Origin of the sequence: Candidatus Mycoplasma haematominutum 'Birmingham 1' (assembly GCF_000319365.1) — a bacterium.
Taxonomy (GTDB): domain Bacteria; phylum Bacillota_I; class Bacilli_A; order Mycoplasmatales; family Mycoplasmoidaceae; genus Eperythrozoon_A; species Eperythrozoon_A haematominutum.
This window is the reverse complement of the sequence record NC_021007.1, coordinates 1-115,343: the sequence shown is the minus strand read 5'-3', so window position 1 is coordinate 115,343 and position 115,343 is coordinate 1. Positions and strand designations below refer to the sequence as shown.

The following is a 115,343-nucleotide window of genomic DNA, read 5'->3' as shown; positions in this document are numbered from 1 at the left end:
GACGCGGCAGCCTCAAAAGCTACTGATAGTAATATCGTCCCAGTTCGACTCTGGGTAAGAGCACCAATTTAAAAACTTACTCTTCTGCATCTTCCTCTGATTCATAACTCTCATCCTCCAGTGTTTCAACTTTAGCTCCCCTCAGTTGAGCATCCAACTCTTCATCACTTACTTCCTCAACTTCCCTAGTTTGAGCACTTCCCTCTATCTCTAGTTCTCTTAGTGCAACATCCTGAGTACGTTTACCCACCAGACTAAGATACTCATTGTAGTCCATAAATTCTCTAAGTTTTCACTTATCAGTACCTATATACACAAATCTAGGATCAAGCAATAACTCTACATAGAATGAAGCAATTCACTCTTCTAATTGTTCCTTCTTAAAATTCTTAGCTTTAGATCATGTTTTAGATCACAAACTAGAAAAGTTAAAGCTCTGATATGCAAAACTATCTATTGCAACCTCATGAGCGATATCCATTAACTCCCTAATATTTAACTTCATCTCTTTCTAATATTCTACTTTATTTTGATATTCTATTCATTTAGTATACAAGTTTTTAGTTAATAGCACAAACTGAAGTTCACTCTCCCTAGCTGAAGGTAGTAGAAGTGCTAACTCTCTAATCTCCTTAGTATTTCAATCTAGGTAACTTAGTGTAGAGATTCTCTTTTTCTCTCTACCTCCTATTAACGATGAAATAGTTTTGATGCATGCAATCTCCCCTGAAAGCTCAGCAAATTGGGTTTTAAACTCCTGAAAAAGTGTAAAGTTTTCAGCTGAAAGTCTAATCAGAATATGTGCACTCTCCTCAGTATGACCTTTAAATAGTAGCAGCAAAGAATAAAGATTCTCCAATCCTTCAGGAGAATACTTTAATTCTCAGAATAACTCTTCAACTCTGGAAAGTAAACTCCAATCCGTAAGTCTTAAAAAGTCCTCTAGTGCTCATTTTTCAAAGTTTAAGGAAAATAAGGGAGTAAGTAACTTATATATAGCATTCTCCCTAAATCTGGGGGAATTAAAGTGTTTTCTCCACTCCTGGAATACTGCATACAACAGTATCTGATATGAACAGGCAGAAGGATTAGAATAAATCTCCTTTCTCATATACTCTCTAGATAAGAGTAGGGAATATCTCTGATAGTTAGTTTTTTCTAGAAAAATTAATTTCCTTTCTCCCCTATACTCTAAAAGTCTAGTCCACTTAATTATTAGATTAGGATCAATAGAAAGTGTAAAGCTACCACAAAAATATTTATCTCTGAGTAGATAGTCTAGTCTATCTACATCAATATCAGAGGAGATTAATTCTTCTATCCATTTCCTGTTACTCTCTCCTGAAAGAATTTTGGTAACCTCTTCTGGAAAGAACTCAGACTCCCTACCGTAAACTACAGATCTTTCAGCTAAGAGGGAGTAAAGTTTAGCTGATTTATTTAGTATTAATCTCCTAGTCATCTGTTCATGAGAGAAGCCTGGTGCTAACCACTCAAAGAAGTGAGAAAAAGGGCCGTGACCCAAATCATGTAGTAGAGAAGATGCAAGACATAAGTCAATCTCTAACCTATCCCGCTCAATAGTTAAATCTCCTAGGGATAAAAAATGAGAGATAAATTTAGCTGAAAGTGCGTACACCCCGAGAGAGTGAGATAGTCTAGTATGGGTAGCTCCTGGAAAGTTCTCATATAAAAACCCCAATTGGGCTATAGAAGATAATCTCTGAAACTCTGGAGTATTCAGTAGGGAATAAAGTCAGAAAGAATAATCTGAAAATGTAATCTCTCCATGTATAGGATCTTTTATGAAAGGCCATCCTCCTGTGACTGGAAGCTCCAAGTGGAGCTTCGAAAATGAAAGAGACACCTCTAACTGGAGTCTTTAGGAGGAAATAAGTCTAATACCCTCTCTAGTCTACAAGTAGCTCTTTGCAATCCCAATAGGTAAATTACAGAGTGCAACGGAAGTCCCTCTTTTTCTCCAATTAGAGAGAGTCTTAGAGACTGATAAAAGGTTGGAGGAGGAACGGCCAACTTTGAAAGTAATTTCTTAAGTGTTAGTCTAAGTTCAAATTCTTCAAATCTGTTTAAAGCATCTCCCTGAAGCTCTTTAAGTGTTTCTCTAAGTATAGTGGTTATATTACTAAAGGATTTGAGCTCTTTAATTACTTCTGCAGTAAGATACTCTTCTGCATAAAATTGGGTAGCTAAATCATCTAGAAATGAAGCGTATTTCACTCTAGATCTAAAACAGATTGCAAACTCCCTCCTCTTTGAGGGCTTCAGTGTAAATTCCTCGTACTCTCCCCTAAAGAAGGGCAGTGAAAAATTCAGATACTGAAGTAACTCTAATTGATTCAAATAGGACTGACTCATTCACTCTAACTTCCTGTAGTCAAAGCTAGAAGGTGCTCCACTCAACTGAGCTGTAGAAAAACTTTCTATACTCTCTCTAAGTGTGAAAAACTCTCTCTCTCCTTCAGTTCAACCTAATATTAGGAGATAATTAAGTAAGGCTTCAGGATAAAATCCTTTGTCTAAGAAGTAAGTTACAAAGTATTTCTCTGAATCAGCATCTCTCTTTGAAATTTTTTTACCTGACGCTCCTAAGATGACTGAGAGGTGCCCATAATTTGGAATAGATTCTTGCCATCCAAAAGCTTCATAGAGTGCTAGCTGATATGGAGTATTCGAAAGGTGCTCCTCCCCTCTAAAGACATCTGTAATTTTCATCTCATAGTCATCTACTGTAACTGCGAAGTTATATGTAGGTGCGCCGCTACTTCTCATTAGAATGATGTCTCCCATAGAGGAAGCTGGTACTGACATTCGACCCCTTACGTAGTCATTTCACTCATATGTTTTAGAATTATCTACCTCGAGCCTAATGCAGAAGGGTGCTTTTGCAGTTAATTTCTCTTTAACTTCTGCCTCTGATAGCTTTCTACATTTTCCTGAGTAAAGATACTCTTCTCTCTGGGAACTATCACTATCTTTAGGAGAGCAAAAGCACCTGTAAACTTTCTTTTTTTTAAGAAGTTCAACCATCCTCTCCCTGTATCTGTCCATTCTCTGTGACTGTAAATAGGGGCCGTATTCGCCCGGGCAGATAAAAGACTCATCAGGTATTAGGGAAAGTGACTCTAAATCATCTAGTATCTCCTTAATTTGACTATTTTGATTTCTAGCACTATCAGTATCTTCTATCCGAAGTATGAATTCTCCATTATATTGTTTTGCGTACAGATAGTTAATTAGAGCTGTTCGTAAACCCCCAATGTGGAGGGCTCCAGTGGGTGACGGTGCGAACCTAGTTCTAACTTTTCTGGATGGAGTGACTGTATTCTCCACTTAAACTAAATTCCCTCGGGTGAGGGAATTGCTCCCCACTGAAAAACTAGTAATTAGAGAAAGGGAGTGGGAAGGTTACATTCTCTGAAAATATATAAAACATTTCTATCCTCACTATACGAAACTCTTAATAATTAAAGAATTGAGGCTCAAGAGAATACTTGTGAATAATACAGAAAGCTTCTTTCAGTACAAATTAGCACTAGGAGATACTGTCTCTATCTCGGTACTGCCTGAACGCACCGAAATGGAACCTAAAAAACCTAACTATCTAAAAGTGAGTGAACTTGAAAAATTTAAAAGTGCCCAAATATTGTTTGAAAATGGGGAAATAATTATTGTATATAAACTACCAGGTCAGGTAGTGCAACCAGATGGTACAAATTCAGTTATCTCACTAACAGAAATACTCCAACAGTACTCTTGTGGTGCTTCAAACTCTAGTTACAAACCTAAATTTGTACACAGACTAGACAAACCTGTAGCTGGACTCTTAATTGGAGCTAAAAATGCTAGAGCCCACAACCTCCTAAGTGAAGCACTAAAAAATAAGAAATTAACTAAGATTTACCGAGCACTCATAGTGGGAGATTGTAAATTTAATTCGAAAATTTTAACTCACTGAATAGATGATAGGGGAATTAGGGTAAAACTGCAGGAAAAGGCCTCCCTGCACTCTAAATACTCTGAAGCTAAAGTGACTAAATTGAGGGGATTTTACTCCTATTCTCTAGTAGAATTGCAACTGATAACTGGTCGAAAAAATCAGCTAAGGTCTCAACTAGCGTATATAGGTCATCCTGTACTTGGAGATAGAAAATACTACTCTGAGAGTATTAGTAAAACTTTAAAGAATCAAATCTCTAGATTCAACTCTAAGCGAATAGCGCTGGTATCCTATAGCATAGGCTTTCCTCCCTATCTAGTAAAGGAGCTGAAACTTCCTTGAGCTTCCTTCACCTTACCTGAGGAGAAAAATATTATTTCCACTATTCTACAGCAGCGCTAGGGATTAAGTGCATAACTCTCTATTTGATTCATGTAATCTAATAAGGTTTTAGGCTTCTTCTTAAGTGTCATAAACTCAATAGTTTTAGGTTTAAAGCGATGTTTTTTACCTTCCCTTCTTTCCTGTCACTCAAAGTATCTAATAGCTAATTTACCCATCATAGGATGTTTAAAAGCTCACTCTCTAATTTTTTCCTCTTCAGCTTCTATCTGAAGATAAATCAAAATCAGGAAAGATGCGATAGATCCTAGAGCAGGAAAGCAGAGAGGGAGGCAAATATATCTCAGGCGCTGATTCTTTAGATTAGAAGACAAATTAATTGTTGAGAGGGAAAGAGCTAAATTTGCAAATGAAGAGGCAATTAAGCCCATATTAAAGAAGATAAAACATTTCTCTCCTATGTATGTAGCTTTCCGGAGTATATTAAAAAAACCTCCTGTAATTCCAATAACGTAGTGCTTTCAGACTGTTGGGGTTGCAAAAAAGAAGATTTTCGATACTATGTTCTTGTCTTTCATATGTTGACTCATATGAATAGAGGAAAGTCCTAGAATTCAAAAGAATAAACCAGCTATAGAAAAATAGGTAGTTGCTCCAAATAATCAACGCAGGTACACAACATTACTCTTAGGAGTTTCTATTAGCTCTACCAACCCCCCTCCGGGGGCTGGAGAGGCTAAAAAGAAACTATTAAATCAACTCGCGAATGATTTCAAAGTTAGAACTCAATATTTTAGCAGATGAATGTAATTTTTCCATCTCCTTTTGACTTAACTTCAATTCCAGCACCTTCTCAATACCTGTTTTTCCTACAATAGCCGGTGCACCTATCACTACGCCGGAAAGACCATATTCTCCATTCAGTAATACACTAACAGGCAGTACCTCTTGCTTGTCAAATATAATAGCCTTTAATATTTGTGCTAATGCTGCTCCAATTCCATAGTGAGTAGCCCTCTTTCTATTAATAATTTCATATGCCTTATGACTTACTACCTTCTCTAATTTTTCCTCATAATCTGAGCAGCAGAATGTAGAATTTGGGAAATGGTTGTCCTCGCATCTATTAATAGTTAAGCCTGCTACCTTTATATTGGAGAAGGTAACTAGTGAGCTATCCCCATGTTCTCCTATCACAAATGCGCCCTCCAAAGAGGAGGGAGAGACTCCTAACTCTCTAGAGATCTCTACTTTAAGTCTAGAACTATCCAGTACAGTTCCGGAGCCTATTACCCTTCTATGTTTGAAGCCAGAAACCTTTTGGAATACATAAGTCAACACATCTACTGGATTTGAACAAATTACAACTATACCTTGAAAAGCTGAGTCTCTAACATCTTCTGCAATTTTCTTCATTATCTTAGCATTATCCTTGATCATCTCAAGTCGAGTTTCTCCTTCTTTCTGTGGTCTTCCCGCAGTAATAACGATGAAATCATAGTTATCTAATTCCTGATAATGCTTAATGACCTTTAACTTAGGAGAGGCATCGAAATACAGTGCACTATCCTCTAAGTCTAGAGCCTGACCCTTGGCAAATTCTTCATTGTAGTCTATTAATCCATATTCTGCAGCCAAATCTTGGTGGATCGCAGAATACAGGAAAGAAGAACCGACTGCCCCGCAACCGATAACTGCTATCTTCACTGCCATAACCTAGTTGATTTTATTAATTTAAACTCTCCCTCTCTTCTTGAATTGTCTTTAAAACATGTAATTTACTGGAGAGAAGCGGTGCTTCTATATTCTCTAAATGCTCAGAAGACGGCCCTTCATTGGAAATGATAGAATGTGAGTCTCTATCGTCTGTTATCTCTGCTGTATTTCCAATATCAGAATCTAACTGAGGAGCAGCAAATCTAGTCCTCAATCCATCTGCCCTAAGACTTAGGGTTTTCAATTCTGATTCTTTTGCGCACCAGTACTGAATTACCTCCCTAACAGGCTTAATCACCTTTCTCCACTGTTCAGCCATACTAGAAGAGAGTCCATCATGCAATTGACTAGCACTTTCTAGAAATTTATCTATCTCATTAAGTAATTCACTAGATAATCCTTTGAGATTAAGAGGAGCCTTAGGCATTCATATCTTTCAGAGCATATACAAACTTCAGAGAGATTCCAGAGATTTTTTATATGTAAGAATCAAAATCTTTAACTCCCTATCATGAGAGAATTTAGGTGCTTCTAAGTTAAAGTGTCTATAGTCCTCATCTGTTTCGATGAGGAAATATTCTTTTTCCCTAAATTCTTCTTTCCCTATCTCCCTGTTTGTAATGAAAAAAATGAAATCATATTTATCTTCGCTTTTTTTTACATTTTCTATTGCCTTCCGTATCTCCCTATTCATCTGAGGGTGTTTAACCGCTTCTGGCTCTCCCAACATTTCCTCCTTTTTAGTTGCATACTTATGTTCAATGTAGATATTTAGTACTTTTTCAGCACTACAGAAATTAGTGTTATCTCTGAATACTACCCTGAAATCTCCCTTGTTTCCATCTTGATCATTTTGAGGTTGAGCCTCAAAGAGAATATACTTTAGCTCTTCACTGGTAAATAGTGACTTAGCTTCTTCTCCTCACTGTAACTCAAACCCCTTACCAGCTGTAGTTCTATTTTTTTCCCTCTCCTCTTTTCTTCTATAACTCTGAATTAATTCGAAATTAGACTGATAAAACTCTCTATATTCTCGTAATTTAGTTACATCTACCTCTAACCCGCTATTTCTTAGAGCCTCATAGAACTTTCAAGAGTAAACATATTGTGATTTAAGATTCTCTTTTTCCTCTAGTTGCCTGTCCCTTTCATGAGTTAAGCTAGTCAATTGTTGAATCAAATTAAGTTTCTCATTCTGAAGTAATTTAGTGTGTGCTCTTAACTCTTTCAACTCTTCTATTGCTTTATGATAGTTAGTTTTAAGATTTTCCTCCCTTGTAAGCAGTTCAGAACGTTCAATTTCTAACTGTTTTAGCTGTTGAGATTGCAACTTAAAGTCACTACCTAAACTCTCTAATTCCCTATTGGTAGCCTCTCATATAGCTTTCTGCTCACTCAATTGAGTGTCTCGGTGCTGCAGTGTTTGACTCATTGAACTCTCTTTTTTAGACAGTTCTAACTGTGTGCTAAATAATTCCTCTTTTTCTGCTTTTAGGAGTTTTAGCTCTTCAATGCAAGAGAGATAATTCAGCTCTAAAGTGTCTAGTTTTACCTTAAGTGCTGCAATACTCAGCTCTAAAGTCTTATTTTCAGATAATGCATTACCTAATTCTGATCTAGTCTTGGTGACTTCATCCTCTAGTTGAGCATTCCGTTCTTTCATTTTGTCCAACTCAATTTCTTCCTGTCGTCATCCTTCCAGTGAGGGGTCGGAAGTACTATTAGGTCCAATGGATTTACCCCCACCTTTATACTTTTTCCAGTAGTTATATCCTATGAATGCCAGCAAAGTGATAAGTATGAGCGCAAAAGCGCTCCATGATGCAGCTTCATTAAAAAATAACAGAAAAATAACTTAAATTAAAGCATTCCAGAGACCCCTGAGGGGGTCTACAGGGAGCTTCGGGGTTGAGTAGCTGTTTCTTTTCATATCATCACTAGGGGGTGAAATTCTCCTGAATATTTAGATAACTTTTTTGAACTATAGTAGTTTTTAGGTAAGTTTATACCAGTACTGTTTGTATTAACTAGGGATTGTCTGCAGTAATTCTCATTTGTGCATTTAGAAAGTAACTTTCACCAGTGCACTAGCTCTCCAACATTTCCCTCTCGGAAGGCTGAAACAAAACTTTTATTTATTGCGCTATTTGGATTTCCATTTTTAGAATAATCAGTCATTCCTATATGCTTTTGATATCCTTCTCCTCCCTCTCCCTGATAATATCCTGTTGTCCACCAACTTCCTTCTCTATAGGTTACATAATTAGTAAAAAGCATAGGTCCAGAATATACAGAGTCATATGCATATTCAAGCTTTAGTGAATATTCTCTAGAATCTTTTGTCTTAGAGAACACAACACTTAAACCTTGATTATCGGTTTTCTGCTCTACTCTGTATTTCAGTTCTAGTTCCTGTCCTCAATCCCTGAAATAACTTCGAGCTAGGTGAGAGGCGGCATGATATTTTTCCTCACTACTAGTACCTCTGAAAGATACTGAGTAAGTTTTCTTATCCAGAGAATCAAGCTGAGATAGTTCCTGCACTAGAGAGTTGTTCTTTTTTCAACTAGCTTCAATATCGTTAGGCAAATCAGCCTCTACAAGACTCACAAAACTAGCACCGGGCTCCACATACATAGGAGTCTCTAGTGTTTTTATCAAGTCTTCTATTCACTGTTCTCTCACTGAAGAAGGTGCAACCTTTTGTTTTACATTTAAGACATGCGGTGCGGTTGTAGTAGTCCATTCTGACTCCACCTTTTGAATTGAAGATTGAGGTTCAAGAGTGACTGTGTTCTTAACAGTAGGTAAAATTCTAGGCATTTGAATTTCAGCTGACGGAGATAAGACTTCAACCTTCTTCGGAGCTGATTCTGGAGAAGCCTTTTCCTGCGCAACTAGACTTAATTTGTCTAAAGACTTACTTAGATGCATTTGCGGCGCTTTCATTCCCGGGGAGGTACTAAAATAAGCTGTTAATAGAGAAGGACCGGCTGCCGATAAAGTAATCAACCCCTTGCCTAAAAGGGGAGTTATGTTCAGCAAGGATTAGACCATAACTTAAATGCCCCCCCCCCCCAATAGTTAGGCTTCAAGTTAGGAAAAATAACCATAATCCCTAAAAACTAGGAGTTTAAAGAATATTCTTGATTAGAGACTTTATAGAATAACTCAGAAAAAGGATGAATATTTCTGTAATGATCTTCTACTCAAGAAAGTGATCTATCTATTCCGGTATTACGTTGAGACAAGACTATAGATTTTCTAAACAGTTGAGCACATTCTGAAGAACGTAAACACTGAGAGATTACACTAAAAAATTTTCATGTAATCTCAGGTTTGGAGTCTAATTTAGTAAACATTCCTGCAAATTCTTCATCTAATTCTGTTCAGGTTTGTCCCATTTTCTGAGTCATTTCCCTATTACCTCCAATGTGATTTCTCCACTTAGACCAAGACCCATTAGCCTGATAGTAGTCACTCTGCCACCAAGTTTTATCCTTGTAGTTAACTCTTGCTATGCTTAATTGATTTTCTCCTGTATCTCCTGAAAAATATATGTCTAGATAGTAGTGCTTTCCTTCAATTGACTTGGAAAATCTCAAAACATTAGCGCCAGGAGAAGAGTGAAAGCTGAATTCTAGCTTATCCGCGCCGGAAAAAAACTGAGCTGCTATTTCTGAACGCATACTAAGTATTGAGTTAAGCCTTTCTCGAGCTTTCTCTCCTGTTTGTTGTATTTTCAGCAAAGCTTCGGAATTCAAAGATATACTTACTTTTTTTGCATTCACACTATCTGACTGAACCCCAAAATCCCCTGAAGTATAGGAATTAACTTCTTCAGTGCTTACAAACTCTCTATCTTGTACTAAATCGGAGGTGCGAGGTAAAACTGCTTCTATTTTGTAAATTCAAAGATTGTGAAAACTTTTAGTAGCCCATAGTTCACCTTTTAAGAGTTGAAGTATATCTTCCACAAGTTTAGGAGCCTCCCTATCTTTTAGCTTCTCATTCTTTAACTGTTCTGGTAGTCTAACTTCAGTAAACTTAAGAACCTTTGGGGAAACAGCGGATGTACTTTCTAGTGAGCTATGCAATAGATCTTCTTGAGCTGCACTAGTCAACTTTGGGAGTGCTACCGTATTTTGCTGATTTTTAGCAGGGCTTGCAGGGATTTCTACATTATCTTTCTTCCCTTCTATCGTGTGTAACTTATGCCCCCCCCCCCCTCTTGAATTGTTAAATGTAACCACACTTGAATTTGCTGATTTACTTACAGAACCTAGATATATCAATACAGAAAAAGCTGAGGCTCCTAGAGTAGTGAGAGTTTTACCTACTAAAGTATTAAGTATCAGAGACATACTAAGAGTTTTTTAAATAATAAATGATAATCTACTCCCTATAATATTTAACTAATTTCCAGTGAAGTTATTTGACAGTCTCTCTAGACTTCCTAAATTTCTGCCAGATAATAAGTTAATCACTATATACATTTGCGGTCCTACTCTATATGATCAACTACACCTAGGAAATTTAAGACCTATTATTACATTTGACTTTCTGATTAGGTATCTAAAATCTAGGGGAATTTCATATTATTACATCCAAAATCTAACAGATATAGATGAAAAAATACTTAAAAAAGCTTTTAATACTGGAGAAAGTGTAAAAAATTTAACTTCCAGGTACTATAACTCCTTTTTAGATATACTGAAAAATTTAAATGTAGTGCTTCCCTCTAATTTTCCCTCAGTAAGTGAGAATATCGAAGAGATACAACGAGTAACTGAATGTTTAATCTCAACCGGTGCTGCCTACTGAGATAGGAATTCTCAAACGGTTAAGTTTAACCAAGTTGAAAAGGATGATAACCTTAATTACTTTTATTCTTCCGAGGCTACTAGTCTAGAAGAAGCTGATTTTGCACTCTGAAAGGAGAATAAACTCTCTAGCTTCAATTATGACTCTCCCTGATTTAAGGGAATTCCTGGCTGACATATTGAATGTTTTGCAATGATTCAAAGATATTTTGAACTTCCTATAACAATTCACGGGGGAGGAGTAGACCTAAAATTCCCGCACCATGAAAATGAAAATCTACTCTGTCGCTCCCTTTTTAAGAAAGAGCTAGCTGAAACTTGAGTACATGTAGGTCAAGTGCTCAATGAAGAAGGAAAACTCTCTAAATCCTCAAATCTTCAATTTTCAATAGAAGAGTGTGCCGGTGCCTATTCCTGAACTTTTCTGAGATATATCTTCTTGAAGTCTAAGTATCATAAACCCATTACTATTACTAAATCCCTACTAGAAGAGTATTGGGGTGAATGAAAGTCTTTTGTGAGTTCTCTAAACTATGCTGAAGCTTTATTAGTTAATGAAAGAGCCTCGCCCTGATTCAAAAGGGTAGAAATAACCTCTCCTGAGCATGAGTTTCTCAAAAGTATAGAAGATAACCTCAACTTGCCTGAAACTCTCTCCTGACTGGAGGGAGTTAAGAAGAAATTATTGCAGTCCCTAAAGAACAGACAATTGGGTGAAATTGAAGCTTATAGTGCGAGTCTAAGATACCATCTCTCCTGACTGGGTTTTGAACTACCTAGCTTAAAAAGTGAGCAGGTAGAAAAAACTAAGGAGTGACTTAATCTAGTTGAAAAAGAGGAATATGTAAGTGCTGACATATTGAGATCTAAATTACAGGAAGAGGGAATACTCCCTTAATTGAACTGAAAAGACAAATTATTTTTAAATGGTAAAAAGAGTGTCTTAGAAGCTTTGCAGCAGGAGGAATTGCGAAAACTAATTGCGAATGTATTTTTACCTTCTTCTCAACGTGAATTGCTCTCTGAGTGTGAGAGACTAAAAGTACCATACTCCCTTAAAAGTAAGTCCTGACTCTCCACTCTACAGGGAGAAACTAATTCTAAGTACAGGGATGTATTTGCATTCCTAAACTCTAAACCTCAACTTACATTTCAAGAATTACTCTTTGAACTAGCTAAAACTGATTCTCCCCAGTTAATTGTGATGGTGGATAAACTACAGGACTCTTACAATTTTGGTGCTATCCTAAGAACTTGTGTAGCTGCAGGAGTGACCTATATTATCTATTCAACGACTAATAATGTAAGGCTAAATAGTATCATTTTAAAAACTTCTCAGGGATATGCATTACATGCAAATTTAATTCCAGTACCTAATTTAGCTAATGCACTAGAAAAACTTAAAAAGATAGGTTTTTGGAGTTATGCTGCTTCGCTTAGGGAGGATTCTAAGTGTTTTTCTGAAGTAGAATTTGTGCCTAGAAGTGTATTAATACTTGGTAATGAAGGTAAAGGAATCTCCTGTAGAGTAGAGAAGCTAGCTGATTGAAGAGTTACTATTCCACTGAAAAATGGTGTAAGTTCTCTTAATGTATCTGTAGCAGGAGGAATACTCATATATGAATGGGTAAAACAGAACGGTGCTATCCTAAAAGATAAGTCACATACCTTAAACTTCGAGGAACTGCAACTAAAATAGAGTTAAATGGCCTTCTACCTTAAAGGTCTACTCTGGTTGGGAGTACTGGGGGGGGCGTTGACCGGAATAGGTTTGCCTACTAATAATGCCGTCCAGAGTATTTTGAACAGGCAGCAGGTGAGAAAAACAGGTTGACATACTCAGGCTGGTAGGGATTATGAAAGTTACTGGTACGGTGCTGGAGGTTTTGGAGATGCTAGGGATAAGCAAGTCCAAAATAATAGACAATGAGAGACTGAATTTAATAATGTATTAACGGGGATTCGCAGTTCCTGGGGTAAGCAAAATGTTGGAAAGGGATTAGAAAAGGGTTTTCATAACTGATTGAAAAATAAGAAAAAAATTTGTGAAAATGGTAATTCCAGTAATGGTTGTTATGTAGGAAAAATGGAATTCATAGATAATAAGGGAGAAACCTTATATGGTCGAATTCCTGTAAGAGATAGTAAGGGGAAGCACAATTTATATGTAAAGTGACAAAAGTGTAAGGCTGGTGCTAAAGCTTCAGCAATTTGACAGGGTAAGAAGAAATCAGAGAGTAACAACACTGCTTCAGCTAGCGAATCGAGTCAACAAACTAATCAATATAAGTGATGTTTCGAAGAGGCCAAGGTAACTAAATAGCTTCAAACTCCCCCTCCATTGGAGAGGAGTTGTTAAATAGGGTTGTTGATCACTTTGTAGGGTAGGGAAAAAATTTAATGGCTTTTTACTTTAGGGCTTTACTATGACTAGGAGTCCTGGGGGGGGCACTGACTGGAATAGGATTACCTACTAATAATGCTGTCCAGAGTATCTTTAACAAACAACAAGTAAGAAAAACAGGTTGACATACTCAGGCAGGTAGAGATTATGAAAGTTACTGATACGGTGCCGGAGGTTTTGGAGATGAAAGAACCAAAACAATAGCCGCTAATGGTTGGGAAAATGAAATTAAAACCGCTTTGACCGACATTAGAGGTGTGTGAGGTAAACAACAATTAGGGGAAGGGCTAGAGAAAAAGTTTGAGAGTTGACTAAAAACTAAAAGCCTCTGTAACAATGATTCTGGAAGCAACAATGGAGAATGTCAGGTTGGAAATATTGAATTTATAGAAGAGAAAGATAAGTCTCTGTTTGGGAGAATTCCCCTAAAAGATAAAGATGGAAAAAAGGTAAATGTTTATCTCAAGTGAATGAAATGTACTAACAGCTCTAAAAATACTAAAAAGGTAAGTGGTGTTTGATTTGGAGGACATAGAAAAGAGGGAGACCAGAATACTCCAACTACTTCAGGAAAAATACCTAAAAAATACAACTGATGTGTTGAATCAACTAGTTCTAAATAATTTTTAGTTAAAAATTAAAAAAATGTTTGAAAAATGTAGGGGAGTGCAGTATAATCTAGTGTAAAGTGGTTTCTTTTTCTAGAACCAAATTAGGTTGAGGTTGTGCTGCAGGAAGTGCTTGCCTAATTGGTGCACCTACTGCGGTTTATTTAAATAAACAGTCTCTGGTATTGGATTCAACTACTCGGGGGGGGGCACTCACTCAAAGTGAATTAGATAGTACTGTTCAGGTTGGATCGCCTTCGGGCGATCTAACTCTTGAATTACAAAAGGTAAAGGCTCAGGAAGATAAATTGACTCTTTCAGGTGAAAAAGAATCGAAATTTAGTGAACGTTTTGATAATTTTTGGAAAACGCTAGACAGTGGATATAGAAACCAACAAAAAGGTAATGATCAAACCGGTAATACCTTTAACTTCAGGGAGGAATTGGGGTCAATACTTAAAAATGAACGGGATAATGACACCGATTGGGTAATCTCAAAAGCTGAGTATAAGGATTGTTCTCGAATTACAGGGGGTAAGACAGACTACTGTGGATACCTAGAGTGGAATAAAGGTGCTTCTAAATATAGATTGAAGGTAGATCGCTATGGCAATGGTCAGTCAAAGTCTTGAGATGTAACCTTACTTAGACTAAAGTCTCAGAGCCAGAAAACTGAGTGATATTCTAGAAAATCCAAGAAGTGAGATTCTGCCCTAAATAAAGGGTTGGATAGCTTTCAGGGTAATGATAAAATGGCTCAAAATTGATGGGGAAAATTAGACGGAGTGTCAATAGAAATTAATAAGAAATAGATGCAACCTTTTTCCAAATCTAAAGCTGTTTTATCTATCTTTACTGGAGGATGTTGCGTCGCCGGTGCGACTACTGCAGTTTACTTTAATCACGCAGAGAGAACAGCATTACCAGAAGAGATAACTTCTAATTTAAAGAGTGATGGAATAGCTCAAGTGTCAGAGAATATAACTGAAGGGGGAGAAGATGCAAGAGAAGTTCAGTCAGTTAAACCTGCTGTAGCTGCAAATTCTGATAAATCCTCAATTGAGAGTGATAAAGTGGATCATGAGTTCTTTAATAAACTTTGAGAGCATATCTCTAGAGAATATAGAACAAAACAGTCAAATAATGGTAGTGAAGGTAATAGTTTAAGCTGGGGGTCTGAACTTAGAAACATATTGCTAAATGCAGGATCTTCAACTAGTGAATGAGTTATTGATCAAGAGGAATATAAAAACTGCTCAACTGTAACGGGAGGAGTAACTAGTTATTGTGGGTTTCTAAAACTACAGGGGGAAAACTTGGAATATAGATTGAAGTTTGATAGATATGGAAGGGGAGGAGATGGTAAGAAGTGAACTGTAACTGTAGTAAGAAAAAATGGAAGTAATGTTCAATATTATTCAGAAAATAGTAAATCTTGAGTTTCTTCAGCTTTTAATAACATAGATGATTTTCAGGGTGAAACTAGAAGTGCATATAACAGGTGAATTTCATTAAGTGGAAATTCAATCACTAAATATTCATAGTGGAATTATTTAAGCTGATCAGGTAAATTTTATGACAATAACTCCTAAGGTTAGATTAGGTTTAGTGCTCTCAGCTGGAGGAGTTAGTGCTGCAGGTGCGACTACAATGTTTTATGCTAGAGAAAATACTTCATCTGAGCAAAAACCTGAGTTACAACTAACGCCTACTAGCCTAGATAACGAATTAGTAACTGCAGTGACTATGTCAGACGAGATTCTGGAAGGACGACCAACCGCTCAGGAAACGACGCAGCAACTACATAAAGCTTTTGAAACGCTCTGAACTCAGATAGAGAAAGAATATAAGACTGCTCAACAAGATACTGAACGTAAGGAAATAGGCTTAAACTGAAAGAGCGAGCTTAAAAATATCTTGACTGAAAAAACAACAGACTTGTTTACTGACTACAAAATCAATGAAAATAAGTGAAAAAACTGTAGTACTATAGGTGGTCAAGATGCCTACTGTGGATACCTAGATATAGAGGGAGGGTCAACTAAATATCGGTTAAAAATTGATAAATATGGAAAGGGACAACCTCAAGATTGAGATGTAACTGTAATTAGAGCTAATGGAAGCAAAATTGAGTGATATCTAGAAAATGAAAGAGGCTGAAAAAATGCTAGCAAACAAGATTTAGAAATGTACCAGGGAGAACAAAGGGCTCGAGACAATTGATGAAGTACTTTTTCTGGAAAATCCATAACAATTTGAAAGTCACGAAGATAAACTAGGGAAAAATGTCTACTTCCCCTAAAACTAGATTGGCTTTAGCACTATGTACAGGAGGTACTTGTGCAGCTGGAGAGACAACTGCTATTTACCTTGAATCCTCCCCTGGGCTCCCGATGGTGGCGAATGTAGATAGTTCTGTTAAAAGTTCAGTTGAATTAACTCAGCTGTCAAGCGATACTACTGGAGCTGAAGAAATTCCAGCTGTACCAGTATCGGTTCAAACCGCAGACCGTGAAGCTATACAGTCCGAAAGGTTGGACACTCAGGTGAGAGATAAACTTTTTGAGGAAATGTGAAATAAAGTTAGTGAAAAGTACCGATCAAAGCAAACAAAGTATGATGATCAAAACAATCACTCTTCCTGAAAGGCGGAATTAAAGGGGATTCTAGATAAAGAAGTCAGGAACAATCACTCAGCTTGAATAGTTGAAAAGGATGAATATAAAGATTGCACTACAGTTACTGCTGGGAAAATTGACTACTGTGGATATATAAGGTTGACAAAAGATGGAAACGAATATAGGTTAAAAATTGATAGATATGGAGTTGGTGGGGGTGGAAAAAAATGAGATGTAACTATAGTTAGAAAGGTCGGGAGTTCTATTCAGTGATATTCAAAAACTGATAGATCCTGAAAGAACACTACTACTACTAATATAGATAGTTTTCAGGGATGAGATAGAAGTTCTCACAATTGGTGAATAAAGTTAGAGGGGGCTTCGATTAATATAAGCTCATAGCCTTCTGTTTATTTAATGCACTAATATAGCTTTCTACCTTAAAGGTCTGCTTTGACTAGGAGTCTTGGGGGGGGCGCTAACAGGAATAGGTTTACCTACTAATAATGCTGTACGAAGTATATTCAATAAATGGGAGATAAGGAAAAATGGATGAAGCGGCGCTGCTGCTAAGTCTTATGAAGAGTACTGATATGGTGCTAATGGGTTTGGAGATACAAGAAATAAGCAGGTAAGTAATGGTGAATGAAAAACAGAGATAGAAAATGCTTTAAAGGAAGTGAGGTCTGCTTGAGGCAAGGAAAATTTAGGAAAGGGTCTTGAATCAAAATTAGATAGCTTTATAAAACAAAAAAACTTATGTAATGGAAGTTCAGGAAGTGGTAGTGGTACTCAATGTCGTGTAGGGAATATTGAATTTATTGATGATAAAGGGAATGCGCTATATGGTCGAATTCCTATTGAGGATAACAACAATAAAAAAAGTAACCTCTATGTTAAGTGATTGAAGTGCACCAAAAATACTGCTAAAGCTTCTGCTGTATGAGTTGGTAGAGTATTAAAGCAAGAAGAAAGTTCACACAGCACCTCTAGTTCTAGTAATGGCCCTAAGTGAAATTGATGTATAGAAGTAAAAAAGAAATAGTTCCCTAAAATTGCCTTTTACATTAAAGAAAGCAGAAATTACTGTCGTGTTACAATAATTTAAAAATGGCTTTTCTCTGGTCGTTCTTCAAAGTTGTGCTCCTCGGGGGGGGGATAAGCTCTATAGTTTTACCGTCGCTCGTTGCGACGGGATTTAAGGACTATGATGGATATGGTAAATCTAACAATCCCGGTTCATCGACTGGATGAACTGCTGGAAGCCGACCTACTGAGTGGAAAAAATATGATGATCAGGCTAAGCAAGTGGGTGCATCTGCAGGAATTCATGTTGGGAGGATTCCCTGAAAAACCAAGATAGGAGGTAAATTAAAAACCAAATGCTCCAATAGTTACAGTAATATTTCTCTAGGCTCTCAAAGTTGAACCGTAGGGAGAAAAAATTGATACAAAAATAAGAAGCTTTTTGGTGAAATTGAAGTCAAATGTCAGGGTAAGACTCACACTCTCTATCTGAAATGAGAAGATGAAAATACAAGTAAGCGGGGATGATATGGACGTATAAAGTAGTTAAGGTGCGCTGATTTGTTTAGAGGATAAATTAGTTAACTTTTTCTAACCTATGGGTTGATTGTGATTTATGCTTAGATTAGGTCTGCTTGGGGGGGGCACTGCCTCAATAGTTCTGCCGGCCTTAGTAGCTACAGGATTTAAAGATTATGAGGGACATGGCAAAAAAAATAGAGATACATCTTCGGGAGGTACTAGTAGCAATTCTTGAAGTAATACAGGGTCTGCACTAGATAGCTCCAAAACTAAATCAATAGGAGACAATGCTACCCGAATAGGGAAGGGTTACGGAATCTCTGTGGGGAGAATTCCCTGAAAAACCAAGATTACTGGTAAGTTAGACAATAAGTGTAAAAATGGAAGTTCGTCTGCAGGTACTATAACATTGGGTAGTGATAGGTGAAATGTGGGCAGAAAGGATTGAAAAACTAATAAAAATTTATTTGGAGAAGTTCAATTTGAGTGTCAGAATAAAAAAGGAACACTCTTCCTAAAGTGAGAGGGCAATTCTAAGAAGCAAGGTTGGTATGGTAGAGTAGCTTTCAATAAATAGAAATATGGAAAGTAGAAATTAATGGGACTCCTCTGAATGTTTTTAAGACTAGGTCTACTGGGGGGGGGCACTGTATCAATAGTTTTGCCAGCCTTAGTAGCTACAGGATTTAAAGATTATGAAGGTCAGGGAGCTAAAACTAGGCAAGGTAGTGCTTCAAGCAGTGGTTGGGCTAGTGGAGGCAAAAAAATAAAAGATTGAAAAAAAGTGGACCAGAGAGCCAAAGATATAGGTAGAAGTTACGGTATTGAAGTGGGGAGCATTCCCTGAAGAAATAAGATTGACAAAAAGTTAGAACAAAAATGCAAAAGTACAGGGGATAGTAGCAGTGGGAGCACTTCTGATTTTGAAGTAGGCAGCCAAAGCTGAAATATTGGAAGAGCTAATTGACAGACAAATAAAAAACTATATGGTGCCTTAGAAATAAAGGGTAAAGATAAATCTTGTACACTATACCTGAAGTGAGATGGAGATTCCACAACTACTAAAAAGGGATGGTATGGTCGGGTAGTTTCAGCTTAAAATTTCAGCGCTGGCTGACTTAAACATTCAATAAGGGAGGTACGGCCCTCCCTTGTGGGGGAGACCTTATGAGTTTTTAGAACTCCTGGAAGTTAAACTATCAAGTTCTTCAATTAGAATGACGTTCTTTAATTTCCCTTAGATGGCTTTCTACCTTAAAAGTTTGCTTTGATTAGGAGTACTGGGGGGGGCGCTCGCAGGAATAGGATTACCTACTAATAATGCTGTACAGAGTATTTTGAATAAATCAAAAATACGCCAAAATGGTTGAAATACTCAAGCAGGACTAGCTTATGAAGACTACTGGTACGGTGCTAAAGGATTTGGTGATGATAGAAATGAAACTGTCAGCGATGGTCAGTGAACTAACAAGATTAAGACTGCTTTAAGTGATATCAGAAATCAATGGGGTAAACAAAAATTAGGGGAAGGGCTAGAGAAAAAGTTTGAGGGATGGTTGAAAACTGAGAAGTTATGCGATGGAAGTGTAACTCAAGCAAGTACTGGTTCAGGCTCTCAGTGTTCTGTGGGAAAATTGGAGTTTATAGAAGAGAAAGATAAGTCTCTGTTTGGGAGAATTCCCCTAAAAGATAAAGATGGAAAAAAGGTAAATGTCTATATAAGGTGATATAAATGTACTCAAAACCCTCAAAAGGGTAGCGGAATATGGTTTGGAGGTAGTAGAAAGGAAAATGGTGCAGAAAAAACTTCCAAAAATTCTATTCAAAATCAATCTAAATATAGTTGATGTTTTACATCAACAGAATCAACTAAATAATTAAGTGTGAAACCTGCTGTAAAGCCCCTTCTGTATTTAGGTTGTGCTACAGGAACAACTTGCTCTATTGTTATTCCTGTAGCCTTACAACTTAATAGAGGGGATGAAAAAAATCATACTATAGCTAATGATTTAGCTTCAGATGAAGACAGTGTGCAGGGCCCAAATGGATTAATACTGCCTCCTCCAAGTATTGCCGGCAGGAATCATATATTAGGGAATGAGGACGATCATATAGATATTGAGGGCCAAACCTTTGAAAGGTTATGGGACAAGGTTCACTTAAATTACAAAAGTGCACAAGTTGAAGGCAATACTTTAAACACATCATCACTGAAAAATCAATTAAACAAAACACTCGAGGCAATGGGCGCAACAGAACTTAATGTCTGAAAGCTTGAAGCTCAAGATTGGAGAAATTGTAAAGGCAATCAGGTACACTCTACCACCTTCTGTGGTTACCTAGAAATAAAAAATGAATCGCACCGCTTCAAGATAAAAATAACCTCTGAACTTGAAAATTGAAAACTAACTGTAGTTAGAAAAAAGGATAATGACAGTGAGATATTCTTGGAAGCCTCTCAAACTTGAACGCCATTAAAAGATATAGAATTTAACAACTTGACGACATTTAGGAATACTGATGAAGGGGGTTGGAAGAAACTTAACCTAAATTAGGAGAAATTCTGGATAGGATTTAAGTTCAATGTTGCTTAGAGGTCTTATTGGAGCGACTAGTATAGCTGGAATTAGCGCTACAGTAGCAGTGCCTGTAACTCTTAGTCTCAGTAGAAGTTCCGAGGTGCTAAAAAGTGATAAAGTTGGTGAAAATTCACACACTCGGGGGGGGGCTAACAACCATGCGGCAAGAGTCTCCGTAACACTCTGTAATGAACCCTCCCCCGGGGAGGGTGCTTCCATATCTTTTGGAGCGCCTTCACAATCTGAAATTTGCTGAACTAGTGAAATTTCCGACTCTATTCGAGATAAAGAGGTATTAATTAATAACTTACTTAGCTTATCTTGAAGTAATGTTCAGTCTTGAGCTAGTACAAATATAGTGTCTCAACAAAGTTACTGTAAAGATACCTCTAGTGAAGATCCGGAATTATGACCTAATAACACTGGTGATCGAAAGTGTGATGGAGTGGAATATATAGGGCTAGAAGATACCAAAGAGGGTATTTGGGTGAAAAAAGTAAGAACTGAAGTATCAATTTGTGCCTCGCAATGTTGAGAGTTGTCTGATAGTAAAACTTCTAATTCAAGATATTTACCTCAATGAGCTAAAGAAAGTGAGGAAAGCTGAAAACAGCTTCAATTTCACACCAAACAAAATATTTCTCCATTAAACTAGATATTCCAATTGTTTTTGATCAAATGGGGATTATCGTTAATAGCTGTAGCTAGTGTGAGTTCTTCGGTAGCAATTCCCTTAAGTCTACAGTCGCGGGCAAGTTCCCCTGAAGTCAAGCAATTGGAGACAATTCCAGCAATATCTACTGTTTCTATTAACCTAACAGAGTGTCCGGAATCAATCGAATCTAGCTACACTGCGGTCACATTTGGAGAGAATGAAACTGGAAATCTCTGCTGAAAAACTGAAGCTGGATGAAATAACTACTCGAATAATCACCAATTTTCCACTTTCCTGAAAACAGCTTGACTCAAGGGGAGTCGGGAGTGAGGTGATGATACATTCGAAGTTTGAAAGCTTAAATGTGAACAATCTAGTTCGAAGTGAGAAATATGAAGCACCAGTGATAGTGATACTGATAAAGTAGTGGGATTGTGTGATTCTCAGGCCATAAAGGAGGTTCCCTTTATAAAAAAAGAGGGTCAAAATAATAATTTAACTCTGTCTGTATGTAATGCTGATTGTTGGGAAGATGACACTACCGGTGCTACTAATGTAACTCAATTGCATGAAGAAAAAACAGAAAATTGGAAAAAAGTACTATTCTATAAGACGTAGAGGATTTGCAATTTCTATGAAAAACACTTCTAGGGATCTGTGGAACTGCGGGAGCAGTATCTGCGGTTACAGTGCCAGTGGCATCTAGCATAAATAGAGGAAAAGTTGCTGATACAAGTGGAATAACCCAAGTGGCTACAAATAGTAGAGATAGCTCAGATTCTACTGAAGCTGTGAGTGTGCGAAAATGTCAGGATAGTGAATCTTCTGCAGCCCAAAAAATTAATTTCGGAGCTACTTCTCTCCGCGACATCTGCTGGGAAAGCCCATCAATTTCAGACGATGAATCAGAATTAAATCCTCTATTTAGCAACCAGTGAAAGCCTTCCAATTCTTGAGAAACATTGGAATTTCAAAACTGAAAAACTAGCTGTGACTTAGGAACTGACAAATGAGAAATTTGAAGTACTACTGGAGATAATGATGCAACAAGAGAATATTACATAGGTTTGTGTGGCACTAATAGTAAAAATCTCAGTGAAACATTATTTTTAGTGCAAAAAAAAGAAAGTCAAAATACAACTATTTCTGCATGTAAAGGAAATTGTTGAAATTTGCAAGAGACTGAGCACAATGATAGTAAAAAAACCTTACAGGATGCTAAAGAAGCTGCTTTTCAAGTTATTAATTTCTACAGAGTCTAAATAGATAAGACCCTATTTCAGTTAATATTTCCTTAAGTCTGAAACCTGTCCTCTGGGGAGTGGGAGTGGTTGGTAGTGTTAGTGCGATAGGTGCGCCTGTTGCCTGAGCTGTTAGAAGCTCAGGAACTCCTGCTGTATCGGAGCTGCAATTAGCTAAATGTGATCCAACAACTCTCAATAATCTTGAGAATGTAGTATACGGTAGCGGTGCGTATCAAAATGTATGCTGAGACTTAGTTAATAGGGAGAATTCGTCTTCAGATGAAGCTTCTCTTGAATACTCTAAGCTTTTTAAGGCTGGATGAGAACAATTTGCTCAGTCTGGGCAGAATTGACAGCTCGCCACTCCTGAAGCTTGGACTGATCAATGTATGTATGATGGAATTACTGCGCCCTGAATAGTTTTCAACTCTGAGGACGGTGCTCGTTATCTAGGTGTATGTGATAACTCCGAGCCCTCCAACACTAAATTTGTAAAATGGGTCGATGCGGTGAGAAGTGCTGAGGGGAAACAATCTCCAAAATTCTGAACTTGTGAGACCGACTGCTGGATAACATCGATACAACAGGATGGAAAGACAATATTAAAAGATGAGAAAATTGACAAGTGGAGAGAAATAACTTTTTACAGCAAAAAAGCTGTTTAGGAAATGCCTGTAGCTATAAAAACTCTACTAAATTATGCGGGTGGATTAGGGAGTGTGTGTGCTGTCGCAATACCTGTTTCACTTACTAGGGGAGGTAATTATTCAATTAAACCAAAAGTGAGCCTGACTAAATGCAGTAATACAGACACAGGCACTAGCTTATCAAAGATGGATTACGGGGATGACGTTCAAACTAGTATCTGTTGAAAAGAAGTTAATAATAGTAGTGAAGGAAATAGTACAGTGGAGTCAAAGTATACTAGTTTATTCCGAGATAATTGAGGTCACGGAAGTACAAATTGAGAGATAGGTGCTGAAGGGGGAAATTGAAAAGATAATTGCAACCTTGATACAACAACTGGGTGAGAAATTAAGCCTTCCAATGAGAGTGGCCAGCTTAAATATCTAGGATTGTGCGAGAATAGTGCTAGTACTTCTAATGTTCCATTTATTAAAAAACAAAAAGCTGAATCAGGTAGAGATACTGCTTTAAAATTTTGGAGATGCGAGAGTAGTTGTTGAAGTGTCTCGCAGAATACAACTGGAAAAACTACTTATACAGCTGAACAACCAGATAAGTGAAAAGAAATTGGATTCTATAAGACTTAGAAATAAAGACAACTTTATCTAGATTTTTTCTCAGCCTATTTGGGTTAACTGGCGGTTGCTGTGCAGTAGCATTTCCTGTTACAATGAGTGCGACTCCAACCTCCTCTGAAGTTGGGAAGTAAGATGAACTATCAAGTGCTAGTGCTTTAAAGTTAACTAAAGTGCAACAAGGTGAGCATGAGGAACAGAATGTTGAAAATTCAAAAGATAACCTCTTGGACTTTGAGAATATGTGAAACCGAATCAATGGAGGTTATAGTAGAGAACAAGCGAAAGAAGAGAGTTTAAATCTACCCTGAAAAACAGAATTTCAGGAAATTATGGCAGCTAAAGATACTGCCTCTAATAGTTGAAATATAGTGGAAGAAAGTTAGGGAAAATGTAAAATGGAGGGAGCTAACTCTGCAAATTTTTGTGGATATTTAAAAATTGAAAATAATGTGGTGAAGTACAAGCTCAAGGTAGTATTCGAGGCTGGAGAGTGAAAGGTAACAATAGTTAAAGCTGAGGGAGAGAGAGTTAGTTACTACAATAGGAGTGCAGCTAAATGGATAGACAAAGCGGCTGAAGCATTTAAATTTGAAGAATTAACAACTTTCAAATCTTCTAATCAGATGCCTTGAGAAGATCTAAGTGAAATTTCAATATCTAAAAGAGAAGTGAAAAACCGATAAAGAAGATAATTATCAGGTAGATTAAAGGATTAAATTTGCCTACTGGGAATATAATTTAGATCAACATGACTTCCTGAATGAGACTTTTTTATAGTTTGTTAGCTTTAACTGGAGTTAGTTCTGCTGTAGGGATACCTATTACAGTGACAACTAATTCTAGAGTGACAGGAAAGGTAGATTCTGTACAGCTCAACTCGGGGGGGGGCGAACATCAGCTTTCCTTAACATACTGTAATCTCGAGGGCCGCGAGGCCCTCCAAGAGTTAAACTACGGAGATGAAGATTCTAAGGCTGTTTGTTGAACAGTTGAGAATACAGTAAATAGTACGGGTATACAAAATGCTCAAGCACAATACACCGATTTATTTGAAACTGTGTGGAGTCAAAAGACCAATGTTCAGGCTTGACCTAATAGTAAGAAATCTAATTGACAACAACAGTGTGACGGAGCTTCTACTCCGTGGGTAATTCTACCTTCCCGGTCAGGCGGAGCTCAATATGCAGGACTATGTGATAGTTCTAGTGCTGAAAATACTAAATTTGTAAAAAAACGAAAAGACTGAGTAAGCGATAACGATGTCGGTCAAGATAAATTGAATTTTTGAATCTGTAGTGGAGATTGCTGAAATGTAGATAATTATGCAGTTAGCGGAAGTACTATTACCCTACAACAGGAAAAGACTGCCAACTGAACTAAAGTGAGTTTTAAACAAAAGGCATAAAAAGCTTGATCAGCTTGCAGCTATAGAAAATGAGTACTACTGTTTTAAGAATATTGGTAAGTTTAGGTAGTGCTGTAGGCATAAGTGGAGCTGTAGCGGTGCCTGTAGTATTGAATTCTGGAGGAGGGGAGAATGTGTCTAGTTCTCGAAGTCGAAGGGCGGCTGCAACGACAGTATCTATGAATACGTGTGAGACTAATGAAGCTGGAAGTCAAATTTCATTTGGAGAGCAGGGAGTGAGGGAAGTTTGCTGAAAGACTGGTTCTGCCTTTAACTCTTTAACTAGTGCCTCAGAATATACTGATTTCTTTAAAAATCGGTGAGGTTTCGGAAATGAAGATTGAAATAACAATTACAACCAAGATGAGTGAACTCAACAGTGTATAGGGGGAAGTGAAATTTCTTCTCCCTGAGCAATTGTGGCCTCTAGTGCTAGCGGTGGCTTCCAACATTTAGGTTATAAATGTGATGCTGATCCAAATAGTACTAAATTCGTTAAAAAAACTAAAAGCCCAGCGGGTGTAGACAATCGTGAGCAGCTAAAACTTTGAATATGTGAAAGTCAGTGCTGAACTACTCAAGATAATACCATAGCAGGTTCTATTGTGGTACTAGAACATGAAAAAACTGAAAATTGAAAAGAAGTATTGTTTCAGCAAAAATTAGCTAATTAGGAGAAAATGACTGGATGGGTAAAATTCTTGCTCAGTCTAGTGAGTGTTGCAGGAGTCAGTTCTGCTGCAGGCGTTCCTATAGTTTTGACAGCTGGTGGTGATACTCCAGTTGTTAAAAGTAGAACTGCCGGAAGCGCAACTTCTCGAGTAACAGTCGAATCGTGTGAGCTAGATAGTAAACAAAATAGTAATACTATCTCATTTGGTGCAGTAGAAACTCAGACAGTATGTTGAAATTCTAAATCCGGTCAGCAAATTGCAACTAATGTGACTGATTACAGCCAACTATTAACAGAACAGTGGAGCAATAAAGATCAAGCTTGAAACACTAATTTGCACCGGGATAAATGGTCTTCTCAGTGTGTAGGTTCAGATCATCAGGCTCAGTGAGCTACCTTTGGAGACAGCTCCGGGACGGGAGTGCAGTACCTAGGTGTGTGTGGTGAAACAACCTTAGAAAATACTAAGTTCGTGAAGAAAGTGCAGAGCAAAGTAAATGATGGGGATAATATAGATTGAACATTCTGAACTTGTGACTCCAATTGCTGAAAAACTAATGTAGGAACTTTATCTGGAACTGTAGAAGTATTACAACCGACCCAAGAGGAAACTAGCAACTGGAAAGAGATCGTCTTTTGAGTTAAAAGATAAGATTGCAAATTTTACACATCTTACTAGCTAATCTAAGCTAAAGGTAATGACTCTGATGGGTAGAGGATTAGTGGGGTTGATAGGGGCTACTGGAGTAAGTTCTGCTGTAGGAGTGCCGATTGTTTTAAATTCTTCCGGAGCGACAGGACCAGTCGATACACTTCCTGGGGGAAGGGAAGTAATTCAAGTATCTATGAACAAATGTGAATCTACAGGAAGTCACAATAATTTGAAGATTAATTTTGGAGATGAGGAAATTCGTGATGTGTGCTGAAATATCTCTGAAGATAAGAAAATTGGAGAACATGAATCCGAGTTAACTTCTTTATTTAAGTCTCAGTGAGGCGATAGTAATCAAAACTGAAATAGTAATCTAAATCAGGGGAAATGAACTCAACAGTGTTTAGATAGTGAAACTCAATCAACATGAGCGGTTTTTGGTAATACTGGAAGTCGTGACTATTTAGGATTGTGTAATACTACTGAAGTAAATCAAACTCCTTTTGTCAAAAAGGTCAAGACTTGGAATCAGACAGCTAATAAAGATATTTGGACTATTTCAATGTGCGTACAGGACTGTTTCGAAACTGATGCTGGGTCAATTGGAAATAGTCCAGTGGCTCTGCAAACTGAAAAAACTGAAAACTGAAGTGAAGTTGCCTTCAATAGAAAAACTAGATAGTCTAAATGGCCTTCCTTATTAAAACCTTGTTCGGTGTATTTAGTCTGGGGAGTTTAAGTGCTGCCATCAGTGTACCTTTAACTAACAATGCTTGGGGGGGGGGCAACTAAGTTAAAAGATCAGACACAACAGGAAGACCCATCTACAAATTCCAATGGCTCTGAAGACAGTCCAACCGACACTGAGTCATTAAATTTTCAGGATTTATTATCCAAGATCAATGACAATGTCGGTACAGACACTCAATGACAAAACCAGCTGAGCCCAATTCTACAGCAAGGTTCATCGTCTCAATCTAGATATACTATTATCTCCCAAGATTTAGAAAGTTGCAAGACTAGCTCCAGTCAACAAGAGGACAGCTTTTGCTACCTAGAATTGCGTGATAATACAAATAGTTCATATAAATTAAGAATAGGGCCTTCGAATGTAATTTCATTTAAAAAGGACAGCAATAACGCCCAGATAAAACATTACAGGGATCAAACATGAATACACGCTGAAAGTGTCAATTGAGAAAATCTAACAACTTATAAAGATGAAAATAAGAAAAATGAGTGACATCGCGCTTCTAGTGAAATTTAATGGCTATTACTTCTCTTATAAAGCCTATGGTAGGTTTGGCTGGAGCAACTAGCAGTATTTGCGCTATCAGCATTCCTGCAACCCTCTATAGCTATAATGCTGATAGCGCAGTTAAAAATAATTTAAATGTACAAGCAACAGAAATAAATGGTGCTTCTCCTACTGAATTATCTCTAACTTCTGTGAGTGAAGATCATAGTTCAAATGACTATATTTGAACAACATTTGAGGAGCTTTGGACTAAAATCAGGGAAAAAATAGAGTCTAAAAATACTGGAATATCCCTAAAGCTGACTTGAGAGAATACACTTAAGACAGCCCTGCAAGCTAATGAAAATAAAGGCAATTCCTGAAATATTGAGGCTGAGAATTGAAAAGAATGTACTTCTACAGTTCCAGCGAAAATCTTTTGTGGTTATCTAGAGTTAAAAAATAAATTGGACGACACATATAAATTGCAATTAATCTACAATAACTTATCTAATACTAACCCCGCCTGAGAGTTAAAAACAGTTAAACAACCCCAACAAAAAGAGAGTGTATTTAGTTATGACGGTCAAGTTTGAAGCAAGAGAAATAATTTTGATTTTGGACTTCTCACCACTTTTGGTAACTCTAGTGAAAGTGAGTGAGATAAAGTAAACAGTCTTACCATTTAGTCTACATGGGACTTCTATGACCTTTTTGCAAAGCTATCATCCTCGGGGGGGGGGCATCAGTTCAATAGTACTACCATCACTGATTGCAAGTGGATATAAAGATTTCAATGGACACGGTAAGCAAAATCGCACTTCTACTAATGCTCAAAGTCAAGAGTGGAAAAACAGCTCTAGCGTTACACTAGATAACACTAATAAAAAGAGAATTGACGATAATGCAGCTAAAAAAGCAAAAGATTATGGAATCTCTGTAGGTAGAATTCCCTGAAAAAACAAAATAGGTGGAAAATTGGAGAGCAAGTGCAAGAATGGAAGCGGTGGGTCTAGTTCTACAGCAGTAACTTTAGGACATGATAAATGGAATGTAGGAATTACAAACTGAAAATCCAATCAAAATTTATTTGGAGAAGTTTCATTTACATGTCAAAACAAAACTGGTACTCTCTACCTCAAGTGAGAGGGAGGGAGTTCAGTTAAAAAAGGATGATATGGTAGGGTAATTTTGCCTAAATAGGTATATGATTTTTTGATAAATGATGAGGTAAGCTCTCTTCCCCCAATGGGGGAAGTTATCTGTTCTAACAAATTAAAGAAATGTAGAGTTTAGCTGCAGTGGCTTTTTATCTAAAAGGTTTATTGTGGTTAGGAGTCTTGGGGGGGGGGCGCTAACAGGAATAGGATTACCTACTAATAATGCTGTACGAAGTATCTTCAATAAACAGGAAATCAGGAAAAATGGCTGAAACGGTGCTGCTGGGCAAAATTACGAAAACTACTGGTACGGTGCTAATGGGTTTGGTGATGATAGAAATGAAACTGTCAGCAATGGCAACTGAAAGAACAAATTTGAATCTGCGCTCCAACAAATAAGGGCTTCGTGAGGTAAAGCTAATATTGGGAAAGGGTTAGAAGTTGGATTTAAATCATGACTAGAAAAGAAAAATGTGTGCAAAAATGGAAGTTCTCAGAACGGTTGCTATGTAGGAAAAATGGAATTCATAGATAATAAGGGAGAAACCTTATATGGTAGAATCCCAGTAAAAGATAGTGCTGGAAATCATAACCTTTATGTAAAATGGCAAAAATGTACAAACCCTAAAAAGGCTTCAGCGATCTGAAAGGGCATGAAACGGTCTCAATCTAATGGAAGTGGTTCCCAAACCAGTACATCTACAGCGAATAACAGCTACAACTGATGTCTACAAGAAACTAAGAAAGCTCGATAGCCTCTACGTTTTCTAGACGCTAACCTAGTCTAAACTGTAAAAATAACTCCCCCTAGAGGGGGAGTCTTTCCCTATATAAGAATTAGGCTAGACTGTTTTAGTCTCTATATCCCGAGAATAAACGAGATTTGGCCAAAGGGTTAAAAAAGCATAAATTTGATATCCTAAAGTTTTTAAAATCTCCCGGAGAAAAAATTTACTATCTAAAATCACTACCCTGAGCAGCTCTAGTTAACTTGAAAGTCATTGCATTCATATCTAACCCTATTTTTAGATAATAGTAGTTATTTTCATATTTCCTTGTGAAAATTAAGTTATTTTTAGAATTATCTACTTCATATCTAATAGAGTGATCCACTAATTCCTCTAGAGGATTTAACACTTCCTGAGACTTCCAGTTGGGAGATAAAAAATATGTAAAAATAGCTCTCATCACTTTATAGCTATCTCTTCCTGAAGAATCGAAAGAGATTAAATAAGCTTTGTGTCTTGGTTGTTCCTCTATAGAAAGTTCAGGATTGAAACCCTTGATTGGTCATTTTCCTGCTGGACTCAAAACAGCCATACTATTGATTCCGCGATTCTCTTGTAGCAATTGATAGATTTTCTCTAATACATTTGAAGAAATGTAATTGTCGTTCTTAAATCGTTCTCCAGGAACAATGTTGAGTCCCGGAGAGTTGGATAGTTCCAAATCCAACATCTTAATATCTTGAGAAATTAAAGTGGTTTCCGGAGTCAACATGTACTTCTCCCCTACTCCTAGCCTATTGGGCTCCTGCCCCCCCCCGAAGGATTTAACTGAATTGGAATACATTAGCGGTGCTACTGAAACTATTCCTAACCCTGAGAAGGCTAAAAAGTAGATGGAGGGGAAAGCATGAAGCATCACTAACTAAGTATTAAACAGGAATTACTTTCTGAAGTCATTTTAGAAATAATCCTACACAACTCCTCTCTCTGTTTATAGTCTCGATAATATCTTTCCAGGGGATGTAAACTGCCTTCATTGAAAATTAGAATCTTTTTGCTAGATGATAATGCGGTTGCGCATTCCCAATCTTGAATACACTTAGAAATTGAATGCACAGTTCTATACAGCGTCTTAGTATTTCCAAAGAGGAACATTTCTGCAAAATCCCTGTCAAATGGAGTAGTGTTATCTTTACCCACAAATTGACGATCTCTAAACTCCGTATAAATTGAATTTTTACCTAGGGGTGCATTAAAAACAATGCTTAGATAATATCTTTCATCTCCATCTATCCTGTGGAAAATCAACTCACTTACTTCAGCGTCTCCAATGATTTCTAGAGAAGTCTCAACTTCATTTCCCATAATCCACCCTTCTTCTCTGAAAGCTCAACTGGGGTTAAAAAATGTATAGAATAGCTGCTGCATTTTTTTACGTTGATTTAAAAGCTCTTGACCCTCTAAATTTTTGGTAGAAATAGAATAAAATGACTTAGTTGCTCCTAAACTCTCTGGCTCAATGTTTACTACTTCTAACTCTTTTTTAGGACTTGAAAGTGCTAATTTCTCCACTCAACTGCGATTTAATGATGCATCAGCTCAGATAGTTGCACCTAGTATGATATAAAGTTCTGAGATCATCTTAGAATACTCAGCACCATTCAGGTGATGCATTGCAACTACATCTGCTGCTTCAAGCTCTGAACCTAGACTTTCACTAGCAGGTTTTAATTTAAATGTCTTACGACTCCCTGGTGATTGACTAGGAGACTGAGATGAAGGCCCTACCCCTAAGGGGGCGGGTAAAGACTTGCTCCCTAATATATAGGAGTTATTTCCTAATTCCCTGTGATTGCCCCCCCCCTGAGTTGCAGTAAATTTAGGAGTTGCTGAATACAATAAGGGAGTTAATCCTAGAGAAGAAAAGCTAAAAATAGGAAATATATATTTGCTAAACATTAGAAAACCTTCAACGCTTTAAGGTAAAAGATTATCTGCCCCCTACTGGGGGAGAAGCTTATGTAACCTCTTTAGTTTCTAACTATTTTTAACCTCTCGCAATGTGTTGATATGTTTTAATTTACCCAAGTTTAGTTTGCTAGCATCAACCTTCCTGTACTGAAGCTGCAGAGGATGAAAATCTTCATATCACTTATCTGTACTTATCTCTCTATATTTATCTAGAGGTATTTCAACAAAAGCTTTTGTACTACTAGGAATAGCTAATGTAGCTTTACAATATTCATCTTCTGAACAAGCAGCTAGCACCTTTCATCATTTCAGATATTTAGAGATGTCATTACCTTCAAATGTTTCTACCCAGTCTCTGTTAATGGTTGACTCAGCATTTCCATATGCTGAATTACCGACTGCTCCTATATGTCTCTGATAACCTCTACCTCCCTCAGCAGAATAATATCCTCCTCTTCATCAACTAGTGTCCTTATATCAAACATATCCTAATTGCAGCATCGGACCCTTATAGTAATTGCTTTCGAATGCATATTCTACCTCAAGAGAATATCATTTATCTCCAAAGTATCTCCAGAAAATTACTTCCGAACTATTGCGGCCCTTTCCCTCTTTGATTTCATAGTAGAAATCATAGAAAGTTTCTGTATCGTTCCCTCTATTATTACCTCAATCTCCAAATCATTTACGAGCAACTTCTCCCAAACTCTTAAATTTAGCCACTTCATCTAAAGCCCTATAGGATACATCCATAGATCAAGGATACTGTTTCTCTTTATTTGAAAAGAATAAAAATCTATCCTTTTCAGCATTATTAGTTTCTTTTGCTCAATATCCTGAAGGGGTTTCTAATACATTTTTAGGAGCTGAAACTATTACTTTATTTACAAGACTTAAGTATCCTCTGTAGTACATTGGAGTTTCTAGAGTTTTAAGGAAAGGAGTGAGAAATTCATCTACCTCTGCTTGCTCTAACTTCTGAACCTCTTTTCCCTTTATCTTTTGAATTTCACTTTCAGAAATAGCTTCAGGACTTTCCCTATATTCCTGGTTATCCTGGCTCAAAACAGAAGGGGACTCTGATGTTCTCGTAGGCAATTCAATGTGTGGGGGCTGCAAAAGCTTAGACTCAACGGTCACCATTTCCTGAGGGGTTGAAGCTTTACTATCACTATCTTCTGTCATTTCTACACTTACAGCACCGATACTGCCTATCTCGGGGGAGTGATTCTTAGAAGTTATTAATTCCTGTGACTTAAACTCCTCACTGCCCCCCCCTAGAAATGATCCTCCAGCACTGTAAACTAGGGGAAGTAACGAACTAATTCCTACACTAGCAGCTACAAGTATATATTTTCCAAATACTGCGGACAACGCCATATTCTAGTTTTTAATACTTATCACTTAATTATTAAAATCACCTACTTTTTTCCAAATCACTTAATTTAAATTTTAAAAACTGACTATACACTGTAGGATTTTTCTGAACTTTCTCAGCTACCATTCAATATCTTCTAGAAAAGGGATGAATGTGTTTGTAATTCTCCTCATAGAAAGATTCCTGCCTGGAAATTCCTGGAGTTCTCTGAGATAATTCCCAAACATCCCCTTTTTCCCTGTGAAATATTGCTGCACACTCTCTATCTATTAAACAATCGGAAATAGTATTAATTAACTTATAGAAAGCTGTTGAATTAGCTGAAATATCCTGGAACATCTGGGAAAATTCCCTATCTATTACAGTAATAGGAAATCCTGCTGCTTCACTTTTTTCTAATTCTCCTCCAATATGTCTCCTAGTATTGTTATATGCTCCATTAGCCTGATAAATTCCTGAACTATATCAAGTTCTGTCTTTGTAACTGACATATTGTATCATTAAGGAATTTTTACCTCCCTCTGTATTGAAGTCTATATCTAGTGAATAAGTTTGATTTTCAGCTGCTCTAACAAAACTTAGAGTTGTTACACTAGAACCTGAACTGTCTGCATTACTAACAGTTCCCTTGAGCTCGCACTTAATCTTGCTAGAGTTATATTTTTCCGTTGGATTTTTTATCTCTGTTAAGCCCGGCTGCTTGAAATTGTCGGAATAGCAAAAATCAGAGAAGAGGGAGGCCATCTCCTCCCTTTTAGACTTAACTGCATCTCCTGCTATTCCCTTTTTCATATTTGAAATATCTTCCACTGAGATTTTGATTTCTCTAGTTTGGGTTTCTACTCCACTGTCTTTAGGAACTGATGCCCTTACATGAGATATTCAGGCTGAACCAAATTTCTCATTAACCCAAAGAGTGCTTCTCAATATATTTCAGATAGCACCCAAAAGCTCATGATAGGCTTGCATTTTATCTTCAGTACTAACTTCAAGAATAGGAGATGGGTTAACGTTTACTTTCTCTCGTGCAAATTGTGCTGAATTTATTTCATTTTTCCCTTCAGAAATAGTTAACGCGACAGGAATTTGAGAAGACTCTTGACTATTATCATACGAGCTGATTAGTGCTATCTGGGGAGCTTGACTTCTTAATTCAATTTCGCTTTCTTTCGTGTTCAAACTTCTAACTGCTGAATTACTGTGATTTTCTCTGGTGGAAATAATCTCCCTCCCTGGAGAATTATGAGAGTAAACTAACAGAACTGAGGAAGATAACCCTACAATTGCTGATAGTACAGCATACTTTAGAGCAGATAATTGAAAAATAGGCAAGGACTACTAGATGACTAAATAACTTAACATGTCAGGGAGTTAGGAAAAATCTATTTTTCGATTTTCTAATTCAAGGGACACCTCCCTATACAACTTGGACAACGGATGACGCTCCTGGTAAGTTATGTCCGCTAAAGCATCTATATCTAGTGCTGAAATTTGACTCCAACTAACATCTAAATGGCTTTGAGATTGAAAAGAAGCATTGCATGCTTCGCTAGCAACACATTTAGCGAGCACCTCAAATCACTTTCAAAGTCTGGCAGCTCTACCTGAAGTGCTCGCAAATAAATTTGCAAATTCTTCATCAACAGAGTTATATACTCTTCCTCATTTACGAGCAAAAACAGAATCTCCTCCTATGTGTTCTGCAAAAGTTCCCTGAGAACCATTAGCCTGAAAGTGAGAATTTAACCTTTCCCCTACTCTTGTATCAATAACATAATTGCTTCTAATCATATTCTGACCGAATTTTGAATTGAAGTAAATATCGCAATAATATCTATTCTCTCCATCAACTCTAACTAATCTGATAATATGACTTACCTTCTCTCCTGGACGCTGTCCTCCTTCTGTACGCAACCTAAACTGTAGTGGTGCTAAGACTTGTGTATCTCCATCTCAATCCCTAGAGACAAACAACCGAACTAGATTAGACATTTCTGACACACCCTCTTTTAAGGTAAAGGGAAGCTCCCTTCAATTAGTAGCTCTTTTTTCCCTAGATCACAAAGCTTTATCCAACTTAAGATGTGCCTCTGATATGTTCGCTGCTTTCGTTGTAACTGAACTATAGGGTTTTGAAGAAGATAGTTTTCCTGCAGGAGCTGTTAATCTTAACTCATCAATTCACAAATCTTCAAGCGGCACTTCTGTTCAAATCGCACCGGAGATTATAGAAATAAGATTTTCCACAAATCTTCTTTCATCTCTAGATAAAGCTTTTGGAATATCTTTTGTTTTGACTCTCAACTGGTCTGTAGCATCGGCCATTGATTGTAGGTGATCTCTGATCGGAAGTCCTGCTTGCTTCTCATTAGCTACTTCTCCGGATATTAGTGTGTAATCTCCGTCGAACTTAACGACTTCGAGAGAACTTTCATTCTTTAAGCTTCGCGAGTTAGTAAAAAGTGCCTCGTTTGAACTAATCTGAAATAATTCTGACTGTACGTTATCTCCTTCCTCTTTCGTAGTAGCTATTTGTGATCCAACAGCCCCCCCCGGATGTTTTGAATTTCCTGAATAGGCTAAAGGGGTTAAGGAAGAGGTTCCAATAATTAAGAGAGCTAATGCAGGCTTAATAGCAAACATCTATCAATTCATCACTTTTCTAGAAAATTTCAGCTTAAAAGATGAAATTACGGGAGTTAATTATTGTAGTACATCTCAGAAAAAGGGTGGATATTTCGATAATACAGAGGATTTCAAGAATTGGAGCGATCAACTCCTGGGGCCTTCTGTTGAATAGTGGAGTAATGGTCTTGATGAAATTGAGTAGCACACTCGGGAAGATTTAAACAACGAGAAATAACTCTAAAAAATTTAAAAGTAGAGCTTGGATTTTCCCTAAACTTCTCGAACATATGTGCAAATTCTTCATCTAATTCTGTTCAGGTTTGTCCCATTTTCTGGGTCATTTCCCTATTACCTCCAATGTGATTTCTCCACTTAGACCAAGACCCATTAGCCTGATAGTAAGCGCTACTGCGCCAAGTCTTATCTTGGTAACGCACCATCTGTAGCTTTAATTGAGCTTCTCTCCTCTTGCCATAAAAGTAAATATCTAGATAATATTCTTTTCCTCCAAAAGTTCTGGTAAAGCGTAAAACGTTTGCTTTTAGTGGGTCATCCATATTATCGTGATTACTGATTAATTCAAATTTAGTGGTAGCAAAGTGCTCGCTACCTCTAGCATTATTGATAGGTATTGCATCGGAAGCTGAATTGAATTTTCAATCTTTATCAAAAAAATGATAAGCTACAGCGGCTCGTGCATTTAGTGATGCTGCTAACTCGGTGGGGATTTCTGTATCATCTGTTGTTAGCCGCTGAGTTTCTGTAGGTGCGAGAGTTAAAGATATCACATTTGATCCGGACTTGTTCAGTTTATTATTTCACTGCTCTAACTGATCGATAGGTAGTGTGGCTTCAACCTTATAGATTCAAAGCTGTTTAAATCGATTATCCCATCAAAGGGGGCCGGTAAGTAAGTGGATTAAATTTGCAATAAATTCTTGATATTCTGAGTTATTGACTTCAATTGAAGTAAAGCCAGAGGTTTTAGAAATTTGGGATTCATTTCCCTTGGGAGTAAAAGTTATCTTCTGATTGTGCTGTAATTCAGGCATAATTTTTCTATTTTCGGGAAGAATAGTTTCCGCTCTATAGCCTTGACTTGTCGGGATAATCTGCTCAACTTGTGCTACTAAATTATTTGAGGGAAAAGTTGTTACAAGCATAGAACTAATAGGTTGTTTATTTTGCTCAATTGTCAAGTGCCCCCCCCTGGGCTCCCCTGACTATCTAGTGCAAAAAATAGAGGAACTGTAGAGACGCAACATGTAAGTAAAATTGCAGCAACATTAGCCGCTAATGTAATGGCCATAATTAACTTTTTACAGTCATAAAAATTTTCATAACTTAAGCTAGTTTAGTTTGACCCCTCCCCTAGGGGAGGCAATTTCCGCCCTAATTTATTTTCGGTAGGTAATAAATGCCCCCCCCTGATATCCCTTTGACCAAAAAATTGACACCCCCTTCAATCACCTGTGTTAATTCTTAAGTTTCTTAAATAACAGACTGGAAGGAAAAGTGGGAGGTGCTAGATCTCACTCAGCAGAAATATTACCATAAATGGATGCAAATGGATGGAGTTGAGCTACAGGATCGTAATTTATTTGGCGTGCTTTAGCCATGGAGAGGAGAGAACCGCAGTTGCGGTAGTCTTCCAAACAGCGCCCTACTACAGTTATCTGTTTATAGAAATTTAAAGGATCTATATCTATATGGGTAAACATTCGTGCAAAATCTCTATCTAACTTATTGCTTCAACTTGAAGAAACACCTAAATTATCTTTAGCCCAATCTATACTTCCATTAGCAGAGTAAGTATGATTGTCAGAATATATGTGTGGAATATACAATTGATTTTCCCCAGGTTGAGAATTAAATATTATGTCTAGATAGTAACTCTTTCCCTGAAAGTCTCTAATAAATCTAATGGTATGGGTAGGATAGTTTCCTTCGTTGGATGCAAAATGGTCAAAACTTAATTTAGCAACTTTTTCTTGGATGAATTGTTTTTCCTCAAATAACTTTTTATCCAATGTGTAACTAGAAGATATGAATCTTAAAAATAGTTCTTCCATTCCCTGTCTAATTGGTGTAGTCAGAGTGGAAGACCATTTACTCCCTCAATCTCTTAATTTTTGTATTACCTCTTGATCAAATTTCACACTCACCTCTACTTCGCTGTCAGACAATATCTTTTTAGCTGAATAGTGAGAAAAATCCTTAAAAAGGCGCGAAGGAAAAATGCCCTTAACTTCATAAATTCAGGGAATGCTATTGACTCCATCTACCCATAACGTTCTGGCTAGAATTTCCTGTAAATTTTTTAAAAATAAACGTTCTGCGTCAATATGTAAATGTTCTAACTTATCGGAATATCCCTCTTTCCCAATAAAGATAGGTGACCCACTTCTAGTCAGAAAATTAAGATCAGGAGCTAAAGGTTTTTTCTTTGATTCCATGATTACTGATGTTGATGCTGGTTGTATACTCTCAGTACTTAACATAAGGTCAGTTGAAGTCAACATTCTCTCTTCTCTACTCTCTAAATTCATATTTATCGAGTGCTGTGAACCCCCCCCCTCCTTGAGCTCCCTGTGTATTTCCATAATAGACTAAAGGTGAAGTCGATGCAGCAATAGAACTGAGAATTAAACCAAAGTGTCTAATGATTGAAGCATAAACCATATATATTTATCTAAAAAACCCTTATATTTAATTTAAAAATATTTCCCAGTATAGCATAAACTTCACTGGGCCAAGGCCCAGGTGCTCGCTTCTAACTATTCTTTACAAAATTCAAGGTCTGACAAAAGATCTTCCTAACTTTAGGATATAGGTTAAGTCAGCTACCCAATAAAATTGCTGCTCCAATTTTTAATAAAGTCTCGTATTATTAAGTTAAAAATCCCTCGCTGCATCCAATTTTTTGGGAGAATTTCTCAATCTAAAAAGGATTAATTGTAAAAGCATCAAAATTTTTATCTTTTGCCTCTCTAGTTACCTCTTGATAAATTTTTGTAAATGGATGCACTCCTCCAAAATTTTTAGCTCTACCACAACTCTTTAAACCTCATCAAGTTCAGTTAGAGTGACTCTGGTCATGAAATAATGCTCTACACTCCTGAGATTGAATACAACGAGAAATTACCTCAAATCACTTCCAGACTTTTTTCGATCTACCCTCTATATTTTCAAATAACTGAGAAAATTCTTGATCCATCGAATTATACTCTCTTCCCCAGTTATTTGCAAAATTCAATTGACCTCCTATATGTTCTCCATAATTTCCCTGAGAGCCATTAGCGTGATACTTAACTACACTGCCTGATCCATTATCTTTAACATAATTCACTCTGATCATATTCTGCCCTCTAATTCCATTGAAAAAAATATCACAGTAATATTTCCTGCCCCCATAAATCCTCACTAATCGTAAAACGGTCTTAACTTTTTCTCCAGTGCTCCCAGTCGAGCCAGATCCGTCTGCACTAAATGTTCTCAATTGCATATTACTCAATACAAATTTTTCCCTATTTAATTGATACTCAGGCCATTTCTCATTACTCTTAGCTGTTTCTTCCCTGAAATCTCATGTGGGGGAAACAAAGAAATGCACTAAACCAGACATGAAGCTTAAATTTTGCCTGACTTCTGACTGAGGATCTCATGAAGACTCTGATAGTAAATGCCTTAAATCTAAGAAAGGAGCGGCTGACGTGATTAACTCCACAGTCTTAGTGCTTGTTTCAGAATCTGAGGCCTCAATCTCTGAAATTTTTAAATTATCTACCTTTTCGATTGGATTCAATATTAAGTTCGATTTCTCTCACTCACTCTTAGGAGCAGTTAAGCTTATCTGGTCAATTCAGAGCCCCTGAATTGGTATATTAGTTCAAATAGCGCCGGTAATGGTAATCATCAGATTAGATAAAAATTCTCTTTGAAGCTCAGCTACTTCTCTACTATCTTCCCCCTTTTGGAGATAGAATGATGTCTCAGAAATTTCATCTAATTTTTCATCTATACTGGGCTTAAAGCTTAAATTGGAGAAGTGGTTTGGAGTCCGTTTGCTTAAAGTTGGTGATTGAGACTCTAATAACTTGGTTGAACTAAGAATGGGTCTACTAGTTAATCCTGAAGGGATAAGCTTTGAGTCCATAGAATCGAAGTAAACTAACTCTATATTAGAATCGCTCGCCTGTTGTAAATGTGGTAATCCTTTTGCATCAACATTGACTTCCCTAGTTCCCGACTCTTGTACTCTATTGCCCCCCCCCTGGCGAAGAAGGTTGAGCTGAATAAACTAGGGGTCCGAGAGCGGCAGATCCAGAACTTAGTGAGACTAAAGCGACTCGACACAGAATATTGGATCCGCTCAACTTTTAAGCGTTAATAGTGCTTTGTGGTAACCCTAAAAATCAACCTGGTGAATGACTGTCAATCTTTTTTTCAATCAGTCGATATTTTTTTGAAAAAGGATGAATTCTCTGATAGTGTTCTCTCAATTTAACTCAAGACTTATGTATTCCTGGCTGTCGCTGAGTTAGCGAATAATAATCGTCTCTTTTTCTGTGAAATAAAAGTGAACACTCTTCCTCCTCAAGACAATCTCTTATGGTTAGTATGAATTTATAAATTGAAGCTGGATTTGTATATATGTCTTCAAACATAGTGGCAAATTCTATATCCATATTATTAATAGGATATTCAATAGTGTTGTATGAGTTGATTGTTCCTCCTATTCAGTCTCTGTGATAGTTATATTCTCCATTAGCTTGATAAAAATTCCCTTTACTCCAAGATTTATCCTTGTACCAAACAGCTTGAATCATAAGTTGATTAACTCCCTTTGGTAGATTGAAATTTATATCTAAATAGTAGAATCTTCCGTTATATTTTCTAATAAATCGTAAGGTTCTGATAACATCTTCGGGATTTGCGATATCTTCTGATTCAAAAGTAGTAAATAGAGTTTTTACTGTAGAAGCATATATCTGTTCATTAACGTCAGTTTGAGGTTGTCAATTTTGGAGGAAAAAAGCTGAAAAAAGTGCTCCCATATTTTGTCGTAATTGAACAAATTCATGCTGATAACTAGGATTTTTTAATTTTGCAATATTTTCAGCAGTTAATTCTACTTTAGCTCTTTCGGCCATAGTTTCAGTATCTAATTTCTGCATGCTTGCATCATTATAGGGATGCACCCTATGATTTATTGAAATATGCAATTGTTTATCTTTAAACGTTCCCTTAGGGAAAATTCCCTCGATGCTTTGAATTCAGGGAGTGCCGTAGACCTCATCAACCCAAAGTGTACTATTCATAATTCTCCAAAAGGCTCAAATAAACTGGAGATATTTATCATCGCCTCTCCTATCTGCAAGTGGACCTCCCTCCAAGTCTTGTCACTCCCTGAAACTTAAACCTAATATAGGATTTACGCTAGGTTTCATAGCTTTAACTCTCTCGCCTCTAGGAATGCTTTTCAACTGTTCTTGTGAATTGTAATGCAGAGCCGGTGCGTCCATCTTATTTGTTGCAAAATGGTACACTAACGGAGTTGCAGTTACTGTAGAAAACATTACAAAACCAAGCAAACATTTGAGAGAGCCGTAATACTCTTTCACAGTCTTAAATTCATAGTGTTAAAAGCTTGAGAGCCTGTCAACTTTCAAACTCCACAATATTGAACATCTGGGCCTTCATCCTCAAGAGAAAGTGGAATAACAGAAAAAATTAATTTTAGAGAGATAGGATGCACAGCCATAAATCCTAAAGTCTAAAAACTAAGACAAGTAGTTCAATAGCTGCCTTAACGGCAGCTATTAACTCTAAACTTTCTCTACAAGAATCTCTGTATAGTAAGTGCAACCAACTTTAAATTAACTAATCAGTAATGGATTTAACCTATTTAGAGGTACTTCTACAAGAAAGACTTTAGAATTTGCTTCTGGCATTTCATCGACAGTAATATTCTGCTGCTTATAGGCAAGGGATAGAATTCCGTTATTGTGCGACTTTTTAACTGCCCATACTATGGGTCAAGTAGAAAAATTGGAATTTCAGGTAGTTTGAATTCAAGAATTTGCATACCTACTTAAAAATTCAGCTATATTTTCAAATTTTTCTGGAAATTGAATAAACAGTAAGTGAGAGTGGCTATTAGAATACTTTAACTCATAATCTTTCAACTGAGAGTTAACTAAGAATTGCTGAGGCTGTCCCAAAAATTTAGAGTCACAACAAGCTAAGTTAGTAGTATAAATTCCTGACTGTATTTTTCCGTTAACACTTCCGCTGGAAAGTCCTCAAAATCTTAAATTGTCTACATTGGGAGTGTTCGCAATTGGCGATCTAGTTCTCCTGTTCTGTTTAGGTAACGTAAAAGTACCTCCTGTCATGCTCTTAAATTGAGTCTCGATAGAGGAGAATTGCCCCCCCCTGATTGATAAACTATTTCCTAACTCTCCTAATTGTGATTCACCAGCGATTTCGAAAATATCTTCCCCTCTCTCGGTATTAAGCTCAGGAGTATGAACTGAAACCGGTGCTGTAGCTAAGTTTCTACCTAAACTGCTCAATAAAGGAGCTGAACTTGAGGAAGCGAGAGGAACTAATGCTGCAATCCCTAGTGAAGAAAAAATAGAAAATGTTTTTCAACTAAAAAATGCAGAAATCATTTAATTTAGGTGAAAAAGTAGTTGGTTTTCACTTTTACCTTAGAGTGGATAAGTCCAAAGCATAGGATTTCCCCATCGTAGCAGAAAGACAAATTTTTTTGATAAATTGGGATTTCACTGAGGGAGGTTTTTTGCTCCGAACTAGCTTAATGATGTAGTTAAAGTTTTCTGTCAATTGCTCAATAGAAAAGGAAGTTTGACCTATTGAGAGTTGCACATTTCCACCTTCATCATTTTTAAATGTCTTTTGACCTTTCTTAAAAATAGCTACTGCTTCTCTGGTATCTTTTACTACTGTTCCGTTTTTTGGAGATGGCAATAATCCTTTTGGGCCTAGAAGCTTCCCTAATCTAAGTAATTTAGGCATAAACTGATGGGAAGAAATAATTAAGTCAAAATCCATTCAACCTTGTTGGATCTTATAAATCATATCCTCATTACCTAAGATATCAATTCCTGCATCACTTGCTTCTTGTTCTCCTAAAGTTTCATCAAAAACCAATATCTTTAAGGGTTTTTTAATTACTGGATGAGGAAGTAAATACCTTTCCTTAATATTTTGATCATTTTTCTTAGAGTTGATAGAAAGTAGGAAAGAGACATCTATGCTCTCTGTGAAAGTTTTTCTCCTATTATCTATGATTGTCTGAAGTGCTTCTTGTAGCTCCAAAGCACTAACTGTCTTGAGTGATCTTTATTCCCATTTGTCTGGCAGTTCCGGAAATCATAGAAATCATACTTTCTAATTTATCTGTATTAGAATCTTTCAATTTATACTGAGCTATTTCAACTATCTTAGAATAGGGTAAGCTTGCCACTACATCTGTCTTAGCATTAGCAGCTCCTTTTTCTATAGAAGCTGCTTTCTTTAATAATTCCGAGACAGGAGTTGTTTTAATCTGAAATTTAAAAGCTTTTGAGGGCAGAATTTCAACTATTACTGGTACTCTTTCACCCTGTCTATTTACAGTTTTTTCATTAAATTCCCTAGAAAATTGAACCATATTTATACCTAAACTAGCCAAAGTCGGTCCCGGTTTAGCCTGACCTCCAATTAATTCTATTTTGGCAATCCTATTAGTAGTCTTAAAAAACATATTCTAAGAGTTAGCGGCTTCTCTCTCTAACACTAATACTCTCTTTTTATATCCTTTAAAAGTTTGGTATTTAACTATCCCTGTAATTTTTGCATACAATGTATGATCCTTTCCTACCCCTACATTTTCTCCTGGATGAATCTTAAATCCTCTCTGCCTATATATAATCTGGCCAGCTTTAGCTAATTGTCCATCACTAAGTTTTGCTCCTAAAAATTTAGGTGCTGAATCCCTACCATTCTTAGTAGAACCTACTCCCTTCTTAGAGGCCATTTTATTTAAGTAGCTACTTTCCCCTTGCTCGCCAAATGCTCTTTCACTATTATCTGATAATCTTGTGGAGAGTGTTCCCTCAGATAGTTTAAAAATCTCCTACGTTTAGCAAGAATTCTAGCAAGAGAGAGTTTACTATAGTAGTCCTTCTTATTTTTCTTAAGATGAACCTGTAACACCTGTATGCGTTTTCACATCCCCCTCAATTGAAAGAGGTAGTCTCCAGAATTTAGAGATTTTGTTAATTCCGCGCTATCTGACATCTAATTAAGTTTACTCTTCTCTTTAAATATACTATCTGTTTTATTTTTACCAAAAGAAATGATCGAAATAGGAATACTGCATTCCCCCTCTAGAAAATCCACAAACTCTCTAAATTCTGGGGAAAAATCTTCATATCTTCTAACTTTGGAAAAATCTTCTGTTCAAGCTTTAAAACTCCTATATTCTGGTATTATTTTCTCTTTCATTAAAACAGGATTTACACTTTCTTCCATTCTTTGCCCTTCCTCTGTTTTATAACCTATGCAGACTTTAAAGCTATCAAGCTGATTGAAAACATCAACCATTGTTAAGGCTAATTCAGTAATTCCTCCAATTTTGATGGAATATTTAAGTAAGTTTAAGTCTAGCCATCCTATTCTTCTAGCTCTCTGAGTATTAGAGCCGTATTCATGACCCCTCTCTCTTATAATTTCTTCAATTTGTCGTTCCCCAGAAGTTAGCTCAGTCACTAGTGGACCTTCTCCCACTCTAGTTAAATACACCTTCACTACACCTATTATTGTGGAAACTGCGCTACCTGGAAAAAAAGCGCCGGAATTCACTGAACTGACAATATTAGAAGAAGTAACGAAAGGATAAGTCCCTAAATCTATATCTAACAGGATTCCCTGACTCCCTTCAAGTAAAAATGTTTTGTCTTTTCTTATTTCAGCTGCAATAAAAGAGTAATAGTCAATTAGATAAGGTTTAAGCTTTTCTGCAACCTCGCTATATTTTTGAATCACTTCTGACAGTTCATAGGTGTTAAATCCGTATTTCTGAAAAATAGGATTTTTGAGCTCCAAATTTAATTTCAGTCTCTCTCGCATTACAGCTTTATCAGTTAAATCCATAAATTTAAGACCTATTCTTGCACTTTTATCTGCATAAGCAGGACCTATCCCTCTTAAGGTGCTTCCTATTTTAGCGGCACCTCTAAGTTGTTCACAAAGTTTATCTCACTCTAGGTGGAAATCGCATATTACATTAGACTGGTTAGCTAGAAGCAGTTTGCCCTCTAGTGAATCTCCGAGCAACGCTTCAAGCTTGGCAATTTCTTCTAACAGTAAAAAGGGATTGACTACAGTTCCGGGAGCAATTACTGCTGAAGTGTGAAATACCCCTGACGGTACGCTTCGCAAGACACATTTTTGGCCTTTATAGTATATAGTGTGACCTGCATTATCTCCTCCTTGATATCTCACAACATAGTCGAAGTGAGAAGATATTAAATCAACCAATTTTCCCTTTCCTTCATCTCCAAATTGCAGCCCTACAAGTACTACAACTTGCCCGGAAAATTTAAACATGTCTTAAAAGGGCCAAAACCTACAGCTTTAACCCCCTTCTCCCGAAGGAGAAGAGGTAAAAAGGGTTTAGAGAGTTAGTAGTTACTCAAGAATTTGTGTAACGGTACCGGCTCCGATAGTCTTGCCCCCCTCTCTAATAGAAAATTTAAACCCCTGCTCAATAGCTACAGCACTAATTAAAGATACATTAATGGGAGAATGGTCCCCCGGCATAATCATTTCAACTCCCTCGGGTAGAGAAATCTCTCCAGTTACATCAGTAGTTCTAAAGTAAAACTGAGGTTTATATCCAGCGCCGAACGCGGTATGTCTACCCCCTTCTTCCTTTTTTAATGCATACACCTCCGCCTTAAATTTTGAGTGGGGAGTGATAGACTTAGGTTTTGACAACACCTGACCTCTTGTAACTTCATTTTTTTCAATTCCCCTTAATAGAATTCCTGCATTATCTCCAGGTAATACTTCCTCTAGTGGCTTTCTAAACATTTCAATACCTGTAACTACAGCTTTAATGGTATCCCCGAAACCTACTATCTCCACTTCTTCTCCTACCTTAAGCTTCCCTCTCTCGCATCTACCTGTAACTACAGTTCCCCTACCCGTAATAGTTAAAACATCCTCGATTGAAAGTAAGAAGGGTTTGTCAATCTCTCTCACTGGAACTGGGATATAACTATCCAAACAATCTAGTAACTCCTGCAATCCCTTTTCATATTGAGGATCTCCTTCCAGTGCCTTTAGTGCAGATCCCCTTATAACTGGAGTATTATTTCCATCAAACTCATAGGAAGACAACAACTCTTTTATTTCCATCTCCACAAGATCTAGCATTTCCGGATCTGTCACAGTATCACATTTATTTAGAAATACCACAATCTTCTGCACTCCCACTTGCTTAGCTAATAAAATATGTTCCCTAGTTTGAGGCATTGGTCCATCAGTGGCAGAAACTACTAGAATTGCTCCATCTACTTGGGCTGCTCCAATAATCATGTTCTTAATATAGTCAGAGTGACCAGGACAGTCCACATGAGCATAGTGTCTCGTCTTAGTTTCATATTCTACATGAGTAGTGTTGATGGTAATTCCCCTCTCCCTTTCTTCTGGCGCTCTGTCAATAGAAGCGTAGTCTCTTGCCTCACCTAATCCTAATTTAGAGCAATATGTACAAATAGCAGCAGTCAAGGTAGTTTTACCGTGGTCAATGTGACCAATAGTACCTACATTTATATGCTCTTTCTCCCTACTAAACTTAACCTTTGACATTTCTAAGTTATCCTAAATGCTCACAAAAACCTACCTTTTTATTCTAATTTTTACCCTAGCTGTAAATTTGAATTAATTTCGAAGTTCATCTCTGATATCTACTTTCAATTAGGGAAATATGTGCTCTCTCAGGTCTTACTTCCTCTAGTGGTGGTTTAAACTCTACTCCCCTAAATACTAGGAGAGCTGCACCAACTCCGCTCAACTGATAGTGAGAAACTCTCACTAGTTCTGTTTCTAGAAAGTTAGACTGACTCTTCAGAAAGAGGGAATTATTTACCAATCCTCCCCCTACAGCAACTCTGGAGATCACATTCAAGTTCATGAGCTCTAATCCCTTTCTAATTGAATAGGCTAAACCTTCTAAACATGCTAAAAATACATCATTAGGGGAGGTTGTAAAGCAGATGTCAGTAAAGCTTGCAGAGTATATTCTAGCTTCAGTTAAAAATCATTTTTTAGTAAAAAAAGGGTAGCATAGCGGCTTAGACTCGGACAATACAAAATCTACATAATCTTGGTCCTCACAATCAGAAATTGTGACATTCGCCTTCTCCAATAATCACTCTAAAGGTTGATAAGAGTTTGAGAAACCCAATTCCAAAGCAAATCTAGGTTCCTCATTTTCTAATTTTCAGGCTAATGTAATAGTCAAATGTCTAGTCACTCCATATCTTTTTATGATCTCCCTAAACTCTAATTCCTCGGGGAGCAAAAACAGCGCAAAAGCGCCAGTACCGTAAACTAGTGAAAAGGGAGCTATCCCTAATTTAGAAGCAGCATGCAAAGCTGCTTGTTGATCTCCTATTACCCCTTTAATTATTAGATAATGGTTGCCTATCCTAGCTCTACCTACCGTCTGATTATTACTTATTAACTTAGGTTTAATTGCGAAGGGTAATTTAAAAATTTCAAAGAGTGCTGGGTCTCACTCCAACGTTTCTAAATTCAATAACCCTGTTCTGGCTGCAGAACTTAAATCTGAAACATACTGCATCCCCTGAGTGAACTTAAATATCAATCAACTTTCAAGAGTTCCCCACAAAAAAGGGGATTGAGTTGACTGAGAATAACTATTTATTAGATAACTAAGTTTTGGAGCAGAACAGTAAGAGGAAACTCAAAGTCCTGTTTTCTCCCTAATTAAATTCCGCTGAGCTAAAGATAGCTCATCTACTAGATAATCAGTGCGTGTGTCCTGTCACGAAAAGATGGGAGAAATCGACTCGCCTGTTTGAGCGCATCACAACAATACGCTCTCGCGCTGGGTAGAAATGGAAAGACAAGTAGGATAATCCTCTCTTGCGAATGAATTCAACGTAGCTTCTGTCCTTTTACTAATTGATTCCCAAAGTTTTTCCGGTTCAATCTCAACCGCTCCATTGTCACCATATCTAGTCTCAAAAGTATACTCTGAGGAATAAAGCTGTCCTCTCTTAGAAGATACTAGTGAAAACTTAAAATTACTGGAACCTAAATCTAAAGATAGAGTAATTTCCTCCATCTTTTTTTAGTTAAAACTAGATAGAAACTCTCCCCCTAAGGGGAGAGAATTTACTATCTTTCTTTAATCTTCAAGTGACTTCTTTTCTTCCTCAGTAATACTCATTTTATTAAATAAAACAGCCTTAGACAGGCAATTTTTGAATTTATTTTTTAATTCTCTCACAAAGTTACATACGCAACAGGGAAATCCCTTAGATTCTGGCTGAGATTCCATTCCAGGCTCTAGCGGCACTTCTTCCTCAATGTGTTTGGAAGTTTTCTCACTTAAACTAAACTCTCTTATTTCTTCTTCTCTGGCCTCAAATAATCGTCAACCCAAACTTTATTTGTACAACAATTAAATAGAAAACCTAAAAATTAAAAGAAGCTTATAGAAACTTCTTCTAAAGCAAGTTACTTCTTTTTCTGCTTATTAAGACGTGCCTGATATTCAGGAGACTCTACTATCTCAAAAATAGTTTTGAAGCTATAAAAATCCCTGAGTGGTAACTTCTTAACTAACGGAAATCAAATTAGTAAAAAAAGTAGAAATGCTCCAAGAAGGGAAGCTGTTGCAATAATCACTAAAACTGACACCTCTGTTTAACTTTTCAGAAAGAACTACACTGAACGCCCCCCCCCGTAGGTTTACAATTTCTGAAATAGTCTTTCTATTAAATATCTCCCTAAACTTCAGTTTTTTCTTTGCAAGAGCTCAAACTATCACAAAAATTAACTTAGCCCCCAATAGTGATGCAGCCAATGCTGGAAATTCCGGATCTGACAATTAAATAGTTAAAAAATTTATTATAAACTACTCTCTTCTTTTTTTAATACCTAAAAATCTAAACTTGGGTATTTTTATTCTAGGAAATGAACAAAACAGCAGCACAATTATGAGTCCAAAAAAGCAAAATGAAGGAATAAGAATGTTTTCTCCAGTAGTTTAGTACAAACTCTTACGAAAGTAAATGGACTGCCCCCCCCCCCCGAAAAAGCTGCCAATACCTTACAAATGATTACTCTTACACTCAACTCTCTATCCCTTCTTAGATTTAGATGCTTTAGACTTTTTAGATTCTCCAAATAATTTTTTCCTTAAATTAGTTGCAGCCTGACATCAATCCCTAGTATTAGCTTTTCACTCTTTATATTCTTGTAACTTGACTATTTCGGAAATAGGTTTAGTATTATAAAATCACTGAACACCCAATTTTTTAAAACAGTGCACTCAAGTTAAAAAAAGAATAATGAGCAACCCAAAGTATCCTGTAAGTGCAAAACAAGCGTCTGAAAGACTCAAAAGTTACTAAGACTTCTCCTTCTGATTGCCCCCCCCCTTGTAAATCTTTCACTATATTAGTATTGCTCATAAAAGCCTGTAGAGTCATTTTCTTAACCACGACTACTCACACAAAATGAGCAAATAAAACTATCAGCATAAGGCTCATCAGTGTAATTGCAAGAGGCTTTTCTCAACTCATTTAAACTACAGGACTATTCAGCCCTAAACAATTCATCCCTAAGTAATTCCTTTTCTATATCTGTCTTAATTCCTGTAGTCTCACTTTCCTTCTCCTTATTATCCTCGCTGGATTTAAATAGTGAATTCATATCCTCTCCCTCCTCATTATTTTCCCTATTTCACTCCTCTATTCTAGTTTTTTTCTCTACATCTTCCCTGGACTCCTTAATCAATCTTTTAGCAACTTCTAGAGCCTTCTTCTCTTCATCAGTTAACTCTAATCTGTAACGAGGATTAATATCATCCATTGCTAAATCCCTCAATTCTTCCCTATATTCATCTACACTTTCAATTTCTTCAGCTGAAGATTGTTTTAGGAAAGACTTCACCCTGTTTATAACTTCTGGAATCTTATCTTCTCCTGGTAAAATTGCTCCCGCAGCATTAGTATGACCTCCTCCCCCAAATTCCTCAGCTAGAACTTTTACATCCAGTCTGCCTATAGATCTAAAACTTGTTCTAATAGTACCATCTTCCTGTTCTACAAATAGTATTCACATCACATTATCCTCTATATATCCTAAAGTGCTAACCTGATTTCCAGTCAAACTATAGGGTGCATATCTGTCTACAATATCTTTCTTCATGAAGTACCAATTAAAGCCCTCCTCTTGCACATAATTAGATAAAATCTGACTCCTTAATTCAATTTCTGTTTTGGTTGTTCGTTTCAAATTATTGACCAAAAATTCTCTATCCGCTCCAGCCCTCAATGCCTTAGCAGCTAAAACTAATGTCCTAGGAGACACATCTGTATTAGTGAAAAAAGAACTATCAGTCATAATTCCTAAGAAGAAATAAGTTGCTGCTTTACAATTTAACTCTCACTGATAGTAATCACAAATTTGTACTAATTGAGCGCAACAAGCAGCATAACTTCCATCAACTCAGGCTAAGTCTGTGTAAAAATCCAGGTGACTATCATGATGATCTATCCTAATAACTGCTCCCCACTTTTTAGTACCTAAATTCTTAAAGTACTCCTGAAATCTCTGAGTTCTAGTTCCAACTCCTGAATCCAAAATAATTGCAACAGCATTCTCGAAATTAAAATCAACAGGCAACTCATCAAATTCCATATGCAGTCAGGGAAAAACTCCCTGACTCTCCCCTACTACATATATATTCTTAGAAAGATACTGACTCTTTATTACCTCTTTCAGCCCAAAAGCACCTCCTAAGCAGTCTCCATCTGGTCTCTCATGAATGAAAATTACTATCTCGTTATAGTTCTTTAAAAATCTATGAAAATTCTTTAAAAATTGATCTCTTTCCTTTACCTTTTTAGTTATCACTGTTTCAGTAGTTCTCTTTTTAAAAATCAACTCTAATTAAAACAATCGCAAGACCCTAATTATTTTGATTTTACCCAAGAAATGCTGCCTATAAAGGCCCAAAAAAGCTATCTAACTCCTTAATTAATCCATCCTCATCATTGGAAAATTTAGAAATTACCTGAGCTTCTTGTTTAAGTAAGAAAGTAGCATTTGCTAACGCGCACCCTCTAACTCCTCCCTGCATCATCGGAACGTCATTGTAATTATCTCCAAAAGTTAATATCTTGGGATAATCAACTCCATAATAGTTAGCTGCAAATTTCACAAAACTGAATTTATCCTCCTTGTCATTTTGAATCTCTAGATTAATTAATCCTGGATAGTAAAAAAGATTCACTTTTGGGGCTGGTTTAAAACTCTTAATTATCTGAATAATCTCATTTACCTGTTGTTTGTCTTCCTCTCTATAGAGTAGTTTGATTCCAATTAATATTGCCTTACTCTCCCTAAAAGTATTCCAAATCTTATTAGGTTGATCAGTATTTAAGGGGATATTTACCTTATTGGTTAATAAAGAGCCTGAGTGTAATTTAGGCAAAACATGGGGAGAGTGCAGCAAAAAATTCAAAAATTTCTCTCCAAGGCAGGAAATAACTAAATGTTCAGTCTTAGGATTGTAAATATAAGCTCCATTCAGGCAAGAGATATACCCTGTTAGTCCTAGAGACTCATATATCTCACTGCAATCTGCTCAGTTCCGACCAGTGGAAAAGGTAAACAATACTTTAGGATGTTTTTGCTGAAACTCTCTAATATACTCTACAGTGTTCTTAGACGGTGCACCTAAACTGTTACAGAGAGTGCCATCTAGATCGGAGATGACTATATATTCGTAATTGAACATGAGTTATAAAGTGCTTTCAACTCTCCTCAACTTACCTTTCTGAATTTAGATAAAAAGTCTCAGAATCTATTTCTATCCTTAAGAATCTCAATATCTTCACGAGAGTCTTTGGATAAGCTCAAACAGTAAATTTCGATGGGAAGTGCGAAACCAATTGTCCTAACAAATGCTGCAACTAATCTATTGCTATTTCACCTACTGGGTTTTTGGACTAAATAAACAGATCTTAAATTCTGAAAAGTTAACCCCTGATTTAATAGTGCTGCTTCAACTCTCTGAGGTAAAAGAGGTACTACACTAGAGAGGGGTATAAAAATTTCAAAAAGAAAATTCTTACTTGCTCCATCTAAAAATACAAGTTGGAGTTGATCTCCACTAAAGGTGATATAGATATCAACATTTTTAACTTCATGCATTAGGTACGAAAGACATGACCTGCCGAACATCTATTTTTAATTCTGTAAGTTTTTTCGAAAATTCTAGGGGAGGCATCGTTCAAACTATAACAGGTTTAGCGGTTCAGGGATCAATAAATAAAACACTAAAAGAGTGAAGATACTGTCCAAACAAATCACCCTCTAGAGGTACACCGTAAATAGGATCATTTAGGATGGCGCAAGACATTGTGAAAAGATGTGCCCTCAGTTGATGAGTTCTGCCTGTTTTTAGACTTAATAAAACTAATTTAGAATCTATAGTTTCTGCATAGGTTAAAGCGGGTTTAAACTTTCTGGAATTAGTTGCTGAAATTTTTAATTTATCCCCTTTATCTCTTCCCAGTGAAAAGGATATTTTAACTTTAGGGTGTGGAAGGGGTGAAGATAAAATTGCTAAATATTTTTTTTCTATCTTTCGTTCATCGAAAAGTGCCTTTAAAGTTAGTAAGGCCATTTTACTCTTGGCTACCAAAAACAAACCACTAGTATCTCTATCTAATCGATTTACCAAAAAAAGTTTTTCTCCATATTTTTCCCTTAAAGCTCCTATGACTGTATCTTTTTCATATGTAAATCTATCCTTATGTACTAATATTCCTGAAGATTTATTAACGATTAAATAGTAAGGTGTTTCGTAAACTATATCTACTTCCATTAGTTTAGATGGATAACACTAAACTATCTAATTCTGAGACTGAAGAGCTATTAACTAAATTTTCTAAAAAAATGATCCACATTCTCATCAAATATAAACCTCCTAAACTATTTACTGGTTGCTACGTAGAGCTTGATCTAGTACAGGGGAAATTCTTTGGCGAAAAAACAATAGGGCAGCTAGTGGGAAAGTCTGGAGAGCGAAAAGAAGAATTTTTCGCACTTACAGGCATAAAACCTCATATTGAAGACTCCAAAGAAAAGCCTCTACTAATACTGTCTAAATATAATGTTAGGGAGATTAAGCTAGCCAGTCTACTTGGAAAGCGATTTAGAAGTAGTAAAAGCTGATCTTCCAGTTCTATTCATAAACATTTTCAGCAACTTAGCAAACAACTATCAGAAGAAGAAGATACTGTAGGTTTTAGGGAATTAGAGTCTTTTGATGTGGAGTTGGCCTCTACTTCTTTAAAAAATGCTGTTGGAAAAATGAGCAATGAAAATTATTCGGACAGCCAAACTTTATTAGAACATGCTAAAGAGGTAGCTAGTGAAAGTGTTAAAGCTGCCACAATGCTTGCATTTGATACTAAAAAGGTACGAAAGCTTGCTTTTTATCACGATATTGGAAAGGTGTTTTTGCCCTACTACCTACATGATTCAAATAAAGTATTTGAATTCATGCCAGAGCTCGCAGATGCGGAAATTAAAGAATGCATAGAAACTCATCACTCTTCTCTACTCTCATTTGAAAATCCTAATATTGCTTTAATCTCCCTAGTAAATAAATTGATCTCTCAGTCTCACTTTTTAAAAAATTACCCAATCTCTGAGAATATACACAATTTACTAGGTAATATAAAAACTCAACTTGATGAGCTTTTATCACAAGAAAAATTGCTGAAATCCTACAGTTATTTATCAGCTCAAACTATTTGATTAATACTTAATCTCTCTAGTAGCTCACTACTTGTGGAAGAAGAATGAACTTCATTTATTTCCTCTATTAAAGAATGTGTTAGCAAACAACTATCTATCTCTGAAACTCTTAAAGATACTGAAGAGGAGTCTAAATTGACCATCTCTATTTATTGCCTACCTGGAGAAAATTTGAAGCCTTCTATCACTAAATTGAGATTCAATTTGAATCAAATAAAACCTTCCATATAGAAATAAAAGAGGGAATTGAACCGTCTAAACATAAGGGATTTGATGACTTCATATTCGAGAGCTTGATACTGAAAGCTGTATACAATTTGAAACTCCCTAGGGAATACACTATTCACTTCTCTCCATTGAAGAAGAAATTTCAACTGGAATTCAATCTGCTTTCTGCTGCATCAAAACATACACTATCTGAATTATTGAATTATCAAAGCCCAATCTCTTCCTATTGCGCCTCCCTTTCAGACTTCAGACTAATTGATGAAAATAGGAGAGAAAATTCTCCCCTACGTTCGCTCCTATTAAGTTCAGTCTATGCTGATCAGGAAGACTCTAGGTGAAAATTCAACTATGAAAAAATGGAGATTGCGCTCCTCTTTTACCAGGAATTAATCAATTCTCCAGCTTTAACTCCTGAGAAAGGAAATTTAGAAGACTTAAGTGTTTTGTACCGGAAGATATCTTCAACGAAAAGAGCTGAAATTGAACGATTGGGTAGAGATATATTGGTTAATTTCCTAGAATATGAACCTAATAATATTTCAGGAGAATTTAGCTACTCAGTAGGTAAAACAAAGTATTTTTTTTCATATAACCAGAATTTATTGGAGCATCTCCTGGAAGTAAGTGTCTTAAGTGCTAATTTTGCCTCGCAACTAAAATTAGATGTTCAGAAAGCGAAACGTGCTGCCTTTTTCCATGATATAGGAAAGATAGTCGGTCAACACTCTAATCATGTATCTGCTGGAGTTTCTCTAGCTCATCAGTTTAGATTGGAGCCTTATATTGTAGAAACTATTCAATTTCACCATAATTACGAAATCAGATGAGAAACTCCCTATCTGCCTATAGTGAGGACAATGGACAAGTTATCAGCAGGAAGATTAGGTGCAAGACCCCTACAACTAGAAAAAACTAGGGAAAGAAATGAAAAATTGCAATCTATTTTAGTCGAGATTGAGGAAATCTCTAAAGTTGAGTTCCTTGCGGGAGGTCATATTATTAGACTGCATTTAAACCCTACTCTATTTTCATGAGATAAGTTGGAGGAAATGAAAATCAAAATTTCTCAGTTAGTTAGTGAGGCGGAATTGAAATATCAATATAACTATCAATTTGTATTCAAATTAGAATTCGAGGCTTCTTTCATGTTGGAAGATTATTCTAAAACTGTCTAAGATTTATTTAAGAAGCCAGCTGGAGGCATAGTTCAGTAGTAGAACACTCCCCTGATAAGGGAGAGGTCAATGGTGCGATCCCATTTGCTTCCACCAATAATTTCGGGGATTTAGCTCAGTTTGGAAGAGCATCTGATTTGCACTCAGAAGGTCGTGGGTTCGAGCCCCATAGTCTCCACCATAAATTATTTAGTTAACTAAGTAGAGAAAAAAAGGGAGGGGCTACAAGCCCCTTCCCTTAAATTCTCTACAGATTAGTTAAGCTGTCTATAGATACAGGATCCTCATTTCTGTAATCTTCTACAATTCTCCCGTCTTCAATTCTTATCACTCTGTCTGTAACTGTAGCTATCACTGGGTTGTGTGTAATCATAACAATGGTAGTTTTTGCATAGTCATTAATTAATTTGAAAAACTGCAAAATTGTCTTAGCTGTAGCATAGTCTAGTGCCCCAGTAGCCTCGTCAGCGAACAGGATATCAGGTCTCTTAATTAGTGATCTAGCGATAGAAACTCTCTGTTGTTGACCTCCAGATAGTTGATTTGGGTATTTATGTTCATGAGCGGACAAATTAAAAATTTCAATCAACTTATTTACATCAGTTAAGTCTCCCGCTAGGAAAATTTGGGCTAGTATTTTTTTTATTGCTGCTCAACTTTCTAGTCCTTCCTTTTTAAACTGTCTGAAACGTTTAATTACTGATACAAAAGATTCTGTAATAGTTTTCATAGGTGCTCTAAGAGAAGTAGATAATTCAATATTTCCCCTTGCTGTTAGATATGGAATTAATGCATAATTTTGAAAAATATAACCTATTTTTCGTCTTCTAAATGAAGTTAGCTCTGAGTCTGAGTATGTAGCTGTAGTATTTTTATCTATAAACATTTGACCGTTTGAAGGGATGTCTATTCCCGACAGTAAGTTAATTAAAGTTGTTTTTCCAGAACCTGAGGGTCCTAGGATTGCGATAAATTCTCCCTTATTAATACTTAAGTTAATGTCTTTAAGTGCATGAAAAGAACCAAAAAATTTATTCACATTTTTTAGCGAAATAAAGGGAGCTGTTTTCTTGGCTTCCTCTAATACCCTTAATTCTTTTTTACTTACCCTTAGAGGTTTAGCCCTCTTCTTCTGCAGTTTTTGCTTTTCTATTTTGGTCTTTCTAAAAGATAATTGCAGTTGAATGAAAATATTTCTAAAGAGTGGGAATAAGAAGGGATTGCCTGCAAAAAATTCTTTTAGATATTTTCTATATACAACTATGGAGCCTCAGAAAGAAACAAAATTAACTAAAAAAGTGAGATAACCTGCAGGAGTTAGGGGGAGTGTTGAGGTAATTCCCTCAGTATGTTTTCCACTATTCCCGAAAAGTAAAGATCATACTTTAGATTCTTGAGCTGTATCTGTGTATATTTTGTCCCCGAATAGCATTACAAGTGAAAATGTAGTTCAGGCAATATTTATTAACTGAAAAAAGGAAATTCTGTAAATGGTTTGATTGAAGTTTTTATTTTTCAAGAGTAAAAGATAGACCCGGTTTCTCTCAAGCATTCCCTCCATCTCCATGAAGAAATTTTTGAGTATAAAAATAAGGTAAATTCCTACTAAGAATAGAGAAGTGGCTAAGACTACAAAATAATAGGTGTCATTATGTCACTTTGGAGTCTCTAAGCGGTACGCACTAGTAAGGGATTCAAGGCTGTGTCGTCTAAAGATATATGCAAAAGCTGTTTCAAATACGATTCTCAAATAGTGAGGGTGAATGATAGGAATCTTCGTAGTCGGAAAGAGCATTGCGCAAATCACTCAAAATGATCAGATGAAAAATAACCAAAAGAAAATATTGATCAAAAAGCTGTAATTAGTAGCTCAATATTTAAGTGGTGCATCAACTCTAAATTGAGCTCTGCTCCTATCAAAACCTTTTAAATCCTCTACTAGTAAATCTTGATTCGGTACTCTAATTTCTTTCTTAGGGATTGGAATTCCCTTGGCTTTTTTAAGCTTCAATTCATGTCTTAGGAAAAGTTGGGCCCGCAGAGCGCCCAACATTTCTAAAAAGCTAGACTACATCATAGGCTTTAAGAATGAAGAGATCAATCTATATCATTTGGATGCATAGGCAGCTGAGATGAAGTTGAGGTAATCATTCCCTTATCTATATGAATTACCTTGTGTGCGATTTTTGCAATTAATCTATTGTGAGTAATCAAAAAAATTGTTGTGCCATACTTCTTGTTAATATCGACTAAAATATTCAAAATTTCCTTACAAGTGTCTGAGTCTACTGCCCCAGTAGGTTCATCCGCAAATATTAATCTAGGATTTTTTGCTAAAGCCCTTGCAATAGAAACTCTCTGCTGTTGTCCTCCTGAGAGAGCCTTAGGCACTTTATGCATGTGAGCTGATATTTTTAAAAGTTCTGCAATTTTATCTATATCTAATCGCTTTTGTGCATTCTCCTGAATCTTTTGTCCAACTAAGATATTTTCCCTAACTGTCAATTCTGGGATAAGTGCATAATTCTGGAAAATAATAGAAAGATATTTAGCCCTAAAATCAATTAATCAGTGTTGACTTAAGGTCATAAGCGAATGGGAAAAAACTATGACTTCTCCATTAGAGGCCCTCTCCATTCCTGCCAGTATATTGAGTAAAGTTGTCTTTCCGGATCCAGATTCTCCTAATACTACTACTAACTCTCCAACCTTAACTTTTAAATTCACATTTTTAAGTACTCTATTGTACTCTCTTGTTTTTTTATTGACATATCATTTTTCTAAATTTTTACACTCTATTACATAACCTGGTGTATTTTCTACACACCTGGTTCCCTTATGTTGTTTGTTCAGTTTTATCACTTGCTTTACTACTGATTTACTATGTTTCCTTCTAAATTTTTTTAATTTCTTATTTTCTGTTTTTAGCCAAGTTTGATAGTTTAATGATGGTAATTCTGCAAGTTCCCCTTGAAAGTCCCTCTTTAAATCATGAAAAGCCTTAAAAAAAGAGCCTTGGGGGCTCATTTAAGACCTAAGAAGAGGTACTGTTAGCAGCGGATGCAGCAGCTTTTTTAGCTTCAGAAATATACAAGGACCTAAAATAGTCAATGGCTTCTTGAAAATTAACCACATGTGGCTTTGCGCTAAACATATGAGGTATTCAAGGTATATTAGTAGAATAGGGCTTTACCTGTTTTTCAGCAAATAGCTTTTGATATCTTAGATATTCTTTTTTCTCAAAGCCAGTCAAATCCTTTACATTAGTATTAACATCTCTTCCCAAAAAGTCTGTAACTTTTTTATTAATTTCAGGAGATTCTACATAGTACTTTTTATATAGCTGTATCACTGGAATGGCTAATAATTTAATGGTTTTTGGGAGCCATTCCTGATATAAAAGTTGTAATTTAATCAGCCTGTTTTGTAGCTTATTGCCTGGTTCAAAAAAATGCGCTCGTTTAGGAGTTGAGAAAGAAATTGCAAAAGGAGTTTGATAAATCTTAGAGCCTAAATATCCTTTGAACATCATCTACTCTGTGAGGTGACTTTCCCTAGAAAGACTGTGATAATCTAGTTTAAATTCCTGATTTTTTATGTAATAAAAATTTTCAACCACATTAAAGGAATGATCTAAAAATCTATCTACCTTAACTAGCAATAATTGAATCATTCTGGAAAGAGATAATAATTTTTCTACATCTGCTAATTGCAATAACACGGGATCAGAAGATTTGCTCAATTCGGTTAGAAGGGGTAATCCTTTATTATTTAGCAATTCTTGATGTAATTGCCGAGAAAGGGTTGAAAGCTTTGAATGTAAAGTCATTTTTTCTGCTAATAATTCCTGATATGCTAACTGTCTGATCCTACCGATTGAATCCCTAAATAAAGAGTAAATGGTTTGAAAGTATTTAAGAATAATTTCTCAGAGTTCAGAACCTAAAATAATTTTTTTCAACTCTCTGTTTTTATCGCTTTTCACTATTTTGGAGATAGAATGTAAATAATCTCCGCATCGCTCTAAGTCCTTGGCGGACAAAATTAGAGCTAAAAAAAATCGTAGATCATTGGCTGAGGGAGTATTTTTAGAACAATGTCATTCTATATCTAATAGTGCCTTGCAGTAACAAGAATTAGATTTTTCCTCTATCTGAAAAATCTCCTCCCAAGTTAACTTTCCCTCTCAAAAAAGTAGAGAAGATTTAACAAAATTTTTGATGAGATGAAGATATCCCAAGAAGTCAGAATAGCACTTCTGAATTGAATATTCTAAAAGTTGTGAATTGACTGCCATACCATAAAAGTTAAAGAGGACTTAAATAAATTTTAAAGTCATTATACTATCTAAAATGGGGTATTTTAACATTTACTGAAACTACTTCTTGCCTTCTAATTTCAAATTGCTCTAATCTATGAATCATCATCTGGCCTGCCTCTTTTTCATTAACCACTAACCTATAAATTAGAGCTCCGCACAACAGGGGGAATGCCACCCCCCTGTCTGGACTTGCAAACTCTAAATTTTGGTGAAATAACTTCTTAAAAAAATCCACTAACAGCTCTTTCAATTCTGCTACGCTGTATCAAAAATTGCCACTTTCTCTTTTGCCTTTCAATTCGATAGGAGAGGATAAACCTAAAATTCAACAATTATTTCAAGGACAATAGGAGAATTCAAATATAGGGAAGAGCTTTTTGTTACTATTGAGATTTTTTAATAGCACCTCAAATACTAGAGAATAATGTAAATTGTCTCTAAGTGTTAATTTTTTGTTATACGATAAACAATATTTCGAACTATTTAAATTTCTGGCTGTTTCCACAAATTTAGAAGTATTGCATTCAATAAATCCCCTTTCAATAAGGTAATTTCTCATTGCACTTCAGCCAAAATTTTGATTTATATTCTGAGATTCGAACTTTTTATTTTCCCTTATCGGTTTAGGGCCCTGATCTAAAGGTAATAATCTACCCAAAATTTCTGAAAAGGGAGGCAAAGTGTCCTGAAAATATCAGGGAGGCCAAACAATTGTTCAAATATTATCTCCTGATTGAATGAATTCTCAATTGTTTTGTTGCAGGGGAGCAATTACCTTATTTTCTCAGTTATTTTTGAGACTCTCAAAAATTGGTAGAAGTTCCGTAAGTTTACATATGCTTCTAGGTCGTGTCAATTTAAAGTTGTGTGAAGATACTAAAAATTTTTCAAGATAGCTCTTAACTTGAGGGTATTCTGAGCCAAAATCCCTTATTAAAAATTGGGATAAAGGAGTGTCTAGCTCATTTCCAAATAAATCTTTTACAAGTCTTTCAAAATCTGGAGAATTTGAGGGAAAAAAATTAAGCTGTTTTTTGTTTAGGTTAGTACATACCTTTCTATCGCAACTGAGTCTTAATTCTTTCACTAGAATCCATCAACCGGAAATGCAGCGAAAATCACAAATGGGCTTAAATCGAAAAATTGAATCTCCATTTTCTAAATATTCAATGGAATCAATTTCCAGTTGTGCTTTCGAAGCTAAATCAGTTCATTCTCTGTGAGTCATTCCGTGAGTCTCGGGAATCAAAAAATTTAATACTTTTTCAAAAATAGCGGTCAATATTATCTATGAATAGTCAGTGCATCTAAATCATTTTTATATAAATCTCTGATATCAGAAAGTCGAAATTTAACCATTGCAATTCTCTCTAATCCCAATCCCGCTGCAATAGACACCTTCCCGGGATGAGTTTTTTCTAAGATCTCTTTTCTCAAAAAACCACATCCTAGAATTTCTATTCAACCAGTACCTTTACACAGTGAACATTGTTTCTCTAGTTTACAGGTACAGCTTAAATCCACCTCATAAGATGGAGAGGTAAATGGAAAATAAGAAAGTCTTAATCTATAGTTTCTAGCTTCTGTCTTAAAAAGTTCAAACAATAGGGTTTCTATCCAATTCCTTAGATCGGAAAGAGTTAAACTTTGGTCTACTCATACCAAATCTAATTGAGTAAATTGAGATAAATGGGTGGAATTATTATCTTCTTTTCTATAAACAGATCCTACTGAGGCTCCTCTAAAACTAACTCCTTTATTTCTATCTAGTAGTTTTAAAGTGCTAGTGGTTGTGTGAGTTCTCAACATCATAGGCTCTCCATATTTTATGGGTCTAATGTCATCTAGAAAAAAACTGTCACTGGATGCCCTTGCGGGATGTTCAGGAGAAATTAAGAGGGAGTCGAAATTTGAGGAAACTTTGACAATTTCACTCTCTTCAAAAAGTGAAAAATTGTAGGACTGCAGAAATCGAAATATATCTGTAATCAGCTCTCCAAATAAATTATTAGATTGATGTAACAATTGCCGGTTTTCTTTAACTGCACATTCCCTAGCATGGTAAAAGGGTTGAGCTCATGCAGACAGTTTGCGCTTTCTGTCATCATATAAATTTTGAGCAAATTTAGAAATCTCTTGAAATTGTAAGCCTAATGTCTTTTTTTCTTCTACCATTCTTGACTGAAATATCCTGCTTCTTAATGGAACTAACACCTCTTCCCTCCATTTCTTAAAAATAGAATCTAGGGCCTCCCTTGAGGAGGCCTTTTCTATTAAATCTCTAAGGTTTTTTAGTTCTTTGATGTCATCAATCATTTATATCTGTAACTTTATTCAATTGTTCTCAGGGTAAATTGGGTACAAAATTTCCAAAATGAGAGCTCTCGCATAATTTTGCAAACTCAAATGTGTAGCTTGTCAAATACTCAAATATTTCGCTAATTTGGGTCGGAAAGCAAGCAGATATTAGATCTTGCAATTCGGAGTTATTTCGTATCTTGCAGTCATGTGATGAGGTGATATCAAACGAAAGGGCTTTTGCTACAGCTATAGCAAAAGTTGCCCTTATTTCAATCATGTGTGCTAAACCTGCAGCAACTATATTTTTGGCAATTCACCTTAAATAATACGCTCCTAATCTATCGATTTTGGTTAAATCTTTGCCGCTCAATCCTCCCCCTCCATGTCTGACTAGGGGGCCATAAGAATCTGCTATTTGCTTCCTATTCGTCACTCCACTATCTGCATCAAGGCCTCCAATTAAGAAAGAACCGGAAGGGTTTATTAATCACTGAGTCTCGTAGTTATGATTGACTCGATATTTCTGAAGTACAGGAAAAATCACCTGTTCTTTGAAAATTTCCTCTATTCTCTCTCTAGTAATTCCTTCCTCATGATGAGTTGAAAAGACACATAATTTCAAGTGAGAATTCATAATTTTGTCAGAATTAGCATCCTTCTCTACTTCTAGATGGATTAAAAGCTTGAAATCTTCTTTTAATCCTTTAGCTGGTCTTTCGGAGTGGCTCTCTAGCATATTTAAGGTAATCTCTTTACTCAATACATACTCAAGAGGCAGAAAGTGTTCTGTCTCATTGCAGGCGAAACCAAATAAAATCCCCTGGTCTCCTGCAACTTTGCAGCAATTATTATTCAATCCCAATAATTCTGGGGATTGAGCTTTATAGTCCGTAAAAAATTCAAATTTAAGGGGGTTATACCCTAATTTCGATAAAATTTCACGCATAATTTTCTGGAAATCTACACCATGATGCGAACTTCCCTCTCCTGCAAAAAAAATCTTGTTAGTGCTTACTAAAACTTCTCCGGAAAAGCGAGTTTGTTTCATTCCTAACTTCTGAATTAGCTCATCAAGTATACTATCTGAAATCAGATCTGCTATTTTGTCCGGATGGCCCCTCCCCACTGACTCTATGCACCTAATAGATTTCAAAAACTTACCTAGAAAGAAGCAAGCTTGCTCTATACGCTATCATTGCTCCATTATCTTCCGCGAATCTTTTATCTACTCAAACGCAATGTACTCCTTTCTTATCCAACCTTCTCTTCAATTCTCTCTGAATCACCTTATTTCTACTGACCCCTCCCACAACATACAAATTTGAAGTATTAGTATCCATGAGATAATGGATTAATTTCAGTTCCAACAAATCAATAATTTCCCTATGAAAGGAGGTGCTAACTATTGTTCTTGCATTATATAGTTGGTCTCCTTCAAAATATTGCTCTCACATTCTTCTCGCTGCAGTTATTAAGCCAGAAAAATTTAAATTCAGTGTGCGATAATTTAACGATCTTCGGGTTAGGGGGGGAGAATTCAAATTTTCCTCGTAATATTTTTCCAATAAATGTCCTCCAGGGTGATCGAGTTTCATAATTCGAGCTATTTTATCAAAGGCTTCTCCAAGAGCGCAATCTCCACAACTTTCCAAGCACGAACATTCCAGTTCACTGTTCAACAAATAAATAGAAGTATTTTTTCCCGTAATTAACAACACTAAGGAGGGGAATCTTAAAGGTTGCGAGAGCCCTACAGAATATATGTGAGCCTCCAAGTGATTAATTGGAATTAAAGTCTTATGCGTGCAAATGGAAAGTGTGCTTGCAACCATTTTTCCAACTAGTAAAGAAGAAGGTAGTCCCGGTTCAGCAGAATAGGCAATTTGGTCTATATCAACAAAAGTTGCATTCGCTCTTTTTAAGCAATCTTCTATTACATGAACTAGCTTTGCTTCATGGGCCCGCGCTGCAATTTCTGGCACAATTCCTCCAAAATCCGTATGTTCATGTCTGGAAGAATAATGTGATTCGCCAACAATTTGTCTGGAAGATGTATCGAAAAGGGCAGCAGAACTATCATCGCAAGTACATTCAATACCCAAAATTAAACTCACAAAATTTAAAGATTATTCTTCCAACGTTGAAAGGCTAGTGCTAATTGAAGATTCTGACTAGCACTCAGACTACTTTCAAAAATCACCTGACATACAGTTTTATTCTCCTCTGAACTATCAGTATTCTCCCCTCACTGACACTTATCAAATTCTTGATTTCCGAACAACAACTTAATATCTTTGGCATCAAATTGAGTAGATAGTTTTGTCGTTGGACTCTGTTCGCTTTTCGCAGTATCCCTAAGTTTTGCTTGTAGAGATTTCAGGGTAGGGGTATATTTCAAGTAATCAAAATTTTTTCAGGCTCATGAAGTTTCATCAATCTGTCGTCCCTCCCCCTGTTCGCTGAGCACTCCCTCAAAAAGTAATTGATTTAAAAACTCATAAATCTTGGTTTCTCGTTCTTGGGGAATTTTTGCCGAAATTGCAATATTATCTAGTAGCCACAGCGAGGGAGTTCCCTCAAAAATATGAAATTTATTATCAACATCCTGTAGTTTTACATCTTCCTTCAGAGTCCTATAAGTATAGAGCGCATCTCCATTGTACATAAAAGCACCATTAAGTTCTCCAGACAGCATCATTTCTGAGACTAAAGATGAATTTGGGTGCAAAAAAATAGAATTAGATCCTAATCTTCCTAACTTATTATTTTTTACTAAGTTAGACAGCTGTGAATAGAAATTTAATTGATCATTTTTAGAGATCTCGCTCAATTTTTTTGTATCTCCTGAAATTAACTTGGAAATATAAAAAATTGTTAACTCATCTTCTATCAAAGCCAATTTCGGTGCGGTATTATTGTTGGGTAAAAATCTGCTGTCTTCGGCAATTGCTTCCAACAAATTCTCTCACTTTAAAGTTTCTGAATTTTTGAGTTTTTCGCCCGTATATACAAAGGTTAGATAACTCAAAAAATAGGGAATTCCATATTCATAAAACTTTGCATTTTTAGAAAAAAGCTGATTGATAACTGGATCAAATAAATCTTCTGTAAAAGGTTTATGGGGTGCTTGCTCTTTGGATTTATATTTTTCAGGTATCGAGCTAAATTGAGACCAATCTATTTTTTTGACCAAGTTTTGAGAAATAGCTTCCTCGAGAGTGGAAGAGCTAATAATTGCTAAATCATAAGTGCCGGAACGGAATCCACTTAATACCTCTTTATCATTCTCAAAATAAGTTGTTTTAATTCCAAATTTTTCAAAAGCTTCGCTAGCTACTTCATCACTGATATAAGCTTGGTAGGTGGCTAATCTTAATTCATTATTTCAGAGGGATTGAATACTAATTAAAGAGGTTGGGAGAGCTAGTGAGGTTATTGGAGTGACTCAGAGGAGCTTTAAAGTCATTGCGGAAATTTCAAGAAACTTAATTTACTTTTAGGCTGACATTTATTAAAGGCTGAAACTGATAAAAAAGTAAGAATAGAAAGTAAAAATAGAAGAGAACCAAAGGTGAGCGCTCATCCTTTTATGCCCTTTTTCATGGTATAAAACTGAGTGGTCAAGGTAGTAATTCTACCCTTAACTAAGTTGGAAATAATAAAGTCATCCATTGAAAGAATCATCATCACTAGAGAACTAAAAATTAAAGTTCCCTTCAATTGGGGAGCTAATACCTTCATCAATGCTTCTAAATTGCTGTAATTCAAATCATGACAGGCAAGCAATAGTCTTCGATCTAATTTTTCAAATTTAGGATAAATCAGAATAATCCCATATGGCACTAAAAAAGCTATATGGGTCAATACTAGGGTCAAAAAGCCAAAATCCAAACCTAAGGGTAAAAATACAGCAGAAAATAACAGCATAAAAGAGATTCCCTGAATTAATTCGGGAGAAGAAATTGATAAATTAGACAATCGAAAAACCGTTTTCCGTAACTTACCCCCTCTTTTTCAAATAGCAAATGAGCTTAAGAGTGAAATTCAGAGAGAGGGAAATAATGCGGATAAGCCTATAAACAGGGAATTTAAAAGGCTAGTTCAGAAAGAATCATTATCTCCGGGAGAAAGAGAGAAAAATGTGCTGTAATTTTTGAAGGTAAAGGAAGATGCTGAATTTTGCAAATTAGTGCTAACAATTCCCTTTTCATTGGGAGTATTAAAAGATAAAAACACAATAATTACTCAGGGAAAATAAAGTATCAGAAAAAAGAAAAATATACTCATTTTTCGAAACCAATCAGACCATCTTGAGCTGTCTTGAATATAAAAAGATAGTCCATAAAACATCTCTTAAAAAGATTGATTTAAAATTCCAAAATTTTCTCCCGCTCTCAGCTGTAGGAGTGCTTTTTTATGTTTAAATTGCAATCTTTGCTGGAATTTTTTACAACTTATGCAAAAAGCTTTAAATGAGGAAATTCCAAATACAATTCCAAAAGTTGATAACACAAATAACATGCTCACTAATAGAGAGATAAATGGCCTGGACTCATTCGAAGAAACAATCATTAGTGCAATGCTTGAAATAACCTCTCCTATAAGTTGCGATGAAGGGTCATGATTTAAAAATTCAGAAATAAAGGTAGTAAATAACGAAGGTAAAAAGAACATCATGGAAGAGGAAATGAAAGTGGTTTTTGATCAGGGTAAAAGTAAGTAAAATAATTCCCCTCAGAATGTTTGACCTAAATCTCTAATGGCCCAATTTCTATGTTTAGGGAGAGCAGAGAGAGTATTTATAAAGTTGTAAATTATTAGTGGCAAGGAAAGATACACTAATCCAATTATTGTATATATAATGCCTCGAGTACTATTTAGTGTTCCATTAAAAAAGTCAAAACAGCTTTTGAGCCCAATTAGTTTTATAAAGTAATTACTTATCAGTGGGAAACTTAGGAGTAACAGTAATTTCTTTTTCGCTTCTGAAGAAGAAGTAAATCAAATTAATACAGCTAGTGGGAAGGCAATTATTAGGGAAAATATTAAAGCGCAGCAAGACACGAAGAAACTTAAGGCTAGTGAATAAAAAATATTAGGAGTTAAATTATCTCATTGGGGGCTAACAAAAGATTGAACACTATATGCACCTAACAAAAGTGATGGTAGCAAAATAGTTAAAAGTGCAAATACAATAAATGGAATCAAAAAAACTTCTCATTTACGAACTTTTAGATATAGTCAATTGAACACAAGCTTCATCTTTAATTACCTGGAAATTTCATAAGATGAACATCTTCTGAATCTCACAGTAAATCAATATGGGTTCCTTTTTTTACTTCATTAAAACTCTCCACTGAAATGTCTGAGGCTCCAAAAAGACATTTCAGTTCTCACAGCTGACCTTTATATATTGCATCAATAACCTCCACTGAAATAAAACCTGTACCTAATTGAGTCACATCATAGTCTTCTGGTCTAATCATCACCTGTACTCTCTCGTTAGGTTGAAACCCCCTAATATTGTCTAATTTGAATACCATATCATTTACATAAACTTGTCAAGGAGAGAGGTATATCCCGTCAAAAATATTGGATTTGCCCATAAAATTAGCTACTCACTCATTTACTGGGGAGTCATATACCTCTGAAGGTGATCCTATCTGCTCAATTTTCCCCCTCTTTAAAACTACCACTTGATCTGAAAGGAGTAATGCTTCTTTCTGATCATGTGTAATCAAGAGAAAAGTAAGCTTCAAAGTTTGATGTAATTTCTTAAGTTCTATCTGCATTTTCTCTCTCATGTCTTTATCAATAGCTGAGAGAGGCTCATCAAGCAAAATTATTTGAGGTTCTGTAATTAAAGCTCTCGCTAATGCCACTTTTTGTTTGGTGCCTCCCGAGAGAGTCTCTATTGAAGAATTTTTATAACTCTCTAAACCTAATAGGGTAGAGATTTCTGCAACTTTAGCCTCAATTTCCTCTGAAGTAAAAGGTCTAGAAATATATTTATATCGCAACTCCTTTTCTTTCAAAATTGGGTAATACTCTCATCAAGATTTTCAATAGTCTAGATCCAGAAGCTTGGATTTAATCATGCTTAGATAAAAAAAAATTAATTTTCGTTTGAAATTTTTATGCCTGGTATCGTCCACAACATAATGAGCTCACTTTTTAAAAAGCATGGCAAATTTATCAGTCTCTTTTTGGAGTTTTTTAAGTTTTTCTTGACTTTTAAACTTTGCTTTATCTATAAGTTGTTGCATTTTTTCCACTTTGTAATTTGGGGGATTGGACAGAAGTACTCTTTTTTTTTTAAGGCCAAAGGATATATTCTCAAATACTGTTAAGTGAGGAAAGAGAGCGTAATCTTGAAATACCGTAGAAGTAGGTCTTAAATCTGCAGGAATATCTTTTATGTCTATTCCTGAAAGCAAAATCTTACCCTTATCGGGCTTTATGAAACCTCCGATCAAATTAAGAATTGTAGTTTTACCTGAACCGGAAGGTCCGATAATTGTCACGAAAGAGCCTTTTTCAATGGTGAGATTGAAATTATCTAATACCAAATTTTCCTTTGCCTCATATCTTTTCGAGATTGACTGTAATTGAAGGAGAGGGGTAGTCTCCTTCAATTCAGGAACTGCTACAAAAAGGGAGAATTAAACACCGCTCTCTTTCTAATTACTTCAAAATCAACTATTTTACAGATATAACTTTTTTGTAGGGGGAGGAAATAAAAACCCTCGCGAGAGGGTTTCTAGCTTCTTCTAACTAATTCAAGTTAGTTTTTACTACTTTCTGTATTAGGTTCTGTGGGCATCTCAATCGGTTTATTCTTTCCTGAAATATCATCCAAATGATCCTGATATTCTTTTAAATCTTCCTTAAATCATCTGGTTTCTTTTTCTGCTTGATCTAATCTACTTTGAGTCTTTCTATCATATTCATTAAATCTAGAGATTTGTGCATTTATCTTCTTTAAATCTTCCTGCTTCAAGGTTATTTCATCATAATATTTTTTTAACTTGCTATTTATTTTCTCTAGATATTTAATTAATTTTTTAGTTAACTCTTTGTAGAGAAGAGTTTGATTATCGAGTAAATATGCTATTCTATCTTGAATGTGGTACGCTGTCGTGAAATCTGTAGGAGTATGGGTCTCTTGCAGCTTAGAGAGTAAATTGAAAAAAATTAAATGCTCATCACACAATTTTTGAATCAAAGCCGGTTCGGCTAGTGGAAAATCTTTTAAGTTGTAATCCATAGTATCCTTGTCCCCTTGTTGCTCCTTCATCAATTTGTGCTGTTCTTCAATAAAGTCTCTTGGCTCTGCTTCTGGGGGTGTTGGAATATCCGCCTTCTTGTCTTTGAAAAAAGAGACCTTGAGCATATCCAGTGGAGAGGTTTTTTTGGAGCCGGAATTTCGGCGCAATCAAGATCTCCTAGCGTTTGAGCAATACGCCTGTTGTTTTGCATATTGAGGAGGTAAATTTAGAGAATCTTCACTTAACTTTTCCTCTTGCGCTTCTTGTGGAGCAGCTGGGAAGCCCTCTAATTTTTCCTGTATCTCTCTCTCGCTGAGCTCTATCTTCTCTTCAGGCTCAAATGTCTCAGGAATAGACGAATTTCAATCTATTGATACATTTTTATCGAGTTGATAGTTATAGTATTTTTCAGTTTCATTAACTCCTCAAACCACTTCATTTTCAAAACCATAATCACAACAATTGAAAAAATTATTTTCTTCTGGACTTAATTCTCTAGACATATGCGTTTACTAACTAAGTTTAAGTTTTAATCAACCTTGCTGTAAAGCCACTAAATGTTTATTGTAGACTTGTCTAATACTAGCATCTAGCGGTGCTGTCTTCTTAACTTCCCTATCCCAGTACATTCAAGAGTGGGAAAATCTGCTCCTCTGATAATCCTCCCTTAAAACCATTCTCTCAAAAGAGGGTAAATTGCCCTCTAAATTTAGTCCTTCATTATCTAATAGGAACAAATCGTTAAAGAAAGATCAAGTAGGAAGTCATTTCTTGAATTTTTGTAACTCTCTAATTTGTGCAATGCGCGAACAATTCAGTAGCATCGATTCACTAAAGCTACTATAGAAAGTTCTCGAATATTCTTCGACTTCAAAATCTCTAAATTTCTTTAATTTCATGAACTCTCGAGATTCAATATCCACGCATTCATCCGAAGAGAAGGAGAGTGCATTCTCTGTATTGCTCAATATATTTATAGGTATTCCTTTAGGTGATCTAATATGTACATCTTTTGCAGAAACTCTCTTGGTTTTCTCCGGAGTTATGTTGTGCCTCGATAACGTTTCTGAGATCCCATCAAGTTCGGGGAGAATGGAGTATAAAGCTGAACTAGCCCCTAAAGGAAACACTAAAAAAGGTTGCTCATTTAATAACTTCATCATTCTATTCAATTCGGGAGCTATTTCCTGATTGGCTTGAAGTAATAATTCTTCATCAGAAAGATGATTTTCGAAATATCTATCCTTTAGGGTTTGCACCATCTTCCAACTATCTTTGCTGTAATTTAATAAATCATATTCTCCGAAATTCTCCAAAAACTCCTTATATAGTGAAGAGGGAGAAGCGGGGGCTTTTTCTCTAATGGTTTTTCAATAAGGGGGTATCTCAGGTTTTTCATATAAAACACTGCTCTCTTGATCTATAAATGTTGGGGAAATAGGTGATACTTGCTGAAATTTGGTGCGAAAAGGTTTTAATTCCACCTGGGTTCAGGGAAACTGTCTATATCTAGAACGATCATAAAATTTTTGAATAATTTTTTTATTTTTTATGGCAAATTTCACTAGTGGAGTAGGTATAACCTTTAGGGAGAGTGACTCTCCCTTCATCTTTTTCATGAAAAAAGGAATTTCTGTATAAGTTACTCATTTTTTATGCTGCTCTCAATCTGCGGCGGTTTCTTTTTGCTTTTTTAATTCATTTTTTCTAAATGATTGAAAGTGATTTTTGGCAAATAAATTTCTGATTTTACCTTCTTTGGGATCAAAAAAACGATTTTCAATGACTTCTGGTGCATGTTCTGCTCGACTTAAAAGTTTGTTAGGAAGATAAATTCCGGTACTCTTAACTTTCGCTGCAGACTCGCTAAAATCCACAATTTCGGGAGGGAGATAAATTTCACTTCTCTCTCCTCTAGCATTTTTTTTAAGTCAAGCATCAAACATATTTCTAAATCGACTGGGGCGTGCTGCAGTGCTATAAAAATTGAGTTTTTGTAATTCTTGCTTTCTTACTTCTGAAGCTTCTCCTTCTGTGGGTAACAATTGTTCAAAAATAACATCTTCAACAACTGATTTAGTTAATTTTTCAGGAGCTGGAGTAGAGCTCCTCTTTAATTTGACTTCTTGTTTTCGAAGGAAAAATTGATTAACCTTAAGCTCTATTTTTATCGCCTTTTGTTGAAGCACTTTAAGTTGTTCATCAACTTGCTTTAAATAGCCTCCCTTAAATTCTTTTTGATCATCTAACTCACCTACAAGATTATGGGTGCGTGTTTCTAAATTGTTGTATTTAGTTTGCTTGCGTTTAGAAATGGTTTTTGTCTGAGACTGAGTAGATAAATCAACTTCCCTAATTTTTTGCTTCTTTTTGGGTGCAGTTTTTGAGGCTTTTTTAGCCGATGCAGCTCTCTTTTGCTCTTCCAATTTGTGCAAATAAGCCTCTTCTGATTTAGCTCTCTTAATTGGTTGTGCAGCTGTTTTTTTCCCCTCCTTAGTTACCTTCTTTCCTTTTTTATGTGATAAGTCCTTTGCTTTAACAGCCTTCTTATCTTTTCGGAGTGCAAGGGTAGCCCCTTCCTCCGATAAATTAATTTCTTCAATCAACCGAATTCTCCCCTTAACCTTTTTTGGTGATTCTGATACTTCTATACTTTTTCCCCTGAATTGTGCAGCTTTAGTTCTAGCTGCAGATGCTTGTTTAGATTTTTGCCTAGATTTTCTAGAAGTTTTATGTTTGAATTGAGGTAACTTTACTTTTTCCTCAAAACTTAATTCTTCTATCATTTGGGCTTTCTCAACATCGGAAATATCCTTATGACTAACTATATGGGGAGATTTTCGTTTTTTCTCAACCTTCGCCTCCTTTCTAGTTAATTTAGGAGCTTTTAGCTTTTTACTGTAACTTTCTGAGAAATTAATAGAGCCTATCATATCAGCTTTTTCTCCCTCAGAAACTCTGGATTTTCTCACTCGAGGTGAAGGGGAGCTTTTCTCCTTCTTAGAAGTTTTTGATTTCAAATGATCATCTTTCATTTTGGATCCTCCTCCGTCTTCAAAATTAAGACCTTCCATCATGGAAGCCTTTTCAATTTCGGACAGCTCTTTATGCCTGATAGTATGAGTAGGCTTTTTCCTATCTTTTTGTAATTCTGCTTTAGATAATTTAGGTGCTTTTAACTTAGAGCTGTAGCTTTCAGAGATATTAATTGACTCCATCATTCGTGCTTTCTCCAACTCTGTTAATTCTCTTTCCCTCACTTTTGTAACAATTGATTTTTTCTGCTTTGGTTTTTTAATAGTTTTTACAGTAACTACCTTAGTAGAAATTTTTCCTTTTTTTCGTTTCTCCAATTGAACAGTTAACTTCTTTACCATAAATTCTCTAAAAAATTGAAATCATTAAATTTGAGACTACCATTTCCTTTCTATAAAAGAGTGTTGGAGGGCTCCAACCCTCCTTAGGGTTGTAATTTTAAAAAATAGGGAGGATTCTTATATCTTTTTCTCCCTATGAAACTTAAAAAAACAATATCCTTGATGAGAGGTTGTCGGAAATTCTAATCAAAGTCTAGGGAAGCTCTTCCTTAGCCTTCTCTAACTCTTGTAGTACTGCTTCAGATTGTCATGAAACTGAGGGGGGCGCTCCCTCAGTCTCTAATTCTTTCTTAACTTGCTCTTTATAAAACACTGAATACTGATTCATAAGCTCTTCCATCTTATTTAAGTCCTCTCCTATAGTCATTTCTGGAATTCCCTCATATCTAAAGATTGGTGCATGTTCAGCGTGAGAAAACTCAAAAGCTTCTCCTATTTCTGCTTTAGATAGAGAAAGTCTCTTTTCCGGTTCTTCCCAGTCAGTAACTATAGTATGTCTAAAGTCTTCCCTAAATCTATCAAAGAAAAGATTGATGGCTGGTAGGTCTCAGTAGAATCATTTTTCCTGGGGATCATGTCACTGAATATCGCTTTTGGCAGTAGTTCAGTCAGTATTTTCCCGTACCATTCTCTCAACTTCTTCGGGAGTGTAGTGACGTAGTATAGAAAATCTCATAACCATTTTGGAAAGATTCTGTATGAATTGCGGAGTTGGATGTAATTCTCGTTGTGGAGCGCTTTTTGGAACCTCAGGAGAAAAGCAACGATGCAAAAACATAGAGGGGAGGGAATTTTGCAATGGAATGGGCAATTCCTTCATTCAATCTCGTTGAACAGGAATCCTCAATAGTTCAGAAAGTTTCTCCTCTTGTTTCAATTTTTCGGCAGGCAATTTCACTTGAGCGATTGTTTGCTTCTTTTCTGGATAAATCACTGTTTCCAATTTCTTAGAGATGTTCTCACATACATCAGTAAGATTCAATTGTTTCAAACTGGAAATAGTACTTTCCTTTTCAAACTCTAGTAGTCTCTTTTTCAACTCAAAATGCAATTCATGCTTATCTAGTAAGAGAGAATATTCTTTACAACCGGGAAAGTGAATTAAAGTTGAAGCTGTTTGTTCCATCATTTTGCGGTGAAGTTTTAACTTATCCCCTATATGAAGTTGACTTGTGTTATCTACATATTGACCTAAAAAAAATCAGAGATAGGGGGCCTGTAATTTAGACTGAAACACTTCTTTATAAATTGAGCCAGGAGCTGCAACACTCAGCTCTGAGAGAATATTAGGTTCATATCAGTTAATCTCCTCTTGAGGATGATAAAAGAGTCTTGAAAACCTCTCCGGTTTAGGGGGGGTGGTATAGGATTTATGAGCATCTTGAGCTATTACCTTTTGAATTCACTCTTGCTCCTGTAAATATAACGAATTTAGTGCTCAACTAGAAAGTTTAGGAGCAGGCTCTTGTCTAAGCAAGAGCTACTTCTTTCTCTCTCTCTAGGTTTTAGGAGGAAATGGTTTTAGAGTAAGAAACTAACGTTTCCAACCCTACCTGGAACATCTTACCCAATCCTTCCTCTCTTTCTTTTCTAGTTAATTCAATTACTCCTGAAGTTCTATTGGAATCTACATCAGACACTGTCAAAATAGTTAAAAATTTTTTGTTATGATATATCGCATTTAATCCTAGAGCATAGGCTTCCATCTCTACAGTATCACAACCAGTTTTACGATGCAATTCACTCAGAGAGTATTTGGAATAAAAATTATCTGAGGTAAAATTTCTCACTGATTTTAGTGGAATTCCCAAACTTTCTGCAGTCTTCTTGGCAAGATTAATTAATTCGTGATCAGGTTTGATATCTTCTGAAGGGTTTAAGTGTAATAGTTCCCCGTAATTGGAATTGGAGTGAATTGAGGTAACTAATACTAAATCATTTACATTGACGTCTTCAGACATTCCTCCGCAAGATCCTAGTCTAATTACTATATCAGCATCATATATCTCTGGAGAAAATAACTCATAGCTGTATATGCCCATAGAACCTACTCCCATCCCATGAGCCATTAGTGTTATCTCCACTCCCTTGTACATACCGGTGTAGCAATAAACATTTCTAACTTCACTCAGTAATTTCGGAGAAGTTAGGTAGAGTTCTGCAAATCTTTTACATCTTAAAGGATCTCCTGTTACTAACACTAATTTAGATATCGAACCTTTAGGTGCACTATTATGCACTGTCGACATCCTAATTAGGTATTTTTATTGATTTTAAGAGTTTTTTAACTAGCTAGGAGGGACGTTCCCGACATTGCTGATGGTTGAGAAATTGAGAGAAGCTCCAATATTGTAGGGGCAATATCTCCCAACTTTCCTTCGCTTCGAAGACTTCTAGCTTTATCACATAAGATGAACGGTACTGGAGAAGTTGTATGAGCAGTATGAGGTTTGCCTAAACTATCTTTCATAATATCAGCATTTCCGTGATCTGCAATTACCACAAGAGTGTAGCCTTGCTTTTGCGATAATTCATACAATTCTCCTAATGTTCTGTCTACAGCACTACATGCTTTTACCGTAGCTTCAAAATCACCAGAATGACCTACCATATCTGGATTAGCAAAATTAATTACCACTAAGTCATATTTTTGAGTCTCCAATGCTCCCTTAATTTGACTGAACAACTCCACTATGGACATTTCCGGTGCTTTATCATAAGTTCCTACCTTGGGAGACTGAACTATTATCTTCCTAATATTTTGCAAATCTCTTTCGACTCCTCCATCAAAAAAATAAGTCACATGAGGATACTTTTCACTTTCTGCCGCCCTTAATTGAGCACCACCCTGATCACTAATTACCTGACCTAATGTATTTTCTAGTGAAATTGGGGGAAAAAATACTCCAGAGAGGTGAATTTTTTCATAATCCATCATTGAATAAAGAGAAAGACCCTTAGGTATCAGTGGAGAGGAATATTCATATAGTCCATCAGACCCCACTAATGCATGAGATAATTGCTTAGCTCTATCTGGTCTGAAATTTAAAAATACCACTTTATCTCCAGATTTAAGAGCTTCTCCTCTATCTAAATATTCCTGAGATACTGCAGGCTCTATAAATTCATCAGTCACTCCAGCTGAATATTGTCTCTGAACATACTCTTCTGCACTTCTAAAACTTTTTATTCCCCGTTGAAGGGTAATAGCTCTCAATACCTTCTCTAACCTATCTCAATTTTTATCTCGATCCATAGAATAATATCTACCGGAAATGGTGGCCAATCTAGCATTGTTTATGTTTAATTCCCGAATTATCTCAGTTAAATCCTTCAAAAATTGACTAGGAGCTACATCTCTTCCGTCACTGAATAAATGCACCAAAGGAGATATATTGTGATGCTTAGCAACTTTTAAAAAAGCAAACAAATGGTCCAGGTGAGAGTGTACTCCTCCCTTGGATGCTAATATCAACAGATGAAGATTGGAGCTAGGCTCTACTTTTAACTCTCTGAACAACTTAACAATCGTTTCATTATTTTCAAACTCTCCCTTCTTGATTGATTGTGAAATCCTATAGAGTCCTGTTTCTACTACTCTACCGGCTCCTATATTGAGATGACCAACTTCAGAATTTCCCATCTGACCGGCTGGTAGTCCTACCTCTTCTCCAGAAGCTATCAATTGAGTAAAGGGATATTCCGCTCTCAATCTATCAAAATTAGGAGTTTCTGCATGAGCAATCGCATTCCATTCTCTTTCTTCTCTAAGACCTCACCCATCTAAGATGGTGAGTATAACCTTCTTATTCAACTACCCTATAAAAGAATTTTTACCTCTCCATAGCCATATCTCATAGATCATGAATATTTAGTGCGGCAGAACCTACGAGTATTCCATCAATATTTCCCTCTTTCAAATAATCTTTGTAGTTAGATTTGTTCACTGATCCTCCATAGAGTAACCTAACCCTATTGGCTGGTTCGCCCCACATATCTATAATTAACTTTCTTATCTCTGAAAGTTGTTGAGCTGCTACTTCAGCGGCCATGGGAATTCCACTACCAATTGCTGTAATAGGTTCAAATGCAATTATTATTTTTTCTAAGTGTTGAGCATTTAAGAAAAACAATTCATTTTTAATTTCTTTTAGCGGTTCCTTACCACAGCAATACACGATATTAAAACCATTGAGTAGTGCAGTTCTTACTTTTTTTGTAATAATTTCCTCACTTTGACCTAATAATCTACATTCTGAATGTCCTATTAAGGTAGAATAAACGTTTATAGAGCTTAGTTGAGTAGCAGAAATTGAAGAAGTGTAAGCTCCTTTTTCTACGTGATGCACATCCTGGGAGAATATCTGCAATTCGCTCCCTAATTCCTGATTAACTCTTTCTAAATATATATAGGGAATAGCTAATCCCAATCTGTGAGCAGGAGACTCTCTCTGTAACTTTTTACGTAACTCTAGACAGTAAAAATCAAATTCATGTCTCAATAGATTCATTTTTAAATTACCAATAATTAATTTTTTGCCTCCCGTAGCCATATTCTTGAACTAGTCTTCCATCTTAATGTTAGTTAAAAAATCCTATCTCTTAGAATATTTGAAACTCTTGTTAAATACCGCTATTATTAATCTCTTAAGAATTATGAAGGAAGGTAATCCTGTCAAACAGAGTAGCACTAAGGTAAATATCTTATTTCTCTTATTTAACTTAAAAACATGTTCTCTTAATTCAGCGCCCATATTCAGTTCGTTTACATTAAAAACGTCCAAGGCCTTATTGATAACCATCTTTAGTGGAAATCGCGTAAAAATCATGGTTAAGATTCCTGAATTAAATAGTCAAAAAGCTATATCCACAAGTCGATCTGGAATTTTTCCTGTATCTCATTTCACTATTTCCTGAAACATTTGAGTGAATTTCTGAAATTTATTTCAATAAAATTCAGCTGTTTTCGTTGCAACATGTTGATATAGATATCACCCATTTGCAACTGTTAGAACATTTACTCCAAGACCAAATAGGGAAAATCCTATTCAAAAAATATTCATTCTTCACTTGAAAATGGAAAGCACATTTTGAGTACTTGCTGGAGTCATGCATGTAGGATAGTACATCATTTTGCACAAATTATTTTCATGAACAATATACTTTTTTTTCAAACGTAATCGTTCAACATTCCTAAGACAGAGATAGAGTATACCTGAAACAATGCCACACATTGCACATCTCATTCCAGTATTTGATGCAACCGAAGAAACTCACGATAGTATATTGTCAATTAAAGAAGTTGATCCTCAAACTTTAATAATGATATTGACTCCCATAAAGAGCATCCCAATCATAAATATCTGACTCAATAGAACTCAAACGCATATCCTGCGTTCCAGTTTCCTGTAGTATTTCTTAAGCTTAGGTATATCAATTGGAGGTAAAAAAGCTTCTGTATTCGCAACATCTTCCTCTCTCTCCTCAATTTCAGCGCTAGCGGGTACTGCGGTCGCTTCCAAGCTCAATCCAGAATCATTCAATTGGAGTGGAAATTGAGTTTGAGCGCTAACAGCTCCATCTTCAGCTACAACCTGAGAGTTTACAGACATCTCCTAATAGACAAAAAAAGCCTGCCGAAGCAGGCTAATTAAGCTACAACTACAAAGCGAAAATTTCTGGTCTATAACACAATAGCTTTAATTTAAGTCAAATAATTAAGAAGGTTTTCTAAACCTTCTTACTTAATTCACTATCTAATTCAGAAACTTGCTCCATGACATCTCTATTAAAGCCCGTATATATAAAACTCTCAGGATTCAAATTCATAACTCGCTTCAATTTATTAAATTTATCTTCTCTTTCAGTAATATCTCTAACTAAAGCTTCAATTCTATTAAATTGGGTCAAATATAGTTCTCCAATTTCTTCTTTATTAGTTTCTGATAAATTGCTGATTATTCTACTTAAAGAGATAATTTGATAGTCTATGTGGGCCATCTTGGAGGCATAATTTTTATCCAATATCTTTTGAGAATCTAAGTATAGTGAAATTTGACTCTTAAATTGTACTACCTTTTGATTAAGACTCATATTTTCCCCATATAATGCTAAAAATTGTCTATACTCCTTAGATTGAGGTAATTGATCCGCAAATCTACTATTTGAAAAAGGTGTAGAAGCCCTAATTGTATAAAGTAGTCTATCCATATCTTTTTCTATCTTTGCGGAATTTAATTTAGTCTCAAATAAATTTTCTAAGGTATTTATCAAATCAGATTTAATGGCAGAAGAAACTGTATCATAAAGAGCCAATATATTACTTTTTTGAAGTTTTAAATGGTTCAATAAACTTTCAATTTTAGCTACTCCATCTATTGAGGAGAGCAATATCAAGGTATTGCTTACTTTCTCCTCCAGTGTCGAAGCTGAAGAATAACATTTCTCTACATTGAAACTAGGATCCTCTATTAAATTCCTATTAGCGACTACCTGTATGCTTTCCCTCATCTCTAAAACTTTCTAAAGGTTAAGTTAATTTTAATGAGATTTTAAGTGTTTTAGACTTTTCCTAGCTTTTAGTAGAAATTAAAGATTTAAAAAATGAGTGAGGTAATTGAAGTTTAGAGCTTTCTTTCATTTTCTTTTTCCCTTCTGCCTGTCTTTCTCAAAGTTTCTTCTTTCTGGAGATATCTCCTCCATAACATTTTGCTGCCACTGCTTTTCTAAGTGCCTTCACATTCTCCCTGGCTATTACTTTTCCCCCTATTTTAGCCTGCAATGCTAATTCATAAAGTTGAGAGGGAACATTCTCTTTTAATTTCAACAGAATTTCTCTACCTCTCTTAATTGCTTCACTGCTTTCAGATAAAAAGCTTAATTCGGGGTATTCTATATTATTTATAAATATTCCCACTTTCACTAAAGAGAGGGGATAGTAATCTTCAAATGCATAGTTATAGGTTACATATCCCTTAGTAATTGAATACAATTGGTGAACAAAAGCGGAATTTAACTCACTAAGCGGAATTAAATAAGTTAACTCCAAGTCAACTCCTCGCTCTATATTAAGTAATTCTGCGTTTCTCCTAAAGGATAAAAAAGAAATAAACTCTTTCTCATATTGAGAGTCTAGAGAAAAATTCAATAATATGTAAGGTTCTAAATATTCCCTAACTAGATTTTGAGCTGGTAACTGATGAGTCGCTGAAAAATATACTTCTTCCCCAGATTTAAGTATTGCTTTGTATTCACTCATGGCAGGTCCATTAACTAATTTCAAGTTAAATTCCCTTTCAAGTCTGGTAATTAAAACCTCAAGATGTAGGGGTCCTAATGCTCCTATATTAGCTCCAAATCCTAATGCTGAAGATTGAGTAAAACTGTACCTAAAGGAAGAATCTGACAAGCTGAGTGAAGCTAAGCTGGTTGTAAAAAGTGTTCTCTGAGTATCATCATAAGGTGCTATAAAGCTAAATATCATAGGCTTAAGCTCTCCAATTTTAGAGGTTGGTAGTAAATCTAATTCGACCCTGGGGGGAGTAGGATAGCTACAAAGATGCTCTCCGCTCTCTAGTTTCAATTCTTTAGGTAAAAACAGATAGATACGACCTACATCTCCTGCTGAAATTTTTTCAGACTTTTGAGAGTGGGGGGTGAGAAATTCTATCTCCCTAATCCTGACTTTCAATTTAGACTTAACTAAGTATATTTCCGACCCCTTTGCAGCTTCTCCTGTAAATACCCTAACTGTAAGTATCGTACCCTTCTGATTGTGAAATTCAGCCTCAAATACTAGTGCGTAAAATTCCCTCTTTTTAATAAAGGGAATATTCAGAGATGCAAGATACCTATTTTGATAGTGGGGAGGAATTTTCAGAGTAAGGGAATCGAGTAATTCTAAGATACCCTTTCCCTCTCTAGCGGAAATTTTGTGACAATCTGTCAGAAGATAGGGAAAAGCGCTTAACCTGGACTGAATTTCTGATATTCTTTCCATTGTGGCTAGGGGAGAATCTATTTTATTTAGAACAGGTATTAACCTAAGTCCCTCTGATTTTGCCTGCTTAAGTAACGACACTGTCTGAGATTGTATACCTTTAGTTACATCAATCAACAGTATTGCGGCTTCTGATACTTTGAGACTCCTAACCACTTCTGCTGAAAAATCTACATGTCCGGGCGTATCTATTAAATTGAGCACATAATCTTTCCATGTCAGTCTTATTGCGGCCAACTTGATAGTAATCCCCTTTTCTTTTTCTAGTTCCATACTGTCTAAAAAACAATTTGTAATGGAGGCATGTGGTAGGCCTAGACAAGCTTCTATAATTCTGTCAGAAAGGGTAGATTTCCCGTGATCTATATGAGCGATAATGCTAAAATTACGAGTTTCGATAGTCTAATTTTTTTTAAGGGAACATTTCGGTATAGCTCTACCTATAGGTTTATCACTAAAGCGCTTTAATCTCTTATACATTCACCTAGAATAAGAACCTAGAGATAAATCTAAATAGGGTCAACCTCAGTAGATAATTTTTACATTAAAAGTTTTTAGTGTATCCCAGTCAATTAAAAATTCATGGGTTATTTTTAAATGTCAACTTTTAGCTCTACATGTAAAAGCTGTAACATTTTTTCAGCCTCCTAAAGACTCAATAAATTTTTTATAACGCTCTCTCTCTAACTCACTAGAGCGAGAGGGAAATATCTTTCAAAAGAAAAATGAAATAGCACTTTTAACCCGCCTCAAAATTGCAAATATAGGTCCAAAAAATCAGTCAATATATGATTTGCAAGCCCTATAAGAATCTCCAAAAAGATCATCTAATGATTTGATAATTGCTGCTTTTAGAGAAAACTTAGACACTAAGATGTTACTACTCTCCCTTTGAGTTAAAAGGGCTTGCGCCCTTAAAGTTAAAGCTCTAACTTAGGGAAAAGGTCGAAAAAAATAGCTAACACTTCTGAGTGTGTCTTAGATAGCAATTTCTACATAAAACTATATATTGTTCATTTCCGACTAAAATATTGTCCTTCTCAAAAGACTGTTGAGAATCTTTGAGTGCACTAAAATTGGCCACATTGTAGCAACGCTCACAAACTGAATTCAATTTTTTTATTTTATTGGATAATGCTAGCAAATCTCCCATAGGTCCAAATGTTTTCATATTAGCATCTAAATCTAATCCTGAAATAATTACATTTACCTCCTTGGACAGTAAAGATTTAACCACTGAAATTAACTCACTAGAGAAAAAATGAGCTTCATCAATTAAAGTCGTTAACGGTTCTAAACTGTTTTCAGGAATATAGTTTAGTATCTCCTGGGGATTCTGTTCATCTATAATAATTGCTTCATTTGACTGGGAGTAATATCTCGAAGAAATTGTATTCTCATTTCTAGAGTCTATCTTAGGCTTAAAGATAATATACTTAATTTTCTGATAATTTAGTCTATCAATAATTGAAAACAATTCTTTAGATTTGCCTGATTTCATAGGACCGCAAATCACAGTAAGGATAGCAGAACTAGAATTCATTTTTAAACTGATGAAATAATCTGAACTATCTCTCCTCCTCGCAACTGATAAGTCTTAGAAACGCTACTTAATAAATTTGTAAAATTCTGACCTTTTTCTAGTTTTAAAAATTTCTCACTTTCCACAATCTTGGAGCTTACAAAATAGTTGGAGAGGTCATTATGAATTCTAGCTGCACTTCGAGCAAGATTTTCGGAAGTTACAAAAAATCAAGCTCTAACTTCCCCTCCCGTAGGTTCTAATGTTCAGGAAAAATTAGAGAGACTATATTTTTTTTTATTCTTGTCTTCCAGTTTGAAGGTGTAAAAAATATTTAATCCTAAAGTTTGAACTATAGTTTTCAATAACTCCAAAATTGATGAATCTCTAAGATATTCAGAATTCCTTAGACTTTCCTTTTCCTCGGTGTTATTAGATAAATTATGTAATTCTTCTCCCTCAATATTTAAAGCACTAAAAGAAAGAGAATTATTTTTAGTTCACTTCTTTAATTCTGATAGTTTTTTTAGTGATTCCTTACTAGAACCGTAATTGGAAAGCACTACTGTTTTTTTAGTAGTTAAAAGAGAGAGTCTATCTAATAACTGTTTTTCTCAGTCAGTAGATTTTTTATATCTAGAAAGTAAATAAATAGGAATATATTTCCGCTCTTCTAATTCTTTCTTAATTGAAAGAAGTAAATTTAACTCTTTCTCAAAAACTAATTTATCCTTGCTGTACTTAGTTATTAATTTGGAAATAAGCTCTAAATCGGAATGAATTAAGGTCATTAATACTAACTTGAGCTCGAAAATTGATTCACTTTTAACTTTGGAAGTGTCTGAATAAGATAGGTAAGAAGATAACTCTGTATGCTCCTCTAGAAAAGTTTTAAGTTGTGATTCTACAGAGTCATTTGTAAAAGTTCTCACTACTAGCAGTATTAAGTCTACGCCTCTAATATATGAGAGAAAAGACGGTCCTAGTTCGCTTTTTTTCTCACTATCTACACCATCCACCGGAACAATTCCCGCCAAATCAATAAGTTCAAATTTACATTCTTTTTTAATTAACTTAGAATACTCTAAATTGGGAAATCAGTAAAGTAGTTGAGAGTATAAATTATTTAAGGTAATATCCGGAAAATTGATTACTACTTTAGTGGGCTGAATTGTAGAAAAAGGGAAGGGGGCAGCGACTGATTTAGCGGAAGAACTTAACAAATTAAAAAGTGAAGATTTTCCTACATTGGGAAGTCCGACCAGTCCTATCTTATAGATCACTTAAACTTTGAAAGATTTTATTTTAGAAAAATAAAAAAATTGAATAATCTTATTTTTTTTAATTAACTGGGAATGTCTGTCAAACCTGTTTTGCTTTGTGGAATACAACCTACTTCCGAATTGACTATTGGAAACTATATAGGTGCTTTGCTGCCTCTAATTCAAGCCCAAGATGAATATGAAACAATTTTGCTAGTAGCTGATTTACATGCATATACAATACCTTTATCAACTCAAAAAATAGGATTTTCAGAAATAAAGGAACGGTCCAAATCCCTGGTAAAGTGAGCAGTAGCTGCTGGAGTAGATATTCAAAAAACCAAGATTGTATTTCAGTCAAGTTTAAGCTCGGAACATTTGGAGCTTTTTTATTTTTTAATGACTCACTGTAAATTAGGTGAATTGAAGTTAATGACTCAATACAAATTTTTAATGACTCAATTTAAACAGGCTAATCAAACAGAACCGGCTCTACTAGGAGTTTTGCTATATCCTGTATTGATGGCTGCGGATATTCTATTGTACGATGCTTCAGTGCTCTCGGTGGGAGAAGATCAGATACAGCATTTAGAATTGTGCGCTTCCATAAGAGAAAGAATAAATAGACTCTACTCTAAAACTATTTTTCCAAATAAAATAACGGCTTTAGAGACTCACCTAAATTCTCTAAAAATAATGGATTTACAAGATCCTACAAAAAAAATGTCTAAAAGTTCCGCTAATAAAGAGGGAATTATTTTTATTACTGATAGTGAGGGAGAGATTCAGCGAAAAATTCAAAAAGCTAAAACTGATTCTTGAAATACTATTGCACTCAATAAAGAAGGTCAACCGGGCATTCACAATCTCTTAAGTCTATATTCAGCTTTATCTAATATTCCGTTAGGAGATGCTCTCTCTAAATTAAAGCACTTAAATTACGCTGAACTTAAAAAAGAAATAAGTGTGTTAATTTCTAATACTTTAAAGAAAATACAGTCAAAATATGAAGAGGTGAAATGGGAAGAATTGGAAGTAAGTATTTTAAAAAGTACAGAAATATTAAAAATACGAGCGCAATCTAAATTAGAATTCATACGAACGCAGTTGCACTCCTACTCCTAGAAAGTGGAAAAAATCAAACTTACTCCCGAAGAAATGTATAAGCTATGATGCGATCATGAAAGTAACAGTTTTGTAGAGAAGAGAAAGTTAAGTGAATTGAAGCCACAAGATATAGTGGAGTTATTTTCCCCTAGTGGAGAAGAATTCCAATTTGGTACTTCTGGTATTAGATCAATTGTGGGAGTGGGTCCTAAACGCTTAAATTTACACACATATAGAGTGTTTGCGGAGGCTTATGCAAAATTTCTGAATTCTAAATATGATAGAGCCAAGGTATTAATTGGTTATGACAATAGAGAATTAAGCAAATCTTTTGCAAGAGCAGTATATAAGGTGCTGGTGTTCAATAATGTGCGAGCCATTCTCTCTACAGTATCTGTTCCTACTCCCATTCTGGCTTACTACATTAAAAAAAGACAATTCCATGGTGGAATAATGATTACAGCCAGTCACAATCCTCCCGAATACAATGGAATGAAATTTTATGATGGTAGAGGAGGCCAACTGTCCATGGAAGAAGAAGCTGAAATTCGAAAATTATTTAGAAAGCCGGAGAGATACCTAAGTATTAGATGAAATCCTGAAATAAAAATTAACGCTATTGGAAATGAAGCTTTTCATGAGTATGCACTAGACCTGCAGAGGGAAATAGGTATTAGATTAGGGGGTTTTTACCCCCTTGGAAGTACTATTATTCGAACAATTAAATTTCTATTTTCTTCACATCACGGAACTTCTTCAGGGAGGATGAAACACCTCTCAAAAATGATGGGTTCACAGCAATTTAGGGAATTCGGTCCAGAGTGTACTCCCACCTTTTCATTTCCAAAAAATGAAATAATCAACCCTGAATATCCCCAATCCTTTCAAGCTATGGAAAGTGAAGCAAGAAGTATGGAGATAGATTATTTAGTTGCACATGATCCTGATTCAGATAGAGGGGCTCTAGGAGAATTTGATGGAACTTCTTGATATTACTTTACAGGTAATGAAATGGCTATACTTCTAGCAGTATTTCTCCTTGAATTAGCTAGTAACCCTAAATACAATATTGAAGTGAATTACAAATATTTAATTACTACCTATGTCAGTGGTGATTTCATTGATAAAGTGGTCTCATCTTTTAATAGGGAAATAGAAATTAAACGGACTAATACAGGGTTTAAGAGTATTGGTCAAATGATTGAAAAGTATTCTAAAAGGGGCGAAGTTCTATTAGGATGTGAAGAAGCTATTGGATTATCTATCTTTTCCAACCTTTCTCTCGAAAAGGATGGATTCCAGCAAACAGTGCTAACTATTTTTATGATTGGTTACTATAAATTTCACTCCAAAAATTTAATTACTCAGCTCTACTGACTCATGTGAGAGCTTCAAACTATCTGGTTGGGAAAAACTATTGTATTTAACTTAAGGAATCTCAAGCATAGGGAGGCGATACTCACCAAACTAAAAACACTATTACACTCCCAAACTCTATTAAACATAGCTGGCTTTAAGTTGAAAGTTTTACCCGGAGAAATTCCTGAAATATTTACATTTCAATTTGAAAATTCCGAAAGTTGAATTAAAGCGAGATTTTCTGGTACTGAACCTAAATTCAAACTTTACTTCAACATATATAGCTTTTTTGAAAAATCTTCCAAACAGCTTCATAAAAACAATTGAATGGAATTCATTAAGGGAGAAAGAATGAAATTGGAAAAAACAATTGCTTCTATCAACAGGGAGTTAAAAATGATATTACTAACTTCTAAAGACTAAAAGTTAGATAAAAAGTTTAAAGTTCCTCTCCTCCTGGAGAGGACTCTTAAAACCTCTTAGTAGAGAGTTTTAGATGTGTAGCTGCGGCTTGACTTTAGACATCCTAGATTTTTTCTGCTTAGCTCTGTAATCTCTTCACCTAGACATTAAATATTCTCTAGTAAGCCCCTCTCTTAGTAGTCAACTATTAAATTCTCCATAACCCATCTTCATTTCTCCCCTCCATAATTCATAAATGCAAAATAGGGAAATCAGTGGAGTAACTGTCAAGACAATCAACATCTCTCACCAAAATAATATGGGGAAGGGAGTACATCAATCAAAAAAATTGATAAAAAATCTCAAAACTAAGAATTTTGACCTTTAAACAACATTTTTTGTAATTTATTATCTTTTTCTAATACAATATTTTTTTCCACTTGATCCTTAGTTTGTTTTAACAGCGAATCTTTAGATTGAGAAATCTGTTCTCCTAATTTATGAACTCTATCTTGCATACCTGAACATTGTTTCTGACAGTGTTCGCAATAGTAATGATCTTTATTTACCGCATTGTAGACTAATGCAAATTCTTTTTCAATACTCTCCCCAATTTGCTTTCAATCTTCCTGGTTTAAATTTTTTCAACCTTTTTGCTTTACATCCAAAATTAACTTACAAACATATGTAGCAAATCCTAGAATAGAGGGAATAACTGTCCCAAGTACTCACCCAATAGTAGTACCGTCATAAACAAGAAGACTAGCTGACATGAATTAGGACCTTTAAAAGTCCTAATTATTGATAATTTTTTAAATTGACTTTCTTTTTAGGTTTGAATACTACTTTTCTAAATGCTTGAGAAGATAGTCTCCCTCATCTAGAAGGATGCATAGTGTAGAAAAATTCTGCCCAAGCCAATCCTTTGTGATCTTTAATACTCCCTAAAACAGCTATTGGAAAAGCAATAATCATCATCACTAATAGAAAGATAAATCCTGGATTCCCGAAATGTCAGTCTCGAAAATTAAAGCTATAGCATACCCTGGCATGAACTTGGTAAATTAATGAAAGCACTTTCTAATTAAACTTCTGATGGTGCATGTTTAGCAAACTGAAATAATTTCTCTCCAGACTGTTCTAATCTCACTAAAATTGTTCCTGCAGTATTTCTCCCTCTTCTGAGGGTAACTTGATCCACTCCAATTCTATTAATCCTGTTTTTATCGCTTAACAAGACCAATTCCTCATTATCATGAACTATTGCACAGGTAACCAAACTTAACTTTTTAGCTCCCTTTTTCAACTTAGATGAATTTGAAGATAAACCCAATTTATATGCAATAGTGCCTTTAGATCTTCTGGAAGTAAGCCTAAATTCTCTAAGGCTAGTGCATTTTCCCTTACCTTCTTCATCAATAGACACTACTAATGCTTTTGTGGGATTAGAAGTGGAAGAGAGGGAAATAATTTTCGCTCCAGATTTAGGTTCTATTTCAATACTTTTAACTCCTGTGGAAGCTCGTCCTGAAGCTCTAACAGAAGTAGAGCTAAATCTAACAGCGTATCCTGTAGAAAGGCCAAGTAATACTTCATCTTCTGCTCCTATTTTTATAACATGACTTAAGCTATCTCCTTCAAATAAAGTAATAACTCTTTTTCCTGCTCTAGTAATGCTTGAGAGTTCAGAAATTTCTAACTTTTTCACCATTCCCTTTTCTGTGGACATAAAAAAGAACTTATCCTCCTCAAATTCTTCATTTTTGATAGGCAGTAACTGAACAACTCGCTCATTTTTTTCAAAAGCGGAACTATTGGTTTCTAGCAATTCTGGTATGTTAACTAGCTCTTCTGGTCAGGTAGAATCATCGCCCACCACAATTGCTTTTTCATCATCTAGACTCAACTTATAAACCTTTCCTATATTAGTAAAAAGAAGTATTGCATCATCATTTTCTGCAGCTATTGTTAAATTCGCGATTACATCTTTATTAGGATAACCTCCCACATCGAGTCCTACTCTTCCTCTTTTGGTAGATCTAATCTTTCGAAGAAAAATTCCTGCAAGATAATTTTTAGTACTAACACTAATTATTTTGGAACTTCTCTCTAAGCTCATAAATCTAACCTCCTGAAATAGGCAAAACTTTAGTTTCCTCTTCTAAATTTTTTCACTTTGCAAATTTTTTGATTTTATCCCCTTTCTCTAATTCTATAAGTTTATTGCCTGAAGTGACTCTATTTTTACGTGTAGAAACTAGATCTTTCGCTTTAAATCTTTTCAAAAATCCTTTTTCTGTTCAGAGAACTATAGATTCTTTCTCATAATCAATTAAAGTCCCTGTAACTAAGTTTTTAAAACTTCTAGATCTTTCTTCCTCCCCTTCTGCCTTTACTCTCTTACAACTCAGAATTCCCTTAGAATTTCACCTAGACATTCTATATTCTGATAAGTTCGTGCATTTTCCCCGACCTGTTTCATCGATGATAAGTACCATATCTTCTCCACTATATGTAGATGAAACTGAAACTATTTCATCTGTATCTGCTAAATCGATCCCCTTCACTCCTGCAGCATTTCTAGAGGTTGTCTTAAGACTGCTTTTTCTACCCCATAATTCTCTTTCTTGTCTTATTTGCGCATCTACCTTAGTGTGTATTTCTTCTCACATTTTGCGCTCTTGAGCGCTTAACTGTATATCTTCAATTGAACTATTTTCAATTAACTGATAAAGTCGTTCCAGAGATTCAATCTCTTGTGAAATTTCATCCACCGTTTTGGACTTCAAGGTTTTAATTTTGTGTTCAGCTATTTCTAATTGAGTCAACTTAAAGTTATAAGTTTGTTGAAGTTGTTCTAATTCTTTCTCTAATGTAGATAAACTTTTGCCACGAGACACTTTCAAAATTCGATTAATTTCAGACTTATAATTTTGCAAAAAATTTTCATTTTGAGTCAAAGATTGCAGTTTATGAAATAGTACTTCTGCGGTTCTACCATCATTTAGAGATTGAAGTGCTGACCTTAGCTTGGAAGGTCCCGACGAACTTCTTAATCTATTAAATTGCTCAGTAATTCACTTTTCCCGGTTAAATTTATCCTCTGCAATTGACGGCATATCTACTGCATTTGATTCAAAATCTGAGGCAATCACTTAATTTTGTGAAAACCCTCTTCTATTTCTGAAAGAGTATGCTCCGTCATCTCTTGTAATTTCAATAAAGATTTTTCAATTTCCTCTGGAGAAGCATTTTTCAATTCCGATTCCAATTGTCACAGCAAGGTTCTAATCTCCGCATTCTTTAAAGATTTGAACTCAGGAATCATCCGTAATTCTCTATAAATCTCATCACTTTTTTTCCCTCTTGCAACAGCTTTCAACCTCTTCGCAAAAATTTTCCATTTTTCTATTTCAAGTGCAGATTTAGATTGAACATAATTTAAAACTGTTGTTTTATCTTTAATCTTTTTGGTAATTCTCTCTTTTTTCAGAGTATTTCATTTTTTTCACAAATTGTCTAAAAGCTCAACTTCCAAAATAACTGCCTGAAGCTCCGAAAGTTTTAATTCCCTGAGATAATCTAAAACATTTAATATTTTTTTTCTTCCTCAAAATACTGTTTATCAAATTCTTTTAGTTTGGAAACTACTAATTTAAGATCTAAGATTTTTTTATTTAATCGATCGCATTCTTGCTTCAGAGGCTTAATTCCTGTAAATTGCTTAAGAGCGAGATTAAGCTCTTTTTCTAGACTAAATTTATAATTTTTGGACTTCTGCAATTCTTCCAATTTTCTAAGCCTAAAAATATCTAAACTAGAAAATCCCTTGTGTGCCATCTCTGATACTTTCGATTTTTGCTCTTTTTCTAAAAATTCCAATTCTTCCAACTCTAGCTCTAATTCTTCTTTCCAATTATTTTGTCAAGCTTCAATATCTCCTGGTTTTTTTACTTTAATAACGATGCTTTTGTTTTTCAAAACCATTGTCCTAAGATTTTTTGAACTCCAATCTTGAAACTAAATATCCTAAATTGGAATTTTTCAAAAATTTCAGCTGACTTCTTTTCTCTGATATTTTGGCCCGTATTCCCATGAGTATTCTCTCTTCTTTAATAAAATTTTTTATCTCCTTATGAGAGCCCCTTAATTTATCTATATTTGATTCCAAATCAACTTGAGAATAGTCTTTGATTTCTTGGAATATTTGAAGCTTTCTTAAAGTTTGAGCGGCATTATCTATTTCCCTTAAATATTTTTTACGAAGCTCGCTGGAAATTGTATTAGAAGCTAATAATTCCTGCTCAGACAAATTCCATAATTCTTTATTCTGAATTTTTATATTTTCTGGTGAAAGTAAACCTCGCTGAAGATCAAATAATTTTTCTATATCTTCTAGTTCTTGAATAGTTACTTCTGCTCCATAATCTTCATGTATCCCATTGATTTCCAGAGATAATTGTTTTAATTGTGAAGGCAATTCCCTTAATAACTTAGAATTTTCTAATCTTGAAATATTTTTAGATATTTCTACGTTCCTATCTTTATTTTTGCTAATTTTTAACTGACTTTTTAAGTCCTTAATTTTGATATATAAATGTTTCTTGAAGCTATCTAATTCTTGAAAGTGCATTTTCAATTTGAGTATGTCGATGATTCTTGAAAGATCATTTTTATCCACTGATATTCAAGTGAAATAATTGCTTAATAGCTGTAAATCTCTAGATAACCTATTAAATTCCGTGGGATTTTGGCTCTTAAAAAGAGGCAGAGCTTGAACCTCTCTAGCTCAATCCTCATTAACCTCTGTCCTGCATCTAATAGATAATCCTTCCTTGGTAGACATAAAAATATCTGAATCGGAATTAATTTTGATCACAAACTTCAGCTTATCTCCTTCCTGGAGTCTCATGACTTTCTTACCATTTTTTTTCACTCCCTTTAATACATTGGCTTTTAATTTTTTCACTTTTCCTTTTTCTGTTACCAAAAATAAGAACTTATCGTTGCCGTCCGAAACGTAGCCGTAATCGCATTCTCTCATTGTTAAGGCCTCCACAATTTTTAACTCGGATTTCTCTCCAATAGAAATCAAATTTTTAATCAAAATAGGTTTTTTAGATCATCCTTTATCACTTTTAACCTTAATTTGATGGGTTTTTAACTTATAGACCATTCCGCTATCCGAAAAAAGTAATAAATCGTCTTTGGAAGAGGCAATTAATAAATCTTGAATCTCATCTCCTTTAACTGGTAGGGCTCCCAGTTCATCCCCTTGAGAAATTGAAGTATTAAATTCTTTAGAAGCATCTAGGGGGAAAGCTGAAATATATTGTTTTTCACTAATACTAGTTATCAAAGTTTCCTTAAGTATTAAATCTTCTGGTTTAAAGTGAGAGGTTGAATCTAAAAGTATTTCTGTCAATCTCCGATCATCTTTAAACGCATCTTTTATTTCCAACAGGCGTGTCTTAATTTTTTCTTTCTGTAAAACTTCGCTCTCCAATAATGCCTTATTTTCTGCTCTACTTTTATATTTTTCCTCTAGTTCATCTACCAATTTTTGAAATTCAATCTTTTTCAACTGTCGTAAAGGCAAATCAAAAACATCTTTTATTTGTTTCTCTGAAAGTGAGTATTTTTGCTGCATGGTTTCTTCGGGAGTTTCGGATTCTGTAATTATTTTGATAACTTGGATTAAATCTTCCACCACAATTTTTCTCCCCTCCAAAATATGAATACGATCTTCTAATTTGTTTAGTGTAAATTTGGTTCTCTTAACCAACATATTCAATTGGTGTTTCAAATATTGCTTCAAAATTTCAAGCACTCCTCACACTTCAGGCCTACCGTCATTAAGTAGGGTCAAATTAGGAGCATAAGACTTTTGTAGGGAAGTATATTTATATAAATTATTCAAAACTATCTGCAAATCATCTTCGCGCGTGTTTTTTTTCTCACATTCTATGACTAATCTAATGCCCTCCTTCAAATTGGATTCATCTCGAATATTTCTAATAAAGCGTTGTAATAAATCTATAGTTTTACCCTTAGATTGCTTCTTTGAACTCTTATCCTCGCTAGCTCGTTCTGCAATATTTTTAATTAATTGACTTTTTTTAACCCCAAAGGGAATGGAATTAATAATAATCTGTTTTTCTTCTTTATTTATTTCTGCTTGAGCCCTGATGATAAATGTTCCCTCTCCTGTTTTTAAATAATTGTCAATATTATTTTTTTTCCTACCTGATCTGATAATTGTACCTCCTGTGGGAAAATCTGGACCTTTAATATACTTCTTTAACTCTTCGAAAGTCATATTGGCATTATCTATTAAAGCTATGGCAGCATCACAAACTTCATGTAAATTATGAGGTGGAATTTTAGAAGCCATTCCCACTGCAATTCCCTCTCCTCCATTTAAAAGAATAGAAGGTACAACTACTGGAAGTACTTTTGGCTCTTCCTTGGAACCATCATAATTAGAAACAAAATCTATACATTCCTCTTTAATGCCCTCTAAAAACATTTCTCCCATCTTGCTCATTTTCACCTCTGTGTAACGCATAGCTGCGGGACCATCTCCATCAATAGAGCCAAAATTTCCCTGTCCCTCCAAAAGAGGATATCTCATATTGAAATCCTGACATAATCTCACTAAAGCGCCGTATATAGAACTATCGCCATGTGGGTGATATGATCCCATAACAGCTCCCACAAGAGCTGCAGACTTCTTAAATCTGCTATCATTAAACATCTTCTCTTCGTAAGCTGAATAGAGTATTCTTCTGTGCACTGGTTTCAGTCCATCTCTAAGATCGGGCAATGCCCTGGAAGTAATAACTGAGAGAGAATAGTCCAAAAACGACTGCTCTGCCTCTTTAACAATATCTTTGCCTTCTACTTTTGAGGTAGGAAGAATCTCAAGTATTTTTTCTAAATTTGCAGAAATTTTGGCAGCCATATCTAAATATCCAAATTGGCAATAAAGTAATTATCCCTAATGAATATTTTTCTAGGTTTAACTTCTTTACCCATTAGATCCTCGATAGTCTTGTCAGATTTTTCTGGATCGACAATTTTGACCTGCAAAAAAGTTCTACGTTGAGGATCCATGGTTGTTTCTCATAGTTGTGCAGGTGACATCTCTCCCAATCCTTTAAATCTACTTATCTCAAATCCAGAAAATTTACCTCTCTTCTTTTCAAATTCTCTCTTATCCTCCTCAGATCAAAGATATATTGATTCTTTCTTAGAAGATGCTTTATACAAGGGGGGCTGAGCTACAAAAATTTTTCCATTTTCAATTAAAGGAGTCATATATTTATAGAGGAAAGTCAGTATCAAAATCCTAATATGAGAGCCATCAACATCGGCATCAGTCATCAAAACAATTTTGTTGTATTTCAGTTTTTCTATATCAAAATTGGTGGAATGGGAGCATCCTATAGCAGTAATTAAATTACATATCTCTTGATTTTTAGATGCTTTTGCTCAACTACTTAATTTAGCTACATTAATTAATTTCCCTTTGATGGGCAATATAGCCTGAAATTCTCTATTTCTTGCACTTTTGGCTGAACCCCCCGCTGAATCTCCCTCAACTATATAAAGCTCAGAAAAATCAGGATTTTTAATTGTGCAATCAGCTAATTTTTCCGCAAATTCAAGTGAATTATCTCTCTGAATTTCCCTTTCCAAATCACTAATCGCTTCTCTTTGGAGTCTATTTTGTCTAGCTCTTTCAATATGGGTTAAAAATGCTTCTTTGCCGTCGGGGTGTTCTTCAAAAAAGAAATGAAGTTTTTGATCAATTTCTCCCTTTATGACTGATCTAATCTCATTATTCACTAAAGACTCCTTAGTTTGTCCTTTATAGGAAGGTTCTGTGTATCTTAAAGAAAGCACCATATTTAAACCAGAAATTATGTCTTCTTTCGTTAATTCATAAATATTTTTGATTTTTTTAATTTCATGAAAAGAGATTTCTCTCACACAGGAGAGTAACCCTTCTTTTACAGACTCTAAATGCGATCCCCCTAAAGGTGTATACACATTGTTGCAGAAACTGAAAATAGTACTACTGCTTTTATTGGAAATATATTGAAATGCCACCTCAAGTTCTAAGATATTTTTTTTACCTTTTTTTTCAATTGTTTGTCTATCTAATAAAAAGCTTTGAGTGGGATAAATTGCTTCTAATCCTACTCCCAATTGCTCTACTCAATCGGAGAGACCTCCCTCTGATCTAAAAATCTTCTTTTCTCCACTTAACTTATTTTCAAAGACAAAAGTAATTTGCTTATTTAAATAAGCTAATCTTTCTAATCTCTCCTTAATAAGTGAAATATCATATTGATTGTCTTCTAATATTGTGAAATCTGGTTGTCACCTAACTTTAGTGCCTGATGGAATTTTTTCATCTTTTCGCACTAACTCAGGACCTGTGTACTCTTTTCCTCCATGCATGAATTTGGCATAATAAGTTTCTCCATTTCTAGTCGTAGTAACTTCAAAAAAATTAGATAAAGCATTGACGCACTTAACTCCCACTCCATGCAGCCCACCGGAAACCTTATAGCTGGTATTATCAAATTTTCCTCCCGCGTGTAATCGGGTAAAAATAGTAATTATTGTAGGATCTCCCGTCTGTGGATTTATTCCTGTTGGTAGACCTCGACCGTCATCTTCTACCGACACTATACGATCTCTTTCTAAAGTGAGGAAAATATTTTTTGCGAACCCCGCTACTGCTTCATCTACTGCATTATCTAAAACCTCTCAAATTAAGTGATGCAAACCTTCAATGCCTGTAGAACCAATATACATCCCTGGTCTCTTTCGTACAGGTTCAAGTCCTTCTAATACCTGAATATCTGCATCTCCATAACCTAAATTAATATTCATATCACTAGATTCATCTTTTAAAATCGGGGAGCTTCTTCCCTTCTTTTCCTTTTTATGACTCGCCATATATTAATTCATATCCTTAAAACGTTGTAATTAAATAGCTATTGAAATATTATCGCAAAATCTTTAAGTGAACAAATTTAGAGTAAGTTTTTCTAACTTTTAGTAAGTAAAAAACCACTTTTTTAAATTTTAGAGTTTAATAGAAAAAATTTTCTATTAAACTTGTTATCTTCTCGATATTGATGTATTTGGAGATGGGTTTTTATATACAATCCCCCTAAATTTTGAAAAAAAATACAGAGCATTAACAATTCCCTGTTCGCTATTCCCTGATTTTCTAGAGGCGGGAAATGGAAGATAGTCGGGAGATCGTGCTGGAGCCATATTTATATTTATTCGACCTACATCGATTTTGGATGAAATCTCCACCGCTTTATCAAAATTCTCAGAAAAAACAGAAGACTGCAATCCAAATCCAATTTCATTAATTTTTTCAACGGTTTCCTCCAAATTAATATACGAAACTATCCCTAAAATCGGTCCAAATAATTCTTCTCGAGCTAATTTCATCTCAAAAGATACTCTGGAAAAAACTACATTATCTAGCAAAGGTTGCTTTATGTTATTTCAGTTTATCGGTGCTGTAAGTAATTTAGCTCCTTTACTAATCGCTTCTTCATAAGCTTCTTTAATTTGAAAAATAGTATTTGAGTCAACAATAGGGGTTTTGGAAACACTAAATTTGTGCAACTCTGTTATTATTTTTTCCTCAAAAATATTTAAAAGGGTTTGAGGAACGCACACTAATTGAAGTGAAGTGCATCGTTGTCCACTTAAACTAAATGCTCCTTTCAAAATTTCTGGTATTGCATTATCGACGTTTGCATCTTTCAAAATCAAAGCTACATTAAGAGCGCTCAATTCTAGAGATTGTGGAATTCCAGGCAGTGCACTCGAAATGGCAATCCCTGCTCTATTGCTTCCTGTAAATGAAAGTGCTGAAATCTCCGGTTTATAGTTTTCAATATATTTCTGTAATTCTCATCCTGAGCCTGTATAGTAGTTGAGTACTCCAGGAGTAATCATGAATCCCTCTAGACTAAGTTCATTGAAGATTTTGCATACCAATCATCCTGTTAATGCTCCGTTCATTGAAGACTTTTGAATTACTGAATTTCCCATTAATATGGCTGGGGTTATTTTAGTTATCAAGGTATTTAGGGGATAATTGAATGGAGTAATAGACAAAACTACTCCTAGTGGAGCTCTTACATAAACGGCTTGTAAATCATCAGGTATCAGGGGATATTTTTCTGAACTGTATTCTCTGGGTGTTTTAATCAATTCGTTATAAACGTGAATGCTCTCAGTAATATATTCAATGCTTCGCAATATTTCACTTTCTGCCTCTCCTTCAGACTTTCCGCTCTCCAATTGAATTAATTGAGTTAATCATCTCTGATGTTCTTTCAATTTTGAAGCAAAGAGAAATAAAAATTTTTCTCTCACTTCAGAACTAACTTGACTTCATTTTTTATATCCTTCTATCGAGGAATCAAAAAGTTTCTTTTGATGATGATTATCCAATAGTGGGATAGTACCTATTAATTCTCTATTCGCAGCTGAATAAAGTTCTTTAATTGGTAAATTTGAGGAATCCACCGGCTCTCCATGAATAAAGGCGCTAGCCTTAAACATTCGAGTATTAGATGCTTATCTTTGCATTAAGAGACCTCACTGGAAGAGAACAAATAAAACAATCTTTGTCAATTTTTCTAATAATTCGAACTAATTCCTGTAATTCTATTAAAAGACAAACAAATTCCAATTGATACTGAGCTCTCAATAAATAACTTCCGTAAGATGGAACTATTGTAAAACTGTGTCTAAATTTCTCTTCAATTAAGGCTGCTCTAATTTCTCATAATTTGCCCGTAAAAATTTTTACACTAACATATTCAAATCTAGGATAAAAAATCTTAAATACAATTTTCCGCACAAACAGAGAACTTAGTAAAGCGAAAAATAAAGGAGAGAAAAAATTTGTAACTAATTTTTTATTACTGCCATTTCCTAGGGCCCAGGGTAAATAGCTTCCAACAATATATGAAAAAGCTGAAAGAGATAATCCTACATGAAACATCAATTTATTTGCAAAATAAGATTTGGTTTTAAATAGATAGAAGATAATTCAATCTACTCCTCCACTACAAGCCTCTAAGGCGTACAGTAAAGAGGCAATTAATGAGTTTAAAATAGAAAAAACTACTGCATACATAAATAAGATAATGATTCCTTTCGCGTCTCCAGAGGTATTGTTTTTTCCATTTTCAGTAGTATCTCAGGTTAAGAAATTTATAGAACCGTTGTTGTTTGTTGTTGAGGAAAAGGGATTAGAAAATAAATAAAACTGTTGTAAATTTCAATTAGTGGGTAAATTAGAAAGAATTAATCCGGTTGTTGCGGAACCAACTATGAAGCAAATGCTAAGTTTAGTCATCTCTATCCCAATACCTTTATAAGTTAAAAGAGCTAATACTATATTCATGATTGAATTAATCCCCCAAAAAAATACAAGATAAACTACTCTTCCGCTAGTTTCATCTAATCTACTCTTTAGTAATCGAGCGAGAGATTGTCAAACAGAAAAAATTCCTGGATTATAAATTCCAGCTCTCTCAACAAAGAAAAAATTAAGACATCCTGAAAGAACTGAAAGAAGTAGTATTAGTGATAACTTAGCTCTTTTATCTTTTAGAGCTCAAAAATACTGGAAGGAAACCCCTCCAGTACTTTTAAGTGTTAAATTTCTGGTATCTCTAGTTTGGGGATGATCTGGGTGATAACATGAAGAACTAAGAGTCGACACAAATAGCTCCTATAAGTTACTAAAGAATTCAAAATTTACAATCAATCTAAGACTGATTTAGTCTCTAAACGGACTAAATTTACTCTATAGAAGTTAATTTTTTCCGTGAGTTTTTAGTTAAATTTTTTTAATATTTTTGGAGTTGGCCATATAGCTCAGTGGTAGAGCAAACGGCTGTTAACCGTTTGGTCGCAGGTTCGATCCCTGCTGTGGCCGCCAATAAAATAAGGTCTGTTGGTGAAGTGATTAACACACATGCCTTTCACGCATGCATGCATGGGTTTGAATCCCATACAGATCGCCATTAAGGAATGTTAGCTCAGTGGGAGAGCAACTGCCTTACAAGCAGTAGGTCGGGGGTTCAAATCCCTCACATTCCACCAATGCCGGATTAGCTTAGTAGTAAAAGCGATCGACTTGTAATCGATTGAGACGGGTTAGAATCCTGTATTCGGCACCAGATTTGCACGACTAAGCGTTTATGGCGGAACTGGCAGACGCGCTAGCCTTAGGAGCTAGTATCTTAAAAAGATGTGTGGGTTCGATTCCCTCTAAACGCACCAAATTGCAATAATAAATAATTAAAGAGAGGGGGGATATCCCCCTCTTTTTTCTATCTACTCAGTGAAAATTTTCCATATTCTCGATTGTGATTAAATCGAATAACTCCAGTAGGACCGTATCTATTCTTACCAATTTTTAGTGAAATTTCATGCGAATCATCTTCCTTTTCAAATTCTGATTCATTAACCGATTCGACTAATTCTTCTGGTTTTATTTTTTTGCTTTTAGTAGGATACAAAAAAATAACAATGTCTGCATCTTGTTCGATAGAACCGGAATCTCTTAAATCTGAAAGCATTGGAACTTTATCAGCTCCCTTTCGTTCCTCTAATTTTCTATTTAATTGAGAAAGAGACAAAATACAAATATTCAAATCAATAGATAAAACTTTTAACTGTCTGGAAATTAAGCTAATTTTTTGATTTGCATTTATATTATTAAATTCCCTCTCTAAGGGTAAATTAATTAGCTGTAAATAATCAATAATGACCAACTTAAGTAGATACTTTCGACTCCACAATTTAATAGTTGCAATAATCTTCCCTAAGGTTATATTGGCGTCATCGCAGAACAGTAATTTGGCCTGAGCAATTTTTCTCTTAGAAGATTCAATCACCTCTCTATCTTGCTGTTCTATTCTTTTTCCCTCCATTTCCCGTTGTAATGTAAACAATTCGGTTTTAGAGTCTATGGCTAGCAACTTTTCCATGATTATTTCCTTAACCATTTCTAGCGAAAAAATACCAATGGCATGTTCTTTTTCGGATTGAAAAGGGGGAGTTATTTTAGATAAATTATTATTTACCAAATTTAATGCAAATGTTGTTTTACCTATTCCTGGTCTAGAAGCAATAACTAAAAACTGGCCAGGTTTAAAACCCTTAATTTTTAAATCTAAAGGATGAAATCCTGTTTTTAAAAAATAATTATTCTTTTCTTTCTGATTTAATTCCACTAATTCGTTATAAGACTTAACTACTTCTCCAGCACTTAAATAATTCAACTTTCTATCTTTAAGAGTTATATCGAGAAAAGAACGTTCTCATTTAGCAATTAAATCATTCATATTTTCTAAATTTCAACGAGTCTGCAAAATTTCTCTAGAAAGATTATTTAACTCCTTTTTAATTCAATTATTTCTCAAAATCTCAAGATATTTTCTGAAATTATAGTAATGAGTACCTCTTGGTAAATTTTCTAAGAATTTATCACAATCTTCTAAAAATTGGGAATCAACATTGGGATTTTGCTTTAATGCTTCATAAATTAAAACTCTGTCAAATTTTCCATCTTGAACTTCTAGAGTAGAAAGGGTTTTAAAAATTTCTCTGGCGTACTGATTTTGAAAAAAAGCGGGAGAAATAGCTTCAATTTCTGAAAAATTAATGACTTCGGGATAGTTATATATATATGAGGCGAGAACTGCTTTTTCTGCTCACAAAATATCAGAAACAACACGCTCTTGACTTTCGGGAGGATATTCCTCCTTCATGCAGGAGGAATTCCCCTTTAAATTACAAGATATCTATGTTATTTTTTTATTCCGGAACGAAAGGTAAAAGAGCTATAAATCGAGCTCTTTTAATAGCTTGTGCTAATTGATGTTGATGTTTAAGGCAATTTCCTGAAACTTTATGAATAAGTATTTTGTTATATCTTCGGAGATAGTTTTTCAATAATTCTGCTTCTTTATAGTCAATTAATAACTTTCCCTGTCGACAAAGTCAACAATTCTTTTTATAACGATTTTTCCTCTTTCTTTCGAAATTACCCCTAGAAGACCTTGCGGGAAGAGGAGATTCCCCTTTAGTCTCTGTAGGGGTAGATTGGGCTAAATTTTCTCCTTCGTTACTATGAGTGCTGTCTCCTGATTCTTTTAACTCTTCACTAGAAAATTCCATCTATTCTTTTTCGCTATTTGCTGCAATGTTATAAATTTCTGATAAATCTACATCAATTTCTTCTTCTTTAGTTTCCGTCTTATCCGAAGAGGGGTGAGTATTGTCCAGCAATATTTCCTGATTCCTTAACAATTCCTTCTCCTCTACATTTGTCTCATTAGAGACTATTCCGGAAGAAAAAGTTTTGTTAAGTCTTTGATACAGCATTTCTATCTTCTCCACCTGGAGATCTACTCTTTTGATAACCCTTCCCTCTATATTTGTGTAATTATTAGTCAAAAGGGTAAATTCTATAAATACACTATCTCCTTTTTTGAGATAAGTAGAAATATATTGAGCTCTTTTGCCTCATGCAATGCACTGATAATAATGGGTTTTCGCTGCCTGATTAGCCCTAGTGTAATTTTCATTGCAAGCTACAGAAAATCTAGAAAAATCTAACGAATTATTAGTTATTCCGGGTACTGGATCCGCGGTAAAATTACCTATTAAATATCCTCTGGGAAGCATTTAAAAAAACCTCTCCCTAAAGAGGATTCACAGGAGGTTTAAATTGCATTCTTTCGCTAGTTCTCTGCCGCCTTCTTCTAAATTCTTGATATTTTTGAAACTTCTTTTCTGCTATTGCCATTCTCTTAGGATTAATACTTCTTCTGTAACCATAACTCTTTTCTACATTAATGATTAAGTGTCTCAAAATTTTGGGATTTAAAGAAGATAATTTTCTAAATTCAGCTATCTTCTCTATATCGAAAAGAGTGAAATTCAACAAATACCTATGTGCCTGTCTTTTGTGTTTTATGGGATAAGCTAATTCGTCAGACCAAGAAACGTTCATTTTATAATCTTGCTCTCCCTCAAACAAATCTAAAAGAGGTTTAATTTCTCTTGCTGATTCTATTTCGCTGCAATCAGCATCTAGTAAAAACATTATTTCATATTTAGGCAACTTACTGATTAATAATGGCGTAGCAAGAAGGACTCGAACCTACAGCCGCAAACTTAGAAGGTTTGTGCTCTATCCCAATTGAGCTATTGCTACATTCTCCTTCTTTAAGTTATTATATATTGTCCTGAAAAATCCTATTTTAAGTGATTAAAAATTTGCATTCAATCTCCTCCTCCCTGTAATACTTTATGGCCAATCTCCTCAGCCTTTTTTTTAGTAATTTCCCACCTTGAAAGTAATCTATTTAATTCCTCAGGTTTCCTTCCTGATCCTTTAATTACCCTAGATCTACGGCTGCTTTCCTTTTTAAATAACTTGGGATTCCTTCTTTCTGCTGAAGTCATAGATTGAATTAAAATCTCCCACTTCCTAAATTCCTCTTCTAATTCATCTGATTTATTTATCAGTGTTTGGGAGAAAATTCCTAAATTGGGAAAAAATTTAGCCAAATTCCCGAAAGAGCCCACTTTTTTAATTTCTCTCATTTGAACTATTAGATCTTCCAAATCAAATTGACCCTTCAAAAACTTAAAAATAGAATTTTCTACACTACATAAATTGGTGGCAACTGCACTTTCTTTTATTTTCTCTGCCAAACCTTCTACATCCCCTTCCCCCAAAAGTCGAGAGACAATTCTATCCGGATGGAAAATAACTAAATCTGTAAGATGCTCCCCTTCCCCTAAAAACTTGATTGGTAAGCCAAAGAAATAGTGTGCCGAAAGGGCGGCCCCTAGTGGAGACATAGAGTCTGATTTAGTCACAATTAGGCTATCTAATGTGATGCTATCATGAAATAAACGTACCATTTCTAAAGCTTCTTGTCCTGCTAGGGCATCTAACACCATAATTGTTTCTGTGGGTTTAATTATTTCTCATATTTTGCGTAAATGTCTTAGACTTTCTTCATCTTTAGGTAAAATTCCTCCACTGTCATACAATGTAACCTCAATATTTTTATTTTTGTAACTTTCCTCAAATGATAGCAATCCTCCCTCTCCTTCTATTAGAGGTACAAAATAACTAGAAATTTTTAATGGAGCCACTAATTGTTGCAACTGGGGAAAAGCCGCCGCTCTATTTGAATCCAAACTTACAGCTTCTATTGTTTTTATTCCCTTTTTATTTTGCAGATAATATGACAATTTTCCGAGAGTAGTAGTTTTTCCTACCCCATTTACTCCTACTAATAGTAGTTTTGTTCGACCATTTGATTTCAGTTTCAGTGGTTGAGCTTGAACTCCAAGAGATTCAATAAGTTTGTCTTTAATTTTCTGATAAATTTCCAACTGCACTTCCTCCTTGCCCATAAAAATTTTGTTTTCTGACTTGATTTCATTTCTAATATCTTGAAAAAATTTTGTAGCTACTTCAAAATTCACATCCGACTGAACAAATTCATATTTCAGCTCAGAAAATATTAATTCCATCTCTTTCTCGCCAATCATTTTTGCTAAAAAATTGTGTTTTATTTTTGAAGCCAATATTTTTTGAATTATTTTGTCTAAAAGAATCATTTATACTAATTGATTAACTTAAATAATCCAAATTCTTTTTCACCTTTCTGAATCAAAAAATAAGAATCTTTACCAATATTTTTATCTAATTTTTCCTTATGATTTTTACACTGATAATCAAAACAATAAATGCATTTTTCATGCTCCACTAACCTTTTGGATTCACTATGAGAAAATGAAAGTCCCAATTTAATTAATATCTCTGAAAGATTTGGAAATTCTGATGCAGAATAAAAAGGTATTTCCTCTCCAATTAACTGTAATTGATCGGAATTCAAGTTGCTATTGGAAAACAAAAGTTGGGAAATTTTTTGAATTTTGGAAAATCTTAAGCTAGAGTAAATTTGGGAAAAAAAGTATTTTATCACTCGTTCCTTTAAAGTTTTAGGAGAGTCACATTTATCCAATTTAGCAGAATTATCAAAAATAAAACACGATAATTCTTTTATTTTTTCATCTGAAAGATTTCAAAAATATTGAAAACATTTATATGGAGGTGTTAAATTTTCACAGAGAAAAAGTGTATTTTTTCCACTTTTTCCAAACTTTTGTCCCTTAGAGTCGGTAAGTAAAGGTACTGTAAAGCCTCCAGTAAGGGCCAAATTTTTATTTTTCCTAATGAATTCCATACCGGTAGTAATATTTCCTCACTGATCTTGTCCTCCCATTTGAATTTGTATTCCTTCTTTTAAAAAAAGTTGATAAAAATCATAGGATTGTAAAACTGGATAAAAAATATCTTTCAAAGTTAATGTTTGATTTTTTAATCTGCACTTTAAAAAATCTTTAGATAGCAATTGAGATAGCTTAAAAAAATTTAAAGTTTCAGATAAAAAAGAAATAGAAAAATTGTTATAAAAAGTTGAATTTAATAATATTTTTGAGTTTGGAGAAAACTTAGATAATTGAACTTTTATTAACTGTAAATTTTTATTTTGTTCAGAAATATCCAATCTATTTCGATCCTCCTTTCTTAAAGAGGCATCTCCTATTTGAGTGGTAAAATCTCCAAGAATTATTACAGTTTTAATCTGATATTCTGAAGCTCTATTTAGTATTTGCAACAACAAAAAGTGTCCTCAATGTAAAGAGGGAGCGGTTAAATCAAATCCTATATAAATTCCTCCATTTGCATTTAATATCTTCCGGAGCTCCCCTTCCGGGGTGCTATCGTATATTAAATTTCTATTTTTAAGTTCTTTAAAAAAATCTCCCTTGTCTAAATTTGTAGAAATAAAAAATTTCTAAATTAAACTCAATTTTTGATTTAATTCACTAGTTCAATTAGAATAAATTTCCGAGATAGAACCTACTCCTTTAACATAAATATTTACTACTTGAGCGAGTAATTTAGAAATACTTATAACTTCTACAAAAGAAACATTTTGTACTAGTGGAACACAATCTGTTACTACAATTTTTTCAAATATTTTTTCAACATAAGCCTCTCTAAAAATTGTTTCTGCCTTCCCTGAAAATAAACCATGAGTAGCTCCGATAATCACTGATTTTGCTCCTAATTCCTTAAGTCTTCTAGCAGCTTTAATAACAGTCCCTCCTGTTCCAATAATGTCGTCAAAAATTAAACAATTTTTGAAGTTTACCTGACCATAAACATGCTGCTCTTGAATATCCCCTTCTTTACTTCTAATTTTCTCCATAATTACTATAGGAATGGAAAGTAAATTAGAAAGTGTTCTGGCTTTTTTAGCGGCGCCGAAATCTGGAGAAACTATCACAAAATCCTCAATCTTGTCTCTGTAATTATTCAAAAAATACTCAGCAAATAAATGTATTGAATAAAGATGATCTATTGGAATCCTAAAAAAACCCTCTATCTGATCTGAGTGTAAATCTAGAGTGGTAATCCTGCTGGCTCCAGAATTACTAATCAGATCAGATACTAATTTAGAGGTAATGGCAGCTCTTTCTTCAGTTTTTCTATCTTGCCTTGAATAAGCTAAATATGGAATTATCAAATTAATTTCCCTTGCTGAAGATCTTTTGCATGCATCAATAATTATCAATAATTTCATGAAATTTTCATTCACAGGTGACGACAAGCTATGAAAGATAAACACCTTTTTTCCCCTAACTGATAATTTTGGTTGAGCAAATATCTCTCCATCTGGAAAATTAATTAATTTCATCTCTGAAAAAGGAAAGTTAAATTTTTCTGACAATTCTTTCTTTAATAAATCAGAAATATTTATAGCAAAAAACAAACAATCATTTCTATTCTCAATCATTGTATAAATTAAGAAAGTATTCTACACCATCTAGAAATTCCTATAAAAATATTAGGAATGATCTTATTAGAATAAGAAAATTCTGAGGGATCCAATCTATGACTTTGCTCCAATCTAGATAAAAATATTTCAATACTTTTTAAACCTACTTGTTTACTTTTAATTAATAGAGCACTTTCAAAGTTGAGATAAAAAGATCTGTAATCCCAATTATATGTTCCAAAATAGACAATATCATCATCAAAAATTGTTAATTTTTCATGATTAAAACCAAAAAATTCATATATCTCTATATTTTCTGTCAAAAAATTAGTTAATACTTTTCTATGAACTCTTAATACTTTATCTTTTAAATCTGCCTCTTTAGGCAAAATTATTTGTACCTTCACTCCTGATTGACTGACAGTTTTTAAAGCATTTAAAACATCTTGAGGAGGATAGAAGTAAGGTGTAGATATTCTTATTATTTTTTTGGAAGAGTAAATTAATTGAACTAAATTACTTTTAATGGGTTGTCCTTCCAGGAGGGGTGAAGAATGGACTAATTGAATGGGTAAGTTTCCGTTTTTTTTGGTTTCCTTTGGAAAATAGTAACCTAAATGCAAAAGGGGATCTGTAGTCCTTTTGTCTCTATCTCTTATCATGTTTCACATGAAGGAAAATAACAAATTAAATGAACTAACGATCTCTCCCTCTAGAAACATAGACATTTCAACTGTGGGGAAAAATTTATCTGTAATATTGAAATATTCATCAGAAATATTGCAGCTGCCAAAAAACGCAAATTCACTATCAACAATAATTATCTTGTTGTGATTTCTAAAATTTCACCATAACTCTCCCTTCCTTGTCAATAAAGGATTAAAGATTTTATAGTTAATTCCTAAAGTATTTAATCTTGTTTTCATATGCGAGGATATTTTTAAAAAATTGCCTCAACCGTCAATAATTATTCTCACTTCCACCCCTTCCTGAATTTTTTTGGCTAAAAGTTTAACTAAATAATTAAATACATATCCTTCAGAGAAAATATAGTACTCAATATGTATAAATTTTTTAGCACGTTTAATTAAATTGGCAATGCAATTAAGGTGGTCTTTAGGCTTTTCAATTATTTTTAAAGAATTATTAATACTTAGAGGTCTATTTAAATAATTTTTGTTATATTGAATGACTCCGCTGACATCGTCACTTTGAAGAGTTATTTCATTTTTTTTACTGTTAAAAGTTTCATGAAAAATTTGATCTTCATAATTTTTAAATTTTTTTACGATTTCCCTGTATTTTTTCTGTAACTCATTGCTGATTTTGTCCATAAATATTCCAAAATATAGTATTGGAAATATAAAAGGCAAAACTAAAAAGGCGCAACAATAAAAATTAATTAATGCGTGACTTCTCTTGAAGTTACTATACAGTCTCAATACAACATAAATGGTTAATAGATAATTACCAACAAATGCTGTAGATAGCAATCCTGTTCGGGATCCCCCCTCAAGGGGGATCCCAGCTATTAAAAGACTAAAAAAACAGAGAGCTAGAAGAGATCCTAATCTTCGAAAACGCCTGAGAGAATTGGCACTATCTAATTCTCGAATTACTTATTTCGAGTCTCCCCTACTTTTGAGCATAGAAATCATTCTAGACTTATATGCTTCAACTCCTGGTTGATCAAATGGATTTTGCTCTAATAAATAAGCTGAAAACATTGCAGTTAGGCAAAGAAAGAAATAAAGATAACCAAAAGTATAGGCAGTTCAATTAGGTAGATACAAAATAATTACATTTACTCCTCTCAACTCATTGTGTGCTTTTACTGTTCCCATAAATGCTGCATAATTTATCTCACTAAGTGAAGCATTTCTCAATCAATCAATTCCGTCGTCATTGCCAAATTTGCTATCCATAATTTTCACCCTAGGATCATCATTAACCCACAAAATAGTTTCAAAAAATACCCTTTTACCTTCTTGAAGTAATTGACCTATTGAATGTAAATCGGGAGTAAAATCTAGGATTACTGGAATTAATCCCTTATCTGACTTTCCTTCCGATTCGGAAAATAATTGCTTCATTTTATGCAGTATTCCATTTAAATGAGGATCATATGAAATTAAACATTCAACATTTAAATTCAAATCATTAAAAAAGAAATGTCTATAAGCGGCGTATTGAAAAGGCAAATTTTTGTCATAATCCAAATGATAATAGTCTTCGTGACAATCTCTAGCACCTCTAATCAACTCTTCTCCAGAAATTCCTCTTAATATTGCTGGTACTAATCCTACTGGAGTCAAAGTAGAATATCGTCCTCCAATATTTTTTTCTATTTCAAATATATGATACTGGTGCTCTACTGATAATTTGTAAAGCAATCCTTCCCCTTTCGTAGTTATTGAAATAACATATTGGGAGTGTTCCTCACCTTCTTTTTCAAATAACAAATTTCTAAGTATTCTAAATGTAACCGCACTTTCTAAAGTTCCTCCAGACTTAGAAATAACAACTATTGCAAATTTTTGATTCTTAAGATGCTCAATTGTCGACTCAACACATCTATCTGCTACATAAGGTAAAAATATAAATTCCATGGGGGATTTGGGAAATCTACCTTCAACAAATTCCAAACATGCCTTACTTCCTAAATAAGATCCTCCTGTTCCTATAATTACCACTGTTTGAACTTTATTTCTAATTCAATCCTCCCGAATTTTTTCTGATTTTTGAAAAATTTCTGAATGATCTCTGAAAACTCAGGGCATCCATCCCGTCATTTCTATTCCTTTAGCACTTCCATATTGCATTTGCTCATGAATCTCTTTCAATTTAGGAAAATATTTCTTTTTCATAACATCCGACCCTATTGAAGGAATAAATCTTAAATCTAGTCTTATTAACATCTCTCTAAACCCCTAGTAACTTCTACCAAAATAAGCCAAACAATTGGCGGGTTGCTTACTGAATATGCAATTCACATTTATAGAATCTTTTGATTTCTCTCGTATACAACGTATTGAAAAGTTATATTTTTTTTCCCTGAAATTTAACTCATTTTCCCTAGAATCCTTTCAAGGGGCAATTACCACTTTACCTGAAGCAATTAAGTTAACTAAGTCATCTCAATTATTAGATTTTTCAATTAAATTATCAGAAAAATTTTTACTTCTTTGTAACAATTCTTTCTTATAAAGTTCTTTTTGCTTTATAACTTCTAAATCTATATCTTCTAATAACACTTTTTGTTTCTCTTTAGACAATCTCGACTTAATCACAATATGTTTGTTTTTTAATTCTTCTGTACCTATTACAAATATAAGGGGGATTCCTAGTTTTTCAGCTTTATTTATTTTTTTCCCAAAAGAAGCGGTTGATTTATCCCAATACAATCTATAACTATCTAGTTTTTTTTTCAGATAATTGGACACTTCCTCTATATCTTCCAAGGAGCATTCATTCAGAAAAAGAATAGCTATTTGCTCTCTAGATAAATCTCAAGGTAAAATAAGTCCCAATTCATCTTTATGCATTTCCACCACTGCTCCAATCAATCTTGTAGAACAGCCGGCTGATAATTGAATTAAAGGTTTTTCAATTCCCTTATCCGACAAATTTTTAATACTCATCAATTGAATAAAAAAACTTCCTAATAGGTGAGAAGTAGTCATTTGAAGTACCTGTCCATCAGGGAGAATACATTCATGACTTAAAGTTTCCTGAGCTCCAGGAAATCTCTCTAAATGGGTTTTTTCTCCTATAATGGGATAAATACAAAGTATTTCTTTAATTAATTTTTCATAAATTGAATGAATTTTTAAAAGATATTCTCTAGCTTCTTGATGATCCTCGTGAATAGAATGTAATTCTTGTCAATAAAATTCTTTACTTCTAAAAAGTAACTTAGTGTTCTTCTCTTCTCTATAAACAGAAGATCATTGATTTAATAAAATTGGAAGTTTCTCACTTTTTTCCCTTATTCTCTCACTGAAATAGTGAGAGAATAATATTTCGCTAGTAGGCCTTAAAGCTTGAGCGCTAGATACATTTTCCTTTTCAGAATGTAATCTAATAATTTCATCAAGATTAAGAGAATTGTGTAATTTTTGCTCTTCTAAGAATTTAGATCATGGAATTAGACTAGGAAATAATACATTTTGAACTCCTAATTTTTGGAATTCTTTATTTAAGAAAGATTGAATCGACTCCCATATATAACACCCCCTCGGGTGTAGAAAAAAAGTCCCGGACACTAGTCCAGGACTAACTAGCCTTCCTTCTAGTAGAAGAGTCTCATAATTTGCGAAATCTCTCTTCAAATCATTAAAAGCAATACTCCTATGTTTTTATAACACTCATAATTAAATCTCCTCTTTCCACTTTTTCACCATCTTTTTTATGAATTTCAACACTTTTATTTTCCATATTTTCATTTTGAACTAAAAGGGCAGATACATCACTTGTAGCTTCTTTTCTAATTATCTCTAAATTCATATTGCAAAGTGTTTCTTTTTCTTGCACTTTTTGACCTTGAGTTAAAGTTGTTTCAAAAGCTTTTTTCTCCAAGGGTATATTTACTGTATTTATTCCTAAGTGCAACATTACCGCAACTTGAGTTTTATCCTCTCTTATAACATAAGCGTGTTGGGTTTTAAACAAAACCTCCAAAGTTCCTGACAGGGGTACAATTACCAATCCATCTTCAAGGGGCTTCAATCCAATTCCAACTCCCATATAACCTTCAGAAAAACCTTCATCTGGTATCTTTTTCTGATCTACTACAACTCCACTAAAGGGGGCATAAATTTTGATTGACTCAAAAACTTCTGGAGCTTCTTTGTCCACCCCCAAAAAACTTTTAAATTTATTAAAAACTGAACTCATCTGTAAAATACTACCTCATTAGATTTTAAAACTCTTTTAGCTGATTTAAATCGCACTTAACTATTTGATTTCTTCCGAACAAATTTATATGAACAGTAACTATTTGATTTTTAGCATCTATTTCTCTTACAACTCCCCTTGTACCCATTTCTACAAGATAAACAAAATCATTGACCTTTAATGTTTGTAGAGAAACTGACCTGCGCTCAGACTCTTCGACAATTCCTGTATCAATAATTGGATCTCTAGCAAGACCATCTTTACTATATTGAAGGTCTTTTCCTTCCAACAACTTATCTCCCTCCTCCTCAATTTCGGTACTAAAATCTTGGCTCTTGGGAGTAACAAACTTAGAAACAGGTCCACTAATTATTTGATAATCCTTTACCTTGATATATTTGTTAATATCAGGCACTTCTGTTTTTACCGTATTTCTCATATTTGATATTTCTTGATCAGAAATCAAATTTGGCTTTGGAAAACCTAGAAAACCTATTCCTAATGCTCAACTATGTATTAGAGAAAAAATCTCATAGTCTTCCACCATTCTAAAAAATATAAAACATGGAAAAGGCCTTTTAACTTTTAAATTAATTTTTTTAAAATTTCCATTTTTAAGCTGAACTCATACTCCATTTTTACTATTTCTAAATTCTTTTTTAGGTAATTCTGAAGACTCTGAAAAGATTTCGTGACTCTCCTCAATCACAGTTTCTCTTATAGAAATAATTTCCTTAATAGAATCCTCTAGCTTACACTGTCGAACCTTATCCCATAAACTATCAATAACTCTCAATTCATTAGAAATATAAACTCTTGCAGAGAACCACTTAAACTGAGATTCTGGAGAGTCTGCTGCAACTCGATCTAACATATCTCTGTCAAAATCATCATTTTCTAACCACTGTTTTTTACCTTTTCTTAAAGTATTTAAGATTGACATAATTTAAGTATTTAAAACAACAATTCTTACTTTATTGTAATTTAAATTAAGTATTTATTTAAACGTTTTTAAGAAGTAAGAACCCCCATTAATAAGAAAACAAAATAGAAGAATACTACCAGTATTAGAGAAATTACTATTACAAAACTTGTTTCTCTTACTACTCTTTTTCGATCACATCAACGTATTCTATGGAAATTTTTAATAAATTCTTCGATAAATATAAGAGATTTATGTTTGAAATATCTGTAATGCATCTTAAATCAAGAATATTCATCTTTATTGACTTTTTCCGAAAGCTCAATAGATCGATTTTCCTCTTGTTCCATTTTTGTTTATATTTATAAAAGGACTAATTTTAGGATCTTTTCTGGATCCTCGAAGGATTAAATCTGCAGAATTAGTTTAGTGATAAAATACAACCTTGCCAAGGTTGAGTCGTGAGTTTGATTCTCATATTCTGCTCCAAAATTAACTTTTAAAAAAATCTAGTTTTTAGAAACTAGAAAAGTTTATAAGAATACTGCCTTCTTGGCAGTATTCTTTATTTTCTTAAATTTTTTCTACTCTTTTTAATTAAATTGGGTTTAAATTCTTAATATATTTTTAAATATTCTAAAAACTGAAAAAATAGTCTAATTTTCGTTTAATATTCTCAGTGTTAGACCCCTTAACTATCGTTTTTTGCAAAGTTTAGCATATTTTGACACTTACAAACAAACCTTACTATTTTCGATGTTTTCAGTTCAATTTTTTTAGAAATTTTCTAACTTGACTTATTAAATTCATTTGTAAAAACAAGACAATAAGAAAAATACAAATAAAAATAGCCGAACTTTTGGCACAAATAAGTAATCCTTATTCTGTTTGTCAAGCTCTTGCCAACGGAAAAGCTGTAATACTTGAAACAGATACAACTATTGGAATAATATCGCTCAATCCGAAGTTAATTTATCAGATGAAGCAAAGATCAGAAAAAAAAACTCATCAAATTTGTTTCTGGTATTGAACAAATTCCAGGACCTGTACCAGCTGAATTAAAACTCCTGCTTAAAAAATTTTGACCAGGACCCTTAACTGTAATTTATAAAGGAATCTCGTATCGCATGCCTAAAAATGAATTAATTTTAGGAGTAGTTAAAAAAATAGGTCCTGTTTATTCTTCAAGTGCAAATATTTCCAATCAAAAACCAATAGGAAACATTGGAGAGGCATGCCTAACATTTATAGATCATTTGGGAAAATTTTTAATGGTGCGATCTGCATGCAAGTCTTCAGGAATTCCTTCTACTGTTTATGACTACGACAATAAAAGAATACTCAGGGAGGGGGAAATCCCCCACTGAAGAATTTTTAGCTAATTAGCTAGTAGAAAAGTATCTCTTTCTATTAATATCTATTTTTGCTTCTTTACTTCCTACTTTAGAAATAGTAGAATAAATATCTTCTAATTCCAAGCTAATTTTTCTAATTTCCAATAGAATTATGTTTTTCTCTGCACATTCCCGTTGAAATAATAAAAAATTTAATCTACCATCAAATGTGCAAAATACTAAATTTTTTAGTACATTTATCGAATATTTTTCACTATATTTTTCCAATATCTTTAAACACTCTTCATTATCTGAAGTGGAAATCGCAAACTTATTTTTACTTTCCAGTAAAAGGTTATCTATATCTCCTGAGTAATAAACTTTACCCTCGGAAAGTAAAGTACAAGAATTGGAGTAAGCTGGTAACTCTGCCAACTCATTAGAAAAAACAATTACTGCCCTATCTTGGGTTTTCAACTTAACAAGAATGTCTAATAGTTCTATTTTTTCAGTATATTGAAGTCCTAAGAAAGGCTGATCTAAAACTAAAATAGGACAATCATAAGCTAAAGCAATCAAAATTTGAACTTTAATGATATCTAACAGAGGTAAATCTATTATCAAAGTTTTTCTCTTATCTTCTAGCCCTAAAGTTTTTAACTTTAATCCCAAATAACTCTTAATACAAGATTCTTCAATTCCTAAAATTTGCAATCTTGTATTTACGGTATCTTCAAGTGAACTAAATTGGTCAAATTCGTGGTCATGGCTTACAAATCCACAAACTTTAGAAATTTTTGCAATATCTCCCCGATAATTTAAAGAATTAAATAAAATTTCTCCCTCAAATTCTTCTCTAGCAGATAAACAATTAAACAAAGTGGTTTTTCCTGACCCAAAAGGTCCTACTATAAGGTGAAAATCTCCAAAATAAACTTTGAAAGAAACATTAACTAGAGAGGGAATGTTTTTATTTCCATAAAACTTAGTCAAATTATTAATCTCAATTGCTGGAAAATTAAGATCAAGTACTCCGCTTTTTGATAATTTCTTAAAGAAATTAAATGAACTTTCTTCAACCTTAAATAATTGTTCTAATTTAGCTTCAGAGTCTGCTTTATCATTTTCGAAAACACTAAAAACATTTTGATTCAGATACTCGCTTAATTTTTTACTTTGATCTGCAATTTCCTTATGTTCCTGTTTTAATTGCAGAAGATCATCCAACTTCACCTTACCTCTTTTTTCCATTTCTTCTACACTCATAAATCCTTAAGTTTTAGCTTTATTCAATATTTTTTTGATCAACTAGCTTCTCATTTATAAATTCAAAAAGACTCCTAATTAAAGGATAATTCATCCTCAAAGGTCCTATAATAGAAAGACTCCTAACCTTTTCTTTTGAATTTAAAACTGTTGTAGCTACGGAAATACCCTCGACTTCACTTTCTAAGTTTATCAATGTTTTGCCTGTTTTGAAGTAATTTGAATTCAATTGAGAAAAAGTAGAGTAATTCTCTAAAACGTTGAATATTTTTTCAAGACTTATTTGATTGTTTTTTACTTCTGGTTGTGAAATTATTGAATTCTTGTTATAAATCCTATAAAGTGAATTTTGTTTATTAACTACTCCTGAACAAATCTTTGTAATTATCTTTTCATAAACAAATTCATATTTATGTACACTACTCCTAATTTTTGGGAGCATTTTGATTATGGCTTCATAAATATCTGAGAGAGGACATCCTAAAAGATTTTCATTTAAAAGTTTTACACAAATACTTAAATCTTCTCTTTCCTTAAATTCTTCTATAACTATCTTGTCTTTATAAACTTCTCCCGATGAGGAAACTGCCAGTATTATAAACTCATCATCTGATATTTCAACTAAATCTAATTTTTTCAGAATTTCATTATTTAAGTTATTGACTCCAGAAACTACTATAGGCAAATTTAAAAAATTAGAAATTATTTCTGCGCTTTTATCTAATGTAACATCTATTGATTCATTTCTATCTGAAAATAATCTAACCAATTTTGACTTAATTTCAGAATTGACACTTTTTAAATTTCCCATTAAATCATCTATATAAATTCTGTATCCTTCCTTTGTAGGTATTCTACCTGAAGAATGATGTTCCTTTTTAAGTAATCCCTTATTTTCGAGGAAAAGCATTTCATTTCTGATAGTTGCTGAAGATCATCTATAAAACTTTTTTGATTTAACACTTAAGCTGCTAATTGCACCTTTTTCACTTATATACAATTCAATAATCATCTTCAAGATTTCTTTTTGTCTTTCATTCAATACATAGTTTTTTTTCTGCGAGAGAATCTCAAGAGAAATATTTGATTTTGAAGGAATCACCATTTTAACTGAAACTAAGAAAACCTTTTAAATTGAAATATTGTTTTTCTGTATTATTTTCTCAATCTCTTGTGAAGTGATTAAAGATTAATTGTCAGGGAATGAATTTAAGAATTGCAAATACTACAAATAAATCAATTGGGATATTTAAAGCTATTGCAACAAACATAAAAATATTTAGAAGATAATGTCAAGTCATAGTTTTGAAACATACTCAAGCATCTTTCTTCTGATCAATAACGTTATTTTTTAAATAATTTCTGTAATAATTATGCATTCTTTGATAAAGGTTTAGAGAAAAAAATATAACAAATGCAATCCAAAAGAAAAATGCAAAAATCATACCTTCAAAAATGAAATTATTTTCAAATGTGAATTTTTTACTTAAAGTCTTAAAAACGGCAAAACCAACTATTACAAAAAATACCACTAGAGATACTCCAAAACTTAAAACATTTCCAAGAGTTGATAGTAATTCTTTCTTAATTCTCAGAAAAGTTTTATTTTCATAAAGACCATAAGATAAAGAAAATCTATCCCATCTATTTCTTGTGTAAAAATATCTTGTTATAATTCGGAAATTTTCTAAAGTAAAAATAAATAAAAGACCATAAACATATCTTCTGTAATTTTGAAATGTGTTTTTAAATTCTTCAAAAGCTTTGGCTTTTTCCATTTTTCAAAATAATACCTCATTAAAGAAAAAACTAAAGTATTCAAAAATTCTAAAAGAAACAAAAAATCTTAAAACGTATTCTCAAAAAAGATTTCTTACTTTTGGAGCTACCGAAATTGCTATTATTATAGAAGAAACAATTATGAAAATTTGAGCAAATAATTTAAAGTTTTTTTCCCTTT

The 115,343-nt window shown here is 34.7% G+C and carries 117 protein-coding genes and 10 tRNA genes (1 of these 127 running past the window's edge); 44 read left to right on the top strand and 83 right to left on the bottom strand.

The features are described 5' to 3' along the window. Window positions 1-66, top strand: a tRNA-Leu gene (locus tag MHM_RS00655) (it extends 21 nt beyond the left edge of the window). Between the two features lie 10 nt (window positions 67-76). Here the strand turns inward: MHM_RS00655 and rpoE are convergent. From rpoE to gltX, 3 genes are read right to left on the bottom strand one after another with little or no spacing between them, the layout of a single operon-like run. Then, window positions 77-505: a DNA-directed RNA polymerase subunit delta gene (gene rpoE / locus MHM_RS00650; RefSeq protein WP_015511503.1), complete on the bottom strand. Its 429-nt coding sequence runs from the start codon at window positions 503-505 to the stop codon at window positions 77-79. A 6-nt stretch (window positions 506-511) separates the two neighbouring features. Beyond that, window positions 512-1,867 (bottom strand): HD domain-containing protein, encoded by a 1,356-nt coding sequence (locus MHM_RS00645; RefSeq protein WP_015511502.1) that lies wholly within the window; start codon window positions 1,865-1,867, stop codon window positions 512-514. Between the two features lie 2 nt (window positions 1,868-1,869). Continuing rightward, window positions 1,870-3,351: a glutamate--tRNA ligase gene (gltX, locus tag MHM_RS00640; protein WP_015511501.1), complete on the bottom strand. Its 1,482-nt coding sequence runs from the start codon at window positions 3,349-3,351 to the stop codon at window positions 1,870-1,872. 19 nt (window positions 3,352-3,370) lie between these two features. Here gltX and MHM_RS00635 point away from each other — a divergent pair, with 19 nt between their 5' ends. Then, complete coding sequence (locus MHM_RS00635; RefSeq protein WP_015511500.1) at window positions 3,371-4,360, top strand: RluA family pseudouridine synthase; 990 nt, start codon at window positions 3,371-3,373, stop codon at window positions 4,358-4,360. Here MHM_RS00635 and MHM_RS00630 read toward each other — a convergent pair. The 5 genes from MHM_RS00630 to MHM_RS00610 all read right to left on the bottom strand — a co-directional run bounded on the left by MHM_RS00630 (window position 4,357) and on the right by MHM_RS00610 (window position 10,380). Further along, window positions 4,357-5,013: a hypothetical protein gene (locus tag MHM_RS00630; protein WP_187286209.1), complete on the bottom strand. Its 657-nt coding sequence runs from the start codon at window positions 5,011-5,013 to the stop codon at window positions 4,357-4,359. The two genes, MHM_RS00635 and MHM_RS00630, sit on opposite strands and share 4 nt — an antisense overlap. 37 nt (window positions 5,014-5,050) lie before the next feature. Next, the gene (locus MHM_RS00625; protein WP_015511498.1) at window positions 5,051-6,013 is read right to left on the bottom strand and encodes an L-lactate dehydrogenase; all 963 of its coding nucleotides are present in this window, start codon (window positions 6,011-6,013) and stop codon (window positions 5,051-5,053) included. A gap of 16 nt (window positions 6,014-6,029) precedes the next feature. Further along, entirely contained in the window at window positions 6,030-7,805 is a 1,776-nt protein-coding gene (locus MHM_RS00620) for a coiled-coil domain-containing protein (protein ID WP_043902088.1), read from the bottom strand. Between the two features lie 101 nt (window positions 7,806-7,906). Further along, window positions 7,907-9,028 carry a hypothetical protein gene (locus MHM_RS00615; RefSeq protein WP_146222355.1) on the bottom strand — a complete coding sequence of 374 codons (1,122 nt, stop codon included), beginning with the start codon at window positions 9,026-9,028 and terminating at the stop codon, window positions 7,907-7,909. A gap of 113 nt (window positions 9,029-9,141) precedes the next feature. Further along, on the bottom strand, window positions 9,142-10,380 hold the full coding sequence (locus MHM_RS00610) for a hypothetical protein (protein ID WP_015511495.1): 1,239 nt from the start codon (window positions 10,378-10,380) through the stop codon (window positions 9,142-9,144). A gap of 61 nt (window positions 10,381-10,441) precedes the next feature. On the opposite strand from MHM_RS00610, the gene MHM_RS00605 reads away from it, so the two are divergent. The 29 genes from MHM_RS00605 (at window position 10,442) to MHM_RS00465 (ending at window position 29,642) form a co-directional block, all read left to right on the top strand. Beyond that, on the top strand, window positions 10,442-11,737 hold the full coding sequence (locus MHM_RS00605) for a class I tRNA ligase family protein (protein ID WP_015511494.1): 1,296 nt from the start codon (window positions 10,442-10,444) through the stop codon (window positions 11,735-11,737). After that, a complete protein-coding gene (gene rlmB, locus MHM_RS00600) occupies window positions 11,738-12,538 on the top strand; it encodes a 23S rRNA (guanosine(2251)-2'-O)-methyltransferase RlmB (RefSeq protein WP_015511493.1) in 801 nt (266 codons plus the stop codon). 6 nt (window positions 12,539-12,544) lie between these two features. Next, window positions 12,545-13,162: a hypothetical protein gene (locus tag MHM_RS00595; protein WP_015511492.1), complete on the top strand. Its 618-nt coding sequence runs from the start codon at window positions 12,545-12,547 to the stop codon at window positions 13,160-13,162. A 77-nt stretch (window positions 13,163-13,239) separates the two neighbouring features. Beyond that, window positions 13,240-13,866, top strand: a complete 627-nt coding sequence (locus MHM_RS00590; RefSeq protein WP_015511491.1) for a hypothetical protein — start codon at window positions 13,240-13,242, stop codon at window positions 13,864-13,866. Window positions 13,867-13,931: 65 nt separating this feature from the next. Further along, the gene (locus MHM_RS00585) at window positions 13,932-14,663 is read left to right on the top strand and encodes a hypothetical protein (RefSeq protein WP_015511490.1); all 732 of its coding nucleotides are present in this window, start codon (window positions 13,932-13,934) and stop codon (window positions 14,661-14,663) included. Then, window positions 14,664-15,395: a hypothetical protein gene (locus tag MHM_RS00580; protein ID WP_015511489.1), complete on the top strand. Its 732-nt coding sequence runs from the start codon at window positions 14,664-14,666 to the stop codon at window positions 15,393-15,395. A 31-nt stretch (window positions 15,396-15,426) separates the two neighbouring features. Next, window positions 15,427-16,125 (top strand): hypothetical protein, encoded by a 699-nt coding sequence (locus MHM_RS00575; RefSeq protein WP_015511488.1) that lies wholly within the window; start codon window positions 15,427-15,429, stop codon window positions 16,123-16,125. 11 nt (window positions 16,126-16,136) lie between these two features. Continuing rightward, window positions 16,137-16,871, top strand: coding sequence for a hypothetical protein (locus MHM_RS00570; RefSeq protein WP_015511487.1), 735 nt, complete (start codon window positions 16,137-16,139; stop codon window positions 16,869-16,871). Window positions 16,872-16,935: 64 nt separating this feature from the next. Further along, entirely contained in the window at window positions 16,936-17,514 is a 579-nt protein-coding gene (locus tag MHM_RS00565; protein ID WP_015511486.1) for a hypothetical protein, read from the top strand. A gap of 65 nt (window positions 17,515-17,579) precedes the next feature. Continuing rightward, on the top strand, window positions 17,580-18,041 hold the full coding sequence (locus MHM_RS00560) for a hypothetical protein (RefSeq protein ID WP_015511485.1): 462 nt from the start codon (window positions 17,580-17,582) through the stop codon (window positions 18,039-18,041). A gap of 70 nt (window positions 18,042-18,111) precedes the next feature. Then, complete coding sequence (locus tag MHM_RS00555; protein ID WP_245529182.1) at window positions 18,112-18,594, top strand: hypothetical protein; 483 nt, start codon at window positions 18,112-18,114, stop codon at window positions 18,592-18,594. Window positions 18,595-18,630: 36 nt separating this feature from the next. Beyond that, window positions 18,631-19,116: a hypothetical protein gene (locus MHM_RS00550; protein ID WP_245529181.1), complete on the top strand. Its 486-nt coding sequence runs from the start codon at window positions 18,631-18,633 to the stop codon at window positions 19,114-19,116. Window positions 19,117-19,258: 142 nt separating this feature from the next. After that, the gene (locus tag MHM_RS00545; protein WP_015511482.1) at window positions 19,259-19,894 is read left to right on the top strand and encodes a hypothetical protein; all 636 of its coding nucleotides are present in this window, start codon (window positions 19,259-19,261) and stop codon (window positions 19,892-19,894) included. A 6-nt stretch (window positions 19,895-19,900) separates the two neighbouring features. Continuing rightward, window positions 19,901-20,572, top strand: a complete 672-nt coding sequence (locus MHM_RS00540) for a hypothetical protein (protein ID WP_015511481.1) — start codon at window positions 19,901-19,903, stop codon at window positions 20,570-20,572. Between the two features lie 28 nt (window positions 20,573-20,600). Further along, window positions 20,601-21,251 carry a hypothetical protein gene (locus MHM_RS00535; RefSeq protein ID WP_015511480.1) on the top strand — a complete coding sequence of 217 codons (651 nt, stop codon included), beginning with the start codon at window positions 20,601-20,603 and terminating at the stop codon, window positions 21,249-21,251. A gap of 54 nt (window positions 21,252-21,305) precedes the next feature. Continuing rightward, the gene (locus MHM_RS00530) at window positions 21,306-21,869 is read left to right on the top strand and encodes a hypothetical protein (protein ID WP_146222353.1); all 564 of its coding nucleotides are present in this window, start codon (window positions 21,306-21,308) and stop codon (window positions 21,867-21,869) included. 77 nt (window positions 21,870-21,946) lie between these two features. Next, entirely contained in the window at window positions 21,947-22,513 is a 567-nt protein-coding gene (locus MHM_RS00525; RefSeq protein ID WP_187286208.1) for a hypothetical protein, read from the top strand. A 65-nt stretch (window positions 22,514-22,578) separates the two neighbouring features. After that, complete coding sequence (locus MHM_RS00520) at window positions 22,579-23,160, top strand: hypothetical protein (protein ID WP_146222352.1); 582 nt, start codon at window positions 22,579-22,581, stop codon at window positions 23,158-23,160. Window positions 23,161-23,163: 3 nt separating this feature from the next. After that, window positions 23,164-23,769, top strand: a complete 606-nt coding sequence (locus MHM_RS00515; RefSeq protein ID WP_015511476.1) for a hypothetical protein — start codon at window positions 23,164-23,166, stop codon at window positions 23,767-23,769. Between the two features lie 161 nt (window positions 23,770-23,930). Next, on the top strand, window positions 23,931-24,143 hold the full coding sequence (locus MHM_RS00510; protein WP_015511475.1) for a hypothetical protein: 213 nt from the start codon (window positions 23,931-23,933) through the stop codon (window positions 24,141-24,143). A gap of 12 nt (window positions 24,144-24,155) precedes the next feature. Then, complete coding sequence (locus MHM_RS00505) at window positions 24,156-24,443, top strand: hypothetical protein (protein WP_015511474.1); 288 nt, start codon at window positions 24,156-24,158, stop codon at window positions 24,441-24,443. Between the two features lie 77 nt (window positions 24,444-24,520). Beyond that, on the top strand, window positions 24,521-25,165 hold the full coding sequence (locus MHM_RS00500; RefSeq protein WP_187286207.1) for a hypothetical protein: 645 nt from the start codon (window positions 24,521-24,523) through the stop codon (window positions 25,163-25,165). Between the two features lie 29 nt (window positions 25,166-25,194). Then, window positions 25,195-25,839: a hypothetical protein gene (locus MHM_RS00495; protein ID WP_015511472.1), complete on the top strand. Its 645-nt coding sequence runs from the start codon at window positions 25,195-25,197 to the stop codon at window positions 25,837-25,839. A gap of 6 nt (window positions 25,840-25,845) precedes the next feature. Next, window positions 25,846-26,490, top strand: a complete 645-nt coding sequence (locus MHM_RS00490) for a hypothetical protein (protein WP_015511471.1) — start codon at window positions 25,846-25,848, stop codon at window positions 26,488-26,490. A gap of 76 nt (window positions 26,491-26,566) precedes the next feature. After that, window positions 26,567-27,172 (top strand): hypothetical protein, encoded by a 606-nt coding sequence (locus tag MHM_RS00485; protein ID WP_187286206.1) that lies wholly within the window; start codon window positions 26,567-26,569, stop codon window positions 27,170-27,172. 87 nt (window positions 27,173-27,259) lie between these two features. Further along, the gene (locus MHM_RS00480; protein ID WP_015511469.1) at window positions 27,260-27,757 is read left to right on the top strand and encodes a hypothetical protein; all 498 of its coding nucleotides are present in this window, start codon (window positions 27,260-27,262) and stop codon (window positions 27,755-27,757) included. Further along, window positions 27,757-28,416, top strand: a complete 660-nt coding sequence (locus MHM_RS00475; RefSeq protein WP_015511468.1) for a hypothetical protein — start codon at window positions 27,757-27,759, stop codon at window positions 28,414-28,416. The genes MHM_RS00480 and MHM_RS00475 overlap by 1 nt, the downstream gene beginning before the upstream one ends. 16 nt (window positions 28,417-28,432) lie before the next feature. After that, on the top strand, window positions 28,433-28,930 hold the full coding sequence (locus MHM_RS00470) for a hypothetical protein (protein ID WP_015511467.1): 498 nt from the start codon (window positions 28,433-28,435) through the stop codon (window positions 28,928-28,930). 124 nt (window positions 28,931-29,054) lie between these two features. Then, the gene (locus tag MHM_RS00465; protein ID WP_015511466.1) at window positions 29,055-29,642 is read left to right on the top strand and encodes a hypothetical protein; all 588 of its coding nucleotides are present in this window, start codon (window positions 29,055-29,057) and stop codon (window positions 29,640-29,642) included. 199 nt (window positions 29,643-29,841) lie between these two features. Here the strand turns inward: MHM_RS00465 and MHM_RS00460 are convergent, their stop codons facing one another. From MHM_RS00460 to MHM_RS00335, 26 genes are all read right to left on the bottom strand, one after another. Continuing rightward, window positions 29,842-30,531, bottom strand: a complete 690-nt coding sequence (locus MHM_RS00460) for a hypothetical protein (protein ID WP_015511465.1) — start codon at window positions 30,529-30,531, stop codon at window positions 29,842-29,844. A gap of 2 nt (window positions 30,532-30,533) precedes the next feature. Beyond that, entirely contained in the window at window positions 30,534-31,574 is a 1,041-nt protein-coding gene (locus MHM_RS00455; RefSeq protein ID WP_015511464.1) for a hypothetical protein, read from the bottom strand. A gap of 78 nt (window positions 31,575-31,652) precedes the next feature. Beyond that, window positions 31,653-32,966, bottom strand: coding sequence for a hypothetical protein (locus MHM_RS00450; protein WP_015511463.1), 1,314 nt, complete (start codon window positions 32,964-32,966; stop codon window positions 31,653-31,655). 31 nt (window positions 32,967-32,997) lie between these two features. Then, window positions 32,998-34,296 (bottom strand): hypothetical protein, encoded by a 1,299-nt coding sequence (locus tag MHM_RS00445; protein ID WP_015511462.1) that lies wholly within the window; start codon window positions 34,294-34,296, stop codon window positions 32,998-33,000. Between the two features lie 39 nt (window positions 34,297-34,335). Continuing rightward, window positions 34,336-35,607: a hypothetical protein gene (locus MHM_RS00440; RefSeq protein WP_015511461.1), complete on the bottom strand. Its 1,272-nt coding sequence runs from the start codon at window positions 35,605-35,607 to the stop codon at window positions 34,336-34,338. A gap of 56 nt (window positions 35,608-35,663) precedes the next feature. Then, on the bottom strand, window positions 35,664-36,755 hold the full coding sequence (locus MHM_RS00435) for a hypothetical protein (RefSeq protein ID WP_146222350.1): 1,092 nt from the start codon (window positions 36,753-36,755) through the stop codon (window positions 35,664-35,666). Continuing rightward, window positions 36,746-36,901: a hypothetical protein gene (locus MHM_RS02950; protein ID WP_187286205.1), complete on the bottom strand. Its 156-nt coding sequence runs from the start codon at window positions 36,899-36,901 to the stop codon at window positions 36,746-36,748. Before MHM_RS02950 ends, MHM_RS00435 begins: the two co-directional genes overlap by 10 nt. A 166-nt stretch (window positions 36,902-37,067) precedes the next feature. Then, window positions 37,068-38,195, bottom strand: coding sequence for a hypothetical protein (locus MHM_RS00430; RefSeq protein WP_015511459.1), 1,128 nt, complete (start codon window positions 38,193-38,195; stop codon window positions 37,068-37,070). Between the two features lie 338 nt (window positions 38,196-38,533). Beyond that, window positions 38,534-39,748 (bottom strand): hypothetical protein, encoded by a 1,215-nt coding sequence (locus tag MHM_RS00425; protein WP_015511458.1) that lies wholly within the window; start codon window positions 39,746-39,748, stop codon window positions 38,534-38,536. A 223-nt stretch (window positions 39,749-39,971) separates the two neighbouring features. After that, the gene (locus MHM_RS00420) at window positions 39,972-41,171 is read right to left on the bottom strand and encodes a hypothetical protein (RefSeq protein WP_015511457.1); all 1,200 of its coding nucleotides are present in this window, start codon (window positions 41,169-41,171) and stop codon (window positions 39,972-39,974) included. Next, on the bottom strand, window positions 41,171-41,356 hold the full coding sequence (locus tag MHM_RS00415) for a hypothetical protein (RefSeq protein ID WP_015511456.1): 186 nt from the start codon (window positions 41,354-41,356) through the stop codon (window positions 41,171-41,173). Before MHM_RS00415 ends, MHM_RS00420 begins: the two co-directional genes overlap by 1 nt. Window positions 41,357-41,471: 115 nt before the next feature. Beyond that, window positions 41,472-42,269: a hypothetical protein gene (locus MHM_RS00410; RefSeq protein ID WP_015511455.1), complete on the bottom strand. Its 798-nt coding sequence runs from the start codon at window positions 42,267-42,269 to the stop codon at window positions 41,472-41,474. Between the two features lie 34 nt (window positions 42,270-42,303). Then, window positions 42,304-42,939, bottom strand: coding sequence for an uL1 family ribosomal protein (locus tag MHM_RS00405; protein ID WP_015511454.1), 636 nt, complete (start codon window positions 42,937-42,939; stop codon window positions 42,304-42,306). A 4-nt stretch (window positions 42,940-42,943) separates the two neighbouring features. Next, the gene (locus MHM_RS00400; RefSeq protein ID WP_015511453.1) at window positions 42,944-43,366 is read right to left on the bottom strand and encodes an uL11 family ribosomal protein; all 423 of its coding nucleotides are present in this window, start codon (window positions 43,364-43,366) and stop codon (window positions 42,944-42,946) included. A 3-nt stretch (window positions 43,367-43,369) separates the two neighbouring features. Then, window positions 43,370-43,639 (bottom strand): 50S ribosomal protein L27, encoded by a 270-nt coding sequence (gene rpmA, locus MHM_RS00395; RefSeq protein WP_015511452.1) that lies wholly within the window; start codon window positions 43,637-43,639, stop codon window positions 43,370-43,372. Between the two features lie 5 nt (window positions 43,640-43,644). Next, window positions 43,645-43,902: an uS15 family ribosomal protein gene (locus tag MHM_RS00390; protein WP_015511451.1), complete on the bottom strand. Its 258-nt coding sequence runs from the start codon at window positions 43,900-43,902 to the stop codon at window positions 43,645-43,647. Next, on the bottom strand, window positions 43,903-45,213 hold the full coding sequence (locus MHM_RS00385) for an adenylosuccinate synthase (protein ID WP_015511450.1): 1,311 nt from the start codon (window positions 45,211-45,213) through the stop codon (window positions 43,903-43,905). Between the two features lie 81 nt (window positions 45,214-45,294). Then, complete coding sequence (gene tuf, locus MHM_RS00380; protein WP_015511449.1) at window positions 45,295-46,479, bottom strand: elongation factor Tu; 1,185 nt, start codon at window positions 46,477-46,479, stop codon at window positions 45,295-45,297. A gap of 55 nt (window positions 46,480-46,534) precedes the next feature. Next, entirely contained in the window at window positions 46,535-47,983 is a 1,449-nt protein-coding gene (locus MHM_RS00375; RefSeq protein ID WP_015511448.1) for an FGGY family carbohydrate kinase, read from the bottom strand. Window positions 47,984-48,046: 63 nt separating this feature from the next. Further along, window positions 48,047-48,304: a hypothetical protein gene (locus tag MHM_RS00370; RefSeq protein WP_015511447.1), complete on the bottom strand. Its 258-nt coding sequence runs from the start codon at window positions 48,302-48,304 to the stop codon at window positions 48,047-48,049. A gap of 174 nt (window positions 48,305-48,478) precedes the next feature. Then, window positions 48,479-48,751: a hypothetical protein gene (locus MHM_RS00365; protein WP_015511446.1), complete on the bottom strand. Its 273-nt coding sequence runs from the start codon at window positions 48,749-48,751 to the stop codon at window positions 48,479-48,481. Window positions 48,752-49,003: 252 nt separating this feature from the next. Further along, entirely contained in the window at window positions 49,004-49,267 is a 264-nt protein-coding gene (locus MHM_RS00360) for a hypothetical protein (RefSeq protein ID WP_015511445.1), read from the bottom strand. A 194-nt stretch (window positions 49,268-49,461) separates the two neighbouring features. Then, the gene (locus MHM_RS00350) at window positions 49,462-50,814 is read right to left on the bottom strand and encodes a DHH family phosphoesterase (protein ID WP_015511444.1); all 1,353 of its coding nucleotides are present in this window, start codon (window positions 50,812-50,814) and stop codon (window positions 49,462-49,464) included. 58 nt (window positions 50,815-50,872) lie between these two features. Then, window positions 50,873-51,670 carry an HAD-IIB family hydrolase gene (locus MHM_RS00345; protein WP_015511443.1) on the bottom strand — a complete coding sequence of 266 codons (798 nt, stop codon included), beginning with the start codon at window positions 51,668-51,670 and terminating at the stop codon, window positions 50,873-50,875. After that, window positions 51,649-52,086, bottom strand: a complete 438-nt coding sequence (locus tag MHM_RS00340) for a hypothetical protein (protein WP_052306546.1) — start codon at window positions 52,084-52,086, stop codon at window positions 51,649-51,651. The genes MHM_RS00345 and MHM_RS00340 overlap by 22 nt, the downstream gene beginning before the upstream one ends. After that, window positions 52,073-52,762: an RluA family pseudouridine synthase gene (locus MHM_RS00335; RefSeq protein ID WP_015511441.1), complete on the bottom strand. Its 690-nt coding sequence runs from the start codon at window positions 52,760-52,762 to the stop codon at window positions 52,073-52,075. Before MHM_RS00335 ends, MHM_RS00340 begins: the two co-directional genes overlap by 14 nt. An 8-nt stretch (window positions 52,763-52,770) precedes the next feature. On the opposite strand from MHM_RS00335, the gene MHM_RS00330 reads away from it, so the two are divergent. The 4 genes from MHM_RS00330 to MHM_RS00315 all read left to right on the top strand — a co-directional run bounded on the left by MHM_RS00330 (window position 52,771) and on the right by MHM_RS00315 (window position 55,284). Next, window positions 52,771-53,931, top strand: a complete 1,161-nt coding sequence (locus tag MHM_RS00330; RefSeq protein ID WP_015511440.1) for an HDIG domain-containing metalloprotein — start codon at window positions 52,771-52,773, stop codon at window positions 53,929-53,931. 62 nt (window positions 53,932-53,993) lie between these two features. Next, window positions 53,994-55,103 (top strand): HDIG domain-containing metalloprotein, encoded by a 1,110-nt coding sequence (locus MHM_RS00325; RefSeq protein ID WP_245529180.1) that lies wholly within the window; start codon window positions 53,994-53,996, stop codon window positions 55,101-55,103. A 21-nt stretch (window positions 55,104-55,124) separates the two neighbouring features. Next, a tRNA-Ile gene (locus MHM_RS00320) sits at window positions 55,125-55,199 on the top strand. A gap of 8 nt (window positions 55,200-55,207) precedes the next feature. Beyond that, window positions 55,208-55,284: transfer RNA gene (locus MHM_RS00315), tRNA-Ala, on the top strand. Between the two features lie 66 nt (window positions 55,285-55,350). Here the strand turns inward: MHM_RS00315 and MHM_RS02825 are convergent. From MHM_RS02825 to MHM_RS00195, 24 genes are all read right to left on the bottom strand, one after another. Continuing rightward, window positions 55,351-57,156: an ABC transporter ATP-binding protein gene (locus MHM_RS02825; RefSeq protein WP_015511438.1), complete on the bottom strand. Its 1,806-nt coding sequence runs from the start codon at window positions 57,154-57,156 to the stop codon at window positions 55,351-55,353. A gap of 29 nt (window positions 57,157-57,185) precedes the next feature. Then, window positions 57,186-58,130 (bottom strand): ABC transporter ATP-binding protein, encoded by a 945-nt coding sequence (locus MHM_RS00305; RefSeq protein ID WP_015511437.1) that lies wholly within the window; start codon window positions 58,128-58,130, stop codon window positions 57,186-57,188. Between the two features lie 7 nt (window positions 58,131-58,137). Then, window positions 58,138-58,635: a hypothetical protein gene (locus MHM_RS00300; RefSeq protein ID WP_043902078.1), complete on the bottom strand. Its 498-nt coding sequence runs from the start codon at window positions 58,633-58,635 to the stop codon at window positions 58,138-58,140. Continuing rightward, window positions 58,636-59,400: a PhoU domain-containing protein gene (locus tag MHM_RS00295; protein WP_015511435.1), complete on the bottom strand. Its 765-nt coding sequence runs from the start codon at window positions 59,398-59,400 to the stop codon at window positions 58,636-58,638. It abuts the gene before it with no gap. Between the two features lie 46 nt (window positions 59,401-59,446). Beyond that, entirely contained in the window at window positions 59,447-60,673 is a 1,227-nt protein-coding gene (locus tag MHM_RS00290) for a hypothetical protein (protein WP_146222348.1), read from the bottom strand. Between the two features lie 35 nt (window positions 60,674-60,708). Beyond that, window positions 60,709-61,638 carry a tRNA ligase subunit PheS family protein gene (locus MHM_RS00285; protein ID WP_245529179.1) on the bottom strand — a complete coding sequence of 310 codons (930 nt, stop codon included), beginning with the start codon at window positions 61,636-61,638 and terminating at the stop codon, window positions 60,709-60,711. A 67-nt stretch (window positions 61,639-61,705) separates the two neighbouring features. Next, window positions 61,706-62,851: a methionine adenosyltransferase domain-containing protein gene (locus MHM_RS00280; protein ID WP_245529178.1), complete on the bottom strand. Its 1,146-nt coding sequence runs from the start codon at window positions 62,849-62,851 to the stop codon at window positions 61,706-61,708. Between the two features lie 31 nt (window positions 62,852-62,882). Continuing rightward, window positions 62,883-63,839 carry a tRNA (adenosine(37)-N6)-threonylcarbamoyltransferase complex transferase subunit TsaD gene (gene tsaD / locus MHM_RS00275; RefSeq protein ID WP_015511431.1) on the bottom strand — a complete coding sequence of 319 codons (957 nt, stop codon included), beginning with the start codon at window positions 63,837-63,839 and terminating at the stop codon, window positions 62,883-62,885. Window positions 63,840-63,844: 5 nt separating this feature from the next. Next, window positions 63,845-65,191: a type 2 periplasmic-binding domain-containing protein gene (locus MHM_RS00270; RefSeq protein WP_015511430.1), complete on the bottom strand. Its 1,347-nt coding sequence runs from the start codon at window positions 65,189-65,191 to the stop codon at window positions 63,845-63,847. Next, window positions 65,182-66,075, bottom strand: a complete 894-nt coding sequence (locus MHM_RS00265) for an ABC transporter permease (protein WP_015511429.1) — start codon at window positions 66,073-66,075, stop codon at window positions 65,182-65,184. The genes MHM_RS00270 and MHM_RS00265 overlap by 10 nt, the downstream gene beginning before the upstream one ends. Window positions 66,076-66,078: 3 nt before the next feature. Further along, window positions 66,079-66,564 carry a hypothetical protein gene (locus tag MHM_RS03040; RefSeq protein WP_245529177.1) on the bottom strand — a complete coding sequence of 162 codons (486 nt, stop codon included), beginning with the start codon at window positions 66,562-66,564 and terminating at the stop codon, window positions 66,079-66,081. A 425-nt stretch (window positions 66,565-66,989) separates the two neighbouring features. Next, window positions 66,990-68,360, bottom strand: a complete 1,371-nt coding sequence (locus MHM_RS00255) for an ABC transporter ATP-binding protein (RefSeq protein WP_015511427.1) — start codon at window positions 68,358-68,360, stop codon at window positions 66,990-66,992. 149 nt (window positions 68,361-68,509) lie between these two features. Then, a complete protein-coding gene (locus MHM_RS00250; protein ID WP_015511426.1) occupies window positions 68,510-69,496 on the bottom strand; it encodes a hypothetical protein in 987 nt (328 codons plus the stop codon). A 9-nt stretch (window positions 69,497-69,505) separates the two neighbouring features. Further along, window positions 69,506-72,370: a hypothetical protein gene (locus MHM_RS00245; protein ID WP_015511425.1), complete on the bottom strand. Its 2,865-nt coding sequence runs from the start codon at window positions 72,368-72,370 to the stop codon at window positions 69,506-69,508. A 193-nt stretch (window positions 72,371-72,563) separates the two neighbouring features. After that, window positions 72,564-73,847: a hypothetical protein gene (locus MHM_RS02820; RefSeq protein ID WP_015511424.1), complete on the bottom strand. Its 1,284-nt coding sequence runs from the start codon at window positions 73,845-73,847 to the stop codon at window positions 72,564-72,566. Between the two features lie 28 nt (window positions 73,848-73,875). Continuing rightward, window positions 73,876-74,619, bottom strand: a complete 744-nt coding sequence (locus MHM_RS00235; protein ID WP_015511423.1) for a purine-nucleoside phosphorylase — start codon at window positions 74,617-74,619, stop codon at window positions 73,876-73,878. A gap of 35 nt (window positions 74,620-74,654) precedes the next feature. Further along, complete coding sequence (gene gpmI, locus MHM_RS00230; protein WP_015511422.1) at window positions 74,655-76,184, bottom strand: 2,3-bisphosphoglycerate-independent phosphoglycerate mutase; 1,530 nt, start codon at window positions 76,182-76,184, stop codon at window positions 74,655-74,657. A gap of 19 nt (window positions 76,185-76,203) precedes the next feature. Next, entirely contained in the window at window positions 76,204-76,923 is a 720-nt protein-coding gene (locus tag MHM_RS00225) for a triose-phosphate isomerase (protein ID WP_015511421.1), read from the bottom strand. Window positions 76,924-76,965: 42 nt separating this feature from the next. Then, on the bottom strand, window positions 76,966-77,982 hold the full coding sequence (locus MHM_RS00220) for a hypothetical protein (protein ID WP_015511420.1): 1,017 nt from the start codon (window positions 77,980-77,982) through the stop codon (window positions 76,966-76,968). Between the two features lie 118 nt (window positions 77,983-78,100). Next, the gene (locus tag MHM_RS00215; RefSeq protein WP_015511419.1) at window positions 78,101-78,880 is read right to left on the bottom strand and encodes a hypothetical protein; all 780 of its coding nucleotides are present in this window, start codon (window positions 78,878-78,880) and stop codon (window positions 78,101-78,103) included. A 61-nt stretch (window positions 78,881-78,941) separates the two neighbouring features. Beyond that, window positions 78,942-80,768 (bottom strand): GTP-binding protein, encoded by a 1,827-nt coding sequence (locus tag MHM_RS00210; RefSeq protein ID WP_015511418.1) that lies wholly within the window; start codon window positions 80,766-80,768, stop codon window positions 78,942-78,944. A 3-nt stretch (window positions 80,769-80,771) separates the two neighbouring features. Continuing rightward, a complete protein-coding gene (locus tag MHM_RS00205; RefSeq protein ID WP_015511417.1) occupies window positions 80,772-81,239 on the bottom strand; it encodes a hypothetical protein in 468 nt (155 codons plus the stop codon). Window positions 81,240-81,327: 88 nt separating this feature from the next. After that, entirely contained in the window at window positions 81,328-81,912 is a 585-nt protein-coding gene (locus MHM_RS00200) for a thymidine kinase (protein ID WP_015511416.1), read from the bottom strand. 2 nt (window positions 81,913-81,914) lie between these two features. Then, entirely contained in the window at window positions 81,915-83,174 is a 1,260-nt protein-coding gene (locus MHM_RS00195; RefSeq protein WP_015511415.1) for a DUF933 domain-containing protein, read from the bottom strand. Window positions 83,175-83,246: 72 nt separating this feature from the next. On the opposite strand from MHM_RS00195, the gene trpS reads away from it, so the two are divergent. After that, window positions 83,247-84,278 carry a tryptophan--tRNA ligase gene (gene trpS, locus MHM_RS00190; RefSeq protein WP_015511414.1) on the top strand — a complete coding sequence of 344 codons (1,032 nt, stop codon included), beginning with the start codon at window positions 83,247-83,249 and terminating at the stop codon, window positions 84,276-84,278. Between the two features lie 3 nt (window positions 84,279-84,281). Then, entirely contained in the window at window positions 84,282-86,042 is a 1,761-nt protein-coding gene (locus MHM_RS00185; protein WP_015511413.1) for a phosphohexomutase domain-containing protein, read from the top strand. Window positions 86,043-86,389: 347 nt separating this feature from the next. Here the strand turns inward: MHM_RS00185 and MHM_RS00175 are convergent, their stop codons facing one another. The 9 genes from MHM_RS00175 to MHM_RS00130 all read right to left on the bottom strand — a co-directional run bounded on the left by MHM_RS00175 (window position 86,390) and on the right by MHM_RS00130 (window position 97,803). Further along, window positions 86,390-86,794 carry a hypothetical protein gene (locus MHM_RS00175; protein ID WP_015511411.1) on the bottom strand — a complete coding sequence of 135 codons (405 nt, stop codon included), beginning with the start codon at window positions 86,792-86,794 and terminating at the stop codon, window positions 86,390-86,392. 311 nt (window positions 86,795-87,105) lie between these two features. Further along, window positions 87,106-88,140: a DNA gyrase C-terminal beta-propeller domain-containing protein gene (locus tag MHM_RS00165; RefSeq protein WP_015511409.1), complete on the bottom strand. Its 1,035-nt coding sequence runs from the start codon at window positions 88,138-88,140 to the stop codon at window positions 87,106-87,108. 4 nt (window positions 88,141-88,144) lie between these two features. Further along, window positions 88,145-89,176 carry a DNA gyrase C-terminal beta-propeller domain-containing protein gene (locus tag MHM_RS00160; RefSeq protein WP_043902075.1) on the bottom strand — a complete coding sequence of 344 codons (1,032 nt, stop codon included), beginning with the start codon at window positions 89,174-89,176 and terminating at the stop codon, window positions 88,145-88,147. Further along, window positions 89,143-89,559 (bottom strand): hypothetical protein, encoded by a 417-nt coding sequence (locus tag MHM_RS00155; protein WP_187286204.1) that lies wholly within the window; start codon window positions 89,557-89,559, stop codon window positions 89,143-89,145. The genes MHM_RS00160 and MHM_RS00155 overlap by 34 nt, the downstream gene beginning before the upstream one ends. Before the next feature lie 53 nt (window positions 89,560-89,612). Further along, window positions 89,613-90,008, bottom strand: coding sequence for a hypothetical protein (locus tag MHM_RS00150; protein WP_015511406.1), 396 nt, complete (start codon window positions 90,006-90,008; stop codon window positions 89,613-89,615). Window positions 90,009-90,012: 4 nt separating this feature from the next. Beyond that, entirely contained in the window at window positions 90,013-92,985 is a 2,973-nt protein-coding gene (locus MHM_RS00145; RefSeq protein WP_015511405.1) for a DNA gyrase subunit A, read from the bottom strand. 2 nt (window positions 92,986-92,987) lie between these two features. Next, window positions 92,988-94,994, bottom strand: coding sequence for a DNA gyrase/topoisomerase IV subunit B (locus tag MHM_RS00140; RefSeq protein WP_015511404.1), 2,007 nt, complete (start codon window positions 94,992-94,994; stop codon window positions 92,988-92,990). 165 nt (window positions 94,995-95,159) lie between these two features. Beyond that, the gene (locus MHM_RS00135) at window positions 95,160-96,632 is read right to left on the bottom strand and encodes an aldehyde dehydrogenase family protein (protein WP_015511403.1); all 1,473 of its coding nucleotides are present in this window, start codon (window positions 96,630-96,632) and stop codon (window positions 95,160-95,162) included. Between the two features lie 7 nt (window positions 96,633-96,639). Then, window positions 96,640-97,803, bottom strand: coding sequence for a DUF2179 domain-containing protein (locus tag MHM_RS00130; protein WP_015511402.1), 1,164 nt, complete (start codon window positions 97,801-97,803; stop codon window positions 96,640-96,642). Between the two features lie 144 nt (window positions 97,804-97,947). Between MHM_RS00130 and MHM_RS00125 the strand changes: the two genes are divergently transcribed. The 5 genes from MHM_RS00125 to MHM_RS00105 all read left to right on the top strand — a co-directional run bounded on the left by MHM_RS00125 (window position 97,948) and on the right by MHM_RS00105 (window position 98,366). After that, window positions 97,948-98,022: transfer RNA gene (locus MHM_RS00125), tRNA-Asn, on the top strand. Window positions 98,023-98,031: 9 nt separating this feature from the next. After that, window positions 98,032-98,107, top strand: a tRNA-Glu gene (locus tag MHM_RS00120). 4 nt (window positions 98,108-98,111) lie between these two features. After that, a tRNA-Val gene (locus MHM_RS00115) sits at window positions 98,112-98,186 on the top strand. Window positions 98,187-98,188: 2 nt separating this feature from the next. Then, window positions 98,189-98,263: transfer RNA gene (locus MHM_RS00110), tRNA-Thr, on the top strand. 15 nt (window positions 98,264-98,278) lie between these two features. Beyond that, window positions 98,279-98,366: transfer RNA gene (locus tag MHM_RS00105), tRNA-Leu, on the top strand. 50 nt (window positions 98,367-98,416) lie between these two features. Here MHM_RS00105 and MHM_RS00100 read toward each other — a convergent pair. From MHM_RS00100 to nusG, 13 genes are all read right to left on the bottom strand, one after another. Then, window positions 98,417-99,859 (bottom strand): DnaB helicase C-terminal domain-containing protein, encoded by a 1,443-nt coding sequence (locus tag MHM_RS00100; protein WP_015511401.1) that lies wholly within the window; start codon window positions 99,857-99,859, stop codon window positions 98,417-98,419. A gap of 46 nt (window positions 99,860-99,905) precedes the next feature. Further along, a complete protein-coding gene (gene rpsR, locus MHM_RS00095) occupies window positions 99,906-100,268 on the bottom strand; it encodes a 30S ribosomal protein S18 (RefSeq protein WP_015511400.1) in 363 nt (120 codons plus the stop codon). Then, window positions 100,269-100,778, bottom strand: coding sequence for a single-stranded DNA-binding protein (locus tag MHM_RS00090; protein WP_015511399.1), 510 nt, complete (start codon window positions 100,776-100,778; stop codon window positions 100,269-100,271). A gap of 16 nt (window positions 100,779-100,794) precedes the next feature. Next, window positions 100,795-101,199, bottom strand: coding sequence for a 30S ribosomal protein S6 (locus MHM_RS00085; RefSeq protein WP_015511398.1), 405 nt, complete (start codon window positions 101,197-101,199; stop codon window positions 100,795-100,797). A gap of 33 nt (window positions 101,200-101,232) precedes the next feature. Next, window positions 101,233-101,310 (bottom strand) — tRNA-Arg (locus MHM_RS00080). Between the two features lie 41 nt (window positions 101,311-101,351). After that, on the bottom strand, window positions 101,352-102,734 hold the full coding sequence (locus tag MHM_RS00075) for a hypothetical protein (RefSeq protein WP_015511397.1): 1,383 nt from the start codon (window positions 102,732-102,734) through the stop codon (window positions 101,352-101,354). Window positions 102,735-102,739: 5 nt separating this feature from the next. Then, complete coding sequence (tyrS, locus tag MHM_RS00070; RefSeq protein ID WP_043902072.1) at window positions 102,740-103,957, bottom strand: tyrosine--tRNA ligase; 1,218 nt, start codon at window positions 103,955-103,957, stop codon at window positions 102,740-102,742. Window positions 103,958-103,978: 21 nt separating this feature from the next. Then, entirely contained in the window at window positions 103,979-104,983 is a 1,005-nt protein-coding gene (locus MHM_RS00065) for a ribose-phosphate diphosphokinase (protein WP_015511395.1), read from the bottom strand. Window positions 104,984-104,991: 8 nt separating this feature from the next. Continuing rightward, entirely contained in the window at window positions 104,992-106,458 is a 1,467-nt protein-coding gene (locus MHM_RS00060; RefSeq protein WP_245529176.1) for a phospholipase D-like domain-containing protein, read from the bottom strand. A gap of 126 nt (window positions 106,459-106,584) precedes the next feature. Further along, window positions 106,585-107,883, bottom strand: coding sequence for a glucose-6-phosphate isomerase (locus MHM_RS00055; RefSeq protein WP_015511393.1), 1,299 nt, complete (start codon window positions 107,881-107,883; stop codon window positions 106,585-106,587). Between the two features lie 12 nt (window positions 107,884-107,895). After that, the gene (locus MHM_RS00050) at window positions 107,896-109,230 is read right to left on the bottom strand and encodes an aminoacyl--tRNA ligase-related protein (RefSeq protein ID WP_245529175.1); all 1,335 of its coding nucleotides are present in this window, start codon (window positions 109,228-109,230) and stop codon (window positions 107,896-107,898) included. Window positions 109,231-109,315: 85 nt separating this feature from the next. Further along, window positions 109,316-109,861, bottom strand: coding sequence for a PTS sugar transporter subunit IIA (locus tag MHM_RS00045; RefSeq protein WP_015511391.1), 546 nt, complete (start codon window positions 109,859-109,861; stop codon window positions 109,316-109,318). 25 nt (window positions 109,862-109,886) lie between these two features. Then, entirely contained in the window at window positions 109,887-110,804 is a 918-nt protein-coding gene (nusG, locus tag MHM_RS00040) for a transcription termination/antitermination protein NusG (RefSeq protein WP_015511390.1), read from the bottom strand. A gap of 394 nt (window positions 110,805-111,198) precedes the next feature. On the opposite strand from nusG, the gene MHM_RS00030 reads away from it, so the two are divergent. Then, window positions 111,199-111,272, top strand: a tRNA-Gly gene (locus tag MHM_RS00030). Window positions 111,273-111,757: 485 nt separating this feature from the next. Then, the gene (locus tag MHM_RS03100; protein WP_483771093.1) at window positions 111,758-112,165 is read left to right on the top strand and encodes an L-threonylcarbamoyladenylate synthase; all 408 of its coding nucleotides are present in this window, start codon (window positions 111,758-111,760) and stop codon (window positions 112,163-112,165) included. Here the strand turns inward: MHM_RS03100 and MHM_RS00015 are convergent, their stop codons facing one another. From MHM_RS00015 to MHM_RS02945, 3 genes are all read right to left on the bottom strand, one after another. After that, complete coding sequence (locus MHM_RS00015) at window positions 112,166-113,383, bottom strand: ATP-binding cassette domain-containing protein (protein ID WP_015511386.1); 1,218 nt, start codon at window positions 113,381-113,383, stop codon at window positions 112,166-112,168. A 19-nt stretch (window positions 113,384-113,402) separates the two neighbouring features. Continuing rightward, window positions 113,403-114,488, bottom strand: a complete 1,086-nt coding sequence (gene hrcA, locus MHM_RS00010) for a heat-inducible transcriptional repressor HrcA (protein WP_015511385.1) — start codon at window positions 114,486-114,488, stop codon at window positions 113,403-113,405. A gap of 1 nt (window position 114,489) precedes the next feature. Next, on the bottom strand, window positions 114,490-115,343 hold an 854-nt coding region (locus MHM_RS02945), incomplete at its 5' end, for a hypothetical protein (RefSeq protein WP_043902070.1).